The following is a 112,435-nucleotide window of genomic DNA, read 5'->3' on the forward strand; positions in this document are numbered from 1 at the left end:
GCCGAGATCGGCGGTGCCGTCCAGCACATTGGCCTCGACCTGCCTGGTGTTGCCGATGCTGACGCTTAAGCGCACCGCCGGGTAGGCCTCGTGGAAGGACGCCAGCCGGCGCGGCAGCCAGTAGCTGGCGATGGTCAGGCTGGCGGCGATCGACAGGCTGCCGGCGACCGTCTGCGAGACATGCTCCAGCACGTTGCGGGCGGCGGCCGCGCGCTCCAGCACCGCCTTGGCCTCCGGCAGGAAGCGGTGGCCGGTCTGGGCCAGCTCGATGTTGCGGCCGACCCGGTTGAACAGATGAACGCCGTGCTGCTCTTCGAGGGCGCGGATGGCCGCCGAGGCGGCCGACTGGGAAATGCCCAAAAGCTCTGCCGCCTTGGTCATGTGACCGCGCTCGGCGACGGCGACGAAAATGCGCAACTGATCCAGGGTCATGCGCGCATTAAGAACCAATTTCGATCGAATTTACAAGAACAACTGATTAGACAGATCGATAGCTTTATTCTACTTTTTCAACCGAAGTTAGAAGAAATTCGCCAACAGATCGCAGCCAACAAAATGATCGGGCGGTTCAGATCCCTGCTTGCGCATTGGACCCGTGGCCTCAGGCGGCGGCTGGCCGGCGACCGCTATCACCCTGAAGAGCACTATATGCGTGGCCCCGGACCGAAGACGCGGGCCAAATTCTCAGGTAGCAAAAGCACGCCTGGCCGATGAACCACGGAGCGCCGCGCGGGGCCAATTCCGCACCGTCGCAACGGCCGCTTGCCGATACGCGCGCCCCGGATGAAGGCGACGGCGTCGACACCTCGCCCGATGTCTCCGACAGCATCGCCAAGACCACCTGCTATATGTGCGCCTGCCGCTGCGGCATCGACGTCCATATCAAGGACGGCAAGGTGCGCTACATCAACGGCAACAAGGACCATCCGGTCAATCGCGGCGTGATCTGCGGCAAAGGCAGTTCGGGGATCATGCAGCATTACAGCCCGGCGCGGCTGAAGAAGCCGCTACTGCGAACAGGCCAACGCGGCTCGGGAGAATTCCGCGAGATCGAGTGGGAAGAAGCCTTTACGATCGCGACTGAACGACTTTCCAACATACGCCGCACCGATCCGAAGAAGCTCGCCTTCTTCACCGGGCGCGACCAGTCGCAGTCGCTGACCGGCTGGTGGGCGAGCCAGTTCGGCACGCCGAACTTCGCCGCCCATGGCGGGTTCTGCTCGGTCAATATGGCCGCCGGCGGCCTCTACACGATCGGCGGCTCGTTCTGGGAGTTCGGCGAGCCGGACTGGGACAACACCAAATACTTCATGCTGTTCGGTGTCGCCGAGGACCACGATTCAAACCCGATCAAGATCGGGCTCGGCAAGCTCAAGGCGCGCGGCGCCAAGGTGGTGTCGATCAACCCTTGCCGCACCGGCTACAACGCCATTGCCGATGACTGGATCGGGATCAGGCCCGGTACGGACGGGCTGTTCGTGTTTGCTCTCATCCATGAACTGCTGAAAGCCGGCCGCGTCGATCTCGATTATTTGCTCCGCTACACCAACGCTCATGTTCTGGTCATCCAGGAGCCGGGCGCGGCCGATGACGGGCTTTTCCTGCGCGACAGCGACGGCAATCCACTGGCCTGGGACCGACTGGCGAAGGTCTCCATCAACGCCGCCGATCCAGATGCAAAGCCGGCGCTGACCGGCAGCTACACCGTCGCCGGCCGCCGCTGTGTGCCGGTGTTCCAGCTCATCGCCGATCGCTACATGGACGACAGCTACGCGCCTGACGCGGTCGCGGCGCAGTGCGGGATTCCGGCCGACACGATCCGACGGATCGCCGCCGAACTCGCGCATGTCGCCTTCGAACAGACGATAGAACTGTCGATAGCCTGGACCGATTGGGCCGGGCGTCGGCACGAGACGATCAAGGGACGGCCGGTGTCGATGCATGCCATGCGCGGCATCTCGGCCCATTCCAACGGTTTTCACTCCTGCCGCGCCGTCCATCTGCTGCAGGTGCTGCTGGGCACAATCGACGTGCCCGGCGGTTTCCGTTTCAAGCCACCCTACCCCCGTTCGGCGCCGCCAGGACCGAAGCCGGCCGGCAAAGGCGTAAAGCCGATGACGCCGCTGGACGGCGTGCCGCTCGGCTTCGTCTGTGGGCCGGATGACCTGCTGGTCGATGAGGCCGGCACGCCGCTTCGCATCGACAAGGCCTATTCCTGGGACACGCCGCTGGCCGCGCACGGGCTGATGCACACGGTCATCCGCAACGCATGGGCCGGTGACCCGTACCCGATCGACACGCTGATGATGTACATGTCGAACATGGCGTGGAATTCCTCGATGAACACCGTCGAGACCATTGCCATGCTGACCGACCATGACGAGGCGGGCAACTACAAGATCCCCTTCATCATCTATTCCGACGCCTATTATTCGGAGACGGTGCCGTTCGCCGACCTGGTGCTGCCCGACACCACCTATCTCGAACGGCATGACTGTATCAGCCTGCTCGACCGGCCGATCAGCCATGCCGACGGACCGGGCGACGCCATCCGCCATCCCGTGGTCGAGCCCGACCGCGATGTCAGGCCGTTCCAGTCGGTGCTGATCGAACTCGGCGCGCGCCTCGGCCTGCCCTGCTTCGTCAATGATGACGGGTCCGCGAAATATCACGACTATGCCGACTACATCGTCAATCACGAGCGCACGCCGGGCATCGGCCCACTCGCCGGCTGGCGCGGCAAGGACGGCACGTCTGTCGGCAAGGGCGAAGTCAATCCGGACCAGCTGCAGCGCTACATCGACAATGGCGGCTTCTGGCACCAGGATTTTGCCGCCGACCAGCGCTATTACAAGATGGCCAACCGCTCCTATCTCGACTTCGCGGAGCAGCTGGGGTTCATTCCTAAGGCCGAGCCGATCGTGTTCCAGCTCTATTCCGAGCCGATGCAGCGCTTTCGCCTCGCCGCGCGAGGCCATGGTCGCGTGCAGCCGCCGGAAGCCGAGCGCGGCCGTATCGAGACCTATATGGACCCGCTGCCGTTCTGGTTTACGCCGTTCGAAGAGGCCGCCGTCGATCTCGAAAAATATCCGCTGCATGCGCTGACGCAGCGGCCAATGCACATGTATCATTCCTGGGGTTCGCAGAATGCGTGGCTGCGGCAAATCACCAGCCAGAACGGGCTGTTCGTGCATCACAGAAAAGCGGCTGACCTCGGCCTTGTCGACGACGACTGGGTGTGGATCGAAAGCATCAACGGCCGCGTGAAGGGGCAGATCAAGCTGGTCGACGGGGTCAATGCGGATACGGTGTGGACCTGGAACGCCATCGGCAAACGGCGCGGCAGCTGGGGGCTGAAGGATGACGCCGCCGAGAGCAATCGCGGCTTCCTGCTCAACCACATTATCGGCGACCAGACCTCGGTCGATGCCAACGGCAAGCGCTATTCGAATTCCGATCCGGTGACCGGACAGGCGGCGTGGTTCGATTTGCGGGTGCGCATCGTCAAATGCGCGGCCGGGGAAGCCGGCTTCACCGAGCCGCAATTCGAGCGCTTCAGCCAGCCGCCAAATGTCGCGCCATCGCCCGACATCCTTCGCTACGGCGCCGAATTCCGCGTCAACAGGGAAGCCGTGGAATGACCTGCCTTCCCGCCCATACGGACAAGAAGCTGGGGCTGGTCATCGACCTCGACACCTGCGTCGGCTGCCAGGCCTGCGTCACCGCCTGCAAGGAGTGGAACACCGGCGGCCACATGGCGCCGCTGACCGACATCCACCCCTATGGCGGCGATGTCGACGGCGTCTGGTTCAACCGCGTGCACAGCTACGAGCACACGACGGAGGCGGGCGGGCGCACCGTCAACTTCCCACGCTCCTGCCTGCATTGTGAGACGCCCGCCTGCGTCACCGTCTGCCCGACCGGCGCCTCCTACAAGCGGGCATCGGACGGCATCGTGCTGATCGACGAAAGCAAATGCATCGGCTGCAAACTGTGCAGCTGGGCCTGTCCCTACGGCGCGCGCGAATTCGACACCGATGTCGGCGTGATGAAGAAATGCACGCTCTGCGTCGACCGCATCTACAACGACAATCTGGCCGAGGAAGACCGCGTGCCGGCCTGTGTCGCCGCCTGCCCGACCAGCGCCCGGCATTTCGGAGATCTCGGCGATCCCCTATCGGCGGTGTCGCAACTGGTGGCGGAGCGCGGCGGCGTCGACCTGATGCCGGAGATGGACTACAAGCCGACCAACAAATATCTGCCGCCGCGCGCCCACACCGAGCGTGCCGCATCGGTGCCGGCGCAAAGGCTCGAGCCGGTCAAGGCCGAGGGCGGTTTCCTCGGCTGGGTCGACCGCATGCTTTCGAACTGACATCCATGCATCCTGCCCTCTCGGTCGTTTTCTTCACCACTGCCACAGGCGCCGGTTACGGCCTGCTGGCGCTGCTTGGCGTGCTTGGCGGACCAGGGTTCATCCCGGCCGATTTCTGGCTCGGCCTCATCGGCATGGGGCTGGCGCTCGGCCTGATCGCCGCCGGTCTGTTGTCGTCGACCGGCCATCTCGGCCGGCCCGAACGGGCCTGGCGCGCCTTCTCGCAATGGCGCAGTTCCTGGCTGTCGCGCGAAGGCGTGGCGTCGGTCGCGACCTTCATTCCGGCCGGGCTGTTCGGCCTTGGCTGGGTGGTCTTCGGCCGCACCGGCGGCTGGGTGGCTATTGCGGGCTTGCTAGCGGCCGTCGGCGCGGTCGTCACTGTCTGCACCACCGGCATGATCTATGTGTCGCTGAAGCCGATCGCGCAGTGGCACAGCCGCTACACGCTGCCCGGCTACCTCATCTTCTCAGTGATGACCGGCAGCGTGCTGCTCAACGCGCTGCTGCAGAGTTTTTCGGTCGGATCGAATGCACTTCAGTTAGCCGCCCTGCTGCTGACTTTGCTCGGCTGGGGCTGGAAGCTGGCGACCTGGCGATACAATGATGCGCTGGAGATCGCGACCACCGCCAACACGGCAACCGGGCTTGCCGGCGGCACGGTGCGCTCGCTGGAGTGGCCGCATACCGAAGAGAACTATCTGCTCAAAGAGATGGGCTTTCGTATCGCCCGCAAGCATGGCGCCAAGCTGCGGCGGATTACCCAGGTGCTGGCTTTCGCCTTCCCTGCCCTGATGCTCGCTGTTCTATTCGCTTTGTCCTGGCCGGTCGCGGCAGTCCTGTCGGTCCTTGCGGCAATCGTCCAGTTCGCCGGCATGTTGGTCGAACGTTGGCTGTTCTTCGCCGAGGCCAAGCACACCGTCACCCTTTATTACGGCCGGTAGAGCGCCGTCACGCGGCTCGTGCCCGTGGCGCCGCCGGCAAGTCCTTCAGCAGGATTTCGATCGCGGCATCGACGACGGCTGTCCTGCGGTCGTGCGCGTAGAGACCATATTGGACGGTGAGCGGCTCGGGCACCGATGTCTTCAGCACCCGCATCGAAGCGGTGCGGACGGATTCCGGTGGAAGCAGACCGACGCCCAGTCCGTTCTCGATCGCCGCCTGCAGGCCGGTGACGCTCTGGCACGACAAAACGATCCTGTGCTGCCGGCCGGCGGCAACCAGCGCCTCGATCATGCGCCTGCGCCAAGGGCAGGTTGCACCGAAGGCGACGAGATCGAGCGGCCGTTCGGGATCCAGCGGATAGTCCGTCGCGCAGACCCACTGCAACTCGACATTCCACGTCGTCACGGCATCGGCTGCGACGACCGATGTCGGGGCAATCATGACATCCAGCGCGTCCTCGCTCCACAGCCGTCCCAGCGCGACACTGTGCTCGACCATCGCGTCAAGGCTGATGTCGGGATAGGTGCGATACAGCCGCCCGAGTGCGGCCGAGAGCGCCGCTGTCGTGACTTCCTCGGCAAGACCGATGCGCACGCCGCCGCCAATGCCGGCCTGCTGCAGACGCGCCACCGCCTCATCGCCGAGAGCGAGGATGCGGGTCGCATATCCCAGAAACAGCTCTCCCTCCGCGGTCGGCACGACGCCGCGGCCGGTGCGCTGGAACAGATGCCGTTTGAGCAGGCCCTCGAGCCGACGCATCTGCATGCTCAGCGACGATTGGGTTCTGCCGGTCTGCGCGGCGACCCTGCTCAGGCTGCCTTGCCGGCAGACCGCGACATATGTGCGAAGAAGGTCGAGGCCGATCTGTTCAGATATCACCTTCTTTGAACTCTGTTGTCACTGATATCAGTCTACAATGATATCGCGCCACGCGCTATCTCCCTTGCACGAGAACAGCGCAAGGAAGAAAACCATGAAAGCGATCCGTGTTCACCAGCATGGCGGGCCAGACGTGCTCACCTATGAGGATGTCGACATCGGCGCGCCCGGGCCGGGCGAGGTGCGCGTGCGCAACCGGGCGGTCGGCCTCAACTTCGTCGATATCTATTTCCGCACCGGCGAATACGCGCCACCCGCCTTGCCATTCATTCCCGGCAATGAAGGCGCAGGCGAAATCATCGCGGTCGGCGAAGGCGTCAGCGGCTTTGCCCCGGGCGATCGTGTCGCCTATGTCGAAACGCTCGGCGCCTATGCCGAGGAGCGCATCGTGCCGGCGCATTTCGTCGTGCATCTGCCCGACGCCATCGATTTCGAGACGGGTGCGGCAATGATGCTGAAGGGGCTGACGGCGCAATATCTGTCGCGCCGCACGTTCCGCGTCGAGGCCGGCCACACAATCCTGGTGCATGCGGCGGCTGGCGGTGTCGGCCTCGTCCTGACGCAATGGGCAAAGCATCTCGGCGCGACCGTCATCGGCACGGTCGGTTCGCCGGAGAAGACCGAACTTGCACTCGCCAATGGCTGCGACCATGTCATCGACTACAGCAGGGAGGACTTTGCCGCGCGGGTGAAAGAGATCACCCATGGCACAGGCTGCGACGTCGTCTATGACGGGGTCGGCAAGGCCACCTTCCCGGCCTCGCTCGATTGCCTGCGGCCGTTCGGCACCTTCGTCAGCTACGGCACGGCGTCGGGATCGATCCCGCCCTTCGACATCATGCTGCTGATGGAAAAGGGATCGCTGTTCGCCACCTGGCAGTTGCTGTTCCATCATCTCGCCAGACGCGAGGACTTTGTCGCCATGAGCGAGGATCTCTTCGATGTCGTGCTCAAAGGTGCGGTGAAAATCCCGGTGCATACAAGCATGCCGCTCGCGCAAGTGGCCGAGGCGCATCGCCGTCTCGAAGCGCGGCAGACGACCGGCGCTACCGTGCTAATACCGTAGAACTCAGCCCGGCCGCAGCATGGCGTGGGAAATGGCGAAGATGCGCTCGGCGCCCAGCATATAGGCCATCAGCGTCTCGCGGCGGAACAGGCCGGCATAGGCGCAGTCGAGCACGTTGAGCGAACCGGTATAGGCGCCGAAGGCCGGCATGATCATGCGGCCGCCATCGCCGGCAAAACAGCGCCGCCGCACCGAACGGCCGCGCTGGACGATGCGCGCACAGGGATGGAGATGGCCTGCGACTTCGCCCTCGGTTCGCACCTTCGACGGTTCGTGGCGGAAGAGCAGCGAGCCGATGGCGAGTTCGCGCACCGTCTCGCCCGGCAGGTCGGCCGGCGCTTCCGGGTCGTGGTTGCCGGCGACCCAGAACCAGTCGCGGCCGGCCATCAGCGCCTCCAGCCGCTCGCGGAAGGATTGGTGCATGCGCTCGGCGCCGCCGCCATCGTGGAAGGAGTCGCCCAGGCTGATGACGATCGAAGGCTGGTAGTCCGCGATCACCGCCTGCAGCCGCAGCAAGGTTGTGCCGGTATCGTAAGGCGGGATCAGGGCGCCGCGCCTGGCGAAGGACGAGCCTTTTTCCAGATGCAGGTCGGAGACCGCGAGCAGCCGCAGATCGGGGAAATAAAGCACGCCGCGGGGATCGCAGACCGCGCGTTCGCCAGCGATGCCGACCATGTCGGCCTCGGCGATTAGTGTTGCGCGCGCCAGCGAAAAATTCATTTCAAGTCAGACCCTCGTGGTCAGGTTTCGCCCTTGGCCCCATGGCCTCTTCAACCAGATCGGCGGCCTCCATGAGCAGAGACTCGTTGGCGCCGCCATTGACCGATTCCCTGCCGATCTCCAGCATCACAGGCAGAGCCAGCGGCGAAATCTGGTCGAGATGCTTATGCATGATTCGACCGCGTACACGCGAGAGCATCTCGCCAAGTCTGCTGACATCGAGCAATCCGGCCGAGGCATCGGTGCGGGTCGCCTGCAGCAGGATATGGTCGGGCTCGTGGCTGCGCAACACATCGTAGATGAGGTCGGCCGAGACCGTCACCTGGCGGCCGCTCTTCTCCTGTCCAGGAAAGCGCTTCTCGATCAGCCCGGCAATGACGGCGCAGGTGCGGAAGGTGCGCTTCAGCATCCAGCTGTCGTTCAGCCAAGCTTCGAGGTCGTCGCCGAGCATGTCCTCGTCAAACAGAGCAGCCAACGACGGCTTCTTCGCCTTGAACAAGGCCGCCATGTCGTCGAGCGCCCAGACGGCCAGCGAATAGTCGGTGGCGACGAAGCCGAGCGGACGGGCGTTGGCCCGCTCCAGCCGGCGCGTCAAAAGCATGCCGAGCGTCTGGTGTGCCAGCCTGCCCTCGAACGGATAGGCGACCATGTAGTGGCGGTTGCCGCGCGGAAAGGTTTCGACCAGAAGATCGCCCCGCTTGGGCAGCACTGACTTTTCCTTCTGCAGTTTGAGCCAGTCGGCAACCTGCTCGGGCAATGCCTGCCATTTGTGGGGATCGGCCAGCATGCCGCGCACCTGGTCGGCGAGATAGGTCGACAGCGGAAACTTGCCGCCGGCATAGGATGGCACGATGATGTTGGCGCCGGCGCCGTTCGAGACCACGCATTCATTCTCGCGAATGCCCTCGAAGCGCAGCACTTTGCCGGCGAACAGGAAGTTGTCGCCGGGCCGCAGCGTCTCGGCGAAATACTCCTCGATCTTGCCCAGCACCGGCCCACCGCGTCCGGCCATGCCGCGTCCTTGCCGAACATAGCGGACATTGAGCTCCGGCATTTCGACGATGGTGCCGACATTCAGGCGATATTGTTGCGCGATGCGAGGGTTGGAGACGCGCCACAGCCCGTCCTTGGTCTGGCGGATGCGGGCGTAGCGCTCATAGTTCTTCAGCGCATAGCCGCCGGTGGCGACGAAGTCGACGACACGGTCGAAGGTCTGGCGCTCCAGCCCGGCATAGGGCGCAGCGCTGCGCACCTCTTCGAACAGAAGGTCGGCGTCGAAAGGCGCGCCGCAGGCGACGCCCAGCACATGCTGCGACAACACGTCGAGCGCGCCATTGATCAGCGGTGGCGTGTCCTGCGCGCCGAGATAATTGGCGTCGAGTGCCGCCCGGCATTCCAGCACCTCGAAGCGGTTCGCCGGGATGAGGATCGCCTTCGACGGCTCGTCCATGCGGTGGTTGGCGCGGCCGATGCGCTGCGCCAACCGGCTGGCGCCCTTGGGCGCGCCGACATGGACAACCAGATCGACATCGCCCCAGTCGATGCCAAGGTCCAGCGTCGAGGTGGCGACGATGGCACGCAGCGCGTTGTCTGCCATCGCCTTCTCGACGCGGCGGCGCTGGCCGACATCGAGCGAACCATGATGCAGCGCGATCGGCAGCGAGTCCTCATTCGCCCGCCACAGTTCCTGGAACAGCATCTCGGCCTGGCTGCGGGTGTTGACGAACAGCAGCGTCATGCGATGCTTCTGGATCGCCTCATAAATCTCGGGAATGGCATAGCGCGCCGAATGTCCCGACCACGGCACACGCTCGCGCGAGTCGAGGATGGAGATGTCGGGCCTGGCGCCACCGGAGACGGTGATCAGCCCGGCCATCTCGCCGGCTGGATTCTGCCCGACCAGCCAGCGCCGCAATTCATCCGGTTCGGCTACCGTTGCCGACAGGCCGATCGTCTGCAGTTCGGGCACGTAGGTACGCATCCGCGCCAGGCCGAGTGCCAAAAGGTGGCCGCGTTTCGAAATCACCAGCGAATGCAGTTCGTCGAGCACGACATAGCGCAGATCCTCGAAGAAGCGCCTGGCATCAGGCGCCGCGATCAGCAGCGCCAGCTGCTCCGGGGTGGTCAGCAGAATATCGGGAGGCGCCAGCTTCTGGCGCTGGCGCTTGTGCGAGGGCGTGTCGCCGGTGCGCGTCTCGATGGTGACGGGAAGCCCTATCTCTTCCACCGGCTTGCCGAGATTGCGCTCGATATCGACTGCCAGCGCCTTCAACGGCGAGATGTAAAGCGTGTGGATGCCGCGATGCGCCTGACCGGGTTTGCGCTGGGGACGGTTGGCCAGTTCGGTCAGCGACGGCATGAAGCCGGCCAGCGTCTTGCCGGCCCCGGTCGGCGCGATCAGCAGCACGGATTGTCCGGCCTGGGCTCTCGCCAAAAGTTCGATCTGATGGGCGCGCGGCGACCAGCCCTTCTCGTCGAACCATCTGATGAACGGTTCGGGCAAGGCGACACTGGCATTCTGTTCGGCAAGGCGCGGCTGCTCGGTCACGCGAAAGAGGTAGCGCGAGCGCGCGCGAACGCCAAGCAAAATCGGAACAAAAGGTGATCGAAGAGAGCTTTCCTCGCCCGTTTACGGGGAGAGGATGCCGGCAGGCAGGTGAGGGGCAGCGCAAACTTGTCAGGTTATCGTCTTATACATTGGCAGCAGTGGGCCATGCGCCGACGTCAGCGCCTCCCCTCATCCGCCCTTCGGGCACCTTCTCCCCGTAAAATGGGGAGAAGGAAGAAGCTTACGGCCTCCGAAACCCCGTCGGCCCGCCATACAGATATCCAATCCGGTCGATCGCGTCCTTCAGCCCTTCGCGCGATACCAGCATGGTGTGGCCGTTGGCGTGGATCATATCGCGGGCGTCGGTCATGATGGCGACGTGGCCCTTCCAGAATACCAGGTCGCCGCGCTTCAGCCCGGCGAAATCCGGACCCGGATCGAGCGGCTCGCCGAGGCCTGCCGCCTGCATGTCGGAATCGCGCAGGACATTGCGACCGGCCATGCGCATTGCCAGCTGCACAAGGCCCGAACAGTCGATGCCGAAGCCGGAGGTGCCGCCCCAGAGATAGGGCGTGCCGAGAAACATCTCGGCCACCGCGACGTAGTCGTGAGCCACGTCGCCAAGCGGGCGCAGATGGCCGGCGATCAGCGCCTCGCCGGAGGGCAGCAGCGCATAGTGGGTGCCGCGCGTTTCGGCAGCGCCCGTCACCGTCACCGTCGAGCCCATCGACAGCTGGCCGGCGATCGGAAAGCGCAGATCGGCGCCGGGATACAGGAAGGTGCGCGGCGCCGCGACAATATGGGTGGGCGCATGCTCGCGAGCACCCAACATGGTGGCGCCGACATAGCCGACATAGCCGTCGCGTTCAGCCTGGACCCAGGCCCAACCCTCGGCTTCCTCGAAGACAAGCACATCGTCACCAAACAGCACCTGCGTGTTGACGCCGGCATCCGGGCGCGGCGCCTTGCGGATATCGGCCACGGAGGCCGCGATGCGCGCCGGACGGCCGGTGACGAAGCGATCGGCCGATACCTCGCCTTTCAGCCTGGCATCGGCGAGGTCGGAACGGAAGGCGTGAAGGCGGGCATCCCTGGCAGTCAAATCAGCAATCCAGCTATTGGGTATGGTCAGATGGGCAGCTCATGCGCCCGGGCAACGATACCATCGCCGAAGCGCTCGACAAAGAGCGCGCCTTCGACCGTGCGCCGGATCAGCACGTTGCGCTTGTCGAGCTCGTCGCGATGGCGCGACACCAGCTTCAGCGCGCCCATCGTATCGAGCGCGCGGGTGATGACCGGCTTGGTGACGTTGAGGCGGGCCGCCAACCCGCGCACGGTGTGCGGCGGCGGGTCAAGATAGATGGTGAACAGGATCGCCGTCTGGCGCATGGTGAGATCGGGCGCGTTATCGCGCACCTGCGACAGCATCACCTGCTGCCACAGTCGCATCGCCTGGCTCGGACGCATCGAAATCGACATCGCCCGAGCATGACGGCAAATTGTTTCGGTTCCGTTTCAGTTTGGAGACCGCGCACTATGCCTCACGACCTCAGGCATAGCGCCTCGAAATGATCCGCTCCAGCGCACGGATGCCTTGCGCCTCGCCGCCGGCAGGGCCGTAGGGGCGGTCGGACGGATTCCAGGCAAAGATGTCGAAATGCGCCCAGCCCGGCGTCCGCTCGACAAAGCGTTTCAGGAACAGCGCCGCGGTGACCGAACCGGCAAAGCCGTCGGTGGTGACATTGTTGATGTCGGCGATCTTCGAGGCCAGCCTGGCATCGTAGGGCCGCCACAGCGGCATGCGCCACAACGGATCCTCGACGGCAACGGAGGCCGCCACCAATTCGGACGCCAGCGCTTCGTCGCCGGTGTAGAAAGGCGGCAGGTCAGGACCGAGCGCGACGCGCGCGGCCCCGGTCAGCGTCGCCATGTCGATCAGCAGTTCAGGCTCCTCATCATCGGCCAGCGCCAGTGCATCCGCCAACACCAGCCGCCCTTCGGCGTCGGTGTTGCCGATCTCGACGGTGGTGCCCTTGCGGCTGGTCAGCACATCGCCAGGCCGGAAAGCGTTGCCGGCAATCGAGTTCTCAACCGCCGGGATCAGGACGCGCAGCCGGACCTTCAGCCTGGCGGCCATGATCATCGAGGCCAAGCCCAGCACATTGGCGGCGCCGCCCATATCCTTCTTCATCAACAGCATGCCCGACGACGGCTTGATGTCGAGACCGCCTGTGTCGAAACAGACGCCCTTGCCGACCAGCGTCACCTTCGGCGCATCGGCCCGTCCCCAAATCATGTCGATCAGGCGCGGCGCGCCGACAGAGGCGCGGCCGACCGCATGAATCATCGGAAAATTCTGCTTCAAGAGATCGTCGCCCTTGATCACCGACACCTCGGCCTTGTGTGTCGCCGCCAAGGTCCGCACGGCCTTTTCCAACTCGTCCGGTCCCATGTCACTGGTCGGCGTATTGACGAGATCGCGCGTCAGGAAGACGCCTTCGGCGATGCGGCGGACACGGCCCGCATCGGCGCCGGACGGCAGCGCAAAGCGCAATGCCTTGCCTGGCTTCTTGCCGTACCGGGTGAAGACATAGCCGCCGAGAACCAGGGCTATGGCCGAGAGTTCCGGCTCGGCATGCGCCGAGCCAAGGTGCCAGTCGCCCTCCGGCAGGGCTCTCGCCAGCGCACCAATGGCCAGCGCGCCCTCGCCTTCGCCAATGCCGAAAAGGGCGCCGGCAAGCGCGCCGTTTTCGCCGGGCACGGCGAGTGTCCTGCCGGCTTCGCCGGAAAAGCCATTGGCGGCCGCCCAGGTGATCGTGGAAGGCGAAAGCCCCAAGGCCTCCAGGCCATCCCTCGCGACCAGATGGACGGGCAAGGCAGTGTTTAGTGTCTCGACGAGTTCGACGGGCATTCGATGGTCTCCGCGCAGGCTTGCAAGTCGTCCCCAGTCACCTGACAGGGACGTCGAATGATTTCAACCTCTATGCACAGAGGCCAGGCATAGGAAAATTCCAAGCCAATGGCTTCCGGCGGGCCGGGTACCGATCTCAACGGGCCGCTTTTTAACTATCCGTTAGGGTTAACAGAATATTTCTGGGGGAATGAAGACGGCCACGCAATGGCCGCGCGCAGGAATGGAGAGCCCCGTGCCGATGCCGACCAACCGCAGGATGAACGTCACGGGCAAACGGTTGGTCACCACGGCGTTGCTGATGGCGCTCGCAGCCGGTGTTGCCGGGTGCGGAACCAGCAAGCTCACGACCGGCTCGATCGGGCGCACCAGCGGCAAACCGCTGGAAACCATGTCGGCCAACGAGTTGCACAGCGCGACCACGCGGCTTGGCGAATCCTACGCAAAGAATCCCAACGACAAGCGACTGGCGACAAATTTTGCGGCGGCGTTGCAGATGGACGGCGATGCAGACCAGTCGCTTGCCGTGATGCGCAAGCTCGCGATCGCCTACCCCAAGGATCGCGACGTGCTCGCCGGTTATGGCAAAGCCCTCGCCGCCAATGGCCAGTTCGAGTCCGCGCTCGACGCCGTGCGCCGGGCGCAGACGCCGGAATATCCGGACTGGCGGCTGATGTCGGCGGAGGCCGCCATCCTCGACCAGATCGGCCAGAAGGATGAAGCTCGCCAGGATTACCGCAAGGCGCTGGACCTCAAGCCAAATGAGCCCTCGATCCTTTCCAATCTCGGCATGTCCTATGTACTGGAAGGCGATCTGCGCACCGCTGAGACCTATATGCGCTCGGCCGCCCAGCAACCGAACGCCGACAGCCGGGTGCGCCAGAACCTGGCGCTGGTCGTGGGACTTCAGGGCCGTTTCGACGAGGCAGAGAAGATCGCCTCGCAGGAGCTTTCGCCCGAACAGGCGCAAGCCAATGTGGCCTACCTTCGCCAGATGCTTGCCCAGCAGAACGCTTGGAGCCAGCTCAAGGATCAGGACAAGGACAAGCCGGCGACCAACTGAGCGCCGAACACATCTCCGCGCAGCGCAAGATCCATCCACATCAAAGCTGAAAACCGAGAGCCGCATTGCATCGGCAACGCGGCTCTTTGGTATGGCCGCAACGAAGCCTACTGGCTCGAGGAATTGTGCTGGTCGCCGAAGATGCCGCGCTGGCTGACCTGAATGCCGGCTGGTCCAAGAATGATGGCGAACAACACCGGCAGGAAAAACAGGATCATCGGCACGGTGAGCTTCGGCGGCAGGGCTGCGGCCTTCTTCTCGGCGGCATTCATGCGCATGTCGCGACTTTCCGAGGCCAGCACGCGTAATGCGTGCGCCACGGGCGTGCCGTAGCGCTCGGCCTGAACCAGCGCCTGGGACACCGACTTCACCGATTCCAGGCCGGTACGAGCCGCGAGGTTTTCATAAGCCTGCTTGCGCTCCTGCAGATAAGAGAGTTCGGCATTGGTCAGCACGAACTCCTCCGCCAACGCCACCGACTGCGAGCCGATCTCATCGGCGACCCTGCGCATTGCAGCCTCTACCGACATGCCCGACTCGACGCAGATCAGCATCAGGTCGAGCGCGTCCGGCCACGCCTGCTGGATCGACTGCTTGCGTTTGGCGGCACGGTTGTTGACGTAAAGGATCGGCGCGTAGAAACCGGCATAGGCGACAAGGATGCAGACGAACAGCTTCACGAAAGCCGGCCGATCCGGCAGCCCGCCGAGCACGAACAGATAGATCGCCGCCAGCGCGAAACCGACAAAAGGCAGGACCAGGCGGAAAAACAGGAACCGCGTCAGCGGGTTCTGGCCACGAAAGCCCGCCACTTTGAGCTTCTGCAGCGTGCCTTCATCGGCCAGCGCACGCCGGAGGTCCAGCCTGTCGACGATGTTGCGCATGCCGATAGACTGTTCCTCGCGCAGGCCCTTGCGGCGCCGATCGGCTTCGTTGGCCAGCCGCGCGCGCTGCTTGGCGCGCAGCTCGTCCCGCTCCAGCGCCACCGATTTCATGCGTGCCTTGAGCTGGTTGCCACCCAGGGCCGGCAGCACCGTGAAGACGGTCGCGAACACCGCGATGCCGACCAACAATGCGATCAGGAAGGCGGGATCGGTCAGCGATTTGACGACTTGGTCGGTCATTCGTTTTCAGTCTTTTCGTTCGAGCTTTCCGAAGTCGGGCCTAAACCTCAAAGTTCATCATCTTGCGCATCACCAGAATGCCGATAGACATCCAGACGCCGGAACAGCCGAGGATCAGATTGCCGGTGCTGGTGGTGAACAGCGGCATGATGTAATTCGGGCTCGACAGGTAGACGAGAAGGGCGACGACGAAAGGCAGAGCGCCGATGATGACGGCCGACGCCTTCGCTTCCATCGACAGCGCCTGGACCTTGGCCTTCATCTTCTTGCGGTCGCGAAGCACGCGCGAAAGGTTGCCCAGCGCCTCGGAGAGATTGCCGCCGGCCTGCGACTGGATCTGGATGACGATGCCAAAAAAGCTTGCCTCGCTGCATGGCATGGTTTCGGCCATGCGCAAGGTGGCATCGGGGATGGACATGCCAACCTGCTGTGAATCGACGATGCGGCGGAACTCGGTCTTGACCGGCTCCGGCGATTCATTGGCGATCAGGCGAATGGCGTCGTTGAGCGGCAGGCCGGACTTGACGGCGCGCACTATGATGTCGAGGGCGTTGGGAAATTCGTTGAGGAACGCCTTGACCCGGCGCGCGCGGCGAAACGAGACGAACCAGCGGGGCAGGCCGAGCGCGCCGGCCAGCAGCGCGCCTGGCAAGACCAGCAGCGGCGCGCCTGCGAAATAGGCAAGCGCCGTCAGCGCGATGCCGCAAAAGAGGGAGTAGAGATAGAAACGCTCAATCGAGACCTGCATGCCGGCCTGACGGAGCAGGGCCTTCAGCGGCGGCTTCTTGACAACGCGTTCGGTGGTCTTCTGCTTTTCGTCGAGCTGTTTCAGTGAATCCTGGACGGATTTGCGCCGCTTGGCCGCCTCCGCGACACGGTCGCGTGAAGCCTTGACGACCGAACGATCGGTCTCGGCGGCTTTGATCGTCTCGAGCCGCTTGCCGGCCTGCTTCTCGTTGTTCATCTGGGTGAACAGGAAGGCATAGGCGACCGCGCCGGCGCTGAAGCCGGCGAGCACGATGAACGCCAGTACGGTGGTGTCAATTCCGAACATCAACCTTGGTCCCCACGCCTCCAGATGCGTCAGTCAGCGCGTTTCTCCATCGATTCCAGCGCATTGGCGAGGCGCTGTTCCTCGCCATAGTAGCGGGCACGATCCCAAAAATGCGGACGGCCAATGCCGGTCGAGACATGCTCGCCCAGCAGCCTGCCGTTCGAGTCCTCGCCCTTGATGTTATAGAGCACGAGATCCTGCGTGATGATGACGTCGCCTTCCATGCCGATCACCTCGGTGATGTGGGTGATGCGGCGCGACCCGTCGCGAAGGCGTGCTGCCTGGATGATGACATCGATGGAGCCGACGACGATTTCGCGCACGGTCTTCTGCGGCAGTGAATAGCCGCCCATGGCGATCATCGATTCGATACGGTTCAGACATTCGCGCGGGCTGTTGGAGTGGATCGTTCCCATTGAACCGTCATGGCCGGTGTTCATCGCCTGTAGCAGGTCGAAAACCTCCGGTCCGCGCACTTCGCCGACGATGATGCGTTCGGGCCGCATGCGCAGGCAGTTCTTGACCAGGTCGCGCATGGTCACCTCGCCTTCGCCCTCGAGATTGGGCGGGCGGGTTTCGAGACGCACCACATGCGGCTGCTGCAGTTGCAGCTCGGCCGAGTCCTCGCAGGTGATGACGCGTTCCTCGCGGTCGATATAGTTGGTCAGGCAGTTGAGCAGCGTCGTCTTGCCGGAGCCGGTACCGCCGGAGATGACGATGTTGCAGCGGACGCGGCCGATGATCTTGAGGATCTCGGCGCCCTGCGGCGAGATGGCGCCGAACTTGACCAGCTGATCGAGCGTCAGCTTGTCCTTCTTGAACTTGCGGATGGTGAGCGCGGTGCCGTCGATGGACAGCGGCGGGGCGATGACGTTGACGCGGGAACCGTCGGGCAGGCGGGCGTCGCAGATCGGGCTCGATTCGTCGACGCGGCGGCCAACCTGGCTGACGATGCGCTGGCAGATGTTGAGCAGTTGCTGATTGTCGCGGAAGCGGATGCCGGTCTGTTCGACCTTGCCGTTGACTTCGATGTAGACGTTCTTGGAGCCGTTGACCATGATGTCGGCGATATCGTCGCGGGCAAGCAACGGCTCCAGCGGGCCGTAGCCCAGCACGTCGTTGCAGATGTCTTCGAGCAGCTCTTCCTGCTCGGCAATCGACATTGCGAAATTTTTGATGGCGATGATGTCGTTGACGATATCGCGGATTTCCTCGCGCGCGCTCTCGGGATCGAGCTTGGCGAGCTGCGACAGGTCGATGGTGTCGATAAGCGCGGAGAAGACCTGACTCTTGGTGTCGTAGTAGGTCTCGCTGCGTTCGCGCTGGACCTTTCTTACCGGCTCCGGCGCCATTGGCGGCGCCTCAACAGCACGGCGAGCGGGCGGCATTGCCGGCGCAGCAGACGGCGACGCTGCGGCGGGCCGGGAAAGAACGGCCGTGTCCGCGGGCTTTGCAGCCGCCGGCGCCGCTGGCGGCGGTGCTGGATGACGGAATTCCGGGGTGGACCGGCTACCGTCGTCGGAGCCTCTTTTACCAAACATGATCGACTACCAATTCCGCTTGAGAAGCGTCATTTCTTGTTACGCGAGAACTTGCCGAGCAGGCCGCCAAGGCCTGCCTTCTTCTTGGCCTTGATTTCGCTGCGACCGGTCAGCACATGCGCGATTTCATTGATCATCCCGACGACCGGGCTCTTGGCATCCATCTCGCCCAGCATGCGGCCGTTGTTGGCGGCGTTTCCAAACAGCAACGGGTCGAAGGCGATCACCGACATCGGCGTGATGCCGAGCGGCTCGGCGAAGTCGGAAGCTGATATTTCGGGTCGTTTCGGCACCCCGGCCTGATTGATGATGAGCTTCGGCGGCGCATCGTTCGGCCGAAGCCGCGTCAGCATATCGACCATATTCTTGGTGTTGCGCAGATTGGCCAGTTCCGGTGTCGCCGTGATGACGATCTCGTCGGCCTTCATCAGTGTGTTCTTGGTCCAGCCGGTCCAGACATGGGGGACGTCGAGCACCAGCAGCGGCACGCTGCGCTGCGCGGTGTCGATGAGTTGTGTGAAGGCCTCGGGATCAAAATCGTAGACCCGCTCCAGAGTGGAGGGCGCAGCAAGCAACGACAGATGCTCGGCGCACTGGGCAAGCAACCGGTCGAGATAGACCTCGTCGACGCGTTCGGGCGAAAACACGGCCTCGGCGATGCCTTGCGCCGGGTCCTGGTCGAAATTAATGTTGGCCGTCCCGAAAGCCAGGTCGAGATCGGCGACGACCACTTCCGACTTGAACAGGGATGACATCGCCCACGCCACATTGTGAGCGATGGTCGAGGAGCCGACGCCGCCCTTGGCGCCGATGAAGGCAATCGAGCGGCCGATCGGCTCGGCCTCCGGATCGACGAAGATCGACGACACCACGGAGACGACATCGGCCATCGACACCGGCGCGATGACATATTCGGAAATACCGAAGCGGATAAGTTCGCGGTAAAGCCCGACATCGTTGTAGTGGCCGATCACCACGACTTTCGAGGAGGGATCGCAATATTCGGAAAGCTGGGCAAGCTGCTCCAGCAATTGCTTCGGTTCGCTGCGTGATTCCAGCAGGATCAGGTTCGGCGTGGGCGCCGACTGGTAGAATTCGATTGCCGTGGCGATGCCGCCCATATGCACTTTCAGATGCGCCTTCGCCATGCGGCGGTCCTCGCCGGCCCGCTCCACCGGATGCGCGACACCTTCGGTCTCGCAAAATGCCTGGATCGAAATACGCGGGACCGGCCGCAGCGCCTGCATCGCGGCAATATCTGATTGCGAGCTGTCGCCGCCGTCTACGGGCGCGTCGTAGGCAAGATTGCTCATCGTCATGCTCTTTCCGTGACTTCTCTTTCCGGTCTCGTGGGACTGGCGCTCCTAGTACGTCACTTCCGAATTGCCGAGGAACTCGTCCGAGATACCCCTACCGCGATAGACGTCGATCACCGCACCGCGGTTCTCGGCGTCGATATCGGTCGACTTTCTTGGCCCCAGCAGATCGGTCGGATTGGCGAGCTGTGCGGCGAGGTTGTTCTGAGACGAGCAGCCGTAATCGGCGTAGTGCTTGTTTTCCGAGGTCTCGAACAAGTCCTCGGGCCAGCGCCCGCATTTGTCGGTCTGGGCCCTCACCGAAATATAGGAGACGCGGATAGGCGCCGAGGCTTCCGGGGAAACCGACTGATAGGAGGTAACGACGATCCGGTTTCGCTTGATGCCGCTGGCAACCGCCAGCCTGGCGAAATCGCGCGCCGCGGCAGTCGCTGCCACCTCGTTGGCCGAGCCGATCGGGGTTGCGATCGTCAGCGCCGGGGCAGCGCTCTTGTCGTAGCCGTCGAGGAAGCCGAGAAGCGTATCGCGCTGCGAGCCGGTCATGCCGCGATCACCCGCGCCGACCGGAAGGTCGATCTTCTGGTTCTTCTCGGCAATGACGATCGGATGCGTGGTGCGATAGTCATCGGGGATTGCCCCAACCGTGATGCTGTCGCGCTTGGCGCAACCGGCGAGCGAGGCCGCGATCGCGATCGCCAGGATCGGTGTTGCCGATCGGCGGATCCGGGCACCACCGGACCGCACTGTTGCGGCGACCGCCATTGCCTTCGATGCTGACTGAGACATGTCCGCTCCCCGCTTACTTGTAGATGAAGCCGACAACGCCGTGGTAGCGGCCGTTGGGCTTGTCGGTCTGCATGGTGCCGTAGACGCGGTTGACGCGGCCAAGGAACATGGCCGGGCCATCGCCGGCGGCGTTGAAATTGTCGTCCGGCTTGGCCAGGTCGTTGCGCGCCACCGGCCGCGCCAGATAGGGCGTGATGATGATCACCAGCTCGCTTTCGTTGCGGACGAAATCGCGGCTGCGGAACAACGTGCCGAGCACCGGGATCTTGGCAAGGCCGGGCAGACCCGAGACCGCCTGGCGGACGTCGTCGCGAACCAGGCCGGCGATCATCATCGAGCCGCCTGACGGCAATTCGACGGTGGTGTCGGCAAGCCTCTTGCGGATCGACAGGAGCGTCGTGCCGGGCAAGTTGGCGGCGCCCTCCAGGGTGGTCGCACCTTCCATGGTCGGCTCCGACACGGAGGTCCTGACCTTGAGGCTGATCCGGCCCGCCGACAGCACAACGGGCTGGAACTCGAGGCCTATGCCGTATTCGAGCTTTTCGTTGGTGTAGGTTACCTGGCCGGTCTGGTTGTCGGTCGAAACGTTGCTCGTACGTGCGGTGATAAGATTGAATTCGCCGCCGGCCCTGAACGTTGCCTTCTCGCCCGAAACCGCCGTGAGGGTCGGCTCGGCAAGCGTCTTCATGACGCCGCTTTGCTCCATGGCGTTGATGTAGGCTTGAAGGCCATTGCCTTTCCCGTCACCCAGCAGATTCAACCCCGAATTCTGCGAAATCGGTTTGCCCAGCCCGTAGTTGGCCGAACTCAGCGCACCGTAGGAAATGCCGTCAATGCTGCCGTTGCCGACCATATTGACGCCGAGCTGCTTCATCACCGAGCGGCTGACTTCGGCCACGGTCACCTTCAGCGTCACCTGGTCGTCGCCGATGATCTGCAGCAGGTTGACGATCTTCGAGACCCGGCGTTCGGCATCCGGATTGTTGATGTCGACGCCGCCATTGGCATTGCCACCGGCCGCGGTCTGCGAGTACTGGCCGGTCGTCGCTTCACCGCCGGACACGAAGATAGTTGCCAGATCGACGGCGCGCTTGGCATCGAGCGGCGTATCCACCGTGCCGGTCAGGACGACGTTGTCGTTCAGCAACTCGACCTTGATGTCGGCCGTCGGCAGGAAGCGCTTGAGATAGTCGTCCAACCCGGCGACGTCGCGTTCGACGGCCAGATCCAGACTGACGATCTGCTCGCCATTGGGACCGAAGACGAAGATGTTGGTTTCGCCCACTGCCTTGCCGAACAGATAGATGCGCCTTGCCGTGCGCGTCACCGCATCGGCGACTGCGGGGTTGGCAACAAGAATGTCGTAGGCGTCGCTTGGCAGGTCGATGACCACCGATTTGTTGAGGCCGAGCTTGACGCGTTGCGTGGCAGTCGAAGCCGTGACCCCGGCCCTCTTGCCGGCGGCCTTGGCCTCAATGAGGCCACTTGCGTGCGCTCCAAGGAAAAGCAGGCCGATTGCCGCAGCCATGGTGACCGGCAGTTTAGCGATTAGCCTCATTTCCTTGCCCCTACTTCGGAAACTTCGCCCGATTTGATCAACCGCACCGTTCCGCGCCGCCCATTGCCGGAAACGAGGTAGTCGGCTTCATCCGTATGTTTTTCCTTGTTGTCGGTGATCGAACGCAGTGCCAGCGTCAGGCGATCGGCCATCTGCTGGGCGACAGTGATGATCTCGGCCTGCTGCGGCGTCAGCTCCAGCGTCGCCGTCTGTCCGACCCTGGTCTTCTTGCCTTCCTCGTCCTCCTGGATGGTCTGGTCGATCGCCAGGACGCGGATGTTCTTGAGGATGGTTTCTGTAGTGAATCCGCTGCCGGCGTTGCCGGTGTCGGATCTGCGGGTCATGATGACGTCGACAAAATCGTTGGGCAGGATAAAGCCGCCTGCCGACGTATCGGCCGAGATCGCGGTGGCGACGGCCCGCATGCCGGTGGGCAGGATCGACGACATGAAGCTCTGCCCCTCGCCGATCAGCTTGGAGCGCCGCAAGGGCTCGCCGGTGTACATCGCGACGCGGGCAACAGAGCCTTTCAGCTTCTCCAGCGCGTCGGGTTCGACGGCGCGGGTGATGAAATTCGCGTTGATCCCTTCGGCCGGCCAGGACTCCCAGCTGATGTTGTTCTCAAGCGGACTGCCCATGGCGACGTCGCCGGAAAGCACGAGTACATCCTGCAAGGCGATTGCAGGCGCCTGAGGCGCGTCGACGACGACCTGTTGGGGCGGCGAGACCGCCACCATGTTCTTGGCAACGTAACCTGCACCACCCGCCGCAGCCACCGCCACGCCCAGAATGATCAGTCGGGATGCTGGCATCTGTCCGAACCCTCGCCTTTAGGCAAACCACCTATCCAGGCCGGACTTTGCAGCGGCAATCGTCAAAACAAGGTTAATGTAATGCTTACGATCGTGATTAATTTAAGGTTTACATAAATTGGACACATCCAACGCTGCGATAAACAAAAAGGCGGCCAACCCGCCTCTTTTCATCGATGCCGGAGCGGCAAAGAGGTTCGCTGTATCAGCTCGCCAGCCTTGCCAATGCCCATACCATCAAAGGTGAATCCGGATAGGTCAGCAGCCCGCCAATGCCGAGTGCAATGCCGTAGGGAACGCCAGTCGTGTCGTCGGCGAAATGGCGCAGGAACGGATTGTGGCTGGTATAAGTCGCCAGCGGCGATTTCCGATAGAGAAGGATGGCGAGCGTCAGCAGGCCACCAATGAACGTCGAGATCACGAGATACTCGACAAGGTGATGGTTGAACCCTATCCAGACGGCGGTGCCGGCGAGCAGCTTGGCGTCGCCCCCCCCCATGCCGCCAAGCGCAAACAGACCGAACGTCACGGCCAGCACCAGGGCGCCGGCAGCGAAATGCCAGCCATAGGTTGCCCAGTCCATGCCCGTCAGCGGCGCAACCAGGGCAAACACCGCCAGTAGCAACACCGGTACGCGGTTGGCGATCGTCATCGACAGCATGTCGGAGATCGCGGCAAAGAGCATGCAGAAGGGAAAGACGACGAAGATCAGGGCTTCAAGCATCGCGTGGCGCCTTGGTCAAATTGTATCGGCTTCAGCCTAGACAGGTTCGATTAACGATTGATGAGGCAGCGATCTCAAATTTACCGGTGTCGCCTGCGAATTGCGATTCAGATCCTGCGCATCGCACAAATGAAACAAGGGCCGCAAACAGCGGCCCTTGTTCCCAAACAACCACTGATCCGTAAGTATTACGGAGCCACGCCGGTCGAGACGGCGGTGGCGATGTCGTTGAACTTGACGCCCAGGGCGTTGCCGAGCGAACCAGCACCGACCATGATGGCAAGCGCGATGAGAGCGGCGATCAGACCGTATTCGATAGCGGTCGCGCCGGACTCGTCCTTCACGAAACGTGCGATGAGATTAGACATTCGAGAGCTCCTACTCCACGTGTTACAGCACTTCCGTCAACTTCTGTGTGGTGGTTGATCGGATGCTGCCAATCTAGGGAGAAGCTCTTTCAATCGGCTTAATAAACAGCCTTACCGATTCCTTTCGCGCCTCGAACAGCTTGCGTGGTTAACCGTAAACTAAACGCCGAACAGCGGCTCGCCTACCCGTGAAAAGGCCGCGAAAGCTGGAGCTTCAGGGCTATCGGCAGGACGCTCTTTATATTAGCCAGTGGCAAAATGCCTGCGGATATCCCAGGCCCGGTCATCGGCTTAACCGTTGGTTCACCAATCTCCTTCATGTTCCGTTGAACAAGTTCGCCGTGGAGCGCCTCGATGACCGCCATGAAATCGTCATTCCTGCTTGCCGCGCTTCTCGCCGTTCCGGCTTTTGTGCTGCCGGCCAAGGCCGGAGCCGGCATCGAAGTGACTATGAACCAGGCCAAGATCGTCAAACTGACACGCCCAGCCGACACAATCGTTGTCGGCAATCCGGCGATTGCCGACGCCTCCGTCCAGGATGCATCGACGATCGTGCTGACGGGCAAGGGGTTCGGCGTCACCAATCTGGTTGTCCTCGATCAGGAGGGCAGCCCAATCATCGACGAGCAGGTGACGGTGGTGCGCCAGGACGCGTCGTCGGTGCGTATCTACAGGCGCGCTTCGGTACAGACCATGTCCTGCACGCCCTATTGCGAGAGCTCGTTCAAGAGCGAGTCGGAGAAGGCCTCCGAAGCCGAAATGAGCGCCGGCCAGTAAGCGCCTGGGCTGCTCAGTTCCCCGAAAATGTCACTTCGGTTAGCGGCCGGTTAATGCCTTTCCGTCGAATTTAACGGTCATCCAAACCGGACCTCAATGGGTTCTCGCTAATGTTGCTGACGGCACCGCATCAGGATCGGCAGGGACGTGACATGGGGGCGACGTTTTGGACGGGCGTTTAGACGAGGATTCAGGACGCGAGATCGCGAAGGGCAAGGCAGGACGCGTAACGTTTACCCGCCGCTTCCTTGGCGATCGTCGCGGCAGCACGGCGATGGAATTCGCCATGCTGGCGATCCCGTTTGCGCTTCTCGTCTTCGCCATCCTCGAGAGCTGCATTTCATTTGCCGGACAGGAGGTGATGGCCAACATCACCGACGACGTCGCCCGCCAGGTGCGCACCGGCCAGCTGAAGCCGGCCGACCTGACCGGAACCAAGCTCCGGGACCTCATCTGCACCAGACTGGAGATCATGGTCGCCAAAACCTGTCCGGGACTGCTGGTGGATCTGCGCGAATATCCGACCTTTGCCGATGCCGCCACGGCTGGCTTCAAGATCGTCAATGGCGAGATCGTGCTGACGCAAGGCACGAATTCGATGAGCTTCGCCGTGACGCCGGGCCTGGCGGAAACGAAGAACATGCTGCGGGTCTTCTACAAATGGCCGGTCATGACCGATTTCATGGCCAAATCGATGGCCAATCTGAAAGACGGCAACACGCTGCATTTCGCATCGGTGACCTGGCAGAACGAACCGTTCGACGACTGAGAACGCAGCGTTATTTTGGCTTAAAGGGAAACAGGCATGTATCGTGCGGGGGCACATCAGGGGTTTTCGAGTATCTGGGCAAGAGCGATGCGATTCTGCTCGGATCGCCGCGGCGTCGCGGCCATCGAGTTCGCCTTCATCGTGCCTGTGCTGCTCATCATGTATTTCGTGACCATGGAGGCGTCGCAGGCCATCGAGACCAGCAAGAAGGTCAGCCGCATCGGCTCCATGGTTGCGGATCTCGTGACACAGCAGACGTCGGTCACGCAAGCAGACCTCGATGCGATCATGAAGATCGGTACCTCGACCCTGCAGCCCTACAACCGCTCAACGCCGACGATCATCGTCACGGCAATACAGGTCACGACCGAGACGCCGCCGAAGGTAAAGGTCGTGTGGTCGCGCAAGCTGGTCGAGGGCGCCTATAGCGTCGACGCCGCCAAGGACACCATCACGACAGTTCCCTCCACGCTCAAGATCGCTGACACGTTCCTCATCCGCGTCGAAAGCAGACTCGGTTACAAACCCATCATCACCTGGTCTGCCGACAGCGAAAAGCGACTTGGTCTGACCTCGGCCTTCGACTCGATAACGATGGGCGAGACCTATTACCTCAGGCCGCGCCGGGGCCCGACCGTCCCCTGCAGCAACTGCTGAAGTGCCGGATCTATTGGCGGCTGCTGTCCGACAGCAGGCGCACGATGGCTGTTGCCATCGCATAGTCGCCGGCGGCGGCTGATATGAAGCCGCCGGAATGTTTCGATTCCACGAAATCGTAGACTTCCGGCGACTGCGATCGGAGATTGGTAAGGAAGACGGTCAGCCGGCGCTTGGCTTCGGGGTCGAGATCGCTGCGGACGGCGTGGGGACCGTATCGCAGCACACCGGAGGTCCAGATGATCTGGAGCGCGGCTTTTGAAATTCCCGCTGCCTCCAGCCGCGCCGCCGTGCCGTCCGGATCAGCCGGCTGATCGCCGGCAATTGCCGTCCGGTTTTCCGCCGCGGCCCGCTCCCAGCCGAACACGGCATCGGCCTGGCCATCGACCAGCATCGCTTCGGCAGCGGCGGCCGAGCCGGCATGAGTGAGGAATGGCGCATCCTGGCTGATCTTGATGCCATCGGCGGCCAGCCCGGCGAGCGGTAGAAGAGAACCGCCGACATTATCGGAAGGCGCCATGGCGATGCGGTGCGTTTGCATGGCTGCAAGATCGGGAAGCTTGCTGTCGCGCGTCAAAAGCACGGAGCGGATGCCGGTGGCGCCGTCGGCATCGACCGGCGCCACCAGAGGTTCGACGCAGCCGCAGCGCTCCAACGCGGTGGCGTAGGCAGTCGCCGAATAGACCGCGTACTGAATCCGGGCATTGGCCTGTGCCTCGATCAGCGCGGCATAGTCATGCGCGACGACGAATTCCACCTTCATGCCGAGCGCCTTGCCGTAGGCGTCTGTCAGCAGGGCCAGACCTGGAACCGTGTTGCCTGCGCCTGGCTCGGCAACGATGCCGATCCGAAACGTCCCGATCTGGTCGCGCCAGTCGGCGTGCGCGGCCTGCGGCAAGGCCAGCAACGCTACGCTGGTCGCCAATGCCCTCCAACCCGGCCCTATGGCGAGATCCGCCCGTGTCATCGTTTCATGCCTTGTACCGCCGTTCCTCGAAGCGCGCCGCATCTCGCAAGGATGCGTGCACCGTGCCTGCCCGCCGTCGCGACTATTGCGCCAAGCCGTTGCCGCCTGGTTTCCGATTTGCCAATGCCGCGACGGGACCTTATGTCTGGTCCCCCAGACTGGCAATGACGGCACCGATGGCGCGCGCTTTCCTCTTCGTTCTCGATTCTTTCGGCATTGGCGGCGCCGCCGATGCCGAACGCTATGGCGACGCCGGGTCGAACACATTCGGACATATCGCCCAGGCCTGCGCGGAAGGCCGCGCCGATCGCGAAGGCCTGCGCAAGGGACCGCTTCTGGTGCCCAACATGGTTTCACTCGGTCTAGCCCGCGCCGCGCACACTGCGACCGGCTTCCGGTTCGACAGCACGGCCGACGCTGTTTCGGCCTCCGCCTTCCACGGCGCCGCGCAGGAGATCTCGAGCGGCAAGGATACGCCGTCGGGCCACTGGGAAATCGCCGGCCTGCCGGTGCGCTTCGACTGGGGCTATTTCCCCGATACGGCGCCCGCCTTCCCTGCCGAACTGACCGAAGCGATGATCCGCGAGGGCAAGGTGCCGGGCATTCTCGGCAATTGCCATGCGCCGGGCACTGAGATCATCGAGCGCTTCGGCGAGGAGCATATCCGCACCGGCAAGCCGATCTGCTACACCTCGGTCGATTCCGTCCTGCAGATAGCAGCGCACGAGGTGCATTTCGGCTTGGAGCGTCTCTACGAGTTCTGCAAGACGGTGCGCCGGCTGGTCGACCCGCTGAAAATCGGACGGGTGATCGCGCGGCCCTTCCTTGGCGAAACATCCGCCACCTTCGAGCGCACCTACAACCGCCATGACTACGCCGTGCCGCCGCCTGAGCCGACGCTGCTCGATCGCTTGACCGGGCGCGGCAGCCGAGTGATCGCGGTCGGCAAGATCGGCGACATCTTCGCCCACCGCGGCATCTCGGAAGTGCGCAAGGCGCCCGGTAACATGGCAATGTTCGACAAGGCGCTGGGCGCGATGGACGATGCCGGCGACGGCGACCTAGTGTTCGCCAATTTCGTCGACTTCGACACCGAGTTCGGCCACCGCCGCGACGTTGTCGGCTATGCGGCGGCGCTCGAAGCCTTCGACCGCCGGCTGCCCGAGGCGCTGGTGAAACTGAAGCCGGGCGATCTGCTCATCCTCACCGCCGACCACGGCAACGACCCGACATGGCGCGGCACCGACCACACGCGTGAACGCATTCCGGTCATCGGCACCGCACCGGGTCTCGCGGGCGGCGACATCGGGCTCAGGACCACCTTCGCCGATATCGGTGAAACCGTGGCCGAACACCTCGCGCTGGGGCAAGGCCGACACGGTACCTCCTTCCATGCGACGATAGGCAGCCATGCCTGAGTTGCCCGAGGTCGAAACGGTCCGGCGTGGCCTTCAGCCGGTTCTGGAAGGCGCGCGCATCGTGCGCGTCGAGGCACGCCGGCCCGATCTCAGATTTCCGTTTCCGGCGAAATTTGCGCAGCGGCTGACCGGCAAGACCATCATCGCGCTTGGCCGCCGCGCCAAATATCTGACCATGCATCTGGACGGCGGTCCGGTTCTGATCTGCCATCTCGGCATGTCGGGCTCGTTCCGTATCGAAACCGCTGATGACAGCGCGACGCCAGGCAAGTTCCATCACGAGCGCTCGAAGGATGCCAAGCACGACCATGTCGTGTTCCACCTCGTATCGCCAGCCGGCGTCCCATCTCGCGTGGTCTTCAACGACCCGCGCCGCTTCGGCTTCATGCTGTTTGCCGAAGGGCTGGCCGACGCGCATCCGATGCTGGCGGGGCTGGGCGTCGAGCCGACCGGCAACGCGCTGGACGGCGCCCTGCTCGCATCGCTGCTGAAGGGCCGCAGATCGCCGTTGAAGGCGGCGCTGCTCGACCAGAGACTGATCGCCGGGCTCGGCAACATTTATGTGTCGGAGGCGCTGTGGCGCGCCGGCCTGTCGCCATTGCGCGAGGCAGGCACCATCGCCGGAACCCGCAAGAAGGCCAAGGAACAGAGCGAACGACTGGCGGAAGCGATCCGTTCAGTGATTGCCGACGCGATCGCCGCCGGCGGGTCGTCGCTGCGCGACTATGTGCACACAGACGGGTCGCTGGGCTATTTCCAGCATTCCTTCGCGGTCTACGATCGCGAGGGCGAGCCCTGCCCGACGCCCGGCTGCCGCGGCCACATCGAGCGCGTCGTGCAAAGCGGCCGCTCGACCTTCTATTGCCGGACCTGTCAGCGGTGAACTAGAGCGGCTCACCGTTTCACGGAAACGGCGACCCGTTCTAGCTATTGTTTTGACGCAATTCCGGAGGGAAAACCGCTCACACTTTTCCTGGAATTGCTCTAGACCGATCGCTTCAATGCCGGAACGAGGAGGCCAGCCCATGAGCTATGAAACCATCATCGTGGAGACGCGCGGCAAGGTCGGCCTGATCACGCTGAACCGGCCCAAGGCGCTCAACGCGCTGAATGCCCAGGTGCTGGCGGACATATTGGTGGCAGCAAAGGGGTTCGATGCCGATCCGGGCATCGGCGCCATGGTCATCACCGGTTCCGAGAGGGCCTTTGCGGCGGGCGCCGACATCAAGGAAATGCAGACCATCGCCTACGCCGACGCCTATGTCCGGGATCTTTTCGTCGGCTGGGAGGAATTCACACGCACGCGCAAGCCGATGATCGCGGCGGTCGCCGGCTATGCGCTGGGCGGCGGCTGTGAGCTGGCGATGATGTGCGATTTCATCATTGCCGCCGACACGGCAAAATTCGGCCAGCCCGAAATAACGCTCGGCGTCATTCCCGGCATGGGCGGATCGCAACGGCTAACCCGCTTTGTCGGCAAGTCGAAGGCGATGGACATGTGCCTGACCGGACGGATGATGGATGCCGCGGAGGCCGAGCGGAGCGGCCTGGCGTCGCGCGTCGTGCCGGCTGGGGAACTGGTCGACGAAGCGCTGAAGACCGCAGCCAGGATCGCTGAATTTTCGCTGCCCTCGGTGATGATGGCCAAGGAGGCCGTCAACCGCGCCTACGAGACGACGCTGGCCGAGGGGTTACGCTTCGAACGCCGGCTGTTTCACTCGCTGTTTGCGCTCGACGACCAGAAGGAAGGCATGGCGGCCTTTGCCGAGAAACGGAAGCCGAATTTCACCAACCGCTAGCGTCAACGCGTTAGAGCATGATGCCGCGACAAACGGTTTCCGTTCGTCCGAGAAAAACGGCTTCACACCTTTCGGCATCAGGCTCTGGCGGCGGAGGCCAAAAAGAAGCCAAAGCGGCGTTGACGTGCCGGGAAAGCTGAACTATAAGCCGCTCCAACCGAGGCGGCCGTTGGCTGCCCGTTTGTTTTTTGCGCCCTGCGGCATCCCGCATGCGCTCACCAGATCAGAAGAGAGGCACCATGGCCAATACCTCCTCGGCCAAAAAGGCAACGCGCAAGATCGCCCGCCGCGCAGCGATCAACAAGAACCGCCGCTCGCGCGTGCGTACCTATGTCCGCCAGGTCGAAGAGGCACTGGCTGCCGGCGACAAGGCAGCCGCGCTGGAAGCCTTCAAGACCGCAGAGCCGGAATTGATGCGCGCCGCGACCAAGGGCGTGATCCACAAGAATACGGCATCGCGCAAGGTGTCGCGTCTGGCTCACCGCCTCAAGGTGCTGTCGGCCTGATCGACCGTTCCTGAACTGTCGTTCTTTTAAACCCGGCCGATCGCGCCGGGTTTTTTCGTTTGCCGGCAAGCACTTAAAAAGAACGCCCGCAAAGCGCGCCCGGCCCGCATTCCAGAGTTCGGAATGCTTTGCCGGCACATACACTCCCACTTATATTCCAATCCGCCGAAACGGCCCGCGCCAATAAATTTGACTGTCACAAATTACTGATATTTTTCAATGACTTGCAGTCGGTGATCCACAGCTTGTTCACATCGCCTGTGGGCGACAGGCGGCAAGTTGGTGTCAAGCGAATTATTTCAGAAAATTTCAAACCGCACAGCCATTTTCATATTCGCGGCAAAAGGGTTTGAATCACAATGGCTTTGTCAAAATCTACGGTTCCAGGACGGGACCCGAACCCTTCATCAGTAACCAGATTCCTTAAAAATCCGTTAGACGTGGCCTTGCCCTATCCACAGCGATTTCGGTAATGTCGATCTATCGAAAGGGACGGGCCGTTAGCCCATAACTCAGCCTGAATCGGCCAGCTCACAGCGGCAGAATTCATGACGCGGATCAATTCCGTGAACGGGTATGGTTTGTCTTTTCGATGCGGTAGGGGACTGGCGTAATTTGTACATGGCAGGTCGATGGCGCACCGGCGTTTTCGCCGGGTGGTGTCGCTTTGCCCGAACATGTCAGACGGACTGGCTTTAAGCAGCCGGGACCGATCCCTTGCTGATGAGGCAACGTCAACGCCGGCGGCGGCGGTGGTGTTGTAGCGAAGATACGGTCGTCGGAAACATGGGTGCAGGAGGCGCACTCCCGGCGGAAAAAGGTACAAAGGAAAAGGGACGCAATCATCATGCAGAGCGGCATCGAGCGGGAGCTTTCGGGCGACCTGCCATTTCCTGGAACATTGGTCGGAGCACACGACGTGGCGGCTTCCAGCGACGCGGAACAGAAGTTCGACCGGGTCAAGGCCCAGTTAAAGGCGCGTCTGGGAACCGAGGTCTATTCGAGCTGGTTCGGTCGGATGAAGGTGGCGGAGGCTTCCCGGGGCATTGTACGCATCTCTGTGCCCACGGCCTTCCTGCGCTCGTGGATCAATGGTCACTATCTCGATCTCATCGCCGACCTGTGGAAGCACGAAGACCCCGAGGTCCTGAAGATCGAGATCGTCGTGCGCACCGCGACCCGTCCGGCCCGCAATGGCGTCGAGCCCGAAGCCGTGCCTGCGCGCAAGATGACCAAGCAGACGCAGACCGCACTGGCGGCCGGCACGGCGGGTCCAGGCCGGGTGGAGCGTGCGCCCGCCCCTCGCCCCGGCACGCCGATCGAGGCCGAGTTCCGGCACAATGTGCTGGGGTCGCCGCTCGATCCGCGCTACACGTTCGGCTCCTTTATTGAAGGCCCGTCGAACCGGGTGGCCTTCGCCGCCGCCAAAGCCGTGGCGGAATCGCAGTCGAGCGCGGTGCGCTTCAACCCGCTGTTCCTCCATGCCACCGTCGGCCTCGGCAAGACCCACCTTTTGCAGGCGATCGCGGCCGAGTCGCTCAAACAGAACCCGAAGTCTCGCGTCGTCTACCTGACGGCCGAGTATTTCATGTGGCGCTTCGCCACCGCGATCCGCGACAACAATGCGCTGACGCTGAAGGAACAGCTGCGCGACATCGACCTGTTGATCATCGACGACATGCAGTTCCTGCAGGGCAAGTCGATCCAGCATGAATTCTGCCATCTCATCAACATGCTGCTCGACAGCGCCAAGCAGGTGGTGGTTGCCGCCGACAGGCCGCCGTCGGAACTGGAGTCGCTGGAGCCCCGCGTGCGCTCGCGCCTCAATGGCGGCGTCGCGCTCGAAATGTCGGCGCCGGACTTCGCCATGCGCATCGGCATGCTCAAGCTGCGGCTTGCCACCGCCAAGGTCGACGATGCGTCGCTCAATATTTCGGAGGAGATCCTGAACCATGTCGCCCGCACCGTGACCGGCAGCGGCCGTGAACTGGAAGGTGCGTTCAACCAGCTTCTGTTCCGTCAGTCGTTCGAGCCGGCGATCACCATCGACCGCATCGACGAAATCCTCGGCCACATCTATCGCTCGGGCGAGCCGAAGCGGGTGCGCATAGAGGACATCCAGCGCATCGTGGCGCGCCACTACAATGTGTCGAAGACAGAGCTTCTGTCCAACCGGCGCACGCGCACCATCGTCAAGCCGCGGCAGGTCGCGATGTACCTGTCGAAGGTGATGACGCCGCGTTCGCTGCCGGAGATCGGCAGGCGTTTCGGCGGTCGCGATCACACCACGGTGCTGCATGCCGTGCGAAAGATCGAGGACCTTTCCGGCGTCGACAATACGCTGGCGCAGGAGCTGGAACTGTTGCGCAGGCTGATCAACGACCAGGCCTGAGCGGCACGGCAAACAGAGCGCGCCGGGTTTGGAGTATTCGGTCGGCGCGCTTTAAATTTGTTGTTTTGATGCATGTCGTTGTCCCAAAACCGCGGCGCACTTTTGGGCGACATGCATAGGTTGGCGGCCCTTGCCCGCTTTATCCCCAGAAAGCCCGCGTAACCGGCGCGAACCGGTGGCGCGGGCTTGCGTTTAACGGCTTTTTCCTGTCAGTTTGCATAGATTCTGAGCCTGTTCAGACCTTTCGCGGGGCGCCGCCCATTGGTGACCCGTTCATTCATTCAAGCGAGCCTGTTTCGTCATGCGTGTTATCCTGGAACGGTCAAATCTCCTGAAGTCGCTCAACCACGTTCATCGCGTGGTCGAACGGCGCAACACCATACCGATCCTGTCCAACGTGCTGCTCAGCGCCGAGGGCGCCAGCCTTGAAATGAAAGCCACCGACCTCGACCTCGAAGTGACCGAAGCGACACCCGCAAAGGTCGAGCGCGGCGGGGCGACGACGGTTCCGGCGCACCTGCTCTACGACATCGTGCGCAAGCTCGCCGACGGCGCCGAAGTGATGCTGAAGACCGACGAGGACGGCAATGCCATGACGGTGACGTCAGGCCGCTCTAGCTTTCGCCTGCAGTGTCTGCCGCAGTCCGATTTCCCCGAGCTTTCGGCCGGGTCCTTCTCGCATATCTTCCGGCTCGATTCCGTCGCCTTGAGAGGCCTGATCGAGAAGACGCAATTCGCCATCTCCACCGAGGAGACGCGTTACTATTTGAACGGCATTTACCTGCACACGCATGAGACCGGCGGCAAGCTGAAGCTGCGTTCGGTGGCAACCGACGGCCATCGCCTGGCGCGCGCCGAAATCGACGCGCCAGCAGGGTCCGAGGGCATGCCGGGCATCATCATTCCGCGCAAGACCGTCAGCGAGCTGCAGAAACTGGTCGACGATCCGGATGTCGCGGTGACCACCGAATTGTCCGACACCAAGATCCGCTTCACCATCGGCAGCGTGGTTTTGACCTCGAAGCTGATCGATGGCACTTTCCCGGACTATCAGCGCGTCATCCCGACCGGCAACGACAAGAAGCTGATCATTGATCGCCAGAGCTTTGCCGCAGCCGTCGATCGCGTCTCGACCATTTCCTCCGAACGCGGCCGCGCGGTGAAGCTTTCGATCACAGAGGGCCAGGTGACGCTTGCGGTGAACAATCCGGATTCGGGCAGTGCTACCGAGGAACTGGCGGCCGACTATTCGTCCGACCCAATCGAGATCGGCTTCAACGCCAAATATCTGCTCGACGTTGCCGCGCAATTGACCGGCACGGAAGCGAAATTCATGCTGGCCGATGCCGGTTCGCCAACGCTGATCCACGACATGGCCGACGAAACCGCGCTCTACGTGCTGATGCCGATGCGGGTGTAGCCGCGCTGCGGCAAACCTTCGGCGTGACGATTGCGGCGACTTCTACAGGCGGATAGCGGTTGCCCCAGCAAAGCCATATAAGTAAGCTTACACTTACTAATTTCCGCAACTATGCGGCGCTGTCGATCGATCTTTCCCCGGGCGCCGTGGTGTTTTCCGGCGACAATGGCGCCGGCAAGACCAATCTCCTGGAAGCCATTTCCCTCTTGACGCCCGGCCGCGGCCTGCGCCGCGCGCCCTATGCCGACGTGGCCCGCGAAGGCGGCGATGGTGGCTTTGCGCTGCATGCAAGGCTCGACGGACCGGAGGGCCAGGTCGAGATCGGCACCGGCATCACCGGGGGCGAAGCGGCCGGTGAGGGCGGCCGCAAGGTGCGCATCAATGGCGCGCCGGCGCGTTCGGCCGATGCCATGCTCGAATGGCTGCGCGTCGTCTGGCTGACGCCGGCCATGGACGGCCTGTTCCCGGGACCCGCCGCCGACCGCCGGCGCTTTCTCGACCGGCTGGTGCTGGCGATCGATCCCGGCCACGGCCAGCGCGCGCTCGACTATGAGAAGGCGATGCGCGGACGTAACCGATTGCTTACGGAAGGCTCGCGCGACAGCGCCTGGTTCGACGCCATCGAGACGCAGATGGCCGAGACCGGCGTGGCAATTGCAGCGGCGCGCGCCGAACTGGTGCGCCTGCTCGCCGCCATGATCGACAGGCTGCCCAGCAGCGGGCCGTTTCCGCAGGCCGACATCAGCCTGTTCGGCGACCTGGAAAGCGACGTCGCCACGGCGCCTGCCGTGGATGTCGAGGAACGCTATCGCGCCGCCCTCGCAGATGGCCGCGAGCGCGACCGCGCCGCCGGACGCACACTGGACGGCCCGCACCGTTCGGATCTTCTCGTGCGCCACCGCCCGAAGGCGATGCCGGCCGAACTCTGCTCGACCGGCGAGCAGAAGGCGCTGCTGGTTGGCATCGTGCTGTCGCATGCGCGGCTGACCGGCGAGATGTCGGGGATGACGCCGATCCTGCTGCTCGACGAGATCGCCGCCCATCTCGACGCCGGCCGGCGCGCCGCGCTGTTCTCGATCCTGGAAGAATTGAACTGCCAGGCCTTCATGACCGGGACCGACGCCGCGCTGTTTTCCAGCCTGAAAGGCCGCGCACAGTTCCTCACCGTTGATCACGGCACGGTTGGGCCAACCAAAGACACCTGACAAGGTTTTTTGCTCGCTATAAGGTTCGGCAATGACCCCTGCCGCCCTTACCGACGAAGAACTCGAGCGTTACGCCCGCCACATCGTGCTGCCTGAAATCGGCGGCGCCGGCCAGCAGAGGCTGAAGCGGGCCCGGGTGCTGGTCATCGGCGCCGGCGGGCTCGGCGCGCCGGTGCTGGAATATCTCGCTGCCGCCGGCGTCGGCACGCTCGGTATTGTCGATGATGACACGGTCTCGCTTTCCAATCTGCAGCGGCAAGTCATCCACGCCACAGACACGATCGGCACGGCAAAGACCGAGAGCGCCAAAGCGGCCATCGCCCGCATCAATCCGCATGTGGCGGTCGAACTGCACGACTTCAGGCTGACGGCCGAGAACGCCGCTGCGCTCATCGCGCGCTACGACATCGTCGTCGATGGCTCCGACAATTTCGAGACGCGCTATGTCGTGGCCGATGCCTGCGCGGCGGAAAAGCGGCCGCTGGTGCACGCCGCCGTCGGCCGCTTCGACGGCTCGGTGACGGTGCTCATACCGTTCGAGACCGGCGCCGACGGCAAACCGAACCCAAGCTATCGCGACCTCTTTCCCGAGGCGCCGCCGGAAGGGTTGGTGCCGTCCTGCGCGGTGGCCGGCGTCATCGGCGCGCTGACCGGCGTCATCGGCACGCTGCAGGCGATGGAAGCGATCAAGCTGATCACCGGCATCGGCGAGCCGCTGGTCGGCCGGCTGCTGCTCTACGATGCGCTGTCGGCGCGCTTCGACACCATCCGCTACAAGAGAAACTGAGCGCATGGATCAGTCCGCCGGCGTTTTGGTCACGCAGCTTGCTCCGGGCTTCGATCGCTGGGACGAGCTGCTCAGCCTGATCATGCGGGCCTTTGCGTCGATGGACGGCGTCATCGACCCGCCATCCTCGGCGCATCTGCTGAGCGTCGAAAGCCTCAGGGACAAGGCTGACCGGGAAACGGTATTCCTGGCTCTACAGGGCGTTCGGATTGCCGGCTGCATCTTCGCGCTGGAGAGGACTGCCGATTTCTATGTCGGCAAACTCGCAGTCGAGGCTGAGCTTCAGGGACAAGGCATCGGCAGGCAATTGATGCAGGCTGTCGAGGATTTTGCCCGCAGCCGCAACAAGCCAGCGATCGAACTTCAGACACGGATCGAACTTATGGCAAATCACGCGACCTTTGCCCGTCTCGGCTTTTACGAAATCGCGCGCACCGCGCATCAGGGCTATGACCGGCCGACTTCGATCACCATGCGCAAGGAGCTCAAGTGAGCCTCGCCCTCAGTGCGCAGGAGCAGGCAATCGCCTCCGGCCATGATGGGGCGGCGATGGCGATGCGCATCGTTGCCGAAAGCGCTGCGCTGCTTGGCGCGCCGCGGCTGATCCCGATCGCCTCAGCGCATATTGACGGCGCGCTCTATCACGGTGATTCCGGCACGCTGTTCGCCGAAAGGCTGGTCGAGGGCGGCGCGCGCGTTGCCGTGCGCTCGACGCTCAATGTCGGCGCCCTCGATTTGATGGGCTGCTCGCGCGTGCGCCTCGAAGAGCCGGCGCGCGGCATGGCGCGGCGGATGATGGAGGCCTACCGCAAGCTGGGCTGCGAGCAGAGCTGGACCTGCGCACCCTATCAGGCCGGCCACAGGCCAGCCCAGGGCACTGACGTCGCCTGGGGTGAATCCAACGCCGTGGTGTTCTGCAATTCGGTGCTCGGCGCGCGCACCAACCGTTACGGCGACTTTTTGGACATTGCTTGCGCCATATCGGGCCGGGCGCCGGATTACGGCCTGCACCGCGTCGAGAACCGGCAGGCGCGGCTGGTGTTCGATGTTTCAGGCCTCTCCGCCTCGTTCCTCGGCTCGGAGATCGCCTGGCCCGTACTAGGCAGCCTCTACGGCCGTGAGGTGGGCAATGCCGTCGGCGTCGTCACCGGTGTATCCCACCATCCCGGCGAGGACGCGCTGAAAGCCTTCGGCGCGGCGGCGGCATCGTCAGGCGCAGTCGGTCTCTTCCACATTGCTGGCGTCACGCCTGAGGCACCCGACGCCGAGACCATCCTGGTCGGCGGCAGGCCGGAAACAGTGATCCATGTCACGCCGGACATGGCCGCGAAGGCCTGCGTCGGCCTGTCCACCGCAATCACGCAAACCGCCATCGATGCGGTGGCGATCGGCAGCCCGCATCTGTCTGCGGCCGAATTCGATGCGCTGGAGCGGTTGATCGGCGGGCGGCGGCTTAGCGTGCCGATTTACGCCTGCACCGGCCGCCACGTGCTCACGACGCTCGAACAAAGCGGCCGGCGCAAGACGCTCGAGGCGAGCGGCGTGATCATCGTCGCCGACACTTGTGTTGTGGTGACGCCGATCCTGCCGGATCTTGCAGGCGGCGTGCTGATGACCAATTCGGGAAAGTTCGCGCAATATGCGCCGGGCAATACCGGCTACGCCGTGCTTTACGCATCGCTGGCCGACTGCGTGGAAAGCGCCGTCATCGGTAAGCCGTGCTTTACGGATATTGCCGCATGAACGCCTTGGCCGAAATCCTGGTGCCGGGTCGAGCCGGCGAAGGCGAGGCGCTGGTGCTGACCGCGCCGATCAGCTTCTGGGGCGGCGTCGATCCAAAGAGCGGCCGCATCGCCGATGTCCGCCACCCGCAGCATGGCGAGACCATTGCCGGCCGCGTGCTGTTCCTGCCCGGTACGATCGGTTCGTCCTCCGCCTCCGCCGTGCTGATGGAACTCGTCCACAATGGCCATGCGCCGGCGGCGCTCGTGCTGCACGAACCGGACGCGATCCTGCTGCTCGGGTTGATTGTTGGCAGGGAAATGGGCTGGCGGACGCCGGTGGCGCTCAGGCTGGAGCGTGGTGCGTTCGCGGCCTACCGTGGAAAGCGGGTGAGCGTCGCTGATGACGGCGCTCTTACAACCGCCATCTGAACGCCGTCGACTTCAGGTCCTGAGCGGCAGCACGCGGTCCGGCGGACGGTGGCCGTCGAAGAAGGCGCGTATATTGATGATCACCCTCTCGCCCATGTCGATGCGGCCTTCGAGTGTCGCCGAGCCCATATGCGGCAACAGCACCACCTTGTTCTTGGCGGCGAGCTTCAGCAGCTTCGAGTTTAGCGCCGGCTCGTGTTCGTAGACGTCGAGGCCGGCGCCGGCGATCTTGCCGTCCTGGATCAGCTTGACCAGAGACTCCTCGTCGATGATGTCGCCGCGCGCGGTGTTTACGATGTAAGCGGTGGGTTGCAACAGCGCCAGCCGCCGCGCTGACAGCAAATGGAAGGTGGCCGGCGTCGACGGGCAATTGACCGAGATAATGTCCATGCGGGCAAGCATCTGGTCGAGGCTTTCCCAATAGGTGGCCTCCAGCCCTTCCTCGACCGCCGGCAGCACGCGATGGCGGTTGTGGTAGTGGATCGACAGGCCGAAGGCCTTGGCGCGCCTGGCGACCGCGGTTCCGATGCGGCCCATGCCGACAATGCCGAGGCGCTTGCCCCAGATGCGCCGGCCGAGCATCCAGGTCGGCGACCAGCCGGCCCACTTCTTGTCGCTGGTCAGGACATTGGCGCCTTCCGCCAGCCGACGCGGCACCGCCAACATCAGCGCCATGGTCATATCGGCGGTGTCTTCGGTCAGCACGTTCGGCGTGTTGGTGACGGTGATGCCTTTCTTGGCTGCCGCCTCCACGTCGATTTTGTCGACACCATTGCCGAAATTGGCGATCAGCTTGAGATTGTCGCCCGCCTGGGCGATCAGCGCCGCATCGATCTGGTCGGTGATGGTCGGCACCAGCACGTCGGCTTCCTTGACCGCCGCGACTAGCTCCGGCTGCGTCATCGGCCTGTCCTCGACATTCAGCCTGGCGTCGAAGAGTTCGCGCATGCGGGTCTCGACCGGATCAGGGAGCTTGCGCGTGATGACGACGAGAGGCCGTTTTTTGCCTGCCATTGTTTCCTCGAACCCGATCTCGTTGAGACCTCTTTAACCAAGACAGGCGAAACTGAATACCGGTCGCGGTGCCTGCCACTCCTGTAACAAGCGGTGCCGCCGAAGACAAAGAAAAAGGGGCGCCGTGACCAAAGGGCAGGCGCCGAAAGGAACGAAAGTGTCTGGTTTCGCGTCGCTTCGCCTGGTCCTCAGCGCAGCGCTTCTCGGCGCTCTCCTGCATTCCCCGCAAGCCGCGGCTCAAGGTGCTGCCGCACCTGCGCAGACGGTGACGCTTGGGCCGAGCGGCCTGCCGCTGCCGCGTTTCGTCAGCCTGAAATCGGCCCGCGTCAACTCGCGCGTCGGCCCGGGCGCCAACTATTCCGTCGACTGGATGTATACCAAGGCCGGCCTGCCTATGGAAATCATCCAGGAATTCGACACTTGGAGGCGCGTGCGCGACGCCGATGGCTCGGAGGGCTGGATCAACCAGTCGCTGTTGTCAGGCCGCCGCACCGCGATCGTCGCACCCTGGCAGCGAAGCAAAGGTGGCCGAATCAATCTGCTCGACGATGCGGACAAGGACGCCAGCGTCGTCGCCATCATCGAGCCGGGCGTGACTGGCACGATCAAAACCTGCGATGGCCAGTGGTGCGAGATGACCTTCGACGGCCACACCGGCTGGATCGCCCAGTCGCAGGTCTGGGGCGCCTATCCCGGCGAGCACGTCAAGAACTGAGATTGCTGGAAAGGCCGGCTAGCGGCCGATGCGGCCGAGATGGGTGTCCTGGAAGCCGCTCGACAGCTTGAGGCCATAGCCGAGTGCACGGTCGACCGCGATGTGGGTGATCCAGATCAGCCCGATTGCCGTTGCCATGGAATTGGCCAGGACGTATCCGGCGAGCGCCAGGAAAAGCGGGACAATCAGGATATGCAAAGCGTTGTAAGCGACAGCGCCAACGCGCGGCCCGGCGAGATAGCCCAGCATCGACAGGTCAGGCGCCAGGATGAGCAGGGCAAACAGCCACCAGGAAGTACCCGACAGCGCGTAAAGGACGATGCCCACCACCACGACGGCGGCCCATTCGAGCCGGATCACCAGATCGACCGGTTTCATTGATGTGCTATTCTATTCTGTTCCACGCAATTCCGGACGGAAAACCGTTTCACACTTTTCCTGGAATTGCTCAGATGCCGCGCTTCGGGCGCAGCCGCACCACGATGTCGACATTGGCGATCTCCATGCCCGCGGGTGGCTCCGGCAGGTTGGAGACGGTCACCGGACCGCTTTCGATGTCGAAGATCCGGTTTTCGCCTTCGATGTAGAAATGATGGTGATCGGAGGTGTTGGTGTCGAAATAGGTCTTCGACCCCTCGACCGCGAGGATGCGCAGCAGGCCGGCCTGGGTGAACTGGTGAAGGGCGTTGTAGACGGTGGCAAGCGAGACCGGCACGCCGGCGGCGATCGCCTCCTCATGCAGTTCCTCGGCCGAAAGGTGGCGGTCGCCTTTGGCAAAAAGCAGATCGGCCAGCGCAATGCGCTGGCGCGTCGGCCTTAGGCCGGCTTCGCGAACCCGCTTGTCCACAGCGACATTTTCCTTCCGGCAGCCCAGATCCATCTATTCGTCCAAGCCCACAGTTCCGCCTCAAGACACCCCCAGAGTGGCGAAAAAACGTCATCGACCGAAACTGGACACCTCTCGACATATATTCTGTTGGCCGAATGCGATCAATAGCGCGCATTGACCCGGGCAGACGGGCGGGTTAAGCGCAAACGCCGGTTTCCGGCTCCAAATGGATTGTGTTAGGAAACCAACGACAAGGGCGCCCACCGCCCGGGACTATTATGGGGACGAGATTGATGGCGGGTTCGAAATCCAGCTACGGTTATGAGGAATTGCTGGCCTGTGCCCGCGGCGAGCTGTTCGGGCCCGGCAACGCCCAGTTGCCCTACCCGCCAATGCTGATGTTCGACCGCATCACCGAGATCAGCGAGACCGGCGGCGCCCACGACAAGGGCTTCATCCGCGCCGAATTCGACATCAAGCCGGACCTGTGGTTCTTCGCCTGCCATTTCATCGGCAATCCGATCATGCCGGGGTGCCTCGGCCTCGACGCCATGTGGCAATTGACGGGGTTCTACCTCGGCTGGCTCGGCGAACCGGGCAAGGGCATGGCGCTGTCGACCGGCGAAGTGAAGTTCAAGGGCATGGTGACGCCATCGGTCAAGAAGGTCGAATACGGCATTGATTTCAAGCGCGTCATGCGCGGGCGCCTAGTGCTCGGCATCGCCGATGGCTGGCTTAAGGCCGACGGCGAACCCATATACGCGGCGACAGACCTCAAGGTGGGGCTGTCCAAGCAATCGGCCGCCTGACCGGCGCCACTGCAGCAGGGCGTTTCCCGGGACGCGCAATGACGCTGCAGCATTTTGATTTTGCGTATGATCGCTGGCCAAAACCGGCTACGGTTTCGGGATCATCCGCTGGAAGGAGTTGCGAATGAGAAGGGTCGTCGTCACTGGCCTCGGCATCGTATCGTCGATCGGCAACAATGCCAACGAGGTGCAATCCTCGCTCTACGATGCCAAATCCGGCATCAGCTTCTCCGATTCCTTCGCCGAACACGGCTTCCGCTGCCAGGTCTGGGGCGCACCGACGCTCGACCCGTCGGCCATGATCGACCGTCGCGCCATGCGCTTTCTGAGCCAGGGTGCAGCCTGGAACCATGTCGCCATGGACCAGGCCATCGCCGACGCCGGCCTTGGCGAAAGCGACATCACCAATGAGCGCACCGGCATCGTCATGGGATCGGGCGGTCCGTCCACCCGCACCATCGTCGAGGCAGCCGAGATCACGCTCAAGAACAACAGCCCCAAGCGCATCGGTCCCTTCGCGGTGCCGAAGGCGATGTCGTCGACCGCTTCGGCGACGCTCGCCACCTGGTTCAAGATCCACGGCGTCAACTATTCGATCTCGTCGGCGTGCTCGACCTCGGCGCATTGCATCGGCAATGCCTACGAGTTGATCCAGTGGGGCAAGCAGGATGTGATGTTTGCCGGCGGCCATGAAGACCTCGACTGGACGATGTCGGACCTGTTCGACGCCATGGGCGCGATGTCGTCGAAGTATAACGACAAGGCGTCAACGGCGTCCCGCGCGTACGACGCCAATCGCGACGGTTTCGTCATCGCCGGCGGCGCGGGCGTCCTCATCCTGGAGGAACTCGAACACGCCAAGGCGCGCGGCGCCAAGATCTATGCCGAGATCGTCGGCTACGGCGCGACGTCGGATGGCTACGACATGGTGGCGCCGTCCGGCGAAGGCGCGGTGCGCTGCATGCGCCAGGCGCTGGCGACGGTGTCGACGCCGGTCGACTATATCAATACTCACGGCACCTCGACGCCGGTCGGCGATTCCAAGGAGATGGGCGCCATCCGCGAGGTGTTCGGCGACAAGATGCCCTTCATCACCTCGACCAAGTCGCTGACCGGCCATTCGCTGGGTGCGGCCGGCGTGCAGGAATCGATCTATTCGATCCTGATGATGCAGGGCGGCTTCATCGGCGAAAGCGCCCACATCGAAAACCTCGATCCGGAATTCGAGGGCATGCCGATCGTGCGCAAGCGTATCGACGACGCCAGGATCGACACGGTTTTGTCCAATTCGTTCGGTTTCGGCGGAACCAACGCAACGCTCGTTTTCCAGCGCTATTCCGCATAAGGCCAGCGCTTTCATATATAAGGATTGCCGGCCATGGACGGACTGATGAAGGGCAAGCGCGGGCTTGTCATGGGCGTCGCCAACGATCATTCGATCGCCTGGGGCATCGCCAAGAAATTGTCCGAGCATGGGGCGGAGCTCGCCTTTACCTATCAGGGCGATGCCTTCGGACGCCGCGTCAAGCCGCTCGCCGAAAAGCTCGGGGCGTCGCTGGTCGTGCCCTGTGACGTCGAGGATAGCGCCTCGGTTGCGGCCACCTTCGAGACGCTCGGCAAAGAATGGGGCGGGCTCGACTTCGTCGTCCACGCCATCGGCTTTTCCGACAAGAACGAGCTCAAGGGGCTCTACGCCGATACCAGCCGCAACAATTTCGTCCGCACCATGGTCATCTCCTGCTATTCGTTCACCGAGATTGCCCGCCATGCCGCCCCGCTGATGAGCGATGGCGGCGCGATGATCACGCTGACCTATGCCGGCTCCGTCCGCGTGATGCCGAACTACAACGTCATGGGCGTCGCCAAGGCCGGACTGGAAGCCAGTGTGCGCTATCTCGCCAATGATTACGGCCCGCGCGGCATCAGGGTGAACGGCATATCGGCGGGGCCGGTGCGTACGCTGGCAGGTGCCGGGATTTCGGACGCGCGGCACATGTATTCCTACCAGCAGCGCAACTCGCCGCTGCGCCGCACTGTGACGATCGATGAGGTCGGCGGCTCGGCGCTCTATCTTTTGTCCGACCTCTCGTCAGGCGTCACCGGCGAGATTCATTATGTCGATTCCGGCTATCACATCGTGTCCATGCCAACACTGGATGAATTGAAGCAGACCGACAGCGGACGCGATTAGAGCCTGTTCCATCCCGATGAAATCGGGGCTCTATCTCTTTTGGTTAAGCATGGTCTCTGGACAAACGGTTCCCGTTTGCCCGAGAAAAGCTGGGATCACTTTTTGCGATCATGCTCCAGTTCTTCCAGTAAAATTAGATGCATTGGCGGAAACTCATTTTAAGGAGATATCCGCTATAAGTCCTATGGCTAGAGCACTGCGCGTTCTTTCTGAGCGCAAAGGGATGCTTTAGGATTTATGAATTTGCATGTGATCTTTCCGGAAATTCGAGTTGATTTTCGAGATCATGCGACAGGGACTGAGTAATGCCTGCTGTCAGCAATCCGAAGCGAACGCCTGTGTTCCGGCTGCTCACCGTCGCCGCGTCGGGCCTTGGCAGTTTCGTTCTCGGGCTCTGGGGTCTCCAGTTCGGTTTCGGTGACGGCTTTGCCGGCATGCAGGCAGGAACCATGGTCGGCATCGCGTCGGCTTTGTGCGCGCTGGCCGCCGCCGGTGCGTCCCTGTCCTTCTTCGCCGGCGTTGACGAATCGGTGGACTACGTCTTCAACGAAACCCAGTTCGACAAGCTGACCGGGCTTTTGGCGCGGCCGGCCATGGTCGGCAAGGTTGCCGATGCTGCGTCGGCGACGATCAAGACCGGTGAGCCGGTGTTCCTCATCGACATCGACATCGACCGCTTCAAACAGATCAACGACGCCATCGGCTACAGCCATGGCGACGAACTGATCCGCGCCTTCACCAAGCGGCTGAGGGCCTGCATGCCCGAGGGGACGGTGATGGGGCGCATCGGCGCCGGCGAGTTCGCCATCCTCGTCTCGGAACATGAGATGCAGGGATCGATGGAAGCCACTGTCGAAACCCTGATCGAGGAGATGCTGAAGCCCTACCAGCTCGATTCCCACCTGCAATCGGTCGGCCTGTCGGTGGGCATCGTGGCGATGCCGAAGGACGGCGTCGATCCGGTCCTCATCCTGCGCCGCTCCAACCTGGCGCTGCAGAATGCGCGCGCCGGCGGGGTGGGCAACTGGGCGGTCTTCCATTCCGACATGGGCCAGGTCGCCGACTACCGCCATTGGATCGAATCCGAGCTGCACGTTGCCTTCGACCGCGGCGATTTCGACCTCCATTACCAGCCGCAGCTCGATCTGCCGAGCGGCCGCATTGTCGGCTACGAGGCGCTGATCCGCTGGAAGCATCCCGAACGCGGCATGATCCCGCCGATGGAGTTCATTCCGATCGCCGAAGAGACCGGCATGATCCACCCGATCGGCAATTGGGTGCTGCACAAGGCCTGCAGCGATGCCCGCCATTTGCCCGAGGACTGCTTTGTTGCCGTCAACATCTCGCCGGTCCAGTTCATGACCAAGGATTTCGTCGGTATCGTGCGCGACACTATGGCCAGCACCGGCATCAAGCCGTCACGGCTGGAGCTCGAACTGACCGAGACGGCGATGATGCAGGACCGCGACCGCGCCGCCATCATCCTGCAGCAGCTTGCCGACATGGGCATTTCGGTGGCCGTCGACGATTTCGGCACCGGCTATTCCAATCTGAGCTATCTGATCGACTTCGCTTTCGGCAAGCTGAAGATCGACCGCTCCTTCATCAGCCGCATGGACACCGATTCCAATTCGGGTGCCGTCGTCTCGACCATCGTCGGCCTGTCACGGGCGCTTGGTGTCGGCATTATCGCCGAGGGCGTCGAGACCGAGAACCAGGCGACGCTCTTGAGGGCGGCCGGCTGCGAAATGGTGCAAGGCTATCTGTTCGGCAGGCCGGCGCCGCTCAAGATCAAGCCCGGCGAGATCAGAGCGACCATTCCCGTCCACGAGCCGGCGCGCATCGTCAGCATGCATTGAGGCCGCGCTAAGCGGCCTCTCCGGCACTTGTCCTATCGACGCGCGGCAAAAACCTTGAACATGCCGTCACGGGCGATCTCGGCATGGCTGGAGAAGACAGCCTTCAGAACCGGTTCGTAAGGCAGCTGGCGGTTTGCCACCATGAACAGCCGCCCACCCGGCTTCAGCGCCTTGCCCGCCGCCTGAATCATCCCGGCGCCGATTTCCGGCTCGGCCGCCCGGCTGCGATGAAAGGGCGGGTTCATGACAATGGCGTCATAGCGCCGTTCGACTGGCTCGCTCAGCAGATCGATCCAGAAGAAGCCCGGCTCGAAGCCGGTAAGGCCGATGTTGCCCTTTGCCGCCTCAAGCGCGTCGAAATCCGCCTCGTAGAGGTCGAGCCCGGTTATGCCGGGTGAACTTGCCGCCACCTCGGCCGCGACATAGCCCCAGCCGGCGCAGAAATCGGCGACGTTGCCGCGCAGGTCTTTGGGCAAGTTGTCGACCAGAAGTTTTGAACCGGCGTCGATGCGGTCGAAGGAGAACATGCCGGGCGCGGTCCGGAAGCGGCCCTCGATCAACGGCCAGTCGCCTTGCCAATCCTTGATGGACTTCGCAAACGCCTCTGCCTGCGGCGTGCGCGCCAGCCAAAACGCAACGCCATGGTTCTTCGACAGGTGTCCACCCAGCGGCACATTCGCCTTCGAAGGATGGTAGCGCCTTTCGCTGACTATCTCTGGAGCCTGGCCCTGCCGTTCAACGACAACACGGCCCGATTCTCGGCGCGAGATAGCAGCTGCGAGCTTGTCCTCGTTGTCGGCCATGCGCTTGCGCAGGCTGTCGATGCCGTCTTCCTTGCCGCCGGCGACAACGATCAGGCCGCCCGGTGCAACGCGTTCTATCGCCTCGGCGATGCGCATTTCGTTTTGCCCGCGATGGCGACCGACGAGGACGAGGGCTGCATCGAATGCATCGCCTTCAAGCCGGGGCGTCACCTTGTGGCCGGCACGCTCCAGCGCGCGGAAATGCGGCCGGAAGCCCTGCACGAGATGGAGTTCTGCATCGAAACCTTCAGGCAAACGAAAACCGGGTTCGGCGCCCAGGAACAGCACACGCTCGCCCTTTTGCGGCAGAGGCAGCGCCTCGGCCTCGAAGGGATGGAACAGTGTCTTCAGCGGCTCAGCGGCCATTCTTCGATCTCACGCCTTAAACGAAAACGGGCGCGACCTATGCCGCGCCCGTTTCAATTTCACTATCAGACCGCTCAGGCGGCGTTTTCTTCGCCTTCGGTCTTCTTGTCGCGGGCGATTTCCTTGCCGGTGGCCTGGTCGACGACCTTCATCGACAGGCGGACCTTGCCGCGCTCGTCGAAGCCCATCAGCTTGACCCAGACCTTGTCGCCTTCCTTGACGACGTCCGAGGTCTTGGCGACCCGGTCGTTGGCAAGCTGCGAGATGTGGACGAGGCCGTCACGCGGACCGAAGAAGTTGACGAAAGCGCCGAAGTCGGCGGTCTTGACGACCGTGCCTTCGTAGATCTCGCCGACTTCCGGCTCTGCGACGATGGTGTGGATCCACTTCTTGGCCGCCTCGATCTCCTTGGCGTTCGACGAAGCGATCTTGACCGTGCCGTCATCCTCGATGTTGATCTTGGCGCCGGTCTTCTCGACGATCTCGCGGATGACCTTGCCGCCGGAGCCGATAACGTCGCGGATCTTGTCGGTCGGGATGTGCATGACTTCGATGCGCGGCGCGAACTCACCGAGTTCGGGGCGGGCGCCGGTCAGAGCATGCGCCATCTCGCCGAGGATATGCTGGCGGCCATCCTTGGCCTGGTCCAGCGCGATCTTCATGATCTCCTCGGTGATGCCCTCGATCTTGATATCCATCTGCAGCGAGGTGATGCCGTTGGCGGTGCCGGCGACCTTGAAGTCCATGTCGCCGAGGTGATCTTCGTCACCCAGGATGTCGGACAGAACCGCGAAGCGCTCGCCTTCCTTGATCAGGCCCATGGCGATACCGGCGACCGGCTTGGCCAGCGGAACGCCGGCATCCATCAGCGCCAGCGAGGTACCGCAGACGGTGGCCATCGACGACGAGCCGTTGGACTCGGTGATCTCCGAGACGACGCGCAGCGTGTAGGGGAACTGGTCAGCGGAGGGCAGCATCGGACGGATGGCGCGCCAGGCGAGCTTGCCGTGGCCGATTTCGCGGCGGCCCGGCGAACCCATGCGGCCGGTCTCACCGACGGAGTAGGGAGGGAAGTTGTAGTGAAGGAGGAACTTCTCCTTGTACATGCCGGTCAGCGAATCGACATACTGCTCGTCTTCGCCGGTGCCGAGCGTGGCAACGACCAGCGCCTGGGTCTCGCCGCGGGTAAACAGCGCCGAACCGTGGGTGCGCGGCAAAACGCCGACTTCCGAGACGATCTTGCGGACCGTCTTGAGGTCACGGCCGTCGATGCGCGAGCCGGTGTCGAGGATGTTCCAGCGCACGACCTTGGCCTGGAGTTCCTTGAACACCGAGCCGATCTGCTCGGACGTGTACTTGGCGTCTTCGCCTTCGGCCGGGGCAAACGCTGCCTTGACCTTGGCCTTGACGGCGTCGACGGCGGCGTAGCGCTTCTGCTTGTCGACGTTCTTGTAGGCATTGCTGAGCTCGTCGCCGACGATCTTCAACATCTCGGCTTCGAGCGCGGAATAATCCGGCGCCGTGAAATCGCGCGGCTCCTTGGCGGCAACTTCGGCCAGCTTGATGATGGCGTCGATCACCGGCTGGAAGCCCTTGTGGCCGAACATGACGGCGCCGAGCATCAGCTCTTCGCCAAGTTCCTTGGCTTCGGACTCGACCATCAGAACGGCGTCGGCGGTGCCGGCGACAACGAGGTCGAGCTTGGATTCCTGCATCTCGTCGACATGCGGGTTGAGCACATATTCGCCGTTGATGTAACCGACGCGAGCGCCGCCGACCGGGCCCATGAAGGGGACGCCCGAGAGCGTCAGAGCGGCCGAGGTGGCAACGATCGACAGGATGTCCGGATCGTTTTCGAGGTCATGCTGGACGACGGTGACGACGATCTGGGTGTCGTTCTTGTAGCCGTCGGCGAAGAGCGGGCGGATCGGGCGGTCGATAAGACGGGAAACCAGCGTTTCCTTTTCGCTCGGACGGCCTTCGCGCTTGAAGTAGCCGCCCGGGATCTTGCCGGCGGCATAGGTCTTTTCCTGATAGTTGACGGTCAGCGGGAAGAAATCCAGGCCGGGCTTCGGCTCTTTCATCGAAACGACGGTGGCGAGAACCTTGGTTTCGCCGTAGGTCGCGAGCACCGCGCCGTCAGCCTGACGTGCGATCTTGCCGGTTTCCAGGATGAGCGGACGGCCGCCCCATTCGATTTCCACTTTGTGGTGATTGAACATGTCTTGTCCTTAATAAGCGGAAAGGGCCGCGCCGTTTCACGGTGCGCGGATGCCCTTTCCCTGGCTTCCTTTCTCGGGCAGCCACGGGCAAGACAACGGGAAGCTCGGGTAAATTTCGGCGCTGGTCAGCGCACGAGCGTCCTGCAATCCTGCCCCATGACCGTCCATGGGCGGTTTCGAGTGGCCCTCTGCACGCTCGAAACCAGGTCTGGCCAATCGATGCGACTGGCAGAATGCGCGACCGGCGGGCTCTCCTTCGAAAGCCCGCCGGTCAATTCGTCAACGGCGCAGACCGAGCTTCTCGATCAGCGTCTGATAGCGCGCGTCATCCTTGCGCTTGAGATAATCAAGCAGGCTGCGGCGCTGGGAGACGAGAGCGAGCAGACCACGGCGGGAATGGTTATCCTTCTTGTGGTCCTTGAAGTGGTCGGTCAGGTTCTTGATGCGCTCGGAAAGGATGGCCACCTGGACTTCCGGAGACCCGGTATCGCCCTTGGCGGTTGCGAATTCACCCATCAATTCCTTTTTGCGCTCGGCAGTAATCGACATCGTGTTTTTCCTTATCTGTTTGAGGAAACGGGTCGCCCTCAGCCGGGATGTCGTCCAGCAGGGGCCGGTGCAAGCAACGCGACACGGCGCGAAGCTGCGGCGCATATAGGGCAATTCCCCGGAAAACACCAGCCCAATTCATAAAGCCGGCTTGTCGCACCCTTTTGCTGGCGAATCCAAGATTTCCCTGATGCTGGAAGCCTATAGCCACTTCTTGCTTTTGAAGAACACAATCAGGCCGACAGCAACGGCCAGCATGAACAGCAGCGAGGCCGGGTAGCCATAGTAGGCCTTCAGTTCCGGCATGTTCCATGGCGAGGTCTCGGGATCGAAATTCATCCCCCAGATACCAACCAGGAAGGTTAGCGGCATGAAGATCACCGAGACGATGGTCAGATAAGAGATGACATCGTTGGTGCGTGCCTGGCTCAGCGACAGATGCATTTCAATGAGGCCGGTCAGCATGTCGCGCTGGTTCTCGACCAGCTCGATCAGCCGCAGTGCGTGGTCGAGCGTGTCGTTGAAGAAGATCTTTGTCTCGGGCTTCACATAGGGCACGTCGTTGCGGATCAGGGTCGCCAGCGCGTCGCGCATCGGCCACAGCACGCCCTTGAGCACATTGGCGTCGCGCCGCAACTCGTGCAGCTGCCGCATCTGATGCTTGTGCGGGGTGTTGAGCATCTCGTCCTCGATGCCGTCGACCTCCTCGCTCGCGGCCTCAATCGGTGGGAAATAGCTATCGACGATGGCATCGATGAGCGCATAGGCCAGATAGTCGGCTCCGCGCATCCGCAAGCGGTTGGGCAGCGAGGCGGCAATGCGCTTGCGTACGGGGTCGAACGGATCGCCTTCGCGCTCCTGGAAGGTGACGACGAAATTCCTGCCGAAGAACACCGCGATCTGCTCGTAGCGATGCACCCTGACGTCGTCGATCATGCGCATGACGACGAAGGCGTGATCCTCGAAGAAATCGACCTTCGGCCGCTGGCCGGTGTTGACGACATCTTCCAGAGCCAGTGGATGCAGGTTGAAAATCCGGCCGATCTCCTCGATCAGCTGGATGTTGGCCAGCCCGGTGCAATCCAGCCAGACGACCGGCCAGTTGTCGCAATGGGTGTTGAGATCATCGATGCTGGCCTTGTCGATGGTCTTGAATTTGTCCGGTGAGATCAGCGTCAGGCGGAGCTCGGAGCGGCGCGCCGCCGGATCGGCGATCAGCGTGCCGGGTGACGCCCCGACCGGCGGTCGCCGCGTTTTCACCGGCGCCCGCTTCTTCACAGCCTCAGCCTTTGCCATCTGCCCCTCGGATGTAACCTCGAAGTGAAACTAGACGAGAGTGGTCAGCCGGCAAAGACCCGCTTGGGCTTGAACATGCCTTGCTCGATGGCGCCGATGGCGACCAGCTTGCCGCGCGCGGTGGCGCAGGCTTCCTCGGCTTCCACGGGTGCGTCGCGGCCGCGGATGATGACGGGATTGCCAAGACGAATCTTGGTCGCCGCTTCGTCGCTGATGGCGATCTGCGGCAGGCAGTCGAGCGCGGCCGCTGTATCGACAAGCAACGCATCGATGGCGTCGAAGTCGATCGGCGCATCGACAACATCGGCGTCGCCGTCAGCTTCGTGCTGTTCGCCGAAACGGGCGGCCTCCAACTCAGCGACGGTGACGAAATCTTCCTGGGTGAACGGCTCTACCTCAACCCGGCGTAGTTCGGCGATGTGGCCGAAACAGCCGAGGTCGCGGCCCATGTCGCGGGCCAGCGAGCGCACATAGGTGCCCTTGCCACATTCGACCTCGAAAACGGTGCGGTCGGCAGCGTGCTCCACAATATCGAGGCGTCCGATTTCGATCTCACGCGCGGGTATGTCGACCGTCTCGCCCTCGCGGGCGAGGTCGTAGGCGCGCTCGCCTGCTATCTTGATGGCCGAGAATTGCGGCGGCGTCTGCATGATGACGCCGGTGTATTTCGGCAGTAGCGCCCTGACGTCGGCCTCGGTCGGACGCCGGTCGGAGTTTTGCGTCACCGGACCTTCAAGATCGTCGGTCGAGCGCTCCTCGCCCCAGGCGACGGTGAAACGATAGATCTTGGCGCCGTCCTGGACGTAAGGCACGGTCTTGGTCGCCTCGCCGAGCGCGATCGGCAGCATGCCGGAGGCCAGCGGGTCGAGCGTGCCGGCATGGCCGGCCTTTTCGGCCTGGAACAGCCATTTGATCTTGGAGACGGCTTCGGTCGAGCCCATGCCGACCGGCTTGTCCAGCACCACCCAGCCGGAGATCGGCCGGCCCTTCTTCTTGCCGCGGCGCCCCACTATTTCTGGTCCTTGTTCTTGTCTTCGCCATCGGCACCCAAGTCTCGCGCGACTTCGGGCGACTTCAAGAGATCGTTGATTCTGGCAAAATTGTCGAAGGACGTGTCGAGCTTGAAGCGGAACTCAGGCATGAACTTCATCTGCCGCAGCGCGCCGGAGACGCGGCCACGGACGAATTTCGCGTGCTTGTTGAGCGCGTCGATCACTGCACCGGTATCCTTGGCGCCGAGTGGCGAGACAAAAGCAGTGGCAACCCTCAAGTCAGGCGACATGCGCACTTCCGAGACCGACACCACGGTATTCTCGATCAGCGGATCGATGATCTCGCCGCGCTGCAAGGTTTCGGAGAGTGCATGGCGCACCTGTTCGGCGACGCGCAACATGCGCTGGGATGGGCTGGAGACGGTTGGACGGGGCATTTTTCTCAATCCTGAAAGCGTGAGGCGCGGGATAGGACCGTGCCGCACGTCTCATACTTGTTCTATGCATGTCGTTTATCCCAAAACCGCTACGCACTTTTGGGCGACAGGCATTAAAGTTAGGGCGGCGGTCTTTCGACCACCGCCCGGTCGTATCGACAGTATACGAACTCAGAGCGTCCGGGTCACCATCTCGACGCGGAAGCACTCGATGATGTCGCCGACGCGCATGTCCTCGTAGTTCTGGAAGGCCATGCCGCACTCCTGGCCGCCCGGGACTTCCGCAACTTCGTCCTTGAAGCGCTTGAGCGTCTTCAGCGTGCCTTCGTGGATGACGACGTTGTCGCGGATCAGGCGTACGCCCGCACCGCGCTCGACCTTGCCTTCGGTGACACGGCAGCCGGCGATCTTGCCGACCTTGGTGATGTCGAAGATCTCGAGGATCTCGGCATTGCCGATGAAGGTCTCGCGACGTTCCGGCGAAAGCAGGCCCGAAAGCGCCGCCTTCACGTCATCGACGAGGTTATAGATGATCGAGTAGTAGCGGATCTCGATACCGGCAGCCACAGCGGCAGCACGTGCCTGCGCATTGGCGCGGACATTGAAGCCGATGATGGCGGCGCCCGAAGTCTCCGCCAGCGACACGTCGCTCTCGGTGATGGCGCCGGCGCCGGCATGAACGATCCGTGCACGCACCTCGTCGGTGCCGAGCTTGTCGAGCGCGGCGCTGATCGCCTCGATCGAACCCTGCACGTCGCCCTTGATGACTAGCGGGAATTCCTTCAACCCGCTCGTCTGCAACTGCGACATCATCTGTTCGAGCGAGCCGCGCTGGCCGGCATGCTTGGCCACCGCCTTCTCACGCGCCAGACGCTGACGGTACTCGGTGATCTCGCGGGCGCGGGCCTCGTTGTTGACGACAGCGAAGCGGTCGCCGGCCTGCGGCGTGCCTTGCAGGCCAAGCACCTCGACCGGCATAGCCGGCGGGGCTTCCTTGACCTGTTCGCCACGGTCGTTGACCAACGCGCGCACCCTGCCCCATTCGTTGCCGGCGACGAGAATGTCGCCCGGCATCAAGGTGCCGGTCTGCACCAGCACGGTGGCGACGGGGCCGCGGCCCTTGTCGAGCTGGGCTTCGATGACGACGCCCTCGGCGGTGCGGTCCGGATTGGCCTTGAGGTCGAGAATTTCGGCCTGCAGCAGGATCGCCTCGAGCAGCTTGTCGAGATTAGTGCCCTTGGTCGCCGAGACTTCGACGTCCAGCACTTCACCGCCCATCGATTCTACGAACACCTCATGGCGCAGCAATTCCGAACGCACCTTCTGCGGATCGGCGCCGTGCTTGTCGATCTTGTTGATCGCCACGATGATCGGAACGCCGGCTGCCTTGGCATGGCTGATCGATTCGATCGTCTGCGGCATGACGCTGTCGTCGGCCGCCACCACCAGGATGGCGATGTCCGTGGCCTGGGCGCCGCGGGCGCGCATCGCCGTGAAGGCGGCGTGGCCGGGCGTGTCGATGAAGGTGATCTTCTGACCGTTCTTCTCGACCTGGTAGGCGCCGATATGCTGGGTGATGCCGCCGGCCTCGCCGGAGACGACATTGGCGTTGCGGATGGCGTCGAGCAGCGAGGTCTTGCCGTGGTCGACATGGCCCATGATGGTCACGACCGGCGGCCGTGATACCAGGTCCTCGGCATTGTCGGCGATGTTGAACAGGCCTTCCTCGATGTCGGACTCAGCGACGCGGCGGACCGTGTGGCCGAATTCGGTGGCGACCAGTTCGGCCGTGTCGGCGTCGATGATGTCACCCGGCTTCAGGATCTGGCCCTGCTTCATGAAGTACTTGACCACATCGACGGCGCGCTCGGACATGCGCTGCGCAAGTTCCTGGATGGTAATGGTTTCGGGCAGGATCACTTCGCGCATAACCTTCTCGCGCGGCTCATTGTGCATCGCGCGCTTGAATTTTTCCTGGCGGCGACGCATCGACGACAGCGAGCGGGCGCGCGCATCCTCGTCGGAAAGCGCCGTGTTGAGGGTCAGCTTGCCGCGACGACGGTCTTCCTCAGCCTTGGTCGGCTTTGCCGGACGCGCCACTTCGGGCGTGACCGGACGGCGAACCGGTGCCCCGACGCCGGTGCGCTTCGGCTTGACCTCTTCCTCGTCATCGACCGTCGCCATTTCGGCGGCCAGCGGCGCGCGACGGCGCGCCTCTTCCTCGGCACGGCGGCGGGACTCGGCCTCGGTCTGCAGACGAGCTTCTTCCTCGGCCTGACGGCGCGCGGATTCCTCGCGCTCGCGCTTGCGGCGTTCCTCGTCCTCAGCACGGCGCTTGGCGTCTTCGGCGGCGCGCTGGCGATCCTCGACTTCGCGAACCTTGGAGCCTTCCAGTGCCCTGCGCCGGGCTTCCATTTCGCCACGCGACAATTCGTTCAGCACCATGCCGCTGCGTTCGACCGGCGGCGGCGGGGGCGGCGCCTTGGGCGCTTCCTGCACCACGGGGGCTGCCACAACCGCGGGCTTGGGCGTCAAAACGGGTGCAGCCACCGGCTCCGGCTTGTCGCCGGGCATGGAGAATTTGCGCTTCTTGATCTCGACCTGGACCTGCTTGGTGCGGCCATGCGAGAAATTCTGGCGCACGACGCTCTGCTCGGTACCGGGGCGCTTCAGCGTCAAGGTCTTCTTCGGTGTAACACTCAACGTCTTGTCGTCGCCCGATTTCGTATCGCTCATTCCATATCCTCTGCAGCATCATCTTCGTCAGCAACGGCCGCAAGCATTGCCAGATCGTCGGGGGTTCCGCCCCGATATCGGTCGAGCGCAACCATGCGCTTCTCAACCGCCTTGCCCGCGTCTCCCGCGAGAACGGCAGCATGTATCACATTTGTGCCCCCCAATGCCAAGCTCAACTCGGCCTCGGAGAAAAGTTTGTAGGCAAGGACTGCAGGCCCGCCGAGGTGGACAGTTGCCCGCCGCGCCTGGCTGATCTTGCGCACGCCGTCGTCGGATGCTTCGGTCGCGTGGAGCACGAAAAGCGCCAGTCCACTGCGCACCGCGCTCTCGACCTTGGTGGCGCCGAGAGCGATCGCGCCGGCCTTGCGAGCAAGGCCGAGCATGCCCAGAGCGGATCGTGCAAGCAGTCCGTCGACCATGCCACCGAGATCGGGCGGCACGGTCACTTGCGCCTTGAAGGCGCGGGCAAACAAGTTCTTCGCCGCCGCCTTGTCGATATGTAGGCGGTCGGCGCTCACCCAACAACCACGGCCGGGCAGGTTTCTCTTGATGTCCGGAACGACGGCCGAATCCGGGCCGACGACGAAACGGATCAGCTCATCCGGCTCGGCTTGCCTGCGGGTAACGATGCAGGTGCGATCGTTCATCTCGTCCTGGGGCGGGTTGTGTGCGATGCGGTTTCACCTCACGCACCAACAGCTTCGTCAGCCGGGACCTGTTCGGCTGCAAGCTCGTCTTCGGTGATCCAGCCGGCCTTGAGGCGGGCTGCCAGAACCATCTGCTCGGCATCGGCGCGCGACACGCCGTGATTGGCGAGAACGCCCGGATAGACCTTGGTCTCGCCGTCCTTGCGTTCCTTCCAGCCGGTCAGGTCGTCGGCGGCATAGCCGGCGAAATCCTCGATCGTCTTCACGCCATCCTCGCCGAGCGTTACCATCATGGCGGTGGTGACGCCGGGGATTTCGCGCAGTTCGTCGGCGACGCCCAGCGCCTTGCGCTTCTCGTCATGCTCGGCTTCGATTTTCTCCAGATATTCGCGGGCGCGGGTCTGGATCTCCGAAGCGGTGTCTTCGTCGAAGCCGTCGATCGAAGCGATCTCGCCCGAATCGACATAGGCAACTTCCTCGACGCTGGTGAAGCCTTCGGAGGCCAGCACCTGGCCGACCATCTCGTCGACATCGAGCGCTTCCATGAACAGCGACGAACGTTCGACGAATTCCTTCTGGCGGCGTTCGGATTCCTCGGCCTCGGTCAGGATGTCGATATCCCAGCCGGTGAGCTGCGAGGCAAGACGCACATTCTGGCCGCGGCGGCCAATGGCCAGCGACAGCTGGTCGTCCGGCACTACCACCTCGATGCGCTCGGCATCTTCGTCGAGCACGACCTTGGCGACTTCCGCCGGCTGCAGCGCGTTGACGATGAAGGACGCGGCCGAAGGCGACCACGGAATGATGTCGATCTTTTCGCCCTGCAATTCGCCGACCACCGCCTGAACGCGGCTGCCGCGCATACCGACGCAGGCGCCGACCGGATCGATGGACGAGTCACGCGAAATGACGGCGATCTTGGCGCGCGAGCCCGGATCGCGGGCGACCGACTTGATCTCGATGATGCCGTCGTAGATTTCCGGCACTTCCATGGTGAAGAGCTTGGCCATGAACTGCGGATGGGTACGCGACAGGAAGATCTGCGGGCCGCGCTGTTCGCGGCGCACGTCGTAGACATAGGCGCGGACGCGGTCGCCATACTTGTAGTTTTCGCGCGGGATCAGCTCGTCGCGGCGGATAATCGCCTCGCCACGGCCGAGATCGACGATGACGTTGCCATATTCGACGCGCTTGACGGTGCCATTGACGATCTCGCCGATGCGGTCCTTGTATTCGTCATACTGGCGGTCACGTTCGGCCTCGCGCACCTTCTGCACGATGACCTGCTTGGCCGACTGGGCGGCGATGCGGCCGAAATCCATCGGCGGCAGCTGTTCGGCGATGAAGTCGCCGAGCTGGGCGTCGGGATTGCGCTCGCGCGCCGAGGAGATGGCGATCTGGGTGGCGTAGTCGTCGACCTTCTCGACCACTTCCATCAGCCGCTGCAGCTTCATCTCGCCGGTGGTGGCGTTGATATCGGCGCGGATGTTGGTTTCCTGGCCGTAGCGCGAGCGCGCAGCCTTCTGGATCGCATCGGCCATTGCGGCGATGACGATCGACTTGTCGATCGACTTTTCACGCGCGACCGCATCGGCGATCTGCAGCAGTTCAAGTCTGTTGGCGCTTACAACCATGTCTTTATCTCCCGAACTGGGTGCCGGAGCTTTGGCCCGGCAGCTCAATCGTTATTCCTGTTCGTGTTCTTCCGTGGCGCCTTCGGAAACATCGTCTTCCGGCTCGCCGCGGCGTTTCTTGGCTTCCTTGCGTTCCCTGTTATCCTTCGACAGGGCGTCGCGGATGAGATCGTCGGTGAGGATCAGCCGCACATCGGCGATCGCGTCATAGGGAACGCGCACCGTCGGCTCTTCGCCATAAGCGGCCTTGTCGCGCTCGATCAGCACATCGTCGGCGCCAGCTTCGGCGATCTTGCCTTTGAAGCGCTTGCGGTCGGCGACCAGCACCGAGGTTTCCATCTTAACCAGATGGCCGGTCCAGGTGACGAAATCCGACTTGCGCACCAGCGGCCGGTCGATGCCCGGCGACGACACTTCGAGATGATAGGCCTTCTCGATCGGATCGTCGACGTCGAGGGCCGGCGACACAGCGCGGCTGACCTCTTCGCAATCCTCGACGGTCATGGTGCCGTCCTCGCGTTCGGCCATGATCTGCAGCGTCAGCCCGTTCTGGCCCGACAAATGCACGCGCACGAGGCGGAAACCGATGCCGCGCAACACCGGCTGAACGATCAGCGCGATGCGCGCATCGATGCCGCTTTCGCGGATGATGCGGTCGTCGGCTTCGCTCGCCGTTGCAGTCATGCGGTTCCTGTCGTTCTACAGATCAGGATGATCGTCATCCTGATCTGTCGCTTTGCTGGAGCATGATCTTTTCCGAAAACCGGGTCCCACTTTTCGGGATCATGCTCTGATACTGACCGGCAGGTAATAAAAAAGAGCGGGACCGGGTGGACCCACTCTTCGTCATACCGACCAAGAATTTGAGGCTGATATAAACGATCCCGGCCGGTGTTTCAAGTCTCGATGCCAGCGCTGATCGTGACGGCGGCTGCTTATAGCTGCCGCGGCCATTTCTGGGATGCATGCATGACCGTGATGATCTCGATCTCGCGACCGACCACCCGATACGGAACGAGGTACGGGATATCGGTCAGCACAAGCTCTCGCGTGCCCCTTATTCGCCCGATGCGTCCCATTGCCGGTTGTTCGGCAAGATTGTCCGCCGCAGAGACGATGCGGGCAACGACCCGTGCGGCGGCGTTGGGGTTGTCCTTTGCTATAAAGGCGCCGATTTGATCGAGCCGTCGCAGTGCGCGGATCGTCCAGCGGACCCGGCTCATCGGTCGAGAGACGGCTTGACGTATTTCGCCACCACGTCGGCCAACTCTTGTTCGCTTACAAATTCACTGCGGTCGGCCTCGCCCAACCCAGCCTCGATCTCTGCAAGTTGCCATTCTTCCCTGGCAACGTAGTCTTCGATCGCCTGAGCCGCGACGTAGGAGCGGGAGCGGTCAACTTTACCCGCCAGTTGGTCAAGCTTGGCTGCCGTCTCATCAGAGAGTCGTACCGTAAAAGCAGCCATCGGCGCCTCCATTTCATGAACCCAATCTGGTTCACATTGAATGTGATGGAACCAATCCGGTTCGTCAATTGCTATAGACGGTCGCATTGCGCGGGGCGCATGCCGCCTATGCGGTAACGGCCCTGTGATTTCAGACGCCGCATCCCTATCTATGTTGCACTGCACAAACCGAGATGGCGCGCGGTGGCGCGTGAAAGGTCAAGACAATGAACAATCGTACTGTGTTTTCCGCCATAGGCGACGCTTTTGCCCTGTTCGGCAGCGCCGTTGCCGCCTCGCGGGCCGTCGAAGCCGGCCGCAAGCCGCGCGCCAACGATTTGCGCCGGCTCGGCATGGACCCGACCGCTTTCGACAAGATCGGCCGTTTCTAAATCTGAAGCGGACCACGATGCCGGGACCGTCGGTCCCGCATCGGGCTATTTCCTGACGAAGATGAGATAGGCCGGCCGCCGGCCCTCGCGAATGGCTTTTCCCTCGTAGCGTGTGCCAGGCCAGCCTTCATAGGGCCGATGCCAGTCGGCCGCGTCCTCAGCCTGCCACAGGAGCGCGCCATGCGCCCGGCAGTGCAACAAGGTCCAATTAACATAGGTGTCGATGTCGGACGCGAAGCGGAATTTTCCGCCGGGCCTCAGAACACGCGCGAACCGATCGAGATTGAGCGGGCTGACAAAGCGCCGCTTCCAGTGCTTTTTCTTCGGCCAGGGATCGGGGTAGAGCAGGTCGATGCCGTCGAGCGAAGCCTGAGGCAACCAATCGAGCAGCCGCGTGGCGTCGTCATTGTGAACGCGAAGATTGGCGAGCGGCTTTTCCCGCACCGCCATCATCAGCTTGGCCATGCCGTTGACGAACGGCTCGACACCAATGAAGCCGGCCGCCGGGGCCTCCGTGGCCCGATGCAGCAGATGCTCGCCGCCGCCGAAGCCGATTTCCAGCCGAACCGTTGAAACATCCGCGGCAAACAGCGTACGCAAGTCTGCCGGCGCATCGGCCGAGAGGTCGAGGCCATAGGCGCCAAGACCGTTTTCCAGCGCGGCCGCCTGCTGCGGGCGAATGGTCTTGCCGTGCCGGCGGCCGAAGAACCCTTCGGTCGCCCGGCTCCGCCTTTCCTTTGTATCCATGGCTGGGTCGCGCGCCGCCCTCAGGCGGCGACCGCGTCCTTGAGCGCCTTGGCCAGATCGGTCTTCTCCCAGGAAAAGGACCCGTCACGGCCGGCCTTGCGGCCGAAATGGCCGTAGGACGACGTCTTGGCGTAAATCGGCTTGTTGAGGTCGAGATGCCTGCGGATGCCGGACGGCGACAGATCCATCACGGTGCGCAGCGCCTCCTCGAGCTTAGCCTCGTCGACCTTGCCGGTGCCGTGCAGGTCGACATAGACCGACAGCGGCTGGGCAACGCCGATGGCGTAGGAAAGCTGGATGGTGCAGCGATCGGCAAGCTTCGCCGCCACAACATTCTTGGCGAGGTAACGCGCCGCATAGGCAGCGGAACGGTCGACCTTGGTGGTATCCTTGCCGGAGAAAGCGCCGCCGCCATGCGGGGCCGCGCCGCCATAAGTGTCGACGATGATCTTGCGGCCGGTCAGGCCAGCGTCGCCATCCGGCCCGCCGATGACGAACTTGCCGGTCGGGTTGATGTACCACATGCAATCGTCGGCGATCTTGAGGTCGCCGAGCGCCTCGCGGATATAAGGTTCGACGACCTTGCGGACCTTCTTGGAATCCCAGCTCGCATCGAGATGCTGGGTCGACAGCACGATCTGCGTCGCTTCCGCCGCCTTGCCGTCGATGTAGCGGACGGTGACCTGGCTCTTGGCGTCGGGACCAAGCTTGCCGGCCTCGCCGTTGTTTTCGTGACGGGCGGCTGCGAGCAATTCGAGGATCTTGTGGCTGTAATAGATCGGCGCCGGCATCAGGTCCGGCGTTTCGCGGCAGGCATAGCCGAACATGATGCCCTGGTCGCCGGCACCTTCCTCGCCCTGGCGGTCGGCGGCGTTGTCGACGCCCTGGCCGATGTCAGGCGACTGGCCGTGCAGCAGAACCTCGATCTTTGCCGTTTTCCAGTGGAAGCCGGCCTGCTCGTAGCCGATTTCGCGGATCGCCTTGCGGGCGACCGACTTGAACTTGGCCGGATTGACGACCGGGTGGCCGGCGGAATCCATCAGGATGTTGCCTTGCTTGTCCTTCTTCAGCAGCGTCTCGGGAACCCGGACCTCGCCGGCGATGACAACACGGTTGGTGGTGGCAAGAGTCTCGCAGGCGACGCGGACTTTCCACGGGTCCATGCCGGTCTTCTTGGCCTCGCGATAGACCAGATCGACGATCTCGTCGGAGATGCGGTCGCAAACCTTGTCGGGATGACCCTCGGCAACGGATTCCGAGGTGAAGAAGTAGTTCTGCCGCGTCACGGGTGTCCCCTCTTGAAAAAACGATCGGCAGGGCTGCCGATTTTGGCGCGCCACGTGTTAACGGTGCCGGGCGCCGCTCGTCAAGCGGTGCCGCGGTTCTGGCATGAATGTCGCAGCAATATATCTTGTACCACCGGCGGCTTGGCGCCGCCGGCAGTCGAGCCCTTGGGCTACTCCGGCCAATGGGTCAATCGACGCACCGGATCACTCGGCATCTTCGGCAGAAAGGGATTTCACCAGATCAATGATCCGGCGGCGCACCTTCACATCCGCTATCTTGACGAAGGCGCGGTTGAGCTGAAGTCCTTCCGGACTGCCGCAGAATTCGACGGCGAAAGCCATCGAAGCGTCCTCGGCAAATCCTTTGTTACCCACCGGCTCCTGCCCTGGCGCATCCTCGAAAAAGAAGGCGACAGGCACGCTGAGTATCGAGGCTATTGCCTGCAGACGGCTGGCGCCGACGCGATTCGTTCCCTTTTCATATTTTTGGATCTGCTGAAACGTAATACCGAGATTTTCACCCAGCTTTTCCTGGCTCATTCCAAGCATATTGCGCCGAAGCCGGACGCGACTTCCGACATGGATGTCGATCGGATTCGGTTTTTTCTTGTTTTCTTCTGTCATTTTTTCCTCGCCGAATTTTTCCGGCTTTTTCTATTTTTCTCGCCCAAACGAAGCCGGAGCCAACTGCCCCAACAGAAACACCAACCGACTTCGAGAAAATTAGGCGGGAACAGTATGAGTTTCTAATGTGTCGACTGTCAATTCACCCGTAGCCGTTGCCTTACGTTCAAGCCGAGGGCGATCACGGCAAACAGGAACATGATCAGCATTCCGTTAATGCGCCGTTGACCGGCGGAGATGAAGGCCTGCCCGGAGATGGGCACCCGCACGTCGATGGCGCCGCGCGCATCGACCGCCAGGGCGTCGACGATGCGTCCGCGCGTATCGACAACGGCCGAAATGCCGTTGTTGGCTGCGCGCAACAGGGGCAATCCATTTTCCACCGTACGAATCTGCGCCTGCCTGAAATGCTGGTACGGCCCGGGCGTGTCGCCGAACCAGGCGTCGTTGGTGACATTCACAATAAGTTGGGATGACGTAGCGTCAACCGCCACCAGATCGGGAAAGATCACCTCGTAGCAAATAAACGGCAAGGCGCTTATGCCGCCGGGCAAGACGATCGGGTGGCGCTCATTGCCGGCGGCGAAGTTCATCGGCCCGGCGACCAATTGTTCGATGCCGAAGCGGCTGAGCAGACCGGAGAACGGCAGATACTCGCCGAAAGGCACCAGATGGACCTTGTCGACGGCGTCGGCAATCTCGCCCTTGTCGTCGATCGCCACCACTGAATTGTAGTAGCGGCTGTCGGTCTCGGCCCCCGATCCGCCCTCCTCGCGCACGACGCCGGCAATCAGCATCTGCCCGGGCTGCAGCATGTCGCCGAGCGCGGTCAGCGCATCAGGGCGCTCGGTGAACAGGAACGGCACCGAGGTCTCCGGCCACAGGATCAGCTGCGGCTTGTTGTGACCGGGATCCGGCGCTGCGGCCGACAGGCCCATCATGGTCGCGAAGATGCGGTCGCGCACCGAAGCGTCCCACTTCTCGCTGAGATCGACATCCGGCTGCACAATGCGGACATCGAGATTGTGCGTTGCCGGCTTGTCGGGAGCCGCCAACCTGAAATAGCCGAAGCCGGCATGGGAGGCGACGAGAGCGGCAAGCAATATCAGTCCGAGGCGCACATGCCGGCGCGCGGCGAGCAGAGCCGGCATTGCAAAGACAAAGACCGCCAGCGCGTTCATGCCGATCATGCCGGTCACCGACACGCTTTGCATCAACAACGGCACGGGCATCGCCGCATAGCCAACGGCATTCCAGGGGAAGCCGGTGAACAGAAAGCCGCGCAGCCATTCGGTCAGGCCGAAAGCAAAGGCAAGGGCGGCGATGCGGCCAATGTCGTTGGTCCATAACAGCCGCGCGACGACGGTGGCGAAACCGTAGAAAAACGCCAGCGCCAAAGGAATGCCGACGACCGCGAAGGGCAAGGCCCAGGCGAAACTGTCGGCCTCGACCAGAAGCGCCTCGCCGATCCACCACAGGCCGGCGAGGAAATAACCGAAACCGAACCACCAGCCAATGGCAAAGGCTGGCCGCAGGCGCCTGAGCCAGCTGTCGGAAGCCTCGCCGGTGGCGCCGTCGAGCAGCCAGACCAGCAGCGGAAACGAGACGAAACAGACGGCGAAGAAATCGTATGGTGCCTGGGCGAGCACCGCCAGCGCGCCGGCGAGAAACGCCACAAGCGCACGCCGCCAGCCCCAAAGCAGAATTATCCGGCCGGCCAGGCGCTCCATGCAGACTTCCCAGGTCGTGCGAATCAGGAGCCAAGATTTATCAGATTTATTGAAATGCGACTCGCTACGAACCGGCCGATCACTGCGTTACCGGTGCCAGCCGTCGATGCTGAAGCCGCTCAGCTGCTCGGCCTCCTCGCGCGAAACGGCACGCAAGGTCTGGGTGAAGGTCCAGACATGGCCTTCGGGATCGCGCGCCCGGTATTGCCGCTCGCCGTAGAAATGGTCGGCAGGCGCCTCGACTATCTCGGCTCCGGCCGCCCTCGCCCGTTCGCAATGCGCGTCCAGGCCGTCTTTCAGGCGCACACAGACCGACTGGGTGTTCTTGCCGCCGACTGAAGCCGGGCTGGCGACGTGATCGACCCATTCTGAATCGACGATGATGTAGCCGTCACCGAAGCGCATTTCGGCATGGACCAGCCTTCCGTCGGTGTCGCTGACCACCATGCTCGGTTCGAAACCGAAAGCGGCTTCAAGCCAGATCAGTGCAGCCCTTGGATCCCTATAGAAAACCCCGGAACCGAATGTGGTGTGCTTGAACGGGTCTTCGACCGTCATGCGGCGCGAATCAGGCCTGCTCGGTGCGAGCGGTGGCGCGGCGGCGGCGCTCGCCTTTCTGGTTCTGGACGATGCGCACCCGCTTGACGCGGCGCGGATCGGCATCGAGCACGTGGAACTCGAAGCCGGGTATCGCCTGGACCACTTCGCCGCGCGCAGGCACGCGGCCCAGCGTGTTGAAGATCATGCCGCCGATGGTGTCGACATATTCGCCATGTTCGCCGGCGGTAAAGTCCTCGCCGATCATCTTGGCGACCTCGTCGATCTCAGCCTTGCCGTCGACGACGAAGACGCCCTCGCCGGTCTGGGTGATCAGCGGCTCGTCTTCGTCATGCTCGTCCTCGATATCGCCGACGACCATTTCGACGATGTCTTCCAGCGAGGCCAGGCCATCCGTGCCGCCATATTCGTCGATGACCAGCGCCATCTGGGTGCGCGTTGTCTGCATGCGACCCATCAAATCGGAGGCAAGCATGGAGGGCGGCACGAACAGCACCGGGCGGATCAGATTGAGGTCGCCGATGGTGCGGCCAAGATCGACCTGGGCGAGGTCGAGAAGCGTCGTTGCCGGCGTCTTCCTCGATGTCCTGCCCTTCTTGACGCGGGCGACCTTGGTGATGTGCGCCAGCACGTCGCGGATGTGAACCATGCCGCGCGGATCGTCGAGCGTTTCGGAATAGACCGGCATGCGCGAATGGCCGGATTGCTCGAACAGGCCGAGCAGATCGCCCAAAGTCGTGGTGATCTCGACCGCCTCGATGTCGGCGCGCGGCACCATAACGTCCTCGACGCGCACTTCGCGCAGGCGCAGGATGTTGTTGAGCATGGCGCGTTCGCCGGGCGAAAAAGACTCGGCATCGCTGGTCGTTTCGGCAAGCGCGCCAGCGATCTCCTCGCGCAGGCTGGTGCCGTTGCGCTGCCGGAACAGGCCCAAAACGCGGTCGAACAGGGAGGGACCGGCAGGCGATGGCTCGCTGGCAATGCTACCAGGAGCGGGGCTGCCGGTGATGGTACTCGGACTCGATCCCTCTTCCGTTGTATCGGAAGGCTTGGTCGCACTGCCAGCCTCGGGGCGGGCGGCAGTTTCTGGTTTGTCGTTCATCGTCGTCCGGTCAATTGGTCTTTTGTCATTACGTGTAGGGATCGGGAATGGCAAGCCTTGCAAGCGCTGCGCGCTCGATGGCTTCCATCTCCTCGGCCTCTGCATCGGTCTCGTGATCGTAGCCCAGCAAATGCAGAAGGCCATGGATGACGAGATGGGTGATATGGTTCTCGAAGGGCTTCTCTTCCAGAGCCGCTTCGCGCGTCACCGTCTCGGACGCTAGCACGATATCGCCCAGCATCGGCGGCAGCTTGCCGCCCTTGGGGAACGGAAAAGCCGGGAAAGACAAGACGTTGGTCGCCTTGTCCTTGCCACGCCAGCCGGCATTGAGGGTGCGGATATTGGCATCGTCGGAAAAGACGATGCTGAGCTCGGAATGACCGGCGGCACCAGTTTCGGCAAAGGCAGCCGACACGGCGCGGTCGACCAGCAGCGTCAGCGCCGCCTCGCCGGGCCAATCGCCAGCCTCGACCGACAGATCGATCTCGACGGGGACCGAACTGTCCCCGCCGCCAGTCTTTATATCTTCAGGCATGAGCCCGCATCGTCATGATCAGCTCTCGGCGCCGAGGCCGCGCGACAGCTTGGCGTCGCGGTCATAGGCCCTGACGATTTCCGCCACCAACGGATGGCGAACGACGTCGACATCGTTGAAGCGCACGGTTACCGCGCCGGCCACACCGTCAAGGACACGCAAGGCTTCGACCAGGCCGGATTTGGTGCTTGGGGGCAAGTCGATCTGCGTCGGATCGCCGGTGACGATCATGCGCGAATTCTCGCCAAGACGGGTCAAAAACATCTTCATCTGCATCGGCGTGGTGTTCTGCGCCTCGTCGAGGATAACGGCGGCGTGCGCCAGCGTGCGGCCACGCATAAAGGCGAGCGGCGCGATTTCGATGACTTCGGCAGCAATGGCACGCTCAACCTTGTCGGCCGGCATCATGTCGTACAGCGCATCATAAAGCGGCCGCAGATACGGATCGACCTTCTCCTTCATGTCGCCGGGCAGGAAGCCCAGCCGCTCGCCGGCCTCGACCGCCGGGCGCGACAGGATGATGCGCTCGACCATGCCGCGTTCGAGCAGCATCGCCGCATGCGCCACCGCCAGGTAGGTCTTGCCGGTGCCGGCGGGGCCGATGCCGAACACCAGTTCCGAGCGCTCCAGCGCCCGCATATAGGCGTCCTGGTTGAGCGAACGGGCATAGATGGTCTTCTTGCGGGTGGATATCTGGGCGGCCGAGACCTTGCCCTTGCGCTCCAGCGTCGGCAGCGTCAGCTGGTCGTCGGCGGCAACCGCCATGCGCACAGCACCGTCGACGTCGGACTGGCCGATATCGGTGCCTTTCTGGAGAATGCCATAGAGATTGTCGAGCGCGCGGCGCGCCTGCTCGGCCGCCGAGGCCGAACCCTTGATGGTCAACTGGTTGCCGCGTGAGCGGATGTCGACGCCGAGCTTCTGCTCGAGCCGGGCCAGGTTCTCGTCAAACTGGCCGTACAGGGCGCTGGCAAGCTTGTTGTTGTCGAAAGTCAGAACGATGTGCGCCATGTCAGAGGCCCCGGATGTCTGGTTCTGGGGCAGAGTCTTCACTTCAGCAGCGCTCAACCGTCTCTCCTCATCTGCCGAGGCCATCAGGCCAATTCGGCGAACAGGCTATTGTAGCCCGTCTTCGTGATTCGCACCCGGATAATGTCACCGATTTCGCCGGCCTTTTCATCAACAATAACCGGCTGCAGCCAGGGCGAGCGGCCGACCTTCTGGCCGGCCTGACGGCCGGGCTTCTCGATCAGCGTATCGATGGTGCTGCCGACCAGGCTCAGGCCGAAATCCTGCTGCTGTTTCAGCAAGAGGGCCTGCAGCCGTTGCAAGCGCTGATCCTTGACCGCTTCCGGCACATGATCGGGCATGTCGGCGCCCGGCGTGCCGGGGCGCGGCGAATATTTGAACGAAAAGGCCGAGGCGTAGTTCACCTGGCGCACCAGCTCCATCGTCGCCTCGAAATCGGCGTCGGTTTCACCGGGGAAGCCGACGATGAAGTCGCCGGACAGCGCGATGTCGCCGCGGGCGGCGCGAATGCGCTCGAGCAGCGCCAGATAATCCTTGGCCGTGTGCCTGCGGTTCATCGCCTTGAGGATGCGGTCGGACCCCGACTGCACCGGCAGATGCAGATACGGCATCAGCGCCGGCAGGTCGCGATGGGCCGATATCAACTCGTCATCCATGTCGCGCGGATGGCTGGTGGTGTAGCGCAGCCGCGCCAGGCCGGGGATCTCGGCCAGCCGGAACAGCAGGCGGCCCAGGCCCCATTCCGCACCGTCTTCGCCCTTGCCGTGCCAGGCGTTGACGTTCTGGCCAAGCAGCGTCACCTCGCGTACGCCGGCTTCGGCCAGCCGCTCGGCTTCGGCGACGATCTGCGCCACCGGCCGCGACACTTCCGAGCCCCTGGTGTAGGGCACGACGCAGAAGGTGCAGAACTTGTCGCAGCCTTCCTGAACGGTGAGGAAAGCGGTGACGCCGCGCTTGATGACGTCGACGCGCGTCGGCTGCGGCAGGTGCTCGAACTTGTCCTCGATGGCATATTCGGTCTCGACGATCTTCTCGCCGCCGCGCACCCGCGCCAGCACGTCCGGCAACCGGTGATAGGTCTGCGGGCCGATGACAAGGTCGACGGCAGGCGAACGGCGGATGATCTCCGCGCCTTCGGCCTGCGCGACGCAGCCGGCAACGCCGATCAGCATTTCGCGCCCTGCTGCCGCGCGTTCGGCCTTCATGTCGCGGATGCGGCCGAGTTCGGAATAGACCTTTTCCGCCGCCTTCTCCCTGATGTGGCAGGTGTTGAGCAGCACCAGGTCGGCCTCGGCGAGGGTGTCGGTCGCGGTATAGCCGTCGGCGGCCAGCGCATCGGTCATGCGCTGTGAATCATAGACATTCATCTGGCAGCCATAGGTCTTGACGAAGACCTTTTTGGCCGGGGCGGACGCTGCATCAGCGCTTTGTGCGGCGATGTCAGCGTCGTTCCGCTCTATCGTGTTCAAATCCATCCGGCGGCTTCTAACGCCTTTCCGTGACAAAAAACAGACGATTCTCGGGATGCGCCGATAGGTGCACTGCCTGCGCTAGCGGCTCGGGAGGGGGTCGGCGAGTGCCGCCTGCATCATCGCGCGCACCTGGCGTTCCATCAGCCTCGACGTTTCCTTGCGGTTCGAGCCCTTGGAAAAGACGATTGGCTCGCCGAAATGCACTTCGACGTCGAGCGCGCCTTCGGCCATCAACACCTTGAGATGCGGCATCAGGTCCTGATCGCCGATCCAGGCGGCGATCGACCTGTGACGGCGGCCGAGCGGCACGCCGTGCACCCGCGTATAAGCGATCGCCAGTGGCTGGATGAAGACCTGTTCGGCCGCACCTTCCGAAATGGCCATCGAGGCGGCACCGAACAAGGTGCTCTTGAACGGCAGGATGGTGTTGCCATCTCCGGTCGAACCCTCGGCAAACAGCACCATGGCATCGCCCTTGGCCATGCGGCTGGCAATTTCGCTGGCCTGGTCGCCGGCGGTGCGCTTGCGCTCACGCTCGATGAAGACGGTGCGCTGCAATTTCGACAGCCAGCCGATCAGCGGCCAGCCTTCCATGTCCGCCCTGGCGATGAACGTCACATCGGCAAAGGAGCCGAGCACCATGATGTCGGTCCAGGAGATATGGTTCGAGGCGACCAGCAGCGGGCGCCGGCTGGACAATGCGCCTTTGACGTGGATGCGCAGGCCGAGCGTGCGGACAATGAGCCTGTGCCAGACCTTCAGAATGACCGTCTCGCGCCAGATTCCGGTCTTCATCGACAGCAGTTGTAGCGGCACAAGCGCCAGCGAGCCGACGACAACGAGGCTCAGCGCCAGGAAAATCCTGATTTTTCCGATCATGCGCCTGACCTTATCCCGCGTTCTGCGCTAGCGGAGATCGCGGCGCATGACAAGCGCGCCGGTCGGGCCATGTTCGGTCGAGCGGTAATAATTGGCGCGGTGGCCTACCTGGCGGAAGCCGAGCCGGCGGTACAGCGCGATCGCGGCGACATTGGTCTCGTCGACTTCGAGGAACAGCGCCTCGGCGCGCTGTGCATGCAGTTCGCGCAGCACCGCGTCCATCAACTGCCAGCCGAGGCCCTGGCGGCGATGCGAGCGTGCCACCGCCACGGTCAGGATCTCGCCTTCGCCGGCAGCAAGCCTGGCCAGCACGAAGCCGACCGGCGGCTTGGCGCCCTGGCCGATCTCACGCGCGGCATAGCCGAACACGGTGTCCTGCTCGAGCAGCGCGGCGAACTCACCATCGGTCCACGGCCGGACGAAATCCTCGCGATGCAGCGCCGACACCGCTGGGCTGTCGGCGATGGTCAGCGGTTCGAGCGCATAGTCCCTGCGGCGCGGCTGGAGGAAGGGAATGCGCATTATTTGTCCTGCCGCGATAAAATGAACCCCGCCTGCGGCTTGGCGTCGGCGCCGCGCAGATAAAGCGGTTTCGGCCTTTCCCCTTCAGGCTTGGCAGCCGCCAACCGGGCGTAGATCGCAATGTCGGCAGTGGCCGATGTCGGGCCGATATCGAAGGTGCGTCCGACCGCCGCGGCGATCTGCTCAGCCGCCGTGCCGGCAAGCACCGGACGATTGTCCGCCGCCATTTCCGCGGCTTGCGCAAGTGTGGTCACCGCAGGACCATAGCGCAAAATCGCTTCCGCATCGTAAAATGCGGCATGGATCTCCTCGCGGCCGGCATCAAGCGCGGCCAGGACCGGGCGGCCGGGGAATGCCGCGCTTGCTTCTGCCGTCAACGCTTCCAGCGTCGTCACGCCGATCGCCGGGATTTTCAGCGCCAGCGCCAGGCCGCGCGCCGCCGACACACCGACACGCAGGCCAGTAAACGAGCCCGGGCCGACCGAGACGGCGACAGCGCCAAGGCCGGCATAGCCGGTTCCGCCTGCCTTCAGCGCCTGGTCGATGACGGCCATCAGGTGTTCGGCATGGCCCTTGCCGAGATCGAGTACCGAGCGGCCGAGTTCCTTGCCAGCCACTGCATCGTAGACGCAGGCGGCGCAGAGATTGGCGGCACAGTCGATGGCGAGCAGTTTCATGGGCACCGGTTCGAAAAACAGTCTCCCTCTGCCCGCCATGGCGCGCCGCCGCAAGAGCCAGCGCATAAATTGTTAAGCGGCTTCGCTTCGGCGTAGGCCGGACGGCTTACGCCGCCGGCGCGATGCGCAGCATGTGGTTGTCCCAGACATAATCGGGCTCGGAGCGCGTCGTGCCGCTGCCTTCGATGATTTCGCCAGCACCTGTCGTCGCCATGAAGCCCGGGCCGTCGGGTGCCAGGCCGCAGACCTCGACCAGCACCTTGGTGGCGACGATCTTGCCGCTGGCGGCGTCGATCACGGCCAGCGAATTGCCTTCCGGTGACGACACCGCGACCGTTCCGGCAACCGGATTGGCCGCGACCGAGCCGATATAGTTCTTGAAGCCGGACAGCACGTCCTGCGGCATGTCGATCAGCTGCAGGTCCTTGCCACGGGCAGCGCGGCCGACCAGCAACGGACGGTCGGTGCCTGGACCACGATACTGGCAGCCGAACCAGATGGTGCCGGACGCATCGGCATCCATGTGGCGGATCGACAGTTGGTGCAGGGAAGCCGGCAGTTCGTGTTTTTCGATGAGGTCCCCGGTGATGCGGTCGACCAGCACATAAGACGGCTTCATCGTCGCAATGTTGAGTTCGGCGCGGCCATAGTCCGGATGGGTCTCGATGCCGCCATTGGCGATGGCGATCGTCCTGCCGTCGCCAAGCAGCAGAAGCTCGTGCGGCCCCATGCCATAGGTCGGGAACTCGCCGATGCGGCTGAATTTGGCGCGTGCGTCGTAGATCCCGACGACGCCGGCGGCATTGTCGAAATCATTCTCGGTGGCGTAGAGCAGCGCCCCATCGGCCGAGAACGCGCCATGGCCGAAGAAGTGCCGACCGGTGATGCTGGCAATGGTCTGCGGCGCTTCGCGGCCGGTGTGGTCGAAGACCACGGCGAAGGTGCCGGGCTGCCTGGCGAAGACCACGGAGCGCTTCGATACCGGATCGAAGGTGACGTCGTGGCCACGGTCGGGCAGGTCGATCGCATGCAGTAGCTTGCCGGCTTCCGACAGCACAGCCGCACCAAAACTGCCATCGCGCTTGACGAAGGCGGTGGCAAAGACCGCATCCGTGCTGAGCGTATTTGCCCAGGCCGGCGGCGCCATTGCCGCCACGAAGCCAGCGCCGGCGGCCTTCAGAAAATCGCGGCGATCGATCAGTGGCGTCCTCATGATCAGTCTCCGTCGAGCGAGGAGAAGCCGGCGGTCAGGCCGAATTCGGCCGTCAACCTGGTGCCGATCAAGCCTGACAGGCTGGAGGTGATCAGCGCGAAATGCTCGAGCTTTTCGCGCTCAACCGGATCGGCGAGCGCCTTGTCGATCGGGCCCTGAACCGACTTCGCGGTGGCGACGCCGTTGACCAGCTGGATATGGATCGATTCCGCCATCCAGCGTGCATCCTCCGGCAGCGCGTCGCCGAGTTTCGAGGCCTCAAACAGCGTGTCGATGCCTGAGAGATTGCCGGCTAATGACAGGCCGGTGTTCTGCGAGCGCCAGAAGATCGCCTGCCTAGGCTTGTCTGCATCCGGCTTGGCGCCGAGAAAGCCCTTGAGGCGCACGTCTCGGACCATCTCCAGCTCATTGATGAAGACGCCGGCCAGTTCGGTCACCGCTTCGGTGCCGTCGCGATAGAGCGCGTTGTCAGGTCCCGGATTGGCCCACAGGGCCGCAAAGCCGTTCGGCTTTTTCCAGGCTGCGTCGACGTCGGCGGCCATCGTCTCGATATTCCTCGCAATCGCCGCGCCATAGGCACAGCGATAGGGATCGTCCTTGCCGGCGAGCGCCTCGGAGCCATCGCCATAGAGCACGAACTCCAGCGCCCCTAACCCCTGCATGGCGACGCTCTTGCCAGCCAGCTGCGCCGGATCGGTGGCGGTCGGGTCCTTGGCGGCCAGAGCGGCCTGCACCTGCTTCAGGCCGATGCTCTTGCGGTCCGGCCAGTAGAGCATGCGCTCCAGCCGGTTGTTCTCCTTGATCGGCCCGAAGCCGATGATTTCGGCCGACGACCAGGCTGCGACCGTGGCCGAGAATTCGGCATGCGCGGCGTCGAGATTGCCCTGTGATGGCGCCTGGCAGAGCGTGTCCATGGCCTTGGCCAGGCTACCGGTATGGTTATGCAGGCTGGCATAGGCGGGACGGACAAAGGCGTCGATCGCGCGCTGGATGACGTCGGAGGCTTTCACCGAGGCCGATGCCGGGGAGGACATGGCCAGCGCTAGCGCGAGGGCAGGCAAAAAGCGCTTCAGCATCAGAGGGACTCCAGGAATTTGATGAGAGCATCGCGGTCGGCGGCATCGGTAGCGGCAAAGCCGTCGCGCGCCTTCTGCCCCTCGCCGCCGTGCCAGAGGATAGCTTCGGTAAGCGTACGCGCACGCCCGTCATGCAGGAAGAAGCTGTTGCCGTTGACCGTCTTGGTGAGCCCGACGCCCCAGAGCGGCGGTGTGCGCCATTCGCTGCCCGTCGCCTCGCCAACGGCCTGGCCATCGGCGAGACCGGGACCCATGTCGTGTAGCAGGAAGTCAGAATAAGGCCAGACCAGCTGGAAGGCTTGCGCATTGTTGGGCGTGCCGCGCATGGTGACGAATTTCGGCGTGTGGCAGGAGATGCAGCCCATGTCGTAGAACAGTTTCTTGCCGGCGAGCACGGCCGGATCGCCGACATCGCGCCGCGCTGGCACGGCAAGATTCTGCGAATAGAAAGTGACAAGGTCCATCACCGGCGACGGCGCCTCGACAGTACCGAGCCGCTTCTGGACGCCGTTCGGCATGGCGAGGCAGGCCTTTTCGGCCGCGGTGCAATCGCCCCAATGGTTGGGCCCTTCCGGTGTCGAAATGCCGATATCGCCGTCAAAGGCATCCACCGCCTGCTGGCGGATCGAGGCGGTTTGCGCCTTCCAGCCGAAGCGGCCGAGTGTCAGTTCGCCGCTGCTGACGTCGCGTACGATGTTGGGTTTGCCGGAAATGCCGTCGCCATCGCGGTCGTCTGGATCGGCGTGGGCAAGAATATCGGCCGGTGCGATCTGTTCGATCAGGCCAAGGCCGATCATCGGCGGCGTCAGGCGCGGCGACAATGTGGTGTTCGGGTCGAGCGGCCCGTAGCCGAGACCGTCGATGGAATAACTCGGTTTGCGCAGCGAAACGGTGGTGCCGTCGCCAAGCGCAACCTTTTCCTCGTGATAGTCGACATGCATGCGGCCTTCGCCCTTGAGGCCGGGGACGGCCAGCTCCTGCAATTGCGTGCCGTAGACCGGGTCAGGGAAGTTCAGCACATTGTGCGCGGCGATCTCGGCCTTTTCATCCGCTGTGCTGGCATCGCGCGCCAGCCGCAGGAACATCGAGGTGGTGCGGCTGTCGGCTGCTGGCGGGCGGCCGCGGCCATCCTTCAGATGGCAATTCTGGCAGGCACGCTCGTTGAACAGCGGCCCGAGACCATCCGACGCCTGGGTCGAAGACGGCGACGACACCCAGTTCTTGCGAAAAAGCGCATTGCCGAGCTTGAAATTGCCCTCTTCCTCGAAGGTGATGTTTTCAGAGGGTTGAGAGAAGGCGTCGCGGTCGACCTGCTTGCGCGAGGTGCCGGCGCCGCCTTGCATCGTTTCGAAGGATTCTGGCTTGGAGAAGTCCGTGGTCGGCCTGGTGACGGCAAGGACGCGCGCCTGATCCTTCGGCGTCAGATCGGTGCGGCTGGTGGCGAGGCCGTCCGGGTCCACAGCACCAGCCAGCGCCGGGGCCGAAACAATCGCAAGGATGGCAACCGAAAGCCCGCGAAACGGCTGGTATCGCGGATTTTTGAGGAGCAGCGAGCCGTTAGCCCGCCGCAAGCGGCGCGGAAAATCTAGGAGACGCCGCATTCCCGCATGATCCTACTCCGCCTCGTCCGCCGATGCGGCGTTGAGCTGGCCGTACTTTTCCTCGCCGATCGAGGCCAGCAGGTCGAGCTGCGTTTCAAGGAAGTCGATGTGACCTTCCTCGTCCGCCAGCAAGTCCTCGAACAGCTTCATCGTCACGTAGTCGCCTGCTTCTTCACAGATCTCGCGCGAACGCTTGTAAGCGGTGCGCGCGTCATATTCGCCGGCAAGATCGGATTCGAGCACTTCCTTGACGTTCTGGCCGATGCGCAAAGGCGCCACGGACTGCAGATTGGGGTGGCCTTCGAGGAAGATGATACGGGCCACCAGCCGGTCGGCATGGTGCATCTCCTCGATCGATTCGGCGCGTTCCTTCTTTGCCAGCTTGGCGTATCCCCAGTCCTCGAGCAGACGGAAATGCACCCAGTATTGATTGACGGCGCCGAGCTCCAGGAAAAGAGCCTCGTTAAGCCGCTCTATGATCAGCTTTTCGCCTTTCATGGGTTCTGCTCCCGTATTGGACGCGCAGGCCTCTGACGCGATCCAGATGTGAAACGATGTCGACGCCGCTCGCCTCCGAGCGGGCGTGGTAATTTTCGGTGACCCGAATGATCGTTTCGACCACATTTGGGAAGCAGCCGCAACAGCGACCGCGCTTTTGCATCGAGTGATAGACTTTCGCCGGCACGATGAGCTGCCAGGGATCCTGATCCAGCAGATCGACGATCGTCTGCTCAATCTCCTTTTCGGTGATGATGTTGCAATGGCAGATCAGCATGGATTGGCTCTGGCTGACGGCGCCTCCTCCGCGCCGTTTGGCTGGTGGTTGGTTGGGGTGTTACTTGAACACTTTCTCCGGTGCATCAAGGCTGTCGGAACCTTCGAAGGCAATGTCGTTGAGCTTCAAGGCACCAACGGCGCGTTCGATCGACTTGGTCTGGTCGACCAACGCGTCGATTGCCGCCTGCACCGTGGCGTTGCCTTCGGTGTTGCCCTCGGCGATCTGCTGGTCATAGGCCTCGCCGGCCACAGCCCGCGCCTTGATCGCCTCCATCTTGGCGACCGAGACGTCGAGCTTGTCGGACAGCTCCTTGTCGATCGCCGGATCGGCTGCCTTCACCATATCGTGCACCGATGGACCTGAAACGACGGTGCCGTCGAGGCGCGTGTAGCTGGCGAGATAGGCGGCGCGGATGCCGATGGCGTCATAGAGATGCGAGTTGAAGGTGTTGTCGGAGAAGCAGTCGTGCTCCTCTTCCGGATCGTGTAGTAGCAGGCCGAGCTTCATGCGCTCGCCGGCCAGTTCGCCGTAGGACAGCGAGCCCATGCCGGTGAAGACCACCGAGATGGCGGTGTTCGGCTGGCCGTCGACAAGGTTCTTGCGGGCCACGCCGTCTTCCTTCCAGTTGCCGACCATCTCCTGCAGGTCGGAGACCAGCAGGTCGCTGGCAGACTTCAGATACTGCGCCCGGCGGTCGCAATTGCCGCCGGTGCAGTTCTTGAGGTCATAGTCGGTGTAGGGCCGCTCGCCGGCGCCCGGGCCGGTGCCGTGCAGGTCCTGGCCCCAGAGCAGGAATTCGATGGCGTGATAGCCGGTGGCGACATTGGCTTCGATGCCGCCGGCCTCCTGCAGCGTGCCGGAGAGGAACTCCGGCGTCAGCTTCGACGCGTCGACCTTCTTGCCGTTGATCTCGATTTCCTTGTTGGCGATCACATTGGCGGTGTAGAGCGCGTTGGCATCGGACTCGGTGCCATAGCTCTTGGCGACATAATCGATCAGGCCTTCGTCCAGCGGCCAGGAGTTCACCTTGCCTTCCCAGTCGTCGACGATCTTGTTGCCGAAGCGGTACACCTCGGTCTGCTGGTAAGGCACGCGCGACGCCTTCCAGGCATCGCGGGCGGCGTTCAGCGTGTCGGCCGACGGGTTGGAAAGCAGCGCGTCGACAGCCTTGTCGAGCGCCTGGGCGGTGGTCAGCGAATCCTCGTATTTGGCCAGCGCGATGTCGGAATAGGTTTTGATGACCGCCTTGGCGTCGGTCTCTGCCGCCTTGGCCGGCAGGATGAAAACCGCCGCCGTCAACATTGCCGTGGCACCGATCGCAGCCAGCCTGCCGCCATATCGTGCTGTCATCATCGTTCTCCAGTTCAAAGGGAATTCGGTAAAAGGCGCGCGTGCCAGGCGGTGCCCGGACATAGGCATGCCATAGGTCACAACGGATGCCGCGCCGCTGCGCGGCTCACGGTAGAAAGACACCAAATGCCTCCAATCGAACGGGTTCAAGGCCCAAACATCAAAGGGATGCGCTGACGCGCGAGCCTCCATAAAACGATGGCGGCGCTGGAAGTCAACTGGCGAACCCCAGAAAATTCAATTGAAACAACAGTTTAGAATTATTCTAAACTGGGACTATCAACTTTAAACCGTATCCCCAGCAGCCCTGGTGAGAGACACCGAGATTGACAGACGACCATTCCGGGTGCGACCCGGACCTGGGCTCTTGCGACGGCGGCAGACAATCGCCATCTGGCGGAACGGCTCACAATCAAAGAGCATGATGTCGTCCGCAAACCGCTTCACACTTTTCGGCATCATGCTCTAGATTTGAAACAGGAATTCGGGTTGCGATGAAGAATGGTGTCGTCATTGTCGGTGCGGGTCATGCGGGCGTGCAAGCGGCCGCCAGCCTGCGCGAGGAAGGCTATGACGGACCGGTCGTGCTGATCGGCGACGAAAACGAGCTGCCCTACCACAAGCCGCCTTTGTCGAAGACCTTCATCAAGGATGCCGAGGCCAAACCGCAGCCCTTGCGCGGCGAGGCATTTTACACCGGCAGCACCATCGACTTCAGGCCAGGCATCCGTATCGACAGCATCGATACGGCAGGCCACCGGCTGGAAATAGCAGGCGGCGGTGTGCTTGCCTTCGATCGCCTTATCCTGGCCACCGGTTCGCGGCCGCGGCTTCTGCCACTTCCGGGCGCTGACCTCTCGGGCGTGCTGTCGCTACGCTCGATCGCCGATGCACGGCTGATCCGCGAACTCAGCGCGCAGAGCGAAGACATCGTCATTCTCGGCGGCGGCTTCATCGGACTGGAGATCGCGGCGACGCTGCGAGTGGCCGGCCGCAACGTCACCGTGGTTGAGGCAGTCGACCGGCTGCTCGGCCGCGCCGTGGCGCCGGTGGTGGCGAGCCATGTCCGCCAGCGGCTGGAAACGATCGGCGTGCGCATTCTCACCGGCACCACCATTGCAAGGCTGGAAGGCGAAAACGGCCATGTCAGCGCCGCCATCACCTCCACCGGCGAAAGGTTGCCGGCCCGCATGGTCATTGTCGGCATCGGTGCGGTGCCGAATGTCGAACTGGCGCAGGCTGCCGGGCTGACTGTTGCCAATGGCATCCGCGTCGACCAGCAGATGCGCAGCTCGGTGCCTGACATCCTCGCCATCGGCGACGCTGCCTCTTACCGCCACTGGTCGACCGGCGGCGATGTGCGGCTGGAATCGGTGCAGAACGCCACTGACCAGGCCCGGCTTGCCGCGCGCACCATCACCGGCCATGCGGACGCCTATGCGGCGGTGCCATGGTTCTGGTCGGATATCGGCGACATGAAGTTGCAGATGGTCGGACTCACCTCGGGCGGCGACAGCCATGTCGTGCTGGGCGACCGCGGCGACAACAAGTTCTCGATCTACCATTATGCCGGCAAACGGCTACTTGGCATCGAATCGGTCAATCGTCCGGGCGACCACATGCTCGGCCGCAAGATGCTCGGCGCAGGGTTTTCGCCGACGCAGCAGACGGTGGCGGAAGGGCCTGATGGGCTGAAGGCTGCGCTGGCGGCGTTCCAGCAGGATGAGCCAGCTAGGGCTGCGGGTTAGGTTTGCTTTACCCTCCCCCTTGTGGGGAGGGTCGATGCGAAGCATCGGGGTGGGGGTCGGCGCCAAGCTCCCCCACCCGGACCTTCGGTCCGACCTCCCCACAAGGGGGAGGTAAAGGCTGCTCAGGCAGCGCAGACTTCGCGGATCGAGCTTTCCAGAATGTCGAGCGCCTCGTTCATGACATTGTCCTGGATGGTGATCGGCGCGAGGAAACGGATGACGTTGCCGTAGACGCCACAGGTCAGTAGGATCAGCCCCTTGTCGAGCGCCTTCAGCCGGATCGCGTTGGCGATCTCGGCCGACGGCAGGCCTTTCTTGACGTCGTTGAACTCGACCGCGTTCATGAACCCTAGACCACGGATATCGACAATCTCGGGCACGTCGTCACGGATCGCCGACAGGCGCTGCTTCAGGCGGGCGCCGAGCGCGTTGGCGCGGTCGCACAGCTTCTCGTCCTCGATGACGTCGAGCACGGCGTGTGCTGCAGCGACACCGATCGGGCTGCCGCCATAGGTGCCGCCGAGGCCGCCGGGGCCGGGCGCATCCATGATTTCGGCGCGGCCGGTGACCGCCGCCAGCGGGAAGCCGCCGGCCAGGCTCTTGGCCATGGTGGTGATGTCGGCCGCGACTTCATGATGGTCCATGGCGAACATCTTGCCGGTGCGGGCAAAGCCGGTCTGCACCTCGTCGGCGATGAGCAGCATACCGTGCTGGTCGCAGAGTTTGCGCAGCGCCGTCAGGAACTCGCGCGGCGCGTCATAGAAGCCGCCCTCGCCCTGCACCGGCTCGATGATGATGGCGGCCACGCGGGCCGGATCGACATCGGCCTTGAACAGCCTGTCGAGTGCGGCAAGCGAATCCGCGACCGACACGCCGTGCAGCGGAACCGGGAACGGCGCATGGTAGACGTCGCCCGGCATGGCGCCGAAACCGACCTTGTAAGGCACGACCTTGCCGGTCAGCGCCATACCCATGAAGGTGCGGCCATGGAAGCCGCCGGCAAAGGCGATGACGGCCTGGCGGCCGGTGGCGTTGCGGGCGATCTTGATGGCGTTCTCCACCGCCTCGGCGCCCGTGGTGACGAAGATGGTCTTCTTTTCGAACTTGCCGGGCAGCATGGCGTTCAGCCGTTCGGCCAGCCTGACATAGCTCTCATAGGGCACCACCTGGTGGCAGGTGTGGGTGAAGCGGTCGAGTTGCGCCTTGACCGCCTCGATCACCTTGGGGTGGCGATGGCCAGTGTTGACGACGGCGATCCCGGAGGAGAAATCGATGTAGCGGCGGCCTTCGACGTCCCAGATCTCAGAATTTTCCGCGCGATCGGCATAGATTTGCGTCGTCATGCCGACGCCGCGGGAAATCGACTGGTTCTTGCGTTCGGAAATGGCTGCGTTCTTCATGGTCATCCCTCGCCGGGCTGGCGCCCGCTCTTGCTTGACAGGTCTCGAGCCTCTTCTGGCCTTATTTCACGTTTTCCTCAAGTCGGCACCGTCGTCCGGCGATTGGGCCTGCCGTCGGTGCGCGGCACGTCGACAGGTCCTGATCCGCTGACCGATACGCGTACGAGATCGGTTTCCTTTTCCTTCGGATCGATTATCCTCCCGATGTCTGGGACAGCTCACCCGTTATGAGCGTTCCGGATCGGTGAGGGACCCTATGAGCAGAAACGCGACATCGTCCGCCCCGCAGCGCCCGGCCTCAGGCCTTCTTTCGTTTTCTCCGATCCTTCTCGCCTGTGCGATGGTGCCGCTGCTGCTGGCCGGCTGCCAGAAGCAGGAGGCGGCCAAGAAACTGCCGATCATGGTGCGCACCGAGACGGTGGCGATGGCCGATTATGCGCCGAGGAGCTCGCTGACAGGCGTGATCGCGGCGCGCACGCTGAACAATCTGTCGTTCCGTGTCGGCGGCCGCGTCGCCGAACGGCTTGTCGATGTCGGCCAGCATGTCGACAAGGACGCCGTGCTCGCCCGCATCGATCCGCAAGAACAGGAATCCGATTTGCGCTCGGCGCAAGCCGATCTCGACGCCGCGCAGGCGCAACTGACCCAGGCGGCCGCCACCTTCGAACGGCAGAAAACCCTGCTTGCCCAGGGTTTTACCACCAGGCGGGACTATGATGCCGCTGACCAGGCGCAGAAGGTGGCGCAAGGCAGTGTCGACCAGGCGCAGAGCGCGCTTTCCAACGCCAAAGAGAACCTGTCCTTCACCGAGCTCAAGGCGGGCGCTGCCGGCGTCATCACCGCTCGGCAGGTCGAATCCGGGCAAGTGGTGCAGGCGGCACAGACGGTCTTCACCGTCGCCGAGGACGGTGACCGCGATGCGGTGTTCAATGTCCAGGAAACGCTGGTCGCCAAAACGGCGCCATCGCCCTCGGTGACGATCACGCTGCTTGCCGACCCGCAGGTGAAGGCCTTGGGCAAGGTGCGCGAAGTCTCCCCCGCGGTCGATCCGGCTTCGGGGTCGGTCCGGGTCAAGGTCGGCATTGCCGACACGCCGGCAGGCATGCCGCTCGGCGCCACGGTCATCGGCTCGGTCAACGCCAGGTCGGCGAAGGCCGTCATCCTGCCCTGGCAGGCGCTGACCTCGATCGAGGGCAAGCCGGCTGTCTGGATTGTCGATCCCTCGACCAAGGCGGTGACAACAGCCCTGGTCAATGTGCTGGCCTTCGATTCCGGCGTGGTTGTCGTCGACAAGGGGCTGGAGGCCGGACAAAGCGTCGTCACCGCGGGCGGCCAGCTGCTCAGTCCCGGGCAGACGGTTGAAATCTCGGGAGCAGCACAATGAGGCGGCTGCGCATCCTGCTTCTCGTGCCCGCTCTGTTTTCAGTTGCGATGCTCGTAGCCTGTTCGAAGTCAGAGGAAAGGCCGCCCGAGATCATCCGGCCGGTGCTGTCGATGGTGATCGAGCCGCAGACGACGCAGACCTTCGGCTTTGCCGGCTCCATCGAGCCGCAGGTCAGCGCCGACCTCGCCTTCCGCCTGCTCGGCCGCGTCGTCTCGCGCGACGTCAAGGTCGGCGACATCGTCAGCAAGGGCACGACGATCGCCACGCTCGATCCGACGGCGCTCGAGCTTGCCGTACAGGCGGCAAAGGCCGAACTCTCCAATGCCGAGGCGCAATTCGCCAACGCCGCCGCCAGCGAGGACCGCCAGCGCCAGTTGCTCGCCGCGGCCAACACCTCGCAGGCCGTCTTCGATGCCGCGCAGCAGGCGAGGCAAGCGGCCGAAGCCGGCGTCGAGCGGGCCAAGGCAGCGCTTGCCAAATCGCAGGAGCAGCTTGGCTATGCAAGGCTGTTCTCGGACTTCGACGGCGTCGTCACCGCCACCGGCGCCGAGGTCGGCCAGACGGTTTCGGCGGGCCAGACCATCGTCACCGTGGCGCGCTCGGATTTGCGCGAAGCGGTGGTCGACATTCCCGACCAATTGATCGGCGATCTGGCTGTCGGCACGCCGTTCGGCGTCATCCTGCAATCGCTGCCGTCGATCCAGACCGAGGCCACGCTGCGCGAGATCGCGCCGCAGGCCGATAGTTCGACCCGCAGCCGCCGCGTCAAGCTGACGCTCACCGATCCGCCGCAGGCCTTCCGGCTCGGCTCGACGGTGACGGCGACACGGGTGGCTAAGGTGGCGCCGACGATCGAGCTGCCGCTGTCGGCGCTGCTGCAGAAGAATGGCGGCGACAAGGTCTGGATCGTCGATGAAAAGACGTCGAGCGTCTCGACGCGCGACATCAAGATCGCCTCGAAGGGCGCCGCCAGCTTCATCGTCGCCGAAGGACTTGAGGCCGGGATGCGCGTCGTCACCGCCGGCGTCCACAGCCTGGTGGAGGGCCAGAAGGTCAAGACTCCACAAGGAGGGGCGTCATGAAGGGGTTCAACCTCTCCGACTGGGCTCTCAACCACCGCTCGCTGGTCTGGTACTTCATGCTGGTCTTCGTCGTCGCCGGCATCTTCGCCTACCTCAATCTCGGCCGCGAGGAAGATCCGAACTTCACCATCAAGACCATGATCGTCCAGGCCAATTGGCCGGGCGCCTCGGTCAACGAGACGGTGCGGCAGGTCACCGACCGCATCGAAAAGAAGCTCGAGGAACTGGACAGCCTCGACTTCACCCGCTCGGTCACCACCGCCGGCAAGACCGTCATCTTCGTCAACCTGAAGGACACCACCAAGGCGCGCGATGTTGTGCCGAACTGGACCCAGGTGCGCAACATGGTCAACGACATCGCGCCCCAATTTCCGCAAGGCGTGCAGGGGCCGTTCTTCAACGACCGCTTCGGCGACGTCTTCGGCAATATCTACGCCTTCACCTCGGACGGGCTGACGCCGCGCCAGTTGCGCGACTATGTCGAGGATGTCAGGACCCAGATCCTGACTGTGCCCAATGCCGGCAAGGTCGATCTGGTCGGCGCCCAGGACGAAGCCATCTATCTCGAATTCTCGACCCGCCAGATCGCAGCCCTCGGCCTCAACCAGCAGGCGATCGTGGCCAGTCTGCAAGCGCAGAACGCCATCACCCCGTCGGGCGTCGTCGAATCCGGACCCGAGCGCGTCAGCGTGCGCGTCGGTGGCCAGTTCACCTCCGAGGAGAGCCTGCGCGGCATCAATCTGCGCGTCAATGACCGCTTCTTCCGGCTGAGCGATGTGGCAACGATCCGGCGCGGCTATGAAGACCCGCCGACGGCACTGTTCCGCTTCAACGGCCAGGATGCCATCGGGCTCGCCATCGGCATGAAGCCCAATGCCAATCTGCTCGAATTCGGCGCGGCGCTTGAGAAGAAGATGGACGAGGTGCTGGCCGACCTGCCGGTTGGCGTCGGCGTGCATCTGGTCGCCGACCAGCCGGTGATCGTGGAGGAAGCCGTTTCGGGCTTTACCCGGGCGCTGGCCGAGGCCGTCGCCATCGTGCTTGCCGTGTCCTTCATCAGCCTCGGCATGCGCGCCGGCTTCGTCGTAGCACTGTCGATCCCGCTGGTGCTGGCCATCACCTTCACGGTCATGGCCTATCTCGGCATCTCGCTGCAGCGCATTTCGCTGGGGGCGCTGATCATCGCACTCGGCCTTTTGGTCGACGACGCCATGATCGCGGTCGAGATGATGGTGGCGCGGCTGGAGGTCGGCGACAATCTGCGCAAGGCGGCGACCTATGTCTACACATCGACCGCCTTCCCGATGCTGACCGGCACGCTGGTGACGGTCGCCGGCTTCATCCCGATCGGCCTCAACAACAGCGCCGCCGGCGAATACACGTTTACGCTGTTCGTCGTTATCGCGGTCTCGCTTTTGGTGTCATGGATCGTGGCGGTGCTGTTCGCACCGCTGCTCGGCGTTACCATCCTGCCGGCGACGATGAAGCAAAAGCACGAGCAACCGGGACGCTTCACCAGCCTGTTCCGGCGCGTGCTCGTGGGCTCGGTGCGACACCACTGGCTGACGATCTTCGTCACGGTATTGTTGTTTGCCGGCTCAATCGCCGGCTTCGGCCTTGTCCAGCAGCAGTTCTTCCCGCCTTCGGACCGGCCTGAGCTGATTGTCGACTGGAATCTGCCGCAGAACTCGTCGGTCACCGAGACGCGCGACCAGATCGAGCGCTTCGAAGGCCGGGCGCTGGCCGGCAATCCCGACGTCGACCATTTCTCGTCCTATATCGGCCAGGGCGCGGTGCGCTTCCTGCTTGCCTTCGACGTGCAGCCGGCCAATCCCTATTTCGGCCAGACGGTCATCGTCACCAAGAGCATCGAGGCGCGCAACCGGCTGAAGCCGGTGCTGGAGAAACTGCTGCGCGAAGAATTCGTCGGAACCGATGCCTTCGTCAAGCCTCTGGAACTCGGGCCGCCGGTCGGGCGCCCGGTGCAATACCGCGTCGGCGGACCCGACATCCAGACGGTGCGCGAGCTGGCGCAACAATTTGCCGGCCTGATCTCGGTCAATACGAAGCTGGCGGCGCCGACTTTCGACTGGAATGAGCCGCAGCGCGTGCTGAGGGTCGATGTGCTGCAGGACAAGGCGCGCCAGCTCGGCATCACCTCGTCCGACATCGCCAGCGCGCTGAACAGCACGGTCGGCGGCGCCACCATCACCCAGGTGCGCGACGCCACCTACCTGATCAACGTCATCGCCCGCTCGCGCGAGGCCGAACGCGGCTCGATCGACACGCTGCAGAACATGCAGCTGCCGACCGGCAATGGCGAGGCGATCCCGCTCGCGGCGGTGGCCAACTTCCGCTACGACCTCGAACAGCCGACGGTGTGGCGGCGCAACCGCATTCCGACGATCACCGTGCGCGCCGGGCTGGTCGGCGACGTGCTGCCGGCAACCGTCGTCAACGAATTGAAGCCGTCAGTCGACGCCTTCATCGCCAAGCTGCCGCCCGGCTATTCGGTCGCAACTGCCGGCTCGGTCGAGGAAAGCGCCAAGAGCCAGGGACCGATCGCCGCCGTCGTGCCGCTGATGCTGTTCGTCATGGCGACCATCCTGATGATCCAGCTGCAAAGCTTCCAGCGCCTGTTCCTGGTGGTGGCGGTCGCGCCGCTCGGCCTGATCGGCGTGGTGGCGGCCCTGGTGCCCAGCGGCGCGCCGCTCGGCTTCGTCGCCATCCTCGGCGTGTTGGCGTTGATCGGCATCCTGATCCGCAACTCGGTCATCCTGATCGTGCAGATCGAAGATCTCGTCGCCGAGGGCAAGGACCGCTGGGCGGCGGTGATCGAGGCGACCGAACACCGGATGCGGCCGATCGCGCTGACGGCGGCGGCGGCGAGCCTGGCGCTGATCCCGATCGCGCGCGAAGTGTTCTGGGGACCGATGGCCTACGCCATGATGGGCGGCATCATTGCGGGTACCGCGATCACGCTGCTGTTCCTGCCCGCGCTTTATGTGACGTGGTTCCGGATCAAGGAGCCGAATGTGGAGGCGGACAACGCTGTGATGGAAGGCGCTGCTGTTGCGGAGACGTAAGGCAAGGTCGAGTTCCTTCGCGCCCCCCTCTGTCCTGCCGGACATCTCCCCCACTAGGGGGAGATCAGCGGTTTCGGCGCCGCGCCAATTCTGCAACACTGGTGATTTGCGAAAACCGCGATGACAGCTAATCTCCCCACCCGTGGGGGAGATGGCCGGCAGGCCAGAGGGGGGCGCGACAGATCGCGACCTCCGCGCTATGTGCTTACAAGCGCCTCACTCGCCGCGAGCATCATTCGTTGTCATTGAAGCCGACAGGACGCGACTTGGCCCGCTGCCAGGGCGACGATTTTGAGCTTCGCCAGGCATGCCAGCCTTCCGGCAAGTCGGCCAATTGGAGGATGCTCTCATCCCGCTTCACCACATTCTGCAGGCTGACGATCATTATGTCGTCGTCTTCGGCTGGACCGGGCTCGCTGTTGTGAAATTGCCAGCTGCCGTCTTCATCGTCATGCGACACATATGCGATCCAGTCATCCCGTTTGAAGATGCTCCTGTCTACAAAAACCGCGACATTGGGCGGATCTGAAAACTTCCACTCACCCATGGCGTTTCCCCAAAAACAGTCCGAGCGAACTCACGCTGTCCGCACAAACCCCTCGCTCGCCCTCAACAGGTTGCGCGTATAATCCTTGGTCACGCGATGCCCGATCAACTGGCTCGCGGTGAGATTCTCTACCGCCTCGCCGCTCTGCATCACCATCAGCCGCTCGCACATATGGGTGATGATGGCGAGGTCGTGGCTGACCATCAGGAAGGTCAGCTTGCGCCGCCGCCGCACCTCCTCGAGTAGGTTGAGCACCTCGGCTTGCACCGAGGCATCGAGCGCCGAGGTCGGCTCGTCGAGCAGCAGGATCGAGGGTTCGAGGATCAGCGCGCGGGCAATGGCAACGCGCTGGCGCTGGCCGCCGGACAATTGGTGCGCGTAGCGGAAGCGGAAACCGTTGCCGAGGCCGACCTCGTCCAGCGCCCGCTGGATACGCTGTTCGCCGTCGGCAAAGCCGTGAATGGCGAGCGGTTCCTGCAGCAGGCGGTCGACGGTCTGGCGCGGATGCAGCGAACCATAGGGGTCCTGGAAGACCATCTGCACTTCGCGATAGAAGGCCTTGTCGCGGCGCGCGCCCAGCGTCTTGCCGTTGACCGTGATGGTGCCGGATTTGGCCGACACCAGGCCGGCAATGGCTTTCAGCAACGTCGACTTGCCCGAACCGCTCTCGCCGACCAGGCCGAAAGAATCACCCGATTGCACCTCCAGGCTGACACCTTTCAGCGCGCGAAACCGGTCGAACACCACCTCCAGCCCGTCAATGGAAATGGCTGGAGTCATGCGGCCCACTCCGGCTTGCGGTCGAGCACCGGCAGCGGATGGCGTTCGTAGCCGATCCTGGGCATGCAGTTGAGCAGGCCGCGCGTGTAGGGATGCTGGGCGTCGCGCAATTCCGAGGCCTTGAGCTGTTCGACCACCTTGCCGGCATACATGACGATGACGCGGTCGCAGAAAGACGCAACCAGCCGCAGATCGTGCGAGATGAAGATCAGCCCCATGCCACGCTCGCTGACCAGCCGGTCGAGGATGCCGAGCACGTCAAGCTGCACGGTGACGTCGAGCGCCGAGGTCGGCTCATCGGCGATCATCAGTTCCGGCCCGGCGATCAGCATCATGGCGATCATGGCGCGCTGGCCCATGCCGCCGGAGACCTCGTGTGGATGCAGGTCGAAGACACGCGAGGGATCGCGGATCTGAACGGCTTCGAGCATGGCCAGCGCCCGCTCGCGGGCCTCGGCCTTGGAGACCTTCTCATGCGTGCGCAGCGTCTCGACGATCTGGCGGCCGATGCTCATCACCGGGTCGAGCGAATATTTCGGATCTTGCAGGATCATGGCGATGCGCTTGCCGCGCAGCGCCCGGCGCTGCCGGGCCGGCATGGCCAGAAGGTCGGCGCCGTCGAGGGCGAGCGTCTTGGCCGTCACAAGGGCCTGCGGCGGGGTCAGCCCCATAATCGCGCGGCCGGTCTGCGACTTGCCGGAACCGCTCTCGCCGACAATGCCGAGACGCTCGCGGCCGAGCGAGAAGGTGACGCCGCGCACCGCCTGGATCAGGCCGGTGCGGGTCGGGAAATCGACGCGCAGATCGTCGACTTCAAGCAATGTGCCTGTCGCGCCGCTCATTGATCGCCACTCCTGGGGTCCAATGCATCGCGCAGGCCGTCGCCAAGCAAATTGAAGCCGAGGCTGACGATCAGGATGGCAAAGCCCGGCGCGCCGGCCACCCACCACTGGTCGAGCACGAAGCGGCGGCCCGACGCGATCATCGTGCCCCATTCCGGCAGCGGCGGCTGCGCGCCGAGGCCGAGGAAGCCGAGGCCGGCAGCGGTGAGGATGATGCCGGCCATGTCGAGCGTCACCCGGATGATCAGCGAGGAGATGCAGAGCGGCATGATGTGGCGCAGAACGATGCGGAAGGGCGAGGCGCCCATCAATTGCACCGCCTTGATGTAATCGGAGTTGCGCACGGTCAGCGTCTCGGCGCGGGCAATTCGGGCGTAAGGCGGCCAGGAGGTGATGGCGATGGCCAACACCGCGTTCTCGATGCCGGGCCCGAGTGCGGCGACAAACGCCAGCGCCAGGATCAGCTTGGGGAAGGCGAGGAAGATGTCGGTGATGCGCATCAGGATGGCATCGGTCCAGCCGCCGGCATAGCCGGCGACGGTGCCGACCAGCAGGCCGATTGGTGCGGCGATGATGGCGACGAGGATGACGACATAGAGCGTCCAGCGCGAGCCAAAAAGAATGCGCGAATAGATATCGCGGCCGAGATCGTCGGTGCCGAACCAGTGCGCCGCGCTCGGCGCCAAAAGACGCGCATTCTTCAAATCGCCAATGGTCGGCGAATAGGGCGCCAGCACATCGGCGAAGGCGGCGACGACCAGCAGCGCGATGATGATCAACAGGCCGAGAAACGCCAGCCGGTTGGCGGAAAAGCGCCGCCAGGCGACATAGGCACGGCCGAGCCTTGCCTGCATGCGCGAGGCCGGCCGCTCGCTGAGCAGCCAGTCACGTCGGGTCTGGATTACCTCGGCGCTCATCGGACCTTCGTCCTCGGATCAAGCACCTTGTAGAGCACGTCGGACAGGAGATTGATGCCGATGAACACGGAACCGATGACGATGGTGCCGCCAAGCACGGCGTTCATGTCGGCGTTCTGCAGCGAATTGGTGATGTAGAGGCCGATGCCGGGCCAGGAGAACACGGTCTCGGTCAGCACCGAACCTTCGAGCAGCCCGGCATAGGAGAGTGCGATAACCGTGACCATCGGCACTGCCGCGTTGCGCAGTGCATGGCCCCAGATGATGCGCGTTTCCGACAGGCCCTTGGCGCGCGCGGCGACGATGTATTCCTGCGACAGCTCGTTCAGCATAAAGGAGCGCGTCATACGGCTGATATAGGCGAGCGAAAAATAGCCGAGCAGCGACGCCGGCAGGATGATGTGGCGGTAGGCGTCGTAGAAGACATCCCATTGCCCCTGCATCGCGGCGTCGAGCAGATAGAAACCGGTGATCGGCGTGAAGGTGTATTCGTAGACGACGTCGAGGCGGGCCGGGAAAGCCACCCATTGCAGCTTGGCGTAGAACAGGACGAGCCCCAGAAGCCCGACCCAGAAGATCGGCACTGAGTAACCGATCAGGCCGATGACGCGTACGATCTGGTCGATAAGGCTGCCGCGTTTTACCGCTGCCAGCACGCCGAGCGGCACGCCGAGCAACGAGCCTATCAGCGTGCCCAAAGTTGCCAGTTCGATGGTTGCCGGAAAGGCACGACGGATGTCGGTCATGACCGGATTTGTGGTCAGCACCGAGGTGCCGAAATCGCCATTCAGCGCATTCTTCACATAGATATAGAACTGCTGGATCAGCGGCAGGTCGAGCCCCATCTCGCGGCGCGTGCGTTCGACGACATCGGCCGGCGCCCGGTCGCCGAGCACCGCCAGCACCGGGTCGATCGGGATGACACGGCCGATGAAGAAGGTCACCGCAAGCAGGCCAAGATAGGTCGTGATCGCGATGACCAGGAAACGGCCGAGCGATGATGCAAGCGCGACGGCGCGGGCGCTGCCGCGCCCGCCCCCGTTTTCAATCGCGCTCATGCTGCGCGTCCGCGGGCACTATTCCTTCGACACCGGCCCGACGAAGTTGGTGTCGAAGCTCGGGCCGAGCGCGAAGCCCTTGAGGTTCTTGCGCAGGCCGGCCACTTCGAGCTGCTGGTGGATGATGACGAAGGGGCTGGTGTCGAGGATCTTCTTCTCGAGATCTTTGTACATATCGGCGCGCTTGCCTGCATCCTTCTCGAGCAGAGCCGCTTCCGTTTCCTTGGTCAGCTCCGGAATGTCCCAGGAGTTGCGCCAGGCAAGCGTATGGGACTTGCCGGCGTCCGAATTGTCGGGGTTCGACGCAAAGGTCTGGGCATTGGAATTCGGATCGAAGTAATCCTGGCCCCACTGGCCGATATAGATGTCGTGGTTGCGGGCGCGGTATTTGGTCAGCGTCTGTTTGCCATCGCCGGGGATGATCTCCAATTTGATGCCGGCCTGACCCAGCGTCTGCTGGATCGATTCGGCCATGCCTGTCTCCGGCTGTTTGCTGCGCACGTCCATGGTTACGCTGAAGCCGTCCGGCATACCGGCCTTGGCCAACAGTTCCTTCGCCTTGGCGACGTCGAGCTTGAACGGATTCTCGTCGAGTTCACCCAGCACGCCCTTGGGCAGGAACGTCTGGTGGATCTCGCCAATGCCCTTGAGGATGGTCGAACCCAAGGCATCATAGTCGACCAGATACTTGAACGCCTGGCGCACCTCGGGCTTGGCGAGGTTCGGGTTCTTCTGGTTGAGGCTGATATAGTAGACCGTGCCCTTCGGCGCGCCGGTGGTGGTGAGATCGGCGTTCTTGGCGATGGCGTCGAGATCGTTCGGCTCGAGATTGCGGGCAACGTCGATGTCGCCGGCTTCGAGCGCCAGGCGCTGGGCCGAACTCTCCTTCATGTTGCGATAGATGACGCGGGCAAGCTTGGCCTTCTCACCGTAGTAATTGTCGTTTCGCTCCATGACGACGGCTTCGTTGGCGCGCCATTCGCGCAGCTTGAAGGCGCCGGAGCCGGCATAGCCGGTCTTCAGCCAGGCATTGCCGAAATCATTGTCCCATTTGTAGTCGGCGCTCGGCGTCACCGCAGCGACATGTTCCTTGACCAGCTTGGCGTCGACCACCGACGCGACGGTTGCCGACAGGCAGTTCAACACGAAGCTCGGCGCATAGGCCTTGTCAACGCTGAACTGGAAGGTTGTGTCATCGATTGACTTGGCCTTCTCGGTGACATTGTCGCCGCTGATGCCGAACTGGCCGATGATGAAGGCCGGGCTCTTGTCCAGCTTGACGGCGCGTTCGAACGAGTAGGCGACGTCGGCCGCGGTGATCGGGTTGCCCGAGGCAAATTTCAGACCGGGCTTGAGCTTGAAGGTATAGGTCAGGCCGTCATCGGAGACGGTCCAGCTCTCGGCGAGATCGCCCTTGACCTTGGACGTGTCACTGAGGTCGAGGCGGACAAGCAGATCATAGGTGTTGCCGGTGACCTCGGCGGTCGACAATTCGAACGCCTCGCCCGGATCCATGGTGATGATGTCGTCGATCGCAAAACCTTCGACCAGCGTGTCGGCGGGCGTCACGGCCAAGGCCGGCGCTACGAGCAAGGCCGACAACGCCGCGCCCGCGAGCAAGGTACGAGAGCGCAGAGCAAATTTTTCGAGCATCATGATGATTGTTCCCTGGTTTGTTGATTGTTGACCCCGAGTTCCCGGCTCAGGGCTGCAGTGTTCTTTTTTCGAGGCCGGAGAACGGCCGTTCGACCTCTTACCGTGTTGGTTTTTGTCCAGTTGGTCAACACCCTATCCGGCAGCTCTCCAACCGGCAACGGGCATTTTATGAGCCGGCATATTGGAGCGGAATGAGCGACGGACGTCGAAGCATGGCCCGGCCAATTGCAGCGCCCGATCCGGAAAAAACTGCTCTTGTCAGTGCTATTTTATTGAGTGCTATTTTATCGCGGCGACCAGATCGGCGTTGGGAAAGCAGGTGGCGGCGCGGCCGTTCTTTTCCTGCCAGCTGCCGATCGAGCGGCGGGTCTTGAAGCCGGGCAGACCGTCGGCGCTGCCGACATCGTAGCCCTTGGCCTCCAGCGCCCGCTGCAAGGCGGCGATGTCGGAACGGTGCAGGCCACCGACCGGACCCCATTTGCCGGCGAAGTCGGCATCACCGTGAGCAATGCGGTCGGCGCCATGGCCGATGAACAGGGCGTAGAGGTCGCTGGTGTTGTATTCCTTGAGTACGTAGAAGTTGGGCGTCGCGATGAAGGCCGGGCCGCTGCGCCCGGCCGGCATCAGCAGAAAACCTTCGGCTTTCAGTTCGCTGCCCGGAAACGGTTTGCCGCCGACGCGGCTGATTCCCAGCGCCGCCCAGGCTGAGATCTTCTTGCCCTGATCGGGACCTTCGAGCGAGCAGGAAACGCTTGCCGGAACCGTGACCTCGAAACCCCAACCGCGACCCTTCACCCAGCCATAATGGACGAGATAGTTGGCGATCGAGGCCAGCACGTCCGGGGTCGAATTCCAGATGTCGGGGTGGCTATCACCGTCGAAATCGACGGCATGCTTCAGGAACGATGTCGGCATGAATTGCGGCTGGCCGAGCGCGCCGGCCCATGACGATTTCATGGCGCCGACAGGGGCCAGACCGCGCTCGACGATTTCGAGTGCGGCCAGCACTTCAGTGCGGAAGAAGTCTTTTTTGGTCGACATAAACGCCTTGGTGCCGAGCACCTCGAACGCGTCGTAAGGCATTTTCGCGGCGCCGAAGCCGGTCTCGCGACCCCAGATCGCCAGCAGCACCTCGCCCGGCACGCCGTAGCGTTTCTCGATAGCAGCCAGCGTCTTGGCATTGGCCGCTTCGCGCGTTCGCCCACCTGACGTGACGGCGCGCACCGTTTTTTCGGCGAAATAGGCACCGGGCGAGCCGAACTCGGCCTGATGCTGCTTTTGCGGGGTTTTGGGCTTTTCTCCGGGTAGGACGAGGTCGGGCAATTTGAGGTTCGGCTTCACGCCGTCGAAGGCGGCATCGAAGGTAGATTTGGAGATGCCTTTGGCTTTTGCTTCGGGCCAGAGGTCGGTCTGCAGCCAGGCGCGGAACTGGTCGTCGATTTTGGCGGCGGAGGCGGGAGCTACAAAAAGCAGGGCGATAACGGATGCGAGAAGCGTAACAAGCGCCAATCTGAAAGATCCGCGCTCTGTCGCGCGGGCGCGAAGGAATGCAGTCATCTCAGCAGCACCCTCCCGCCAATTGCGTCAAAACGCCGTCCGCGCTCGCAACGCGGCGGCCAGTGTACCCTCATCGAGATAGTCCAACTCGCCGCCAACGGGCACACCATGGGCGAGCCGTGTCACCTTGACCTCGAAACCCGAGAGCTGGTCGGTCAGGTAATGCGCCGTCGTCTGGCCCTCGACCGTGGCGTTGACGGCGAGAATGACCTCCTTGACCTCGCCGCCGGCGACGCGGTCGACCAGCGAGCGGATGTTGAGCTGTTCTGGACCGATGCCGTCGAGCGGCGACAGCGTGCCGCCGAGCACGTGATAGCGCACGTTCATCGCCGCCGCCCGCTCCAACGCCCAGAGATCCGAGACATCCTCGACGACGATCAGCGTTGAGGCATCGCGGCGCGGATCGGTGCAGATCATGCAGGGGTCTGACGTATCGACATTGCCGCAGGTCGTGCAGATGCGCACCTTGTCGGCCGCCTCGGCCATGGCGGCGGCGAGCGGTGACAAAAGCTGCTCCTTCTTCTTGATGAGGTGCAGTGCCGCGCGCCGGGCCGAACGCGGCCCGAGCCCCGGCACCTTGGCCAGGAGCTGGATCAGGCGTTCGATCTCGGGACCGGCGATTCGCTTGGACATCGCACTGATCTAGGATTTTTCGGCGCGCTTTGAAACATGCCGCATACGCACAGAGCCCGCCATGCTGCCATGGCGGGCTCTGAAAATGCAGCTGGCCTCAATATGCCGAGAGCGGCCGGGTCTGGTCGGCAATCATCGCGCCGATGGCGTCGGTGTTCTCAGGCGTCGACTGGAAGCCCATCGACGCTTCCTGCGTCGCCGAAGGTACCGAGGTGATGTAGCGGGCGTTCAGCGTGCCACCGAACCGCGAGGCATCTGGCTCGGCCATCGGCTCCTGCATCGCCATTTCGGTCTGCTTTACCGCGACGCGACCGCCCTTCGCTGGGGCCACGGCAGCCGTCACATAGGTCTGCTCGACCGGGGCCTGGCTAGCCTTGGTCGCGCGAACTGCCGCAGCCTGCTTGGCGGGGTCCGGACGGACGATCGTTTTCACCACCGGCTCGGCGTAAGCCACCTGCACCGGCGCTTCAGCCACGGGCGCGCGCGGCGTCACTGAAGCAACCATGGTCGTCGGTTCATCCGGCAGCGGCTGCCAGTTGCGGCCGCGCTTCTCGTAGAAAGCATTGCCGCCGGCGACCATGGTGTAGTGCATGTTCTTGTAGGGGAACTTCAGGCCGGCGGTGTGGAAGTACATCGTGTTCTTCAGCTTGGCCTTGCGCTCGCCCTTGAGCACGGCGTCGGCGGCTTCCTCGACATCAGGCATCGCCTTGGAATTCATCGGCCGCGTCATCACGCCGGGCGCGAACTGGCCCGGTTCACCCACCACCTGGCAAATGGTGCTGCCATGGTTGCCGGAGCGCAGCCGGTTCATCACCACCGTGCCGACGGCGATCATGCCGTCGCGGCTCGACCGGTTGGATTCGAAGAACATCGCCCGCTCCAGGCATTCCTTCTCCTTCGGCGTGTTGCGGTAGGCGCGCGTCGAGAGGAAGCTGGGCGTGATGGCGTCGGTCAGGCTGGCGACCGACATGCCGTGAGAAGACGTGGTCTGGCTGCAACCCGCCAGGAACAAAGGGGAGAAGATGATGCCGAGCAACAGCGGCGTCTTCCATCGCGTCGCGATCAACAAAAGTGCCTCATTTTCCAGATGCCGCCCGTCCCAGGATGTGGCAAGAATGAGACTCTTAAAGGCAAAAAGATGGCTAAAGGATTAGCATTCGTGCAGCATAGGTAAAACTTTATAAATGCCCGGATATGTCCGCGTGAGCAAAGCCGGGGAAAGTCTTAACAATAGCCCCCGCAGCCGATTTCCGTTCATAATCAATTAACTGGTGAAGCCGGCTCAGAACGGCAATTTCATTCCGGGCGGGATCGGCAAGCCTGCCGTCAGCGCCTTGGTCTTCTCCTGCATGATCTGCTCGACCTTATTTTTGGCGTCATTGTGGGCGGCCAGAAGCAGGTCTTCTAGGATCTCGACATCGTCCTCCTTGAACAGGGACGGGTCGATCTTCAGCGACTTCATTTCGAACTTGCCGGTCAGCGTGACACTGACCAGGCCGCCGCCGGCCTGCCCACTTGCTTCAAGCGTGGCGATCTCGTCCTGCATGGCCTGGAACTTGGCCTGCATTTCCTTCGCCTTGCCCATCAGGCCGAGAAGATCTTTCATGGTCGGGTCCTTTTCGGATTTGTGCTGTGGTCAGGTTTCGTCGTCGTCGCCCGGTGGCTCGACCGGCACTTCGGCCTTGTCGGTGTCGACTTCCGGCGCGTCGGGAATGCGCACGTCGATGATCTTGGCGCCGGGAAACCGCGCCAGGATGGCGGCCACCGTCGGGTCGCTTTTCGCATCGGAGAAAGCGGTCTCGCGCTTGGTCGATTCCATCTCGGCCAGCGTCTGGCCGCCTTCTTCCTTCGACAGCGACACCAGCCAGTTGCGGCCGGTCCAGGCGCGCAGCTTGGCGGTCAGCTCGTTGAGCAGCATTTTCGGCGCATCGTCGGTCAGGCTGACGTCGATGCGGCCGGGTTCGATGCGCACCAGTCGCACACAGCGCTTGACCTGCACCTTGAACGCCATGTCGCGCTGCTGGTCAGCAAGGGCGACGATGTCGGCCAGCGATTTCACCGGCACAGGGGGCGTCTCAACGACCGGCTCCGGGGGCGCAACGAAGCTGGCCGGCAGCGGTTCGGGCTCGACCAGGCGCATCGTCTGCGCGCCGCTGCCGGGCGACGGCATCCGCGTCTGCGCCACGGCACTTGCGCCGCCGCCATTGCCTGGGCTCGTCGGCGCACCGTTCGGACGCGGCGTGCCACTCGAGACGGAAGCGCCGCTCTCCAGCGATTTCAGCGCCTCGTCCAGGGTTGGCAGGTCGGCGGCGTGCGCCAGCCGGATCAGCACCATTTCGCCAGCGCTGACTGGGCGGTTGGAAGACTGCACCTCTGGGATGCCTTTCAACAGCATCTGCCAGGTCCGCGACAGTACCTTGACCGACAGCGTGCTCGCGAATTCGGCGCCGCGCCGGCGCTCGTCCTCGGACAAAGAGGCGTCATCGGCAGCCGTCGGCACGAAGCGCAGCCGGGTGACGAGGTGGTTGAATTCGGCCAGATCGGTGAGCACCGCGGCCGGATCGGCGCCGGTGTCGTACTGGTTGCGGAATTCGGCGAGAGCGGCCGCCACATCGCCTTTCATCACATGTTCGAACAGGTCGACGATGCGGGCGCGGTCGGCAAGGCCCAGCATGGCGCGCACCGCCTCGGCACTGACCGCGCCGCCGCCATGGGCGATCGCCTGGTCGAGGATGGACAGCGAATCGCGGGCCGAGCCTTCGGCGGCGCGCGCGATCATCGCCAGCGCATCGTCGTCCACCGATATGCCTTCCTTGCCGGCAATGGACGACAGATGCGCGACCAGCGCGCTGGCATCGATGCGCCTCAAATCGAAGCGCTGACAGCGCGACAGGACGGTGATCGGCACCTTGCGGATTTCGGTGGTGGCGAAGATGAATTTGACGTGCGGTGGCGGCTCTTCCAGCGTCTTCAACAGGCCGTTGAAGGCCTGGGTGGAGAGCATATGCACTTCGTCGATGATGTAGACCTTGTAGCGCGCCGACACTGGGGCATAGCGCACGCGCTCGATAATGTCCCTGATGTCGTCAATGCCGGTGTGGGAGGCGGCGTCCATCTCGATGACGTCGACATGGCGGCCTTCCATGATCGCCTGGCAATGCTCGCCCAGGACGGCAAGGTCGACCGATGGCTGGTCAACTGTCGGCGTCTTGTAGTTGAGCGCCCGCGCCAGGATACGCGCCGTGGTCGTCTTGCCGACGCCGCGCACGCCGGTCAGCATCCAGGCTTGGGCGATGCGGCCGGTGGAGAAAGCGTTGGTCAGGGTGCGGACCATCGGCTCCTGGCCGATCAGTTCGGAGAAGTTCGCCGGACGGTACTTGCGCGCCAGCACACGATAGGCGGCGGCCTTTTGCTTATCCAGGTTTTCTGGGCCCGAATTTCCGGCTTCGCTCATTCGCCCGTAAAGCTCCAAAAGGCCGCGTCGGAGGTGGCCGATTCCTGCTAGAGCGTTTCACCGTTTTCTGAAAACGGCAAACCGCTCTATCCCCTTGCTTTAACGCAATTCCGGACGGGAAACCGCTCACACTTTCCCTGGAATTGCTCCAATAGTCTCGCCCGCGCTGCAATGCGTCGTCAATGTCGCGAGAGTGGCCGATGAGGTGGGAGGCTGGAACAATGACCCGTTCCGGGCTCGTTAGGGCTGCTTCCTTCCGGACCTGACCCGGTTGGCGAGTGGATCGTCCACCACCAACCTCCCGCGTTCCATATCGGCAATTCAGCGATGAAATGCAAGGGTGCATTGAGAATCGGGCGCCCTTGAGCTCCGCCGCTCAATGAATCGCTTGCAGCCCCCATGCAGCCGCTCTAGCGTTCTGAGATTGGGAAATAATGCGAGAAACGCAAAGGGAAACGCCGATGCTGCCGGGCCTCAAGGCCGGATTCACGCTCGACTCCAGGCTGGAGGCGGACAGCGAGCAGCTGATGTGGCTCGGCCTGTGCGAACTCAGGGTGATGAACGACCGCCGCTGGCCATGGCTTGTCCTGGTGCCGCAGCGGCCCGGCATCGAGGAAATCCACGACATGACGCCGCTCGACCAGGCGATGCTGACCTTCGAGACCAATATGGTGGCGCAGGCGCTGAAAAGGACCACCGGCTGCACCAAGATCAACACCGGCGCGCTCGGCAACATCGTGCGGCAACTGCATGTCCATGTCATCGCCCGCTCGGAAGGCGACCCGGGCTGGCCGGGTCCGGTATGGGGGCACGGCATGCGCGAACCCTATCAACGCTCCGAAATCCGCCGGTTTGCGCAACAGATAAAGGCGGCGCTATAAACTGCGCTCGTGTCCATCCCTGAACCTTCGAGCCTCCATGACCTTTCGCCTGTTTGACGCGCCCTTGCGCGAGCCGAGCCAGTTCGTCGGTTTTGCCGGCAACACGATCGACCGGCAATCCGAGACCCGCGCCGATGATTCCGTCGAAAAGGCGCTGGCCGACCCGACGGCACGGCTTTTGCCGATGCATGGTGGCCGGCTTTATCTGAAACTCAGCGACGGCAACTTCGACCCTTGGTTCGATGTCGCCGGCAGCGAGTTGCTGCAGCCGTCCTTCGCGCAAGGCGTGCTGCTCGGCTTTGCCGAGAGCAACCCGGTGCTTGCCGTGCCGGTCGGCCTCGATCCTGAACAGCTGCCGGAGACCATCAAGGCCATCGACTATCGCTCGGTCTACATGCAGGGACTGATCGATGAAGCGGCGGCGGGCGCGCTGGCGCAAGGGGCGGCGCTGCTTGCCTGGCATGCCAGCCATCGCTTCTGCAGCAAATGCGGCCATGAATCCGAAATGCGTGCCGGCGGCTACAAGCGACACTGCCCCAACTGCGGCACCGAGCATTTTCCGCGCACCGATCCGGTGGCGATCATGCTGACGGCGACACGGGAGAAATGCCTGCTCGGCCGTGGCCGGCATTTCGGGCCGGGAATGTATTCGGCGCTTGCCGGCTTCATCGAGCCGGGCGAGACGATCGAGGCGGCGGTGCGCCGCGAGACGCTGGAGGAAGCCGGCATAAGGCTCGGCCGCGTCGTCTACCACGCCAGCCAGCCCTGGCCGTTCCCCTATTCACTGATGATCGGCTGTTTCGGCGAACCACTCAACGAGGATATCCAGGCCGACATGAACGAGCTGGAAGACTGCCGCTGGTTTTTCCGCGACGAGGTGCGCTCTATGCTGGAGAGGACGCACAAGGACAATCTGGTGACGCCGCCGAAAGGCGCCATCGCGCATCATTTGATCCGCGCCTGGGTCGACAGCGAGTAAATAGGGATAACGGGAGCAAGAAATGATCCGTCACACCGTGGTTTTCACCCTGAAGCACCCGCAGTACTCGCTGGAGGAAAAACGGTTCCTCTCCGACGCCAAGCGCATTCTCAGCGCGATCAAGGGCGTTACCCATTTCGAGCCGCTTCGGCAGGTCAGTCCCAAGAACGACTATCACTTCGGCTTCTCGATGGAGTTCGCGGATCAGGCAGCCTACACCAGATACAATGAGCATCCCGACCACGTCGCCTTCGTGCGCGACCGCTGGGTGCCGGAAGTCGCGACCTTCATGGAAATCGACTACGTGCCGCTGGCACTTTTGGTCTAGTCCGCGACCTTCCACTGCTCGCGCGACTCACTCGCGGGATAGACACCCAGGATGCGCACTTCACGCGAGAAGAAGCGCAGTTCGTCGAGCGCCAGCTTGACCAGCGGATCGTCGGGATGGCCTTCGATGTCGGCGTAAAACAGCGTCGCGGTGAAAGCGCCCAGCTGGTAGCTCTCCAGCTTGGTCATGTTGATGCCGTTGGTGGCGAAGCCGCCCATGGCCTTGTAGAGCGCAGCCGGCACGTTGCGGACGCGGAAGATGAAAGTCGTCATCATCTTGGTGTCGGCCGAGGGACGCTCGGCCCACTGCTTGTTCTTAGTCAGGACGACGAAACGAGTGACATTGGAGTCCGTGTCCTCGACGTTTTTCTCGATGATGTCGAGCCCGTAGAGCTCGGCGGCAAGTGCGGGCGCGAGCGAGGCCATGGTGCGGTCCTTGAGCTCGGAAACCAGCTTGGCCGAACCCGCCGTGTCGCCCGCGACCACCGGCTTCCAGCCGTTCTTGCGGATGTATTTGCGGCACTGGCCCAGCGCATGGATGTGGCTGTGGACGGTCTTGATCTCTTCGCGCTTGACGCCCGGCAGCACCATCAGCTGGAAATGGATCGGCAGGAAATATTCGCCGACGATGTGCAGTTTCGATTCCGGCAACAGATGGTGGATGTCGGCGACGCGGCCGGCGATGGTGTTTTCGATCGGGATCATGGCGAGGTCGGCCTTGTTGGTCTCGACCGCGTTGAAGGCATCCTCGAAGGTCGGGCACGGCAACGGCTCCATCGACGGGAACATGTTGCGGCTGGCGGTGTCGGAATTGGCACCGGGCTCGCCCTGGAAGGATATTCTGTTGGTCTTTTCAGGCATGCCGATGTCTCAGGTTGAAAGGATGGTTCTGGCGCGTTCGAGGTCTTCCGGCGTGTCGACGCCAAGCGGCAGCGATTGCACGATCTCAGCGTCGATGCGCATGCCGGCCTCCAGCGCCCGCAGCTGCTCCAGCCGCTCGCGCCGCTCCAGCGGCGACGGTTTCAGCGCGACGAAGCGTTCGAGTGCGGCGCGCCGATAGGCGTAGAGACCGACATGGTGATAGAGCGGCCCCTGGCCCCAGGGCGCGGTGGCGCGGGTGAAATAGAGCGCCTTCAGCCGCGTCGCCGACAGCGGTGAACCGACGATCTTGACGACATTGGGATTGGTCTTTTCCTCGTCGCGCACGATCTCGACGCCGAGCGTGGCGATGTCGACCGCCTTGTTCTCGAACGGGCGCAGCGACGCGCCGATGATTGCGGGATCGATGGTCGGCAGGTCGCCCTGAACATTGACGATGGTTTCGACCTTGCGGCCGGGATCGAGCGCGGTCAGCGCCTCGAAAATGCGGTCGGAGCCGGATTCGTGGTCGATGCGCGTCATCACCGCCTCGAAACCGTGCGCGCGCACCGCCTCGGCCACGCTTTGCGTGTCGGTTGCCACCACCACCCGGCCAAGCCCGGCCTCGGCGGCGCGGCGGGCGACATGCACGATCATCGGCGCGCCGGCTATATCGGCCAGCGGCTTGCCCGGCAGGCGCGTCGAGGCCATGCGGGCCGGGATCAGGATGAGCGTGGACATCGGGGCTGCTGGCGTTTGAAAAGACGATGGGAAAAGTGGCAAAAGGTCTCACTGGAAGCGCCCTTATAGGTGTTGCAACGCTGGAGCAAAAGACCTAGTTTCCGCCCGATTTGACCGGCTCGACGGGGCGGGTCACGATACCGACGGACGGAGTGGACGATCGGTCCGCCGGAAAAGGGAGCAAGGGGCGCATGGATTCCAACGAAGTCAACAAGCTGCTCGCCGGATTGCTCGGAACTTGTTTCGTCGTTTTCTCGGTCGGCCTGGTGTCTGACGCGCTGTTCGCCTCGCCCACGCCCGAGAAGCCCGGCTACGCCATCGAGGCGACCGAGCCCGCCGAAGGCGGTGGCGCCGGACCTGCCGTGGAGGCCAAGCCGATCGCCGACCTGCTGGCCACCGCCAATGTCGAGCAGGGTGCGGCCGTGTTCAAGAAATGCCAGGCCTGCCATTCCGGCGAAAAGGGCGGCCCGAACAAGGTCGGCCCGGACCTCTGGGACATCGTCGACCGCCCCGTCGCCGAGCATGAGGGTTTTGGCTATTCGGCCGGCATGAAGGACTTTTCCAAGGGCGGCGCCGAGAAGTGGACCTATGACAACCTCAACCACTTCATCACCTCGCCGAAGAAATTCGTGAAGGGCACGGCGATGGGCTTTGCCGGCCTGCCGAAGGACGAGGACCGCGCCAACGTCATCGCCTATCTGCGCACGCTGTCGGACAGCCCGAAGCCGCTGCCGACCCCAGGTGCCGCCGCTGATGCAACGGCGCCCGCCGAGGGTGCCGCTCCGGCGAAGCCGGCTGAAGGTGCCGCTCCCGCAGCACCGGCTCCGGCGCCTGCCAAATAACCGAATTGTCATCTCGATGACCTCAGAAAAGCCGGGTTCAGCCCGGCTTTTCTGTTAGGAAAATCGCATATGCGGCGACAAAGCCGGCGCATGGCGGTTTTCACCGGCGTCAAATCATCTAGGATTGCCGGGCATCGCGAAGAGGAGAACGCATGACGGTTGGCCGTACGCTTCTGAGGTCCTTTCTGGTTGTGGCCACCCTCGCAGGCGGCCTGCAGGCAGCCTTCCCGGATGAATGGCACACCACCTCTTCGCTGATCGGTCCCTCCAAATATGGCGAGAATTTCCAACGCTACGATTATGTGAACCCGGACGCGCCGAAGGGCGGAACCTACAATTCAGTCGTTTCCGGCACATTTGACAGCTTCAATCCCTACATCGTGCAGGGCTCGCCGGCGGCCGGCCTGCAGCCATTTGGCGGCGGCCTGCTCTACGACACGCTGATGGATCAGGCGACTGACGAAGGCAGCGTCAGCCACCCGCTCATCGCCGATGCCTACAAATACCCGACCGACTATTCCTCGGCCACCTACCGGCTCGACCCACGCGCGAAATGGCATGACGGGCAGCCGATAACCACCGAGGACGTGATCTGGTCGTTCCAGGTGCTGAAGGCCAACAGCCCGATGTACAGTCGTTATTTCGAAAACGTCACCGACGCCGTCGCGGTCTCGGACCGTGAGGTCGAGTTTCATTTCGACCAGAAGGGCAATCGCGAGCTGCCCAAGATCCTTGGCGACCTCGTCGTGCTGCCCAAGCATTGGTGGGAAGGCACCGACGCCAACGGCAAGAAGCGCGACATCACCAAGGGGACTCTGGAACCGCCACTAGGCTCGGCTGCCTACAAGATCGCCAGCTTCAAAGCCGGCTCGGAGATCGTCTGGCAGCGCGTGCCCGATTATTGGGGCGCCAAGCTGGCGGTGAAAATCGGCCGCGAGAATTTCGACACCCAGCATTTCACCTACATTCTTGACGACAACGCCTCCTGGGAGGCGTTCAAGAAGGGGGGGCTTGACGACATCAAGCCGGAAAACAGCTCGAAGCGCTGGGCGACGTTTTACGACTTCGCGGCGATCAAGGCCGGCGACGTGATCAAGCAAGAATTCAAGACCACCTCGCCCGAGCCGATGCAGGCTTTCATGCTCAACCAGAGACATAAGCTGTTTGCCGATCGTCTGGTCAGGGCCGCGCTCACCTACCCCTTCGATTTCGAATCGATGAACCGCACGCTGTTCTTCGGTTTCAACAGCCGGACCCACAGCTATTTCCAAGGTACGGAACTGGCCTCGAGCGGCCTGCCGCAAGGCAAGGAACTGGAAATCCTGGAGAAGTACCGCGACAAGCTGCCGCCCGAACTGTTCACCCAGGAATTCAAGCTGCCGGTCTACGATTCGCCGCAGGCCGAGCGCAAGTATCTGAAGCAGGCGGTCGACCTGTTCGCCCAGGCCGGCTGGCTGATCAAGGGCGGCAAGATGGTCAACGCCAAGACCGGCGAGCCATTCAAGTTTGAAATCCTCGGCTCGGGTGAAACCGACCAGGTCATCTCCAGCCCCTGGATCGCCAATCTGCGCAAGATCGGCGTCGATGCGACATTGCGCATCGTCGACCCGAGCCAGTACACGAACCGCGTCAGAAATTTCGATTATGACGTGATCACGGGACAGCTTCAGCAGTCGGAATCGCCCGGCAACGAGCAGCGCGATTTCTGGAGTTCGAAAGCAGCCGACACACCGGGATCGCGCAACTATTCCGGCATCAGTAACCCGATCGTCGATGACCTTGTCGACCGCATCATTTTTGCCACGGACCGCGATGACCTCGTCGCCACCACGCATGCGCTCGATCGCGTGTTGCTGTGGAATTACTATGTCGTGCCGCAATACTACCGCGCCGTGGTATGGCTCGCTTACTGGAACAAGTTCGGCATCCCGGAAAAGCAGCCCGGCTACCGTGGCGCCGACATCGATTCCTGGTGGATCGATGCGGACAAGGAAAAGGCGCTGGCCGCCAAGTACAAGGGCGGCAATTGATGGCGGTGCTTCCTCGCCGCGACTTTCTGGCCCTCGGTGGCGCCGCGGCCGCTGCTGCGCTGCTTCCGGGCAAGGCTTTCGCCGCCAGCCCGACCGGCGTGAAACTGCACGGGCTGTCGGCTTTCGGTGACCTCAAATACAAACCGGACTTCACCCACTTCGACTATGTCAATGTCGATGCGCCGCAAGGCGGCACCTTCAATTTCCTGCCGCGCACGTGGGGCTCCAACCAGACGCCGCTGACCTTCAACACGCTGAATTCGTTCGTCCCCAAAGGCGACTCGCCGCAGCGCATGGAAATGTGTTTCGACTCACTGATGGTGAGAGCGTTCGACGAGCCTGACGCTGTCTACGGGCTGATCGCCGACGGCGTGACGATTTCCGACGATCGCAACGGTTTCACCTTCTCGCTGCGCCCGCAGGCCCGTTTCCATGACGGGACGCCGCTTACCGCTGAAGACGCCGCGTTCACCTTCAAGCTACTCAAGGACAAGGGCCACCCGGACTATTCGCTGCCGCTGACGCACCTGAACGACGCGATCGCCATCGACGCTCACACGTTGAAGCTTAACTTCTCCGGCAAGCAGACAAGCCGCACCATCCTCAACGTCGTCGCGTTCCCGATCCTGTCAAAGGCTTTCTATACGGCCAACCCGTTCGATTCCTCGCAGATGAACCCGCCGCTGGGGTCAGGCACGTACAAGGTTGGTCGCTGGTCCGCAGGGGCCTGGATTGAGTATGAGCGTGTGGCCGACTATTGGGGCAACAACCTGCCGGTCAATCGTGGCCAGAACAATTTCGGTCGCATCCGCGTCGAGTTCTATCAGGATCGCAACGCTTCCTTCGAGGCGTTCAAGAAGGGAGAAATCCTCTACAAGGAGGAAGCCGTCTCCCGCATTTGGGCGACTGGCTATGACTTCCCCGCTTTCATTGCCGGCAAGGTGGTGAAGCACGAATTCCCGGCCGAAACGATGCCTTCCATGCAGGCCACTGCCGTCAACCAGCGGCGCGAGCAGTTCCGCGATCCGCGCGTGCGGCAAGCGATCGGCCTCTGCTTCGACTTTGAATGGACGCGGCGCAATTTCTTCTACGGCTCTTACGAGCGCTCGCAATCCTGCTTCGAGCAGTCCGAGTTTCGTGCCGAAGGCTTGCCGTCGCCGCAAGAGCTGGCTCTTCTCGAACCGCTGCGAGATCAGATCCCCGCTGAGGCTTTTGGCGAAGCCGTGATCCAAGACGTATCGAACGGCTCCGGCCGTGACCGCCGATTGCTTGGCAAGGCGGCCAAGCTTTTAACCGAGGCCGGCTGGAGACGCTCCGGCGATTTCGTCGTGAACGACAAGGGCGGCCGATTGTCGGCGGAGTTCCTTGTCGACGACCAGATCTGGGAGCAGATTTATTCGCCCTGGGTCGAAAACATGAAGGCGGTCGGCATCGATGCCTCGATCCGGCTGGTCGATGCGGCACAGTATCAGCTGCGGCAGAATTTGTTCGACTACGATCTTGTGTCAGTTGGGGCCCGGTTTCCGGCGACACCGACCCGTGACGACCTCGAAACCTTTTTCCACTCGCGAACAGCTACCCTGTCCGGCGCACGCAATCTGCCGGGAACATCGAGCCCGGCCATCGACGCCCTGGTCGACGCCGCAGGCGCCGCCGAGGATCGCGAAACCCTGACAATTGCCATGCGCTCGCTCGACCGGGTCTTGCGTGCACGACGCGATTGGATTCCAAGTTGGTTCCTGGCGAATCACCGAAGCGCCTATTGGGATATGTTCGGTTTTCCCGAGCGGAAACCCGATTTCGATTTTCCGGTCGAAGCGCTGTGGTGGGTCGACAAGGGCAAGGCGGCAAAAATTGGCAAAGCCTGACATGACCGTTCGCGCAGGACTGGCGGCCTGATGGGCGCCTACATACTGCGACGCATCCTGCTGATGATCCCGACCCTGTTCGGCATCATGGCGGTCGCTTTCGTCGTCACTCAATTCGCACCGGGCGGACCGGTCGAGCAGGTTATCGCCAGCCTGACCAACCAAGGCGGCAGCGACCGTCTCGGCAGCGGCGGTGGCGATGCAGGAGGTGGCGGTAATTTCGATGTTGCCGGCGATGTCGGCTCGAAGTACCGCGGCGCGCAAGGGCTCGACCCGGAATTCATCAAGAAGCTGGAAAAGCAGTTCGGCTTTGACAAACCGCCTCTCGAACGCTTCGGCATGATGCTGTGGAACTATGCGCGCTTCGATTTCGGCGACAGCTATTTCCGTGACATCTCGGTGCTCAACCTGATCCTGGAGAAAATGCCGGTATCGATCTCGCTCGGATTGTGGATCACACTTTTGTCCTATCTGATCTCGATACCGCTCGGCATCCGCAAGGCGGTCAAGGACGGCTCCGCCTTCGACGTCTGGACCAGCGGCGTGATCATCATCGGCTATGCCATACCGGCCTTCCTGTTCGGCATATTGCTGATGGTGCTTTTCGCGGGCGGCTCGTTCTGGGACTGGTTCCCGCTGCGCGGCATCGTCTCCGACAATTGGGACCAATTGTCGTGGCCGGACAAGATCGTCGATTATTTCTGGCACATGACCTTGCCTCTGACGGCGCTGGTGCTGTCGGCCTTCGCCACGACGACGCTGCTGACCAAGAACTCCTTCCTGGAAGAGATCCGCAAACAATATGTGGTGACCGCCCGCGCCAAGGGCCTGTCGGAGCGGCGGGTGCTTTACGGCCACGTCTTCCGCAACGCCATGCTGATCGTCATTGCCGGCTTTCCCGCTGCCTTCATCTCGGCCTTCTTCACCGGCTCGCTTTTGATCGAGAACATCTTTTCCCTCGACGGTCTCGGGCTGCTCGGCTTCAGGTCCGTGTTGGCGCGCGATTATCCGGTGGTGTTCGCCAACCTCTATATATTTTCGCTGCTTGGCCTGTTCGTGACGCTGCTGTCCGACCTGATCTACACATGGGTCGATCCGCGCATCGATTTCGAGCGGAGAGACGTCTGATGACGCAGGCCGCAGCCGAGACGACACCGACAAGGATCGCGCGACCCTGGCTGTCACCGCTCAACCTGCGGCGCTGGCAGAACTTCAAGGCCAACAGGCGCGGCTACTGGTCGTTGTGGATATTCCTCGCTCTGTTCGTGCTGTCGCTGTTTGCCGAACTGATCGCCAACGACAGGCCGATCGTCGCCTACTACAAGGGCGAGATCCTGTTCCCGGTGGCGGTCGCCTACCCGGAAGAAAAATTCGGCGGCTTCTACGCCGTCACCGACTATCGCGACCCGGTCATCCGCGACGAGATCAACGCCAATGGCTGGATGATCTGGCCGCCGATCCGCTATTCCTACCGCACCGTCAACAATGCGATCCCCGACGCCGCTCCGGCAAAACCCTCGTGGGAATACGACGCGCAGAAGCGATGCAGCCAGTATCCGCAGGGCGCTGCCGATCCCGACTGCATTGTCGGCAACTGGAACTGGCTGGGTACCGACGACCAGGCGCGCGACGTGCTGGCGCGCATCATCTACGGGTTCAGGATTTCCGTTCTGTTCGGACTGATCCTGACCGCGGGCTCGTCGGTGATCGGCGTCGCGGCCGGCGCGCTGCAAGGCTATTTCGGCGGCTGGACCGACCTTCTGTTTCAACGCTTCATAGAAATCTGGTCAGCGATACCGCTGCTCTATCTGCTGCTCATCGTTGCCGCCATCCTGCCGCCCGGCTTCTTCATCCTGCTTGGGCTGATGCTGCTGTTCTCCTGGACGTCGCTGGTCAGCGTGGTGCGCGCCGAATTCCTGCGCGCCCGCAACTTCGAATATGTCAATGCGGCCCGCGCGCTCGGCGTGTCCAACCGGACCATCATGCTGCGACATCTTCTGCCCAACGCCATGGTGGCGACGCTGACCTTCATGCCTTTCCTGGTCAGCGCCTCAATCTCAACGCTGACCTCGCTCGACTATCTCGGCTTCGGCCTGCCGCCAGGCACCGCTTCGCTCGGCGAACTGCTAAAACAGGCGCAGAGCAACCTCAATGCCCCCTGGCTTGGCATATCCGGCTTTGTCGTCATCTCGCTGATGCTGTCGCTGCTGGTGTTCATCGGTGAAGCGACGCGCGACGCGTTCGATCCGCGCAAGGCGTTCCGATGAGCGAGGTCCTGCTCTCCGTCCGCGATCTCAGCGTTGCCTTCACCCAAGGCGGCAACGAGTCGATCGCTGTCGATCACATTTCCTTCGATCTCGCCAAGGGCGAGACGGTGGCGCTGGTCGGCGAATCCGGTTCCGGCAAATCGGTCTCGGCGCTGTCGGTGCTGAAGCTCTTGCCCTATCCGACCGCCAGCCATCCCTCGGGCAAGATCCTGTTCCAGGGCGCCGACCTGCTGGCGATGAACGAAAAGCAGTTGCGCAGCGTGCGCGGCAACAAGATCACCATGATCTTCCAGGAGCCGATGACCTCGCTCAATCCGCTGCACACGATCGAGCAGCAGATCGTCGAGATCCTGGCGCTGCATCAGGGCATGGGCGACCGCCAAGCCAAGGCGCGGACGCTGGCGTTGCTCAACGAGGTCGGCATCCGCGAGCCGGAAAAACGCCTCGACGCCTATCCGCATCAGCTGTCCGGCGGCCAGCGCCAGCGCGTCATGATCGCCATGGCGCTGGCCAACGAGCCGGAACTGCTGATCGCCGACGAGCCGACGACGGCGCTCGACGTCACCGTGCAGGCGCAGATCCTCGAATTGCTGGCGGGGCTGAAGAGCCGCAAGGGCATGTCGATGCTGTTCATCACCCATGATCTCGGCATCGTCCGGAAGATCGCCGACCGCGTCTGCGTGATGACCAAGGGCAAGATCGTCGAGACCGGGCCGACGAAGGAGATCTTCGCCAACCCGCAACACGCCTATACCAAGCACCTCTTGGCGGCCGAGCCGAAAGGAAAGCCGCCGGCCGCCAACGATGCAGCCAAGCCGGTGATGACGGGCAAGGACATAAAAGTCTGGTTCCCCATCAAGAAGGGGTTTTTCCGCACCACCGTCGACAATGTGAAGGCGGTCGACGGCATCGATGTCACCGTGCGCGCCGGCCAGACGCTTGGCGTCGTCGGTGAATCCGGTTCCGGCAAGACGACGCTCGGCCTGGCGCTGGCACGGATGATCTCGTCGACCGGCACCATCCAGTTCAACGGCAGCGATATCAACCAGTTGTCGTTCAACGCCATGCGGCCGCTGCGACGCGAATTGCAGATCGTCTTCCAGGACCCGTTCGGCTCGCTCAGCCCGCGCATGTCGGTGTCGGAAATCATCGAGGAAGGGTTGAAGATCCACGAGCCGAAACTCTCGCCCGACCAGCGCGACGACAAGGTTGTCGCCGTACTGAAGGAGGTCGGGCTCGATCCCGCGACCAGGAACCGCTATCCGCATGAATTCTCCGGCGGCCAGCGCCAGCGCGTCGCCATTGCGCGCGCCATGGTGCTCAATCCGCGCTTCGTCATGCTGGACGAGCCAACCTCGGCGCTCGACATGAGCGTGCAGGCGCAAGTGGTCGACCTGTTGCGCAATCTGCAGGCCAAGCTCGACCTTGCCTATCTGTTCATCAGCCACGATCTGAAAGTCATTCGCGCCCTTGCCAACGACGTCATCGTCATGCGCAATGGCAAGATCGTCGAGGCTGGCCCGTCCGAACAGATTTTCGAGCGGCCGCAGACCGACTATACCAAGGCGCTTATCTCGGCCGCGTTCAGGATCGAGACGGCGCCGGTCGGCATCGTCAGCGAATAACGGGTTCAGGCTGGACTAACAGGGAAGAAAAATCCGCAAATGGAAAAAGGCAAAATCCTGCTTGCCGTCACCGGCTTTCATCCGCAGCGCTGGCGCGAGCTGCTGTCGGCGGAACGCGAGGTGGTGCTGGAGCCGGACGGTGCTTCGGACCCGTCGATCACCTATGCGGTGGTGTGGAAGCAGAAGCCGAACTTGCTCAAGTCGCTGCCCAATCTGCGTGCCATCTTCTCGATCGGCGCCGGCGTCGATCACATCTTCGCCGATCCCGGCCTGCCCGACGTGCCGATCGTCAAGGTGGTCGCCGACAATCTTACCCAATACATGACCGAATATGTCGTCTGGCGTGTGCTCGACCATCACCGCCAGGGCATGCTCTACCGCGCGCAGCAGCCGAAGAAGATCTGGCACGAACCGCCGCAACGGCCGGCCGGCGACATATCGGTCGGCATTATGGGCCTCGGCAATCTCGGCCGTGCGGCCGCGTCGGTACTGTTGTCGCTCGGCTTTGCCGTCAATGGCTGGTCGCGCAGCGACAAAACCATGAAAGGCGTCTCGACCTATGCCGGCGAGGCCGGGCTGATCCCCTTCCTCAACGCCACCGACATATTGGTGGTGCTGTTGCCGCTGACACCGGACACGCAAGGCATCATCAATCACGGGGTGCTGAAGGAACTTCGCAAGCGCAATGGCCTCGGCGGCTCGGTGCTGATCAATGCCGGGCGCGGCCGGTTGCAGAAGGATGCCGACATTTTGCGCGCCTTGGATGATGGCACGTTGAAGGAGGCGAGCCTCGACGTGTTCGAGGTCGAGCCGCTGCCGAAAACCAGCCCGCTGTGGAGCCATCCGAAAGTGTTCGTGACGCCGCATGCGGCGGCAACCTCGGACCCCGTCCATCTGGCGCCGATCATGCTTCGCCAGATGGATGCCTTCGAGCGCGGCGAAAAGCTCGACAATCTGGTGGACCGCAAGGCCGGTTACTGAGAAAGCCCAGGTTCAGCTCGGCAGGGCGAACTTCTTCTGCTTGTTGGGCTTGCCGCAGTCGCGGCGTTCCAGCGAGCGGTTCATGGCGTCGATCTTGCCGCTTGCCAGGTCGGTGTCACGTTTGCCTTTGGAGCGCATATCCGGCGTGAACGGGCCAAAGCCCATCGCCGGATTGGAAAAGCTCGGTTTTGCATCCGTCGATAGATGATATTGCTGCGCCAGCCCGTTGCGCTGCGCCAGCAATTGATCGCAAGGCACGCTGTCGTACTGCAGTGACGATTGCACGTCCTGGTCTTGCCGTTCGGACATCGAACTGCCCATGCAGCCGGTCATCGCCAGGCAAGACGCCAAGACCATCATGTTCCAGCGCATCCGTTTCTCCTCAATGCCAAACCGAGCGGAGCTTCTTCTCGGCAGATAGCCTATCTGATGCCGCGCCAGCCGCAAAAATCCTAGTCACATTTTCGAACAGGACGAGACATCAGCCGGACGATAGCGTCGCCAGCACGGCCAGCCCATCGACCGGCTGGCGGCGATCCCAGCGGATGACCGTGGGCTGCACGGACAGCACCGACAGGCCGCTGGCGGTAAGCACCCGCTCGACATAGGCTTGAGAATGGGCGTAGCGACGCGATGGCCGAAGCGCAAAACCGGCTTCGCCGGCCGCCTCGCCTTCGCCTGGCGTCTCGACGGAAAAGGCAAACAGGCCATTGGCGGCCAGAATGCCGGCAACGGTCCTCATTACGCCTTCCAGCGCGCCGACATAGATGAACACGTCGGCCGCCACCACCAGATCGGCTTTCGGGCCGGCATAGGCAAAGTGTTGCAGATCGGCCTTGGCGAGCAGGTCGTAGACACCTTTGGCGCGCGCTTTTTTCAGCATGGCAGCAGAGATATCGTAGCCCACCAGCCGATCGGCAACCGGCCGCAGTCTTTCGCCCATCAGGCCGGTGCCGCAGCCGAGGTCGAGAGCAAGCGGAAAATGACCGGGCCTTGCCGCTCGAATGGCGCGATCGAGAAACTCCGGCAGCCGGTAGCCGAGCTTGTTGACCAGCTCACCCTCGAAGCTTTCGGCATAATGGTCGAACAGCGTTTCGACGAAGGCGCTGGGCGGCGCCGCGGCAGCAGGCGCCTTGCCGATCAGTTGCAGCTTCAGCGCAGCCCCGAGGCGATCCGCCGGGTCGAGTTTCAGTGCCATCGCCCAGGCCTGCGCCGCCAGGTCGAACTGCTCGCTTGTCTCCTGCATCTCGCCGAGGCGGAACCAGCCCGCCGCCCATTGCGGCGCCAGTTCCAGCGCGCCGAGCAGCAATTCCGCTGCTGCCGAAGGGTCGCCCGAGCCGAAAAGCATCTCGGCATAGTCGGCACGGCGGTCGGCGGTCAGGTCGCCGGACGAGGTTTTCAGCGTTTGCATGGCGTGGGTCCGCCGGCTGATGCGGCCGGTGGCTGGCTGTAGGACGAGTCAGCAGTCTCTTGCAACAGGCTTCCCGCACCGGAATTAGCCACTATCTTGACGGGATGCGTGCCAGTGACCTGCTTCATCCCCGGCCGGAGGGCCTCTATTGCCCACCCGGCGATTTCTTCATTGACCCGGTGCGGCCGGTCAACCGGGCCCTGATCACACATGGCCATTCCGACCATGCCCGCTCCGGCCACCGCTCGGTGCTGGCGACGCAACAGACGCTCGACATTATGGGACTGCGTTATGGCGAGGACTTTGCCGGGACGACGCAGGCCGCAGCCCTCGGCGAGGCAATGGCGCTGAACGATGTCACCGTTACCTTTCATCCGGCCGGCCATGTGCTGGGCTCGGCGCAGATCGCGGTCGAGCACAAGGGCACGCGCATCGTCGCCTCCGGCGATTACAAGCGCCAGAAGGATGCGACCTGCGCTCCCTTCGAGCCGGTGAAATGCGACGTGTTCATCACCGAGGCGACTTTCGGCCTGCCGGTGTTTCGCCATCCACCCGACACGGAAGAGATCGCTCGTCTCCTCAAATCGGCGGCGCAGTTTCCCGAGCGCTCGCATCTGGTTGGCGCCTATGCGCTGGGCAAGGCGCAGCGGGTGATGCGGCTGCTGCGCGATGCCGGCTATGACAGGCCGATCTATATCCACGGCGCGCTGGCCAAGCTCAGCGAGTATTATCA

At 63.1% G+C, this 112,435-nt stretch carries 107 protein-coding genes and 1 other RNA gene (2 of these 108 running past the window's edge); 40 read left to right on the forward strand and 68 right to left on the reverse strand.

The features are described from left to right. On the reverse strand, window positions 1–432 hold the start of the coding sequence (locus AC04SH_RS08395; RefSeq protein WP_488574671.1) for a LysR substrate-binding domain-containing protein. It extends 462 nt beyond the left edge of the window; the window shows 432 of its 894 coding nt (coding positions 1–432); the start codon lies at window positions 430–432; its stop codon lies beyond the left edge, outside the window. A 278-nt stretch (window positions 433–710) separates the two neighbouring features. Between AC04SH_RS08395 and AC04SH_RS08400 the strand changes: the two genes are divergently transcribed. From AC04SH_RS08400 to AC04SH_RS08410, 3 genes are read left to right on the forward strand one after another with little or no spacing between them, the layout of a single operon-like run. Continuing rightward, complete coding sequence (locus AC04SH_RS08400) at window positions 711–3,641, forward strand: molybdopterin oxidoreductase family protein (RefSeq protein WP_488574672.1); 2,931 nt, start codon at window positions 711–713, stop codon at window positions 3,639–3,641. Then, window positions 3,638–4,372, forward strand: a complete 735-nt coding sequence (locus tag AC04SH_RS08405; RefSeq protein ID WP_488574673.1) for a 4Fe-4S dicluster domain-containing protein — start codon at window positions 3,638–3,640, stop codon at window positions 4,370–4,372. Before AC04SH_RS08400 ends, AC04SH_RS08405 begins: the two co-directional genes overlap by 4 nt. Before the next feature lie 5 nt (window positions 4,373–4,377). Continuing rightward, window positions 4,378–5,313: a dimethyl sulfoxide reductase anchor subunit family protein gene (locus AC04SH_RS08410; RefSeq protein ID WP_488574674.1), complete on the forward strand. Its 936-nt coding sequence runs from the start codon at window positions 4,378–4,380 to the stop codon at window positions 5,311–5,313. Window positions 5,314–5,320: 7 nt separating this feature from the next. On the opposite strand, the gene AC04SH_RS08415 is transcribed toward AC04SH_RS08410, so the two are convergent. Next, the gene (locus AC04SH_RS08415; protein ID WP_488574675.1) at window positions 5,321–6,193 is read right to left on the reverse strand and encodes a LysR substrate-binding domain-containing protein; all 873 of its coding nucleotides are present in this window, start codon (window positions 6,191–6,193) and stop codon (window positions 5,321–5,323) included. 94 nt (window positions 6,194–6,287) lie between these two features. On the opposite strand from AC04SH_RS08415, the gene AC04SH_RS08420 reads away from it, so the two are divergent. Next, complete coding sequence (locus AC04SH_RS08420; RefSeq protein ID WP_488574676.1) at window positions 6,288–7,259, forward strand: quinone oxidoreductase family protein; 972 nt, start codon at window positions 6,288–6,290, stop codon at window positions 7,257–7,259. A gap of 3 nt (window positions 7,260–7,262) precedes the next feature. On the opposite strand, the gene pdeM is transcribed toward AC04SH_RS08420, so the two are convergent. The 5 genes from pdeM to AC04SH_RS08445 form a co-directional block, all read right to left on the reverse strand. Continuing rightward, window positions 7,263–7,979 (reverse strand): ligase-associated DNA damage response endonuclease PdeM, encoded by a 717-nt coding sequence (gene pdeM / locus AC04SH_RS08425; protein ID WP_488574677.1) that lies wholly within the window; start codon window positions 7,977–7,979, stop codon window positions 7,263–7,265. 1 nt (window position 7,980) lies between these two features. Beyond that, on the reverse strand, window positions 7,981–10,527 hold the full coding sequence (locus AC04SH_RS08430; protein WP_488574905.1) for a ligase-associated DNA damage response DEXH box helicase: 2,547 nt from the start codon (window positions 10,525–10,527) through the stop codon (window positions 7,981–7,983). Between the two features lie 241 nt (window positions 10,528–10,768). Then, complete coding sequence (locus AC04SH_RS08435; protein WP_488574678.1) at window positions 10,769–11,629, reverse strand: C40 family peptidase; 861 nt, start codon at window positions 11,627–11,629, stop codon at window positions 10,769–10,771. 26 nt (window positions 11,630–11,655) lie between these two features. Continuing rightward, complete coding sequence (locus tag AC04SH_RS08440; protein WP_142868371.1) at window positions 11,656–12,006, reverse strand: MarR family winged helix-turn-helix transcriptional regulator; 351 nt, start codon at window positions 12,004–12,006, stop codon at window positions 11,656–11,658. 70 nt (window positions 12,007–12,076) lie between these two features. Further along, the gene (locus AC04SH_RS08445) at window positions 12,077–13,438 is read right to left on the reverse strand and encodes a leucyl aminopeptidase family protein (protein ID WP_488574679.1); all 1,362 of its coding nucleotides are present in this window, start codon (window positions 13,436–13,438) and stop codon (window positions 12,077–12,079) included. A gap of 241 nt (window positions 13,439–13,679) precedes the next feature. Between AC04SH_RS08445 and AC04SH_RS08450 the strand changes: the two genes are divergently transcribed. After that, window positions 13,680–14,501 carry a tetratricopeptide repeat protein gene (locus AC04SH_RS08450; protein ID WP_488574906.1) on the forward strand — a complete coding sequence of 274 codons (822 nt, stop codon included), beginning with the start codon at window positions 13,680–13,682 and terminating at the stop codon, window positions 14,499–14,501. A gap of 107 nt (window positions 14,502–14,608) precedes the next feature. Here the strand turns inward: AC04SH_RS08450 and AC04SH_RS08455 are convergent, their stop codons facing one another. From AC04SH_RS08455 to AC04SH_RS08500, 10 genes are all read right to left on the reverse strand, one after another. Next, a complete protein-coding gene (locus AC04SH_RS08455) occupies window positions 14,609–15,625 on the reverse strand; it encodes a type II secretion system F family protein (protein ID WP_192256893.1) in 1,017 nt (338 codons plus the stop codon). 40 nt (window positions 15,626–15,665) lie between these two features. Next, window positions 15,666–16,679, reverse strand: coding sequence for a type II secretion system F family protein (locus AC04SH_RS08460; RefSeq protein ID WP_192256891.1), 1,014 nt, complete (start codon window positions 16,677–16,679; stop codon window positions 15,666–15,668). Between the two features lie 29 nt (window positions 16,680–16,708). Continuing rightward, window positions 16,709–18,220 (reverse strand): TadA family conjugal transfer-associated ATPase, encoded by a 1,512-nt coding sequence (locus tag AC04SH_RS08465; RefSeq protein ID WP_488574680.1) that lies wholly within the window; start codon window positions 18,218–18,220, stop codon window positions 16,709–16,711. Between the two features lie 29 nt (window positions 18,221–18,249). After that, window positions 18,250–19,533: a CpaE/TadZ family protein gene (locus AC04SH_RS08470; RefSeq protein WP_488574907.1), complete on the reverse strand. Its 1,284-nt coding sequence runs from the start codon at window positions 19,531–19,533 to the stop codon at window positions 18,250–18,252. A gap of 51 nt (window positions 19,534–19,584) precedes the next feature. Continuing rightward, complete coding sequence (locus AC04SH_RS08475; RefSeq protein WP_488574681.1) at window positions 19,585–20,322, reverse strand: CpaD family pilus assembly protein; 738 nt, start codon at window positions 20,320–20,322, stop codon at window positions 19,585–19,587. Between the two features lie 13 nt (window positions 20,323–20,335). Beyond that, a complete protein-coding gene (locus tag AC04SH_RS08480) occupies window positions 20,336–21,880 on the reverse strand; it encodes a type II and III secretion system protein family protein (protein WP_488574682.1) in 1,545 nt (514 codons plus the stop codon). Beyond that, window positions 21,877–22,692, reverse strand: coding sequence for a Flp pilus assembly protein CpaB (cpaB, locus tag AC04SH_RS08485; protein ID WP_477233679.1), 816 nt, complete (start codon window positions 22,690–22,692; stop codon window positions 21,877–21,879). The genes AC04SH_RS08480 and cpaB overlap by 4 nt, the downstream gene beginning before the upstream one ends. A gap of 205 nt (window positions 22,693–22,897) precedes the next feature. Then, complete coding sequence (locus AC04SH_RS08490; RefSeq protein ID WP_488574683.1) at window positions 22,898–23,416, reverse strand: A24 family peptidase; 519 nt, start codon at window positions 23,414–23,416, stop codon at window positions 22,898–22,900. Window positions 23,417–23,604: 188 nt separating this feature from the next. Then, a complete protein-coding gene (locus tag AC04SH_RS08495; RefSeq protein WP_142868381.1) occupies window positions 23,605–23,784 on the reverse strand; it encodes a Flp family type IVb pilin in 180 nt (59 codons plus the stop codon). A 182-nt stretch (window positions 23,785–23,966) separates the two neighbouring features. Next, window positions 23,967–24,149, reverse strand: coding sequence for a hypothetical protein (locus AC04SH_RS08500; protein ID WP_488574684.1), 183 nt, complete (start codon window positions 24,147–24,149; stop codon window positions 23,967–23,969). On the opposite strand from AC04SH_RS08500, the gene AC04SH_RS08505 reads away from it, so the two are divergent. The 3 genes from AC04SH_RS08505 to AC04SH_RS08515 all read left to right on the forward strand — a co-directional run bounded on the left by AC04SH_RS08505 (window position 24,139) and on the right by AC04SH_RS08515 (window position 25,987). Then, entirely contained in the window at window positions 24,139–24,561 is a 423-nt protein-coding gene (locus AC04SH_RS08505; protein WP_352555265.1) for a pilus assembly protein N-terminal domain-containing protein, read from the forward strand. The two genes, AC04SH_RS08500 and AC04SH_RS08505, sit on opposite strands and share 11 nt — an antisense overlap. Before the next feature lie 274 nt (window positions 24,562–24,835). Next, the gene (locus AC04SH_RS08510; RefSeq protein WP_488574908.1) at window positions 24,836–25,330 is read left to right on the forward strand and encodes a TadE/TadG family type IV pilus assembly protein; all 495 of its coding nucleotides are present in this window, start codon (window positions 24,836–24,838) and stop codon (window positions 25,328–25,330) included. Between the two features lie 36 nt (window positions 25,331–25,366). Beyond that, on the forward strand, window positions 25,367–25,987 hold the full coding sequence (locus tag AC04SH_RS08515; protein WP_477233677.1) for a TadE/TadG family type IV pilus assembly protein: 621 nt from the start codon (window positions 25,367–25,369) through the stop codon (window positions 25,985–25,987). A 10-nt stretch (window positions 25,988–25,997) separates the two neighbouring features. Here the strand turns inward: AC04SH_RS08515 and AC04SH_RS08520 are convergent, their stop codons facing one another. Continuing rightward, window positions 25,998–26,954, reverse strand: a complete 957-nt coding sequence (locus tag AC04SH_RS08520; protein ID WP_488574685.1) for a phosphate/phosphite/phosphonate ABC transporter substrate-binding protein — start codon at window positions 26,952–26,954, stop codon at window positions 25,998–26,000. Window positions 26,955–27,130: 176 nt separating this feature from the next. On the opposite strand from AC04SH_RS08520, the gene AC04SH_RS08525 reads away from it, so the two are divergent. From AC04SH_RS08525 to AC04SH_RS08575, 11 genes are all read left to right on the forward strand, one after another. Next, the gene (locus AC04SH_RS08525) at window positions 27,131–28,372 is read left to right on the forward strand and encodes a phosphopentomutase (protein WP_488574909.1); all 1,242 of its coding nucleotides are present in this window, start codon (window positions 27,131–27,133) and stop codon (window positions 28,370–28,372) included. Next, window positions 28,365–29,255, forward strand: a complete 891-nt coding sequence (mutM, locus tag AC04SH_RS08530) for a bifunctional DNA-formamidopyrimidine glycosylase/DNA-(apurinic or apyrimidinic site) lyase (protein WP_488574686.1) — start codon at window positions 28,365–28,367, stop codon at window positions 29,253–29,255. Before AC04SH_RS08525 ends, mutM begins: the two co-directional genes overlap by 8 nt. Window positions 29,256–29,397: 142 nt before the next feature. After that, window positions 29,398–30,171 (forward strand): enoyl-CoA hydratase, encoded by a 774-nt coding sequence (locus AC04SH_RS08535; RefSeq protein ID WP_477233674.1) that lies wholly within the window; start codon window positions 29,398–29,400, stop codon window positions 30,169–30,171. A 239-nt stretch (window positions 30,172–30,410) separates the two neighbouring features. Continuing rightward, on the forward strand, window positions 30,411–30,677 hold the full coding sequence (gene rpsT, locus AC04SH_RS08540; RefSeq protein ID WP_023681995.1) for a 30S ribosomal protein S20: 267 nt from the start codon (window positions 30,411–30,413) through the stop codon (window positions 30,675–30,677). Window positions 30,678–31,524: 847 nt separating this feature from the next. After that, window positions 31,525–33,069, forward strand: coding sequence for a chromosomal replication initiator protein DnaA (dnaA, locus tag AC04SH_RS08545; protein WP_488574687.1), 1,545 nt, complete (start codon window positions 31,525–31,527; stop codon window positions 33,067–33,069). Between the two features lie 301 nt (window positions 33,070–33,370). Then, on the forward strand, window positions 33,371–34,489 hold the full coding sequence (gene dnaN, locus AC04SH_RS08550; RefSeq protein WP_023669575.1) for a DNA polymerase III subunit beta: 1,119 nt from the start codon (window positions 33,371–33,373) through the stop codon (window positions 34,487–34,489). Window positions 34,490–34,548: 59 nt separating this feature from the next. Continuing rightward, a complete protein-coding gene (gene recF / locus AC04SH_RS08555) occupies window positions 34,549–35,694 on the forward strand; it encodes a DNA replication/repair protein RecF (RefSeq protein WP_488574688.1) in 1,146 nt (381 codons plus the stop codon). Between the two features lie 31 nt (window positions 35,695–35,725). Continuing rightward, window positions 35,726–36,481: a molybdopterin-synthase adenylyltransferase MoeB gene (locus AC04SH_RS08560; RefSeq protein WP_488574689.1), complete on the forward strand. Its 756-nt coding sequence runs from the start codon at window positions 35,726–35,728 to the stop codon at window positions 36,479–36,481. 4 nt (window positions 36,482–36,485) lie between these two features. Then, window positions 36,486–36,974: a GNAT family N-acetyltransferase gene (locus AC04SH_RS08565; RefSeq protein WP_488574690.1), complete on the forward strand. Its 489-nt coding sequence runs from the start codon at window positions 36,486–36,488 to the stop codon at window positions 36,972–36,974. Continuing rightward, window positions 36,971–38,224 (forward strand): aconitase X, encoded by a 1,254-nt coding sequence (locus tag AC04SH_RS08570; protein WP_488574691.1) that lies wholly within the window; start codon window positions 36,971–36,973, stop codon window positions 38,222–38,224. Before AC04SH_RS08565 ends, AC04SH_RS08570 begins: the two co-directional genes overlap by 4 nt. Further along, a complete protein-coding gene (locus tag AC04SH_RS08575; protein WP_488574692.1) occupies window positions 38,221–38,634 on the forward strand; it encodes an aconitase X swivel domain-containing protein in 414 nt (137 codons plus the stop codon). Before AC04SH_RS08570 ends, AC04SH_RS08575 begins: the two co-directional genes overlap by 4 nt. Window positions 38,635–38,646: 12 nt before the next feature. Here AC04SH_RS08575 and AC04SH_RS08580 read toward each other — a convergent pair whose 3' ends face one another. Beyond that, window positions 38,647–39,648: a 2-hydroxyacid dehydrogenase gene (locus tag AC04SH_RS08580; protein WP_112560544.1), complete on the reverse strand. Its 1,002-nt coding sequence runs from the start codon at window positions 39,646–39,648 to the stop codon at window positions 38,647–38,649. A gap of 157 nt (window positions 39,649–39,805) precedes the next feature. On the opposite strand from AC04SH_RS08580, the gene AC04SH_RS08585 reads away from it, so the two are divergent. Then, on the forward strand, window positions 39,806–40,363 hold the full coding sequence (locus AC04SH_RS08585; protein WP_112560553.1) for an SH3 domain-containing protein: 558 nt from the start codon (window positions 39,806–39,808) through the stop codon (window positions 40,361–40,363). Between the two features lie 18 nt (window positions 40,364–40,381). Here AC04SH_RS08585 and AC04SH_RS08590 read toward each other — a convergent pair whose 3' ends face one another. Beyond that, the gene (locus tag AC04SH_RS08590) at window positions 40,382–40,741 is read right to left on the reverse strand and encodes a DUF4260 domain-containing protein (RefSeq protein ID WP_488574693.1); all 360 of its coding nucleotides are present in this window, start codon (window positions 40,739–40,741) and stop codon (window positions 40,382–40,384) included. A 70-nt stretch (window positions 40,742–40,811) separates the two neighbouring features. Further along, a complete protein-coding gene (irrA, locus tag AC04SH_RS08595) occupies window positions 40,812–41,243 on the reverse strand; it encodes an iron response transcriptional regulator IrrA (protein ID WP_477233666.1) in 432 nt (143 codons plus the stop codon). A 242-nt stretch (window positions 41,244–41,485) separates the two neighbouring features. Here irrA and fabA point away from each other — a divergent pair, with 242 nt between their 5' ends. The 4 genes from fabA (at window position 41,486) to AC04SH_RS08615 (ending at window position 46,051) form a co-directional block, all read left to right on the forward strand. Next, complete coding sequence (gene fabA, locus AC04SH_RS08600; RefSeq protein WP_023669566.1) at window positions 41,486–42,001, forward strand: 3-hydroxyacyl-[acyl-carrier-protein] dehydratase FabA; 516 nt, start codon at window positions 41,486–41,488, stop codon at window positions 41,999–42,001. Window positions 42,002–42,125: 124 nt separating this feature from the next. Next, window positions 42,126–43,346: a beta-ketoacyl-ACP synthase I gene (gene fabB / locus AC04SH_RS08605; protein WP_477233665.1), complete on the forward strand. Its 1,221-nt coding sequence runs from the start codon at window positions 42,126–42,128 to the stop codon at window positions 43,344–43,346. A 33-nt stretch (window positions 43,347–43,379) separates the two neighbouring features. Further along, window positions 43,380–44,192, forward strand: coding sequence for an enoyl-ACP reductase FabI (gene fabI / locus AC04SH_RS08610; RefSeq protein WP_488574694.1), 813 nt, complete (start codon window positions 43,380–43,382; stop codon window positions 44,190–44,192). 305 nt (window positions 44,193–44,497) lie between these two features. Then, window positions 44,498–46,051: a putative bifunctional diguanylate cyclase/phosphodiesterase gene (locus tag AC04SH_RS08615; protein ID WP_488574695.1), complete on the forward strand. Its 1,554-nt coding sequence runs from the start codon at window positions 44,498–44,500 to the stop codon at window positions 46,049–46,051. A gap of 32 nt (window positions 46,052–46,083) precedes the next feature. Here the strand turns inward: AC04SH_RS08615 and AC04SH_RS08620 are convergent, their stop codons facing one another. The 12 genes from AC04SH_RS08620 to AC04SH_RS08675 all read right to left on the reverse strand — a co-directional run bounded on the left by AC04SH_RS08620 (window position 46,084) and on the right by AC04SH_RS08675 (window position 59,198). Further along, on the reverse strand, window positions 46,084–47,220 hold the full coding sequence (locus AC04SH_RS08620; protein WP_488574696.1) for a class I SAM-dependent methyltransferase: 1,137 nt from the start codon (window positions 47,218–47,220) through the stop codon (window positions 46,084–46,086). Between the two features lie 74 nt (window positions 47,221–47,294). Continuing rightward, window positions 47,295–49,442, reverse strand: coding sequence for a polyribonucleotide nucleotidyltransferase (gene pnp, locus AC04SH_RS08625; protein ID WP_477233662.1), 2,148 nt, complete (start codon window positions 49,440–49,442; stop codon window positions 47,295–47,297). A 279-nt stretch (window positions 49,443–49,721) separates the two neighbouring features. Continuing rightward, complete coding sequence (rpsO, locus tag AC04SH_RS08630) at window positions 49,722–50,096, reverse strand: 30S ribosomal protein S15 (RefSeq protein ID WP_281035917.1); 375 nt, start codon at window positions 50,094–50,096, stop codon at window positions 49,722–49,724. A 96-nt stretch (window positions 50,097–50,192) separates the two neighbouring features. Continuing rightward, the gene (gene corA / locus AC04SH_RS08635; RefSeq protein WP_488574697.1) at window positions 50,193–51,287 is read right to left on the reverse strand and encodes a magnesium/cobalt transporter CorA; all 1,095 of its coding nucleotides are present in this window, start codon (window positions 51,285–51,287) and stop codon (window positions 50,193–50,195) included. Between the two features lie 44 nt (window positions 51,288–51,331). After that, window positions 51,332–52,297: a tRNA pseudouridine(55) synthase TruB gene (gene truB, locus AC04SH_RS08640; RefSeq protein WP_488574698.1), complete on the reverse strand. Its 966-nt coding sequence runs from the start codon at window positions 52,295–52,297 to the stop codon at window positions 51,332–51,334. Continuing rightward, window positions 52,297–52,716 carry a 30S ribosome-binding factor RbfA gene (gene rbfA, locus AC04SH_RS08645; RefSeq protein WP_488574699.1) on the reverse strand — a complete coding sequence of 140 codons (420 nt, stop codon included), beginning with the start codon at window positions 52,714–52,716 and terminating at the stop codon, window positions 52,297–52,299. The genes truB and rbfA overlap by 1 nt, the downstream gene beginning before the upstream one ends. Before the next feature lie 171 nt (window positions 52,717–52,887). Next, entirely contained in the window at window positions 52,888–55,452 is a 2,565-nt protein-coding gene (infB, locus tag AC04SH_RS08650; protein WP_488574700.1) for a translation initiation factor IF-2, read from the reverse strand. Next, entirely contained in the window at window positions 55,449–56,099 is a 651-nt protein-coding gene (locus tag AC04SH_RS08655; RefSeq protein WP_112566403.1) for an RNA-binding protein, read from the reverse strand. Before AC04SH_RS08655 ends, infB begins: the two co-directional genes overlap by 4 nt. A gap of 38 nt (window positions 56,100–56,137) precedes the next feature. Then, on the reverse strand, window positions 56,138–57,733 hold the full coding sequence (gene nusA, locus AC04SH_RS08660) for a transcription termination factor NusA (RefSeq protein WP_454588082.1): 1,596 nt from the start codon (window positions 57,731–57,733) through the stop codon (window positions 56,138–56,140). A 51-nt stretch (window positions 57,734–57,784) separates the two neighbouring features. Continuing rightward, complete coding sequence (rimP, locus tag AC04SH_RS08665; RefSeq protein ID WP_488574701.1) at window positions 57,785–58,417, reverse strand: ribosome maturation factor RimP; 633 nt, start codon at window positions 58,415–58,417, stop codon at window positions 57,785–57,787. A gap of 251 nt (window positions 58,418–58,668) precedes the next feature. Further along, the gene (locus AC04SH_RS08670; protein WP_436257950.1) at window positions 58,669–58,956 is read right to left on the reverse strand and encodes a type II toxin-antitoxin system RelE/ParE family toxin; all 288 of its coding nucleotides are present in this window, start codon (window positions 58,954–58,956) and stop codon (window positions 58,669–58,671) included. Next, window positions 58,953–59,198 carry a CopG family ribbon-helix-helix protein gene (locus tag AC04SH_RS08675; protein ID WP_488574702.1) on the reverse strand — a complete coding sequence of 82 codons (246 nt, stop codon included), beginning with the start codon at window positions 59,196–59,198 and terminating at the stop codon, window positions 58,953–58,955. Before AC04SH_RS08675 ends, AC04SH_RS08670 begins: the two co-directional genes overlap by 4 nt. Before the next feature lie 206 nt (window positions 59,199–59,404). Here AC04SH_RS08675 and AC04SH_RS08680 point away from each other — a divergent pair, with 206 nt between their 5' ends. Continuing rightward, window positions 59,405–59,569 carry a hypothetical protein gene (locus AC04SH_RS08680; protein WP_436246063.1) on the forward strand — a complete coding sequence of 55 codons (165 nt, stop codon included), beginning with the start codon at window positions 59,405–59,407 and terminating at the stop codon, window positions 59,567–59,569. A gap of 45 nt (window positions 59,570–59,614) precedes the next feature. Here the strand turns inward: AC04SH_RS08680 and trmB are convergent, their stop codons facing one another. The 18 genes from trmB to AC04SH_RS08770 all read right to left on the reverse strand — a co-directional run bounded on the left by trmB (window position 59,615) and on the right by AC04SH_RS08770 (window position 76,748). Continuing rightward, a complete protein-coding gene (gene trmB / locus AC04SH_RS08685; protein ID WP_488574703.1) occupies window positions 59,615–60,316 on the reverse strand; it encodes a tRNA (guanine(46)-N(7))-methyltransferase TrmB in 702 nt (233 codons plus the stop codon). Between the two features lie 20 nt (window positions 60,317–60,336). Beyond that, complete coding sequence (metK, locus tag AC04SH_RS08690; protein ID WP_112566418.1) at window positions 60,337–61,602, reverse strand: methionine adenosyltransferase; 1,266 nt, start codon at window positions 61,600–61,602, stop codon at window positions 60,337–60,339. A gap of 204 nt (window positions 61,603–61,806) precedes the next feature. Further along, window positions 61,807–62,226 carry a helix-turn-helix domain-containing protein gene (locus AC04SH_RS08695; protein WP_488574704.1) on the reverse strand — a complete coding sequence of 140 codons (420 nt, stop codon included), beginning with the start codon at window positions 62,224–62,226 and terminating at the stop codon, window positions 61,807–61,809. A 137-nt stretch (window positions 62,227–62,363) separates the two neighbouring features. Continuing rightward, window positions 62,364–63,956 carry an apolipoprotein N-acyltransferase gene (lnt, locus tag AC04SH_RS08700; protein WP_488574705.1) on the reverse strand — a complete coding sequence of 531 codons (1,593 nt, stop codon included), beginning with the start codon at window positions 63,954–63,956 and terminating at the stop codon, window positions 62,364–62,366. A gap of 87 nt (window positions 63,957–64,043) precedes the next feature. Continuing rightward, on the reverse strand, window positions 64,044–64,514 hold the full coding sequence (locus AC04SH_RS08705) for a VOC family protein (RefSeq protein WP_488574706.1): 471 nt from the start codon (window positions 64,512–64,514) through the stop codon (window positions 64,044–64,046). A gap of 10 nt (window positions 64,515–64,524) precedes the next feature. Next, on the reverse strand, window positions 64,525–65,616 hold the full coding sequence (locus AC04SH_RS08710) for a hemolysin family protein (RefSeq protein ID WP_488574707.1): 1,092 nt from the start codon (window positions 65,614–65,616) through the stop codon (window positions 64,525–64,527). A 28-nt stretch (window positions 65,617–65,644) separates the two neighbouring features. Next, complete coding sequence (ybeY, locus tag AC04SH_RS08715; RefSeq protein WP_488574708.1) at window positions 65,645–66,151, reverse strand: rRNA maturation RNase YbeY; 507 nt, start codon at window positions 66,149–66,151, stop codon at window positions 65,645–65,647. Between the two features lie 18 nt (window positions 66,152–66,169). Then, on the reverse strand, window positions 66,170–67,162 hold the full coding sequence (locus tag AC04SH_RS08720) for a PhoH family protein (RefSeq protein ID WP_376740374.1): 993 nt from the start codon (window positions 67,160–67,162) through the stop codon (window positions 66,170–66,172). 83 nt (window positions 67,163–67,245) lie between these two features. After that, window positions 67,246–68,655: a tRNA (N6-isopentenyl adenosine(37)-C2)-methylthiotransferase MiaB gene (miaB, locus tag AC04SH_RS08725; protein ID WP_488574709.1), complete on the reverse strand. Its 1,410-nt coding sequence runs from the start codon at window positions 68,653–68,655 to the stop codon at window positions 67,246–67,248. Between the two features lie 75 nt (window positions 68,656–68,730). Continuing rightward, on the reverse strand, window positions 68,731–69,531 hold the full coding sequence (olsA, locus tag AC04SH_RS08730) for a lyso-ornithine lipid O-acyltransferase (RefSeq protein ID WP_488574710.1): 801 nt from the start codon (window positions 69,529–69,531) through the stop codon (window positions 68,731–68,733). A gap of 27 nt (window positions 69,532–69,558) precedes the next feature. Next, complete coding sequence (gene rimI / locus AC04SH_RS08735; RefSeq protein WP_112566442.1) at window positions 69,559–70,053, reverse strand: ribosomal protein S18-alanine N-acetyltransferase; 495 nt, start codon at window positions 70,051–70,053, stop codon at window positions 69,559–69,561. Then, a complete protein-coding gene (gene tsaB, locus AC04SH_RS08740; protein WP_488574711.1) occupies window positions 70,053–70,730 on the reverse strand; it encodes a tRNA (adenosine(37)-N6)-threonylcarbamoyltransferase complex dimerization subunit type 1 TsaB in 678 nt (225 codons plus the stop codon). The genes rimI and tsaB overlap by 1 nt, the downstream gene beginning before the upstream one ends. 106 nt (window positions 70,731–70,836) lie before the next feature. Next, a complete protein-coding gene (locus AC04SH_RS08745) occupies window positions 70,837–71,943 on the reverse strand; it encodes a DUF1513 domain-containing protein (RefSeq protein WP_477233644.1) in 1,107 nt (368 codons plus the stop codon). Between the two features lie 2 nt (window positions 71,944–71,945). Next, a complete protein-coding gene (locus tag AC04SH_RS08750; protein ID WP_488574712.1) occupies window positions 71,946–73,019 on the reverse strand; it encodes an imelysin family protein in 1,074 nt (357 codons plus the stop codon). Further along, window positions 73,019–74,620 (reverse strand): di-heme oxidoreductase family protein, encoded by a 1,602-nt coding sequence (locus AC04SH_RS08755; RefSeq protein ID WP_488574713.1) that lies wholly within the window; start codon window positions 74,618–74,620, stop codon window positions 73,019–73,021. The genes AC04SH_RS08750 and AC04SH_RS08755 overlap by 1 nt, the downstream gene beginning before the upstream one ends. Window positions 74,621–74,632: 12 nt before the next feature. Continuing rightward, window positions 74,633–75,118, reverse strand: a complete 486-nt coding sequence (gene bfr, locus AC04SH_RS08760; protein ID WP_488574714.1) for a bacterioferritin — start codon at window positions 75,116–75,118, stop codon at window positions 74,633–74,635. Next, the gene (locus tag AC04SH_RS08765) at window positions 75,084–75,395 is read right to left on the reverse strand and encodes a (2Fe-2S)-binding protein (RefSeq protein ID WP_488574715.1); all 312 of its coding nucleotides are present in this window, start codon (window positions 75,393–75,395) and stop codon (window positions 75,084–75,086) included. The genes bfr and AC04SH_RS08765 overlap by 35 nt, the downstream gene beginning before the upstream one ends. Window positions 75,396–75,455: 60 nt before the next feature. After that, window positions 75,456–76,748 carry an imelysin family protein gene (locus tag AC04SH_RS08770; protein ID WP_488574716.1) on the reverse strand — a complete coding sequence of 431 codons (1,293 nt, stop codon included), beginning with the start codon at window positions 76,746–76,748 and terminating at the stop codon, window positions 75,456–75,458. 494 nt (window positions 76,749–77,242) lie between these two features. On the opposite strand from AC04SH_RS08770, the gene AC04SH_RS08775 reads away from it, so the two are divergent. Then, on the forward strand, window positions 77,243–78,496 hold the full coding sequence (locus tag AC04SH_RS08775; RefSeq protein WP_488574717.1) for an NAD(P)/FAD-dependent oxidoreductase: 1,254 nt from the start codon (window positions 77,243–77,245) through the stop codon (window positions 78,494–78,496). A 122-nt stretch (window positions 78,497–78,618) separates the two neighbouring features. Here the strand turns inward: AC04SH_RS08775 and AC04SH_RS08780 are convergent, their stop codons facing one another. Beyond that, a complete protein-coding gene (locus tag AC04SH_RS08780) occupies window positions 78,619–79,896 on the reverse strand; it encodes a 4-aminobutyrate--2-oxoglutarate transaminase (protein WP_488550090.1) in 1,278 nt (425 codons plus the stop codon). A 256-nt stretch (window positions 79,897–80,152) separates the two neighbouring features. Here AC04SH_RS08780 and AC04SH_RS08785 point away from each other — a divergent pair, with 256 nt between their 5' ends. Genes AC04SH_RS08785 through AC04SH_RS08795 form a run of 3 tightly spaced genes read left to right on the forward strand, consistent with a single transcriptional unit; the run spans window position 80,153 to window position 85,448 of the window. Continuing rightward, entirely contained in the window at window positions 80,153–81,280 is a 1,128-nt protein-coding gene (locus AC04SH_RS08785) for an efflux RND transporter periplasmic adaptor subunit (RefSeq protein ID WP_477233638.1), read from the forward strand. Next, the gene (locus AC04SH_RS08790) at window positions 81,277–82,362 is read left to right on the forward strand and encodes an efflux RND transporter periplasmic adaptor subunit (RefSeq protein WP_477233637.1); all 1,086 of its coding nucleotides are present in this window, start codon (window positions 81,277–81,279) and stop codon (window positions 82,360–82,362) included. The genes AC04SH_RS08785 and AC04SH_RS08790 overlap by 4 nt, the downstream gene beginning before the upstream one ends. After that, a complete protein-coding gene (locus AC04SH_RS08795; protein WP_488574718.1) occupies window positions 82,359–85,448 on the forward strand; it encodes an efflux RND transporter permease subunit in 3,090 nt (1,029 codons plus the stop codon). Before AC04SH_RS08790 ends, AC04SH_RS08795 begins: the two co-directional genes overlap by 4 nt. 232 nt (window positions 85,449–85,680) lie before the next feature. On the opposite strand, the gene AC04SH_RS08800 is transcribed toward AC04SH_RS08795, so the two are convergent. From AC04SH_RS08800 to ffs, 12 genes are all read right to left on the reverse strand, one after another. After that, window positions 85,681–85,995 (reverse strand): hypothetical protein, encoded by a 315-nt coding sequence (locus AC04SH_RS08800; protein ID WP_488574719.1) that lies wholly within the window; start codon window positions 85,993–85,995, stop codon window positions 85,681–85,683. A 30-nt stretch (window positions 85,996–86,025) separates the two neighbouring features. Further along, the gene (locus AC04SH_RS08805) at window positions 86,026–86,775 is read right to left on the reverse strand and encodes an ABC transporter ATP-binding protein (RefSeq protein WP_488574720.1); all 750 of its coding nucleotides are present in this window, start codon (window positions 86,773–86,775) and stop codon (window positions 86,026–86,028) included. Continuing rightward, complete coding sequence (locus tag AC04SH_RS08810) at window positions 86,772–87,617, reverse strand: ABC transporter ATP-binding protein (protein WP_488574721.1); 846 nt, start codon at window positions 87,615–87,617, stop codon at window positions 86,772–86,774. Before AC04SH_RS08810 ends, AC04SH_RS08805 begins: the two co-directional genes overlap by 4 nt. Then, window positions 87,614–88,534 (reverse strand): nickel transporter permease, encoded by a 921-nt coding sequence (gene nikC / locus AC04SH_RS08815; RefSeq protein ID WP_488574722.1) that lies wholly within the window; start codon window positions 88,532–88,534, stop codon window positions 87,614–87,616. Before nikC ends, AC04SH_RS08810 begins: the two co-directional genes overlap by 4 nt. After that, complete coding sequence (locus AC04SH_RS08820) at window positions 88,531–89,592, reverse strand: ABC transporter permease (protein WP_488574723.1); 1,062 nt, start codon at window positions 89,590–89,592, stop codon at window positions 88,531–88,533. Before AC04SH_RS08820 ends, nikC begins: the two co-directional genes overlap by 4 nt. 18 nt (window positions 89,593–89,610) lie before the next feature. After that, complete coding sequence (locus AC04SH_RS08825) at window positions 89,611–91,248, reverse strand: ABC transporter substrate-binding protein (protein WP_488574724.1); 1,638 nt, start codon at window positions 91,246–91,248, stop codon at window positions 89,611–89,613. A gap of 279 nt (window positions 91,249–91,527) precedes the next feature. Continuing rightward, window positions 91,528–92,805 (reverse strand): lytic murein transglycosylase, encoded by a 1,278-nt coding sequence (locus AC04SH_RS08830; RefSeq protein ID WP_488574725.1) that lies wholly within the window; start codon window positions 92,803–92,805, stop codon window positions 91,528–91,530. 27 nt (window positions 92,806–92,832) lie between these two features. Beyond that, window positions 92,833–93,438: a recombination mediator RecR gene (gene recR / locus AC04SH_RS08835; RefSeq protein ID WP_488574726.1), complete on the reverse strand. Its 606-nt coding sequence runs from the start codon at window positions 93,436–93,438 to the stop codon at window positions 92,833–92,835. Between the two features lie 97 nt (window positions 93,439–93,535). Then, the gene (locus tag AC04SH_RS08840; protein ID WP_488574727.1) at window positions 93,536–94,504 is read right to left on the reverse strand and encodes a cell wall hydrolase; all 969 of its coding nucleotides are present in this window, start codon (window positions 94,502–94,504) and stop codon (window positions 93,536–93,538) included. Between the two features lie 216 nt (window positions 94,505–94,720). After that, window positions 94,721–95,044, reverse strand: a complete 324-nt coding sequence (locus AC04SH_RS08845; protein WP_112560695.1) for a YbaB/EbfC family nucleoid-associated protein — start codon at window positions 95,042–95,044, stop codon at window positions 94,721–94,723. A 30-nt stretch (window positions 95,045–95,074) separates the two neighbouring features. Further along, on the reverse strand, window positions 95,075–96,892 hold the full coding sequence (locus AC04SH_RS08850) for a DNA polymerase III subunit gamma/tau (RefSeq protein WP_488574728.1): 1,818 nt from the start codon (window positions 96,890–96,892) through the stop codon (window positions 95,075–95,077). Between the two features lie 205 nt (window positions 96,893–97,097). Further along, window positions 97,098–97,194: signal recognition particle sRNA small type (ffs, locus tag AC04SH_RS08855), an RNA gene on the reverse strand. Window positions 97,195–97,353: 159 nt separating this feature from the next. Here ffs and AC04SH_RS08860 point away from each other — a divergent pair. Genes AC04SH_RS08860 through AC04SH_RS08870 form a run of 3 tightly spaced genes read left to right on the forward strand, consistent with a single transcriptional unit; the run spans window position 97,354 to window position 99,080 of the window. Beyond that, window positions 97,354–97,773, forward strand: coding sequence for an HIT domain-containing protein (locus AC04SH_RS08860; RefSeq protein ID WP_112560693.1), 420 nt, complete (start codon window positions 97,354–97,356; stop codon window positions 97,771–97,773). Between the two features lie 37 nt (window positions 97,774–97,810). Then, on the forward strand, window positions 97,811–98,752 hold the full coding sequence (gene nudC, locus AC04SH_RS08865; RefSeq protein ID WP_488574729.1) for an NAD(+) diphosphatase: 942 nt from the start codon (window positions 97,811–97,813) through the stop codon (window positions 98,750–98,752). Window positions 98,753–98,774: 22 nt separating this feature from the next. Further along, entirely contained in the window at window positions 98,775–99,080 is a 306-nt protein-coding gene (locus tag AC04SH_RS08870; RefSeq protein WP_192249856.1) for a Dabb family protein, read from the forward strand. Here the strand turns inward: AC04SH_RS08870 and AC04SH_RS08875 are convergent. Together AC04SH_RS08875 and AC04SH_RS08880 are read right to left on the reverse strand one after the other, a co-directional pair. Beyond that, the gene (locus AC04SH_RS08875) at window positions 99,077–99,940 is read right to left on the reverse strand and encodes a prephenate dehydratase (protein ID WP_112560690.1); all 864 of its coding nucleotides are present in this window, start codon (window positions 99,938–99,940) and stop codon (window positions 99,077–99,079) included. The genes AC04SH_RS08870 and AC04SH_RS08875 overlap by 4 nt on opposite strands. A 9-nt stretch (window positions 99,941–99,949) precedes the next feature. Continuing rightward, window positions 99,950–100,678 (reverse strand): 3-deoxy-manno-octulosonate cytidylyltransferase, encoded by a 729-nt coding sequence (locus tag AC04SH_RS08880; protein WP_488574730.1) that lies wholly within the window; start codon window positions 100,676–100,678, stop codon window positions 99,950–99,952. A gap of 191 nt (window positions 100,679–100,869) precedes the next feature. Between AC04SH_RS08880 and AC04SH_RS08885 the strand changes: the two genes are divergently transcribed. The 7 genes from AC04SH_RS08885 to AC04SH_RS08915 all read left to right on the forward strand — a co-directional run bounded on the left by AC04SH_RS08885 (window position 100,870) and on the right by AC04SH_RS08915 (window position 110,291). Further along, on the forward strand, window positions 100,870–101,520 hold the full coding sequence (locus AC04SH_RS08885; protein ID WP_488574731.1) for a c-type cytochrome: 651 nt from the start codon (window positions 100,870–100,872) through the stop codon (window positions 101,518–101,520). A gap of 152 nt (window positions 101,521–101,672) precedes the next feature. Beyond that, a complete protein-coding gene (locus AC04SH_RS08890) occupies window positions 101,673–103,550 on the forward strand; it encodes an extracellular solute-binding protein (RefSeq protein WP_488574732.1) in 1,878 nt (625 codons plus the stop codon). Beyond that, entirely contained in the window at window positions 103,550–105,418 is a 1,869-nt protein-coding gene (locus tag AC04SH_RS08895) for an extracellular solute-binding protein (protein WP_488574733.1), read from the forward strand. The genes AC04SH_RS08890 and AC04SH_RS08895 overlap by 1 nt, the downstream gene beginning before the upstream one ends. A gap of 30 nt (window positions 105,419–105,448) precedes the next feature. Next, the gene (locus AC04SH_RS08900; protein ID WP_352587065.1) at window positions 105,449–106,546 is read left to right on the forward strand and encodes a microcin C ABC transporter permease YejB; all 1,098 of its coding nucleotides are present in this window, start codon (window positions 105,449–105,451) and stop codon (window positions 106,544–106,546) included. Further along, window positions 106,546–107,685, forward strand: a complete 1,140-nt coding sequence (locus AC04SH_RS08905) for an ABC transporter permease (RefSeq protein WP_112560684.1) — start codon at window positions 106,546–106,548, stop codon at window positions 107,683–107,685. Before AC04SH_RS08900 ends, AC04SH_RS08905 begins: the two co-directional genes overlap by 1 nt. Continuing rightward, window positions 107,682–109,310, forward strand: coding sequence for an ABC transporter ATP-binding protein (locus tag AC04SH_RS08910; RefSeq protein WP_477233618.1), 1,629 nt, complete (start codon window positions 107,682–107,684; stop codon window positions 109,308–109,310). The genes AC04SH_RS08905 and AC04SH_RS08910 overlap by 4 nt, the downstream gene beginning before the upstream one ends. A gap of 39 nt (window positions 109,311–109,349) precedes the next feature. After that, window positions 109,350–110,291 carry a 2-hydroxyacid dehydrogenase gene (locus tag AC04SH_RS08915; RefSeq protein ID WP_488574734.1) on the forward strand — a complete coding sequence of 314 codons (942 nt, stop codon included), beginning with the start codon at window positions 109,350–109,352 and terminating at the stop codon, window positions 110,289–110,291. A gap of 12 nt (window positions 110,292–110,303) precedes the next feature. Here AC04SH_RS08915 and AC04SH_RS08920 read toward each other — a convergent pair whose 3' ends face one another. Both AC04SH_RS08920 and AC04SH_RS08925 read right to left on the reverse strand, forming a co-directional pair. After that, the gene (locus AC04SH_RS08920) at window positions 110,304–110,663 is read right to left on the reverse strand and encodes a hypothetical protein (RefSeq protein ID WP_488574735.1); all 360 of its coding nucleotides are present in this window, start codon (window positions 110,661–110,663) and stop codon (window positions 110,304–110,306) included. 109 nt (window positions 110,664–110,772) lie between these two features. Further along, on the reverse strand, window positions 110,773–111,702 hold the full coding sequence (locus AC04SH_RS08925) for a methyltransferase domain-containing protein (protein ID WP_488574736.1): 930 nt from the start codon (window positions 111,700–111,702) through the stop codon (window positions 110,773–110,775). Between the two features lie 104 nt (window positions 111,703–111,806). On the opposite strand from AC04SH_RS08925, the gene AC04SH_RS08930 reads away from it, so the two are divergent. Further along, on the forward strand, window positions 111,807–112,435 hold the 5' portion of the coding sequence (locus tag AC04SH_RS08930; RefSeq protein ID WP_488574910.1) for a ligase-associated DNA damage response exonuclease. 382 nt of this gene lie beyond the right edge of the window; only the first 629 of its 1,011 coding nucleotides appear in the window; the start codon lies at window positions 111,807–111,809; its stop codon lies beyond the right edge, outside the window.

It is taken from the genome of Mesorhizobium sp. CNPSo 4688, assembly GCF_057784295.1.

What these genes read in the sequence shown, in the direction of transcription:
- AC04SH_RS08525 (WP_488574909.1), top strand. Translation starts at nt 27,131, where the DNA reads ATGGCGCGCGCTTTCCTCTTCGTTCTCGATTCTTTCGGCATTGGCGGC.
- AC04SH_RS08460 (WP_192256891.1), bottom strand. Translation starts at nt 16,679, where the DNA reads ATGTTCGGAATTGACACCACCGTACTGGCGTTCATCGTGCTCGCCGGC.
- tsaB (WP_488574711.1), bottom strand. Translation starts at nt 70,730, where the DNA reads ATGAAACTGCTCGCCATCGACTGTGCCGCCAATCTCTGCGCCGCCTGC.
- AC04SH_RS08825 (WP_488574724.1), bottom strand. Translation starts at nt 91,248, where the DNA reads ATGATGCTCGAAAAATTTGCTCTGCGCTCTCGTACCTTGCTCGCGGGC.
- AC04SH_RS08580 (WP_112560544.1), bottom strand. Translation starts at nt 39,648, where the DNA reads ATGGCAGGCAAAAAACGGCCTCTCGTCGTCATCACGCGCAAGCTCCCT.
- AC04SH_RS08925 (WP_488574736.1), bottom strand. Translation starts at nt 111,702, where the DNA reads ATGCAAACGCTGAAAACCTCGTCCGGCGACCTGACCGCCGACCGCCGT.
- miaB (WP_488574709.1), bottom strand. Translation starts at nt 68,655, where the DNA reads ATGGATTTGAACACGATAGAGCGGAACGACGCTGACATCGCCGCACAA.
- AC04SH_RS08900 (WP_352587065.1), top strand. Translation starts at nt 105,449, where the DNA reads ATGGGCGCCTACATACTGCGACGCATCCTGCTGATGATCCCGACCCTG.
- AC04SH_RS08770 (WP_488574716.1), bottom strand. Translation starts at nt 76,748, where the DNA reads ATGACAGCACGATATGGCGGCAGGCTGGCTGCGATCGGTGCCACGGCA.
- AC04SH_RS08465 (WP_488574680.1), bottom strand. Translation starts at nt 18,220, where the DNA reads ATGTTTGGTAAAAGAGGCTCCGACGACGGTAGCCGGTCCACCCCGGAA.
- AC04SH_RS08920 (WP_488574735.1), bottom strand. Translation starts at nt 110,663, where the DNA reads ATGCGCTGGAACATGATGGTCTTGGCGTCTTGCCTGGCGATGACCGGC.
- AC04SH_RS08800 (WP_488574719.1), bottom strand. Translation starts at nt 85,995, where the DNA reads ATGGGTGAGTGGAAGTTTTCAGATCCGCCCAATGTCGCGGTTTTTGTA.
- AC04SH_RS08795 (WP_488574718.1), top strand. Translation starts at nt 82,359, where the DNA reads ATGAAGGGGTTCAACCTCTCCGACTGGGCTCTCAACCACCGCTCGCTG.
- nudC (WP_488574729.1), top strand. Translation starts at nt 97,811, where the DNA reads ATGACCTTTCGCCTGTTTGACGCGCCCTTGCGCGAGCCGAGCCAGTTC.
- AC04SH_RS08705 (WP_488574706.1), bottom strand. Translation starts at nt 64,514, where the DNA reads ATGACGGTCGAAGACCCGTTCAAGCACACCACATTCGGTTCCGGGGTT.
- AC04SH_RS08560 (WP_488574689.1), top strand. Translation starts at nt 35,726, where the DNA reads ATGACCCCTGCCGCCCTTACCGACGAAGAACTCGAGCGTTACGCCCGC.
- nusA (WP_454588082.1), bottom strand. Translation starts at nt 57,733, where the DNA reads ATGGTTGTAAGCGCCAACAGACTTGAACTGCTGCAGATCGCCGATGCG.
- pnp (WP_477233662.1), bottom strand. Translation starts at nt 49,442, where the DNA reads ATGTTCAATCACCACAAAGTGGAAATCGAATGGGGCGGCCGTCCGCTC.
- cpaB (WP_477233679.1), bottom strand. Translation starts at nt 22,692, where the DNA reads ATGCCAGCATCCCGACTGATCATTCTGGGCGTGGCGGTGGCTGCGGCG.
- AC04SH_RS08750 (WP_488574712.1), bottom strand. Translation starts at nt 73,019, where the DNA reads ATGCTGAAGCGCTTTTTGCCTGCCCTCGCGCTAGCGCTGGCCATGTCC.
- AC04SH_RS08765 (WP_488574715.1), bottom strand. Translation starts at nt 75,395, where the DNA reads ATGCTGATCTGCCATTGCAACATCATCACCGAAAAGGAGATTGAGCAG.
- AC04SH_RS08710 (WP_488574707.1), bottom strand. Translation starts at nt 65,616, where the DNA reads ATGAACGACAAACCAGAAACTGCCGCCCGCCCCGAGGCTGGCAGTGCG.
- AC04SH_RS08515 (WP_477233677.1), top strand. Translation starts at nt 25,367, where the DNA reads ATGTATCGTGCGGGGGCACATCAGGGGTTTTCGAGTATCTGGGCAAGA.
- AC04SH_RS08880 (WP_488574730.1), bottom strand. Translation starts at nt 100,678, where the DNA reads ATGTCCACGCTCATCCTGATCCCGGCCCGCATGGCCTCGACGCGCCTG.
- AC04SH_RS08755 (WP_488574713.1), bottom strand. Translation starts at nt 74,620, where the DNA reads ATGCGGCGTCTCCTAGATTTTCCGCGCCGCTTGCGGCGGGCTAACGGC.
- corA (WP_488574697.1), bottom strand. Translation starts at nt 51,287, where the DNA reads ATGGCAAAGGCTGAGGCTGTGAAGAAGCGGGCGCCGGTGAAAACGCGG.
- rbfA (WP_488574699.1), bottom strand. Translation starts at nt 52,716, where the DNA reads ATGCCCCGTCCAACCGTCTCCAGCCCATCCCAGCGCATGTTGCGCGTC.
- AC04SH_RS08500 (WP_488574684.1), bottom strand. Translation starts at nt 24,149, where the DNA reads ATGGCGGTCATCGAGGCGCTCCACGGCGAACTTGTTCAACGGAACATG.
- AC04SH_RS08400 (WP_488574672.1), top strand. Translation starts at nt 711, where the DNA reads ATGAACCACGGAGCGCCGCGCGGGGCCAATTCCGCACCGTCGCAACGG.
- AC04SH_RS08590 (WP_488574693.1), bottom strand. Translation starts at nt 40,741, where the DNA reads ATGAAACCGGTCGATCTGGTGATCCGGCTCGAATGGGCCGCCGTCGTG.
- AC04SH_RS08775 (WP_488574717.1), top strand. Translation starts at nt 77,243, where the DNA reads ATGAAGAATGGTGTCGTCATTGTCGGTGCGGGTCATGCGGGCGTGCAA.
- AC04SH_RS08885 (WP_488574731.1), top strand. Translation starts at nt 100,870, where the DNA reads ATGGATTCCAACGAAGTCAACAAGCTGCTCGCCGGATTGCTCGGAACT.
- AC04SH_RS08850 (WP_488574728.1), bottom strand. Translation starts at nt 96,892, where the DNA reads ATGAGCGAAGCCGGAAATTCGGGCCCAGAAAACCTGGATAAGCAAAAG.
- AC04SH_RS08510 (WP_488574908.1), top strand. Translation starts at nt 24,836, where the DNA reads ATGGAATTCGCCATGCTGGCGATCCCGTTTGCGCTTCTCGTCTTCGCC.
- rimI (WP_112566442.1), bottom strand. Translation starts at nt 70,053, where the DNA reads ATGCGCATTCCCTTCCTCCAGCCGCGCCGCAGGGACTATGCGCTCGAA.
- AC04SH_RS08870 (WP_192249856.1), top strand. Translation starts at nt 98,775, where the DNA reads ATGATCCGTCACACCGTGGTTTTCACCCTGAAGCACCCGCAGTACTCG.
- AC04SH_RS08445 (WP_488574679.1), bottom strand. Translation starts at nt 13,438, where the DNA reads ATGCCCGTCGAACTCGTCGAGACACTAAACACTGCCTTGCCCGTCCAT.
- AC04SH_RS08845 (WP_112560695.1), bottom strand. Translation starts at nt 95,044, where the DNA reads ATGAAAGATCTTCTCGGCCTGATGGGCAAGGCGAAGGAAATGCAGGCC.
- AC04SH_RS08565 (WP_488574690.1), top strand. Translation starts at nt 36,486, where the DNA reads ATGGATCAGTCCGCCGGCGTTTTGGTCACGCAGCTTGCTCCGGGCTTC.
- fabA (WP_023669566.1), top strand. Translation starts at nt 41,486, where the DNA reads ATGGCGGGTTCGAAATCCAGCTACGGTTATGAGGAATTGCTGGCCTGT.
- AC04SH_RS08455 (WP_192256893.1), bottom strand. Translation starts at nt 15,625, where the DNA reads ATGACCGACCAAGTCGTCAAATCGCTGACCGATCCCGCCTTCCTGATC.
- pdeM (WP_488574677.1), bottom strand. Translation starts at nt 7,979, where the DNA reads ATGAATTTTTCGCTGGCGCGCGCAACACTAATCGCCGAGGCCGACATG.
- AC04SH_RS08905 (WP_112560684.1), top strand. Translation starts at nt 106,546, where the DNA reads ATGACGCAGGCCGCAGCCGAGACGACACCGACAAGGATCGCGCGACCC.
- AC04SH_RS08875 (WP_112560690.1), bottom strand. Translation starts at nt 99,940, where the DNA reads ATGCCTGAAAAGACCAACAGAATATCCTTCCAGGGCGAGCCCGGTGCC.
- nikC (WP_488574722.1), bottom strand. Translation starts at nt 88,534, where the DNA reads ATGAGCGCCGAGGTAATCCAGACCCGACGTGACTGGCTGCTCAGCGAG.
- dnaN (WP_023669575.1), top strand. Translation starts at nt 33,371, where the DNA reads ATGCGTGTTATCCTGGAACGGTCAAATCTCCTGAAGTCGCTCAACCAC.
- AC04SH_RS08420 (WP_488574676.1), top strand. Translation starts at nt 6,288, where the DNA reads ATGAAAGCGATCCGTGTTCACCAGCATGGCGGGCCAGACGTGCTCACC.
- AC04SH_RS08520 (WP_488574685.1), bottom strand. Translation starts at nt 26,954, where the DNA reads ATGACACGGGCGGATCTCGCCATAGGGCCGGGTTGGAGGGCATTGGCG.
- mutM (WP_488574686.1), top strand. Translation starts at nt 28,365, where the DNA reads ATGCCTGAGTTGCCCGAGGTCGAAACGGTCCGGCGTGGCCTTCAGCCG.
- AC04SH_RS08745 (WP_477233644.1), bottom strand. Translation starts at nt 71,943, where the DNA reads ATGAGGACGCCACTGATCGATCGCCGCGATTTTCTGAAGGCCGCCGGC.
- infB (WP_488574700.1), bottom strand. Translation starts at nt 55,452, where the DNA reads ATGAGCGATACGAAATCGGGCGACGACAAGACGTTGAGTGTTACACCG.
- fabI (WP_488574694.1), top strand. Translation starts at nt 43,380, where the DNA reads ATGGACGGACTGATGAAGGGCAAGCGCGGGCTTGTCATGGGCGTCGCC.
- AC04SH_RS08675 (WP_488574702.1), bottom strand. Translation starts at nt 59,198, where the DNA reads ATGGCTGCTTTTACGGTACGACTCTCTGATGAGACGGCAGCCAAGCTT.
- AC04SH_RS08810 (WP_488574721.1), bottom strand. Translation starts at nt 87,617, where the DNA reads ATGAGCGGCGCGACAGGCACATTGCTTGAAGTCGACGATCTGCGCGTC.
- AC04SH_RS08695 (WP_488574704.1), bottom strand. Translation starts at nt 62,226, where the DNA reads ATGACAGAAGAAAACAAGAAAAAACCGAATCCGATCGACATCCATGTC.
- AC04SH_RS08915 (WP_488574734.1), top strand. Translation starts at nt 109,350, where the DNA reads ATGGAAAAAGGCAAAATCCTGCTTGCCGTCACCGGCTTTCATCCGCAG.
- AC04SH_RS08790 (WP_477233637.1), top strand. Translation starts at nt 81,277, where the DNA reads ATGAGGCGGCTGCGCATCCTGCTTCTCGTGCCCGCTCTGTTTTCAGTT.
- AC04SH_RS08490 (WP_488574683.1), bottom strand. Translation starts at nt 23,416, where the DNA reads ATGCTTGAAGCCCTGATCTTCGTCGTCTTTCCCTTCTGCATGCTCTTT.
- AC04SH_RS08575 (WP_488574692.1), top strand. Translation starts at nt 38,221, where the DNA reads ATGAACGCCTTGGCCGAAATCCTGGTGCCGGGTCGAGCCGGCGAAGGC.
- AC04SH_RS08655 (WP_112566403.1), bottom strand. Translation starts at nt 56,099, where the DNA reads ATGAACGATCGCACCTGCATCGTTACCCGCAGGCAAGCCGAGCCGGAT.
- rpsT (WP_023681995.1), top strand. Translation starts at nt 30,411, where the DNA reads ATGGCCAATACCTCCTCGGCCAAAAAGGCAACGCGCAAGATCGCCCGC.
- trmB (WP_488574703.1), bottom strand. Translation starts at nt 60,316, where the DNA reads ATGGATACAAAGGAAAGGCGGAGCCGGGCGACCGAAGGGTTCTTCGGC.
- AC04SH_RS08620 (WP_488574696.1), bottom strand. Translation starts at nt 47,220, where the DNA reads ATGGCCGCTGAGCCGCTGAAGACACTGTTCCATCCCTTCGAGGCCGAG.
- AC04SH_RS08440 (WP_142868371.1), bottom strand. Translation starts at nt 12,006, where the DNA reads ATGTCGATTTCGATGCGTCCGAGCCAGGCGATGCGACTGTGGCAGCAG.
- AC04SH_RS08405 (WP_488574673.1), top strand. Translation starts at nt 3,638, where the DNA reads ATGACCTGCCTTCCCGCCCATACGGACAAGAAGCTGGGGCTGGTCATC.
- AC04SH_RS08615 (WP_488574695.1), top strand. Translation starts at nt 44,498, where the DNA reads ATGCCTGCTGTCAGCAATCCGAAGCGAACGCCTGTGTTCCGGCTGCTC.
- AC04SH_RS08470 (WP_488574907.1), bottom strand. Translation starts at nt 19,533, where the DNA reads ATGAGCAATCTTGCCTACGACGCGCCCGTAGACGGCGGCGACAGCTCG.
- AC04SH_RS08495 (WP_142868381.1), bottom strand. Translation starts at nt 23,784, where the DNA reads ATGTCTAATCTCATCGCACGTTTCGTGAAGGACGAGTCCGGCGCGACC.
- recR (WP_488574726.1), bottom strand. Translation starts at nt 93,438, where the DNA reads ATGTCCAAGCGAATCGCCGGTCCCGAGATCGAACGCCTGATCCAGCTC.
- AC04SH_RS08475 (WP_488574681.1), bottom strand. Translation starts at nt 20,322, where the DNA reads ATGTCTCAGTCAGCATCGAAGGCAATGGCGGTCGCCGCAACAGTGCGG.
- irrA (WP_477233666.1), bottom strand. Translation starts at nt 41,243, where the DNA reads ATGGATCTGGGCTGCCGGAAGGAAAATGTCGCTGTGGACAAGCGGGTT.
- AC04SH_RS08785 (WP_477233638.1), top strand. Translation starts at nt 80,153, where the DNA reads ATGAGCAGAAACGCGACATCGTCCGCCCCGCAGCGCCCGGCCTCAGGC.
- bfr (WP_488574714.1), bottom strand. Translation starts at nt 75,118, where the DNA reads ATGAAAGGCGAAAAGCTGATCATAGAGCGGCTTAACGAGGCTCTTTTC.
- AC04SH_RS08910 (WP_477233618.1), top strand. Translation starts at nt 107,682, where the DNA reads ATGAGCGAGGTCCTGCTCTCCGTCCGCGATCTCAGCGTTGCCTTCACC.
- AC04SH_RS08410 (WP_488574674.1), top strand. Translation starts at nt 4,378, where the DNA reads ATGCATCCTGCCCTCTCGGTCGTTTTCTTCACCACTGCCACAGGCGCC.
- AC04SH_RS08895 (WP_488574733.1), top strand. Translation starts at nt 103,550, where the DNA reads ATGGCGGTGCTTCCTCGCCGCGACTTTCTGGCCCTCGGTGGCGCCGCG.
- AC04SH_RS08820 (WP_488574723.1), bottom strand. Translation starts at nt 89,592, where the DNA reads ATGAGCGCGATTGAAAACGGGGGCGGGCGCGGCAGCGCCCGCGCCGTC.
- AC04SH_RS08780 (WP_488550090.1), bottom strand. Translation starts at nt 79,896, where the DNA reads ATGAAGAACGCAGCCATTTCCGAACGCAAGAACCAGTCGATTTCCCGC.
- AC04SH_RS08480 (WP_488574682.1), bottom strand. Translation starts at nt 21,880, where the DNA reads ATGAGGCTAATCGCTAAACTGCCGGTCACCATGGCTGCGGCAATCGGC.
- lnt (WP_488574705.1), bottom strand. Translation starts at nt 63,956, where the DNA reads ATGGAGCGCCTGGCCGGCCGGATAATTCTGCTTTGGGGCTGGCGGCGT.
- AC04SH_RS08505 (WP_352555265.1), top strand. Translation starts at nt 24,139, where the DNA reads ATGACCGCCATGAAATCGTCATTCCTGCTTGCCGCGCTTCTCGCCGTT.
- dnaA (WP_488574687.1), top strand. Translation starts at nt 31,525, where the DNA reads ATGCAGAGCGGCATCGAGCGGGAGCTTTCGGGCGACCTGCCATTTCCT.
- fabB (WP_477233665.1), top strand. Translation starts at nt 42,126, where the DNA reads ATGAGAAGGGTCGTCGTCACTGGCCTCGGCATCGTATCGTCGATCGGC.
- AC04SH_RS08860 (WP_112560693.1), top strand. Translation starts at nt 97,354, where the DNA reads ATGCTGCCGGGCCTCAAGGCCGGATTCACGCTCGACTCCAGGCTGGAG.
- ybeY (WP_488574708.1), bottom strand. Translation starts at nt 66,151, where the DNA reads ATGCCTGAAGATATAAAGACTGGCGGCGGGGACAGTTCGGTCCCCGTC.
- AC04SH_RS08890 (WP_488574732.1), top strand. Translation starts at nt 101,673, where the DNA reads ATGACGGTTGGCCGTACGCTTCTGAGGTCCTTTCTGGTTGTGGCCACC.
- AC04SH_RS08450 (WP_488574906.1), top strand. Translation starts at nt 13,680, where the DNA reads ATGCCGACCAACCGCAGGATGAACGTCACGGGCAAACGGTTGGTCACC.
- AC04SH_RS08830 (WP_488574725.1), bottom strand. Translation starts at nt 92,805, where the DNA reads ATGACTGCATTCCTTCGCGCCCGCGCGACAGAGCGCGGATCTTTCAGA.
- AC04SH_RS08535 (WP_477233674.1), top strand. Translation starts at nt 29,398, where the DNA reads ATGAGCTATGAAACCATCATCGTGGAGACGCGCGGCAAGGTCGGCCTG.
- AC04SH_RS08720 (WP_376740374.1), bottom strand. Translation starts at nt 67,162, where the DNA reads ATGGCGCACATCGTTCTGACTTTCGACAACAACAAGCTTGCCAGCGCC.
- olsA (WP_488574710.1), bottom strand. Translation starts at nt 69,531, where the DNA reads ATGATCGGAAAAATCAGGATTTTCCTGGCGCTGAGCCTCGTTGTCGTC.
- rpsO (WP_281035917.1), bottom strand. Translation starts at nt 50,096, where the DNA reads ATGCGCCGCAGCTTCGCGCCGTGTCGCGTTGCTTGCACCGGCCCCTGC.
- rimP (WP_488574701.1), bottom strand. Translation starts at nt 58,417, where the DNA reads ATGACTGCAACGGCGAGCGAAGCCGACGACCGCATCATCCGCGAAAGC.
- AC04SH_RS08805 (WP_488574720.1), bottom strand. Translation starts at nt 86,775, where the DNA reads ATGACTCCAGCCATTTCCATTGACGGGCTGGAGGTGGTGTTCGACCGG.
- AC04SH_RS08670 (WP_436257950.1), bottom strand. Translation starts at nt 58,956, where the DNA reads ATGAGCCGGGTCCGCTGGACGATCCGCGCACTGCGACGGCTCGATCAA.
- AC04SH_RS08680 (WP_436246063.1), top strand. Translation starts at nt 59,405, where the DNA reads ATGAACAATCGTACTGTGTTTTCCGCCATAGGCGACGCTTTTGCCCTG.